The organism is Cupriavidus sp. 96C5-1 (genome assembly GCF_057798855.1).
In genome coordinates this window covers 55,515-165,959 of record NZ_JBYOJU010000003.1, presented here as the reverse complement: position 1 = coordinate 165,959, position 110,445 = coordinate 55,515, and the positions used below count along the sequence as shown (strand labels likewise).

Sequence of the window (110,445 nt, the reverse complement as noted above, 5' to 3'; positions counted from 1 at the left end):
AGCCGATCTCGCGCTGGGCCGCGGGCGGTCCGTCCTTGACGCCTTCCAGCGCCACCCAGCTGCCGCCGGCCACATCGGCGCGCAGCAATCCGTAAAACGGCAACTGGCAATCCTCTTCCACGTCGTCCACCTTGCGCTTGAGCCGCAATGCGGTCTGGGTCTTGTAGTCGAGCACCGCGCGACTGCCGTCGCGCGCGCGGTCGAGCCGGTCGATGCGCCCGTTGACGCGCAGCGGGAGGCCATCGGGCATGGGCAGGTCGACGGCGGCATCGAGCTCGCCGTCGTCCCAGAACCAGCCTTGCGCCTCGCGCTCGGCCTGCCATGCCACATAGGAGGGCAACACTTCGCACCAGCGGCGGTAGTAGCCAATGGCGTTGCCGTCTTCCTTCATCAGCGCGCCGAACTCGTGATCGGAAATTTCGCGCAGCCGGGCCAGGCGCGCATCGGCATGGCGCAAGCCGTCCTGTGCCGCCTCGCGGTGGTAGCGCAGCAGCACGCGATGCAGCAGTTCGCCGATATCGCGCTTTTCCAGGTCGTCGCTGACCACCTCCAGACCCGCCAGCCCGAGCATGCGGCCGGCGAAGAACTGGTAGGGACAGCGCCGCAGCATGTTGTACGCCTGCGCGCTCCAGCGCGCGGGCACCAGCTCCGCGGCCGCCGGCGCGGGCATCCCGCCGACCTCGGCGAAGGTCTCGTGCAGCACCGGCGCGGCGCTCGCTTCGATCGGCGCGCCCGCGCGCGAACACAGCGCGCTGAGCCGCTCGATCCAGCCCGATACGTGCTTGGGCTCGCCGCGCGCGCCCAGGCGCTGCCAGGTCAGCGCCACATCGTCGTTGTTCAGCAGCACCTCGGCGAGGTCGCGTGCCTGCTGGGCGAAACGCACCTCGCGGTCTTCCAGCGCCAGCTCGCGCCGCATCTGGTTGGAAAAGAACATCAGCTCGGCCGCGCTCGAGGGCAGTTGCCCGTCGTCGCAGCCCACCACCACGACACCGTCGAAGCGCCGCATGCGCGCGCCGTTGAGCGGCAGTATGGTGATGCGCGACGCACCGCTGGCCGAGGGCTCCTTGTACGCGACCGATTCCAGCAAGGCCGACAACATGGCGCGGAATTCGCCAAGATCGAGCGTGGCGCCGGCGCCGGTCTCGTCCTGGGGCAGATCGGCGAGGCGCGCCAGCGCGTCGAGCAGTTGAAGGCCGGCATCGTCGGCCGACAACGCTGCGCGCATGCCGAGCACATCGAGCGTGGCGTCGAGCCGTTCGAGCCACGTCGAAACGGGCCGCTGCGCCTGGCCGCGCGGCCAGGCGGCGGCTTCGGCCGCCAGCAGCTGCACCAGTTCGCAGGCAGCCTGCCGCGCGGCGCGGCGGGCCGCCTGTCCGTCTTCGCCGGTGCCGGCTTCATACGCAAGCGCATGCGGTGCGTCGGTCGTATCCGGCGTGAAGCGCTGCTGCAACCGGCGCCAGCCTCCGCTGATGCCGTCGCGGCGGACCTGCCGCTCCAGCGCTGCGATCGCCTCGCCGCGCAACGGAAAATCCGGCAGGCAGAATGGGCTCTTGAGCAGGTCGAGCAGGGCCGCGGTATTGCCGTCCTGGTTCAGCAGGTCGAACCAGCGCATCAGCGCCGCCGCCGCGCGCGTGGTGGAAAGCTTCCAGCCGGTTTCGTCGCGCACCGGCGCACCGGCCCGCGCCAGCAAGGCGCGCGCGCGCCGTGCCACCACCCGGTCGTGGGCGACCAGCGCCACATGGCGCCGGCCTTCGTTGAGCCACTGCACGAGCTGGCCGGCAGCGGCAGCGGCTTCGTCCTCGAAGCGCGCGCTGCCGATCACGCGCACACGCGGGCGCTGGTCGGGCAGGCCGCGCGGCGCGGCGCGGCGCGCGGCAACCGCATCCGCGCCCGGCAGCCGCGCCTCCGGCCACAGGGCCAGCAGGGTCTCGTACCAGTCGTTCTCCCCTGCCCCTGCATCATCGGCGCCGGCTTCGAGCCCGCTGCCTTCGCCTTGCGCCGGCTGCGCCGACCAGTCATAGCCAATGCGGATCACCGGCACGAGTTCGGCGGCCTGTTTCAGGAAGGCGTCCTCGATCGGCGCGGGCGGCGTGGGCCCGAGCCAGATGACCGGGCCGTCCAGGTGCTGCGCCAGCCGGTGCAGGGCGCGGCGGCGCGCCGGCAGCGGATCGTCGGGGCCCGACAGGGCCTGCCAGAAGGCCATCACGATGCGCGCTTCCTCACCGAGAAAACGCGACGACAGATGCGCGTAGGTCCGTTCCAGCGCGCCCTGCAGCAGCGCCGCGCGGTCGTCGCCATCGACGTCTTCGTCGCGAATGGCATCGTCGTCGAGCCAGCGCGCGCTCAGTTCGTCGCTGATGGTCAGCAGCGTCTGCGCCAGCCCCCAGGCCGCGGCTTCGGTCTGCGCGCCGAACGCGCGCCGCAGCCAGTCCTGCGCGCGGATGGCCTGCTGCACCGCCAGCAGACGCGCGGCATGGCTGCGCACCGGCACCGCATCGGGCGGCAGGTCGAGCAGCCAGTGGCCGAGCGTGAGGACGCGCGGCAGCAAGCGCGGCGCGCCGGCCGCGCGCGCGGCGGCATCGAGCGCCTGGCGCACGCCGGGAATCTGCGCCGCGGTGGGCACGACCACGTGCGCGGCGGCTTGCTGGTCCCCGCAACGATCGAGGAAATACCAGGCCGCGGCGGCGGCCTGCGGCAGGAAGTCGGGGCCGGGACGAAAATGCAGCGTGGTCATGAAACGAGAGTGGCGGCCGGATCGGATGTCATGGCACGTGGAGCGCCCCGGCCGGTAGCGCGCGGCGCTGGCCGGCGCCTGGGCGCCGGGTGCCAGGGCACCGGAACGCCTGGCGCCGCGCAGGCAAAACGGAAAAAGCGCGGGAAAACCCGCGGGGTTGCCCTCAGTGGCCGCCGCCCTCGAGGCGGGAGCGAATCTCGCGCGCGGTCTCCAGCAAGCCCTGGTACCCCGAACGGGCATGCTCGGGCAGGTCGGGATCGCCGATCAGCGCGCCCAGCGTTTCGATGATGCTGTAGAGCAGCCCCCGGGCCGCGCCGCCGGCAATGCTGTTCTGCTCGACCGCGCTATTGATGTGGGCCAGCGCGTCGCTCAGGTGCTCCACCTCGGGCGGCTGTTGCGGATCGGGCTTGGAAGGGGTGTCGGACGTCATGGTCGATAGCCTTGTATGTTGCGCGGAAAGGCGCCGGACCGAGGTCTGGCGCAGGCTTCTATTCTACGCGTCCCGGCGCGCGCAGCGACGGCTGCGCCGCACCGGTGCGGCCAGCGGCTTCCGGGCACGCGACCCGCCGCGGCAGGGCTGCGCGCCCCCGCCCAATCCGGACGGCATTGCCGCCAGGGGTGGGCCGCGGGGGAGCGGGATGGCCTGGCCGCCTCCATCCCATAGCGTGGGGCAGCGCCAGGGTGGCGCCCCCCATCGTGGGGGTGACTTTGCGCCGCCAAGTGCGGCGTAAATCATACGCATCGGCCTTGCGGCACTTTTCTCGGGCGCCGGCGATTGAAAAAAGCTCTTGCCCCGATTAATACAATGATTCCACCGGGCCGGTTTTCCCGGGCAAAATGCACCAATGCACAGCGGGCCTGGCTGGATTCCACCAACGCATGCGGCGGACGCAACGTGCGGTTGACGCGCAAGGTATTGAATTCCCGTCAACTGGTAACATATCGGCAGTATCCGCCTTTTGCGGCTGTCCCTTTGCGGGCTCGCCCGCGCCGGGCAGGGCGCCCGCCTACGGGTATGCGCAAACTCGTGTAATGTAGCGGTTCGGCAAATCCCGCCTTCAAATTTAACAGAGCGAAACCAGAGGTTTTCCGCCATGAGTGAACAAATCAAGTATGTGAGCGACGCCTCCTTTGACGCTGACGTGCTCCAATCAGACAAGCCCGTCCTGCTGGACTTCTGGGCCGAATGGTGCGGTCCTTGCAAGATGATCGCCCCGATCCTGGACGAAGTGGCCAAGGACTACGGCGACAAGCTGCAGATCGCCAAGATCAACGTCGACGAGAACCAGCAAGTGCCGGCCAAGTTCGGCATCCGCGGCATCCCCACGCTGATCCTGTTCAAGAACGGCGCGGTTGCGGCGCAAAAAGTCGGTGCGCTGTCCAAGTCGCAACTGACCGCTTTCCTCGACGGCAATCTGTAAGTCGATTGACCGGGGCGCCGCGCCATCAGGCGCCAGCCCCGGTGTAGCCACAATCCGACGTGCGTGCGCCTGCGCTGGCGCACCGGCCGGATTGTGCTAAGATGGCACCAACAACTTCCCCGAGCGTTCGCTCATTTCTTCCCCCTTCCTTTAGGTCCAGCCCGTCCGGGCGCCTCTGTACCCCTCGTCTATGCACCTGACAGAACTCAAATCGCTTCACGTGTCTGCGCTTCTCGAAATGGCCGCGACCCTCGAGATCGACAACGCACAACGGATGCGCAAACAGGAGCTGATGTTTGCGATCCTGAAGAAGCGCGCCAAGCTGGGCGAAACCATCTTTGGAGACGGCACCCTGGAAGTCCTGCCGGACGGCTTCGGCTTCCTGCGTTCGCCGGAAACCTCCTACCTGGCAAGCACGGACGACATCTACATCAGCCCTTCGCAAATCCGCCGCTTCAACCTGCATACCGGCGACACCATCGAAGGCGAGGTACGGACCCCCAAGGACGGCGAGCGTTATTTCGCACTGGTGAAGGTGGACAAGGTCAACGGCCAGGCGCCCGAAGCGGTGAAGAACCGCATCATGTTCGAGAACCTGACGCCGCTGCACCCGAACCGGCCGCTCACGCTCGAACGCGAAATCCGCGCCGAGGAAAACATCACCGGCCGCATCATCGACATGATCGCGCCGATTGGCCGCGGCCAGCGCGCCCTGCTGGTGGCATCGCCCAAGTCCGGCAAGACCGTGATGCTGCAGCATATCGCGCACGCGATTGCCAACAACCATCCGGAAGCCGACCTGTTCGTGCTGCTGATCGACGAGCGCCCGGAAGAAGTGACCGAAATGCTGCGCTCGGTGCGCGGCGAGGTGGTGGCGTCGACCTTCGACGAACCTGCCATCCGCCACGTGCAGGTCGCCGAAATGGTGATCGAAAAGGCCAAGCGCCTGGTCGAACTCAAGCGTGACGTGGTGATCCTGCTGGACTCGATCACCCGCCTGGCACGCGCCTACAACACGGTGGTGCCGGCCTCGGGCAAGGTGCTGACCGGTGGCGTGGACGCCAACGCGCTGCAACGCCCGAAGCGTTTCTTCGGCGCCGCGCGCAACCTGGAAGAAGGCGGCTCGCTGACCATCATCGCCACGGCACTGATCGAAACCGGCAGCCGCATGGACGACGTGATCTACGAAGAGTTCAAGGGCACCGGCAATATGGAAGTGCACCTGGAACGCCGCCTGGCGGAAAAGCGCGTCTATCCGTCGATCAACCTGAACAAGTCCGGCACGCGCCGCGAGGAATTGCTGATCAAGCCGGAAATCCTGCAGAAGGTCTGGGTGCTGCGCAAGTTCATCTCGGACATGGACGAAGTACAGGCCATGGAATTCATTCTCGACAAGATGAAGGCGACCAAGAACAACGCCGAGTTTTTCGATATGATGCGCAGAGGCGGCTGATCCTTCGCGGTACCGCGCGCGGGTTTTGAGCGCGGGTATGGCAAAAGAAGGGCGTGCCTCGGCGCGCCCTTCTTGCTTTGCGCGGCCGGCTTGCCGGTACGCCGCATTCCTGGCCTGGCTGCGGAACCGGCGCGCCACGCGCGCCGTCTCGATGCCATACCTGCAGGAGCCTCATGTTCGGCCGACTGAGCCACTTCCTGCGCGCGCGATCGCGCGTGCGCAAACTCGAGCACTACGCGATTCCCGACGCGCTGTGGGAACACACGATGGCGGCCCTGCCGTTCGTGCAGCGATACAGCCAGGCCGATCTCGCCGCGCTGCGCGAACTCGCCACGCTGTTTATCGCCGAGAAGGAATACTCCACGGCGCACGATCTGCCGCTCACCGACGACATGGTCACCATCGTGGCGGTGCAGGCCTGCGTGCCCATCCTCAAGCTCGGCATCGAGTGGTACCGGGGCTGGCGCGGCATTGTCCTCTATCCCGGTGAATTCGTGATCCGCCGCACGGTCGAGGACGACATCGGACTGGTGCATGGCGTGGTCGAGGAAGCCAGCGGCGAAGCCTGGGAGCATGGCCCGGTCATCCTTTCCTGGCCCGATGCGCAGACCCCGGGCGGCGGACTCAATGCGCGCCACGCCCACCCCGACGACGCCTACAACGTGGTCATCCATGAGTTCGCCCACAAGCTGGACATGCTCGACGGCGAGCCTGATGGCGTACCGCCCTTCTCCCGCGTGCTCCACCCGGGCGTCGACCGCGAACAGTGGGCGGAAACCCTGCTGAGCGAATACGACCGCTTTGCCGAAGCCTGCGATGCGCAATCGGACCATGCCTGGGATCATCCCGAACGGCTGCCGCCGGCGCTGCGGGTGATCGATCCTTACGGCAGCGAGGCCCCGAGCGAATTCTTTGCAGTGGCCTCGGAGACGTTCTTCGTCGAACCGGTGGGCTTGCGCAAATATTGGCCCGTGCTTTATGCCGCCCTGGTCACGTTTTACCGGCAGGATCCCGCGTCGATGTGACCGAAGATCGATATTTCGCCGCGCCGCAGCGTCTCGTGACCGCCACACGCAAATCTTGCCCAGCTTTTTGTTTTTCTGCGATAATCCCGGATTGTCCGTTATCGGCAAGTGGTTCGTTCGCCGCAACACTGCCGGCGCATTCGGCGCAAGCAGCGCATCCCGTTTTTTGCGCTTTCTGTTGCGCTTTGTGCCATCCTGGCAGCGGCAGCGCGGCAAGCAGCGGACTGGCTACCCAACCTGAAAGGAAAGACCATGAAAGAAGGCATTCACCCGAATTATCGCGAAGTCGTGTTCCTCGACGTATCGAACGACTTCAGCTTTGTGACCCGCTCGACCATCCAGACGCGCGACACCATCACCCGCGACGGCAAGGAATATCCCCTGGCCAAGATCGAAGTCTCGTCGGAATCGCACCCGTTCTACACCGGCACCCAGAAGATCATGGACACGGCCGGCCGCGTCGAGAAGTTCCGCCAGAAGTTCGGCAGCAAGCTGGGCAAGGCCGCCGCGAAGTAATTCGCGCCGCGAGCCCGCTCGCTGCACGGCCTCGGACGATGCTCCGACGCCGCGCACCCAAGCAAAGAGGCAGCATCGGCTGCCTCTTTGCTTTTGCAGTCTTCGCGCATGCGATGCCATCGCATGGCACGCGCCAGGCGCACTTTGTCCGACCTCTTCGCGTACCCTGCCCCTATCGCCGGCACGCCGCGCGGGGATGGCGGACGCAGCAGATGCAACGGACGTAGTCAACCGGAGGCGCCCGACCCGGCCGCCCCCCAGCCCACCGATCAATGAGCGCAGCCAAGACCTCCCGAGTTCACCTGACCGCAGCCGCCACCGGCACGCTCCCCCGCGCGCTGCTGCTGGCCATCTGCATCATCTACGGCCTGGCCGGCCTGTTCGGCCGCGATCCGTGGAAGAACGAGGACGCAGCCGGCTTCGGCGTGATGTGGCAACTGGCTACCGGAGGCCCGCAGGACTGGCTGATGCCGAACATCGTGGGCCGTCCCTATGGAGACGACGGCCCGCTGGTGTTCTGGGTGGGCGCCACCATGATCCGCCTGTTCGGCGGCTGGCTCGGCGCGCCGGACGCATCGCGCCTGGCCACCGCCCTTTTCTATTTCGGCACCTGCGCCCTGATCTGGTACGCCACCTATCTGCTGGGCCGGCGCGCCGAGGTACAGCCTTTTGCCTATGTGTTCGGGGGCCAGCCCAATGCCCGCGACTACGGCCGCACGCTTGCTGACGGGGCGCTGCTGATCTTCCTCGCCTGCGTGGGCCTGGCCATGCGCGGCCACGAAACCACGCCGCAGGTCGGCCAGGTTTCCTTCATCGCCATGAGCCTGTATGGCATGGTGCGCAGCCTGGACAAGCCGATTCAGGGCGGTCTCTGGCTCGGCCTCGGGCTGGGCGCGCTGACACTGTCCAGCGGCCCCGTCATACCGCTGGTGCTGCTGGCATCGGTCGTAGTCTGCGGCTTCGCCTGCAAGCCCCTGCCCTTGCCGCGCCTGCTGGTGGTCAGCGTACCGCTGGCGCTCGCACTGGTGGCAGCCTGGATGGCGGCTGCCTATTTCGGCGCGACCGATCCCAACGATGCCGTCACCTTCATCCGCGAATGGTCGCGCTACGACCGCCGTACCTATGGCGCGCCGAATGCCATCGCGCTTAACTTCATCGCGCGCAACCTGCTGCTGTTTACCTGGCCGGTATGGCCGATCGCCTGCTGGGCCTGGCTGAGCTGGTCCGGCATGCGCCGCGCGCCGCATGTGGCGCTGCCGCTGGCGATGCTGATGCCGCCGCTGCTGCTGCTCTTCCTGCTGCGCCAGCCCGGCGACGTGCAGTTCATCCTGCTGCTGCCGCCGATGGCAGTGCTGGCAGCCTTCGGCCTGCCCACGCTCACGCGCGCCGCCATCAATGCGATCGACTGGTTCGCCCTGCTCTTCTTCACCATCTTCGGCGGCTTCGTCTGGTTTATGTGGATCGCCAGGACGACGGGCCAGCCGCCGCGCATCGCTGCCAATATCTATCGCCTGCTGCCGGGCTTCCAGCAGGATTTCACCATCAGCGCGATCGTCTATGCGCTGCTGGTGACGGCGGCCTGGGTGCTGATCGTGCGCTGGCGCCTGTCGCGCGCGCCCAAGCAGATCTGGCGTCCGGTGGTGATCTCGGCGGCGGGCACCACGCTGATGTGGGTGCTGGCGATGACGCTCTGGATGCCATCGATCAACTACGGCAAGACCTATCGCGACGTGGCGCAGGCCGCTTCGATGGCACTGCCGGCCACTTACAACTGCGTGCAGCCGATCCGCATGGGCGATGCACAGCTGGCTTCGTTCGCCTATTTCGGCCATCTCCGCTTCGGCGGCCCGGCGGACGGGTGCGACATCCTGCTGCGCCATGACCCCGTCGACTACGGCGAACCCACCAGCATTTCGCACTTCGAGTGGCGCCTGATCTGGGAAGGCCGCCGCCCCTCGGACCGCGACGAACGCTTCCGCATGTATCGCCTGGTCGATATGTCGCGGGTTGCACCACCCAAGCCCAGCCTGCCCATCCGCCGGCTGCCGCGCCACTGACGGCTCTGCCCGGGCCGGCTGACCGGACCCGCCGCGAGCCACATGCTGGCACGCGCTGCCCGGCCAGTCCGGACCGCTTGCGTCGGCACTTCCGCTCCTTGCATGAACGCGCTACAGGATATCCGCCGCATCGCCACGCTGGCCGCCCCGGTGCTGGTCGGCCAGCTTGCCGTGATCGCCTTCGGGACCATCGACACCATCATGGCGGGGCGCGCCTCCGCCATCGACCTCGCCGCGGTCGGACTGGGCGGCTCGATCTATATCACCGTCTACATCAGCCTGATGGGCGTGCTGCAGGCGCTCGCCCCGATCGCCGGGCAGCTGCATGGCGCCGGCCGTAGCGCCGAGATCGGCGACGAAGTGCGGCAGGCCGCCTGGCTGGGGCTGGCACTGGCCGTGCCCGGCATGCTGTTGCTTGCGTTCCCCGGGCCGCTGCTGGCGTTCGCGCATGCACCGCCCGAACTGGTGGAAAAGGCATCGTACTACCTGCATATCCAGGCCTTCGGCCTGCCTGCGGCGCTGGGCTTCCGCATCTATTCGGCGCTGAACAATGCCCTGTCGCGCCCGGTGATGGTGACCGTGCTGCAACTGGTCGGGCTGGGCGTCAAGATTCCACTCAACGCCTGGTTCATCGGCGGCGGCTTTGGTCTGGCGCCGATGGGCGGTCCGGGCTGCGCGCTGGCCTCGACGCTGATCAGCTGGATCTGGTGCCTCTCGGGCATCCTGATCCTGCGCTACAACGCGGCCTACTATCCCCTACGGATATTCTCCCGCTGGGCCTGGCCGCGGGCACAGCCCATCCGCGCACTGTTGCGCCTTGGCGTGCCAATGGGGCTGACCTACCTGATCGAGATCACCTCGTTCACGCTGATGTCGATTTTCATCACGCGCATGGGCACCGTGGTGCTGGCGGGCCACCAGATCATCGCCAACCTGAGCGCGGTCGCCTATATGCTGCCGCTGTCGCTGGCGATCGCCACCTCGACCCTGGTGGCCCAATCCATCGGCGCGCGCGACCCGGCCGCGGCGCGGCGCATTGCGTGGCGGGGCATCTGCCTGGCGGCAATGCTTGCGGTGCTGGCCGGTGTCCTGCTCTGGTTGCTGCGGGGCCCGCTGCTGCATGCCTATGCCAAAGATCCGGATGTGGTTGCGGCGGCACTGCCCCTGATCGTGTTCATTGCCTTCTACCAGGCCTTCGACGCGGTCCAGGTGATGACGGCCTTTATCTTGCGCGCCTACAAGATCGCCCTGGTGCCGACCTTGATCTACGCGCTGTCGCTGTGGGGCGTGGGGCTGGGAGGCGGCTACGTACTCGGATTCGGCCTGATCGGCTCCCTGCCCGCTTTCACACGGGGCGCCGGCGGCTTCTGGCTGGCCAATAGTGTCAGCCTGGCGCTCGCCGGCTCGCTGCTGGTGCGCTACTTCGTCGGCATCAGCCGCCGCCAGGCGAGCTGATGCGGCGGCGCCATGGCAAGTGGCGCACGAATTATATTGGGCAGGACCGGCGGCATGCCGGGCAGATACGCGGCCGACTCGGGCGGCAGCGATAGTGGCCGCGCCGGACCGAAAACCGGAGTTTGCAAAATGGCCGCATCCTCACCGGTAGTGCTGGCGCGCCGAATGGTGCCGGGATTATCGGGGAGGATCCTGGCGAATGCCGGATCCATAAAAGAAAAACCCGCATGGGATTAACCATGCGGGTTTAGTTTTGGCGGAGTGGACGGGACTCGAACCCGCGACCCCCGGCGTGACAGGCCGGTATTCTAACCAACTGAACTACCACTCCATACTCTTGCTCATCATCACGAACTGACGCTCCCGACGACGAACCGAACGTTTGGTTACGTTCGCTACCTGGCGTCCCCTAGGGGATTCGAACCCCTGTACTCACCGTGAAAGGGTGATGTCCTAGGCCTCTAGACGAAGGGGACAGAAACTTGTCTTTCAACTTGTTCCGTCTTGCGCGATAAAAATCCTAACAACCGGATCTTCACCGCTCTGGAAACTTCGATTTACCACACTCGAAACTTCCGATATCTTGGTGGAGCTAAGCGGGATCGAACCGCTGACCTCTTGCATGCCATGCAAGCGCTCTCCCAGCTGAGCTATAGCCCCAAAGTACTGCATTACTACGCTGGCTTACCACTGTCGTTTTCGCGTTCGTTTCTTCGTTTCAGCGAAGACAGGATTATATAAACAACCTTGCTTTTCGACAACCTTTTTTTGAGGTGGCGGATCGCTTATATCCGTGAGCGCGCATGTCGCTAACGGAACATTGCCGAAATAATGCCCGATTACTCGGAAAACACCACGCCGAATAACTGGAGATTATCGAGGGACTACCAGGATGACCGTTGCTCAATAAAAGAAAAACCCGCATGGAATTAACCATGCGGGCTTAGTTTTGGCGGAGTGGACGGGACTCGAACCCGCGACCCCCGGCGTGACAGGCCGGTATTCTAACCAACTGAACTACCACTCCATACTCTTACTCATCACCACGAGCTGACGCTCCCGACGACAAACCGAACGTTTGGTTACGTTCGCTATCTGGCGTCCCCTAGGGGATTCGAACCCCTGTACTCACCGTGAAAGGGTGATGTCCTAGGCCTCTAGACGAAGGGGACAGAAACTTGTCTTTCAACTTGTTCCGTCTTGCGCGATAAACATCCTAACAACCGGATCTTCACCGCTCTGGAAACTTCGATTTACCACACTCGAAACTTCCGATATTTTGGTGGAGCTAAGCGGGATCGAACCGCTGACCTCTTGCATGCCATGCAAGCGCTCTCCCAGCTGAGCTATAGCCCCAAAGTACACATCACTACGCTGGCTTACCACTGTCGTTTTCGCGTTCGTTTCTTCGTTTCAGCGAAGCCAAGATTATATAAACAACCTTGCTTTTCGACAACCCCTTTTTTAACTTTTTCGCGACCCGCATTTCTACGGAATTACTGCCTGTCGCGACCACCCGTTAAGCCCGCTTGATTTTTGTCTGCGCTGCAGGGAGAACGAGATTATGCTTAATTCCTGGCAGGAGCGCAAGCCCCCGCCAGGAATTTCTTCAAACTTTTTCAGGCAAGCCCGGCCTGGATGCGGCGCAGCACCACCTCGCGCCCGAACAGTTCCAGCACGGCATCGATGCCAGGCGTCTGCAACTGCCCTGCCACCAGCAGGCGCACGGGCATGGCCAGCTTGGGCATCTTCAGGCCGAACTCGGCCAGCACGGCCTTGAAGGCCGCGCCGATTTCCTCGCGCTTCCACTCCGTCAGCGCGGCCAGGCGCGTAGCCAGGGCCTGCAGCGCGGGCTGGATGTCAGCGTTGAGATGCTCGGCCTTGAGCGCGGGATCCGGCTGCGGTTCGCCACGATAGAACAACAGCGCTGCCTGCGCCACGTCCTTCAGTGTGTTCGCGCGGTCCTTCACCAGCCCGATCACGCCTTCCAGGCTTGCACCGCCCTCCACCTTGCCGCCGAGCGCCTCGATGAACGGCAGCGTCAACCCGGCCAGGCGTGCGTTATCGCCAACCTTGATATAGTGATTGTTGAGCCAGGCCAGCTTTTCAGGGTTGTACTGCGCCGGTGACTTGCCCAGGTGCTCCAGGTCGAACCACTCGACGAACTGCTCGCGCGAGAAGATCTCGGCATCGCCATGCGCCCAGCCCAGGCGTGCCAGGTAGTTGAGCACGGCCTCAGGCAGGTAGCCTTCGTCACGGTAACCGGTCACGGCCATGGCGCCATGGCGCTTGCTCATCTTTTCGCCCTGCTCGTTGAGCACGGTCGGCAAATGCGCGTAGACGGGAGGCGTGCCACCCAGCGCACCAATGATGTTGATCTGGCGCGGCGTGTTGTTGACGTGGTCGTCGCCACGAATCACATGCGTGATCTGCATATCCAGATCGTCGATCACCACGCAGAAATTGTAGGTCGGCGTGCCGTCGGGACGGGCGATCACCAGGTCGTCCAGCTCATCGTTGGATATCTCGATGCGGCCCTTGACCGCGTCGTCCCACACCACGCTGCCGCCGATTGGATTCTTGAAGCGGATCACCGGCTGCACGCCAGCCGGGGGCTCGGGCAGGACCTTGCCCGGCTCGGGGCGCCAGAAGCCGTTGTAGCGCGGCTTCTCGCCGCGCTCGCGCTGGGCTTCGCGCAGCGCATCCAGCTCCTCGGTGCTCATATAACACGGATAGGCCAGCTCGCTGCCCAGCATCTGCTTGACCACCTCGCGATAGCGGTCCATACGCTGCATCTGGTAGAAGGGCCCCTCGTCGATATCGAGATCCAGCCAGGCCATGCTCTCCAGAATCACATCCACCGACTCCTGGGACGAACGCTCGACGTCGGTGTCCTCGATGCGCAGGATGAAGTCGCCCTTCATGCGGCGGGCAAAGGCCCAAGGATAGAGCGCTGAGCGAATATTGCCGAGGTGGATGAAGCCGGTCGGGCTCGGCGCGAAGCGGGTGCGGACGCGTTGTGTCATATGGGAATGAAACAAAAAAGCCCGCGCACGAATGCGCGCAGGCCGGGGTGTAGGATCGGCACATTATAGCAAGCAGGGCAAGGCGCCCCACCCCGGTTCTCGACGGCATACCGGGAAGCGAGGAATCATTTATGCTCTGCCCGGTCTGAAATGCTGTCGCGCACGCCGCGCGGCTGGCGCCGGCGGCACATTCGTACCGGCTCCCGCGCCAGTTGTGACGATTGCAACACCCATCCATCCTTCACCTACCCATGCAACGACGCAATTTCCTGGGCGCCGGCGCGGCAGCGCTGCTCGCAGCCTGCAGTTTTGGCCCCAAGCCGGGCACGCTCACCGCACAGCCGGAAGCGCCCGTCGTGCCGCCGCGCCCACTCAAGATCGGCCTGGCCCTGGGCGGCGGTGCCGCGCGCGGCTTCGCCCACATCGGCGTGATCAAGGCGCTCGAGGCCCAGGGCATCCATCCGGACCTGGTCACCGGCACCAGCGCGGGCGCCGTGGTCGCCGCGCTGTATGCCTCCGGCATGAGCGGATTCCAGCTCAACAAGCTGGCGCTGACCATGGACGAAGCCGCCATCGCCGACTGGGCCCTGCCCTTCGGTACCCGCTTCGGCGGCTGGCTCAAGGGCGAGGCACTGCAGAACTACGTGAACCGGCTGATCGCCAATCGCCCAATCGAGTCCATGAAGCTGCCCCTGGGCATCGTCGCCACCGACCTCAAGACGGGCCAGGGCATCCTGTTCCGGCGCGGCAACACCGGCCAGGCCGTGCGCGCGTCGAGCAGCGTGCCGGGCGTGTTCCAGCCGGTCTCGATCCAGGGGCACGACTATGTGGATGGCGGACTGGTCGAGCCGGTGCCGGTGGATTCCGCGCGCACCATGGGCGCGGATTTCGTCATCGCCGTGAACATCTCCGCCGAACCCTCCAGCCAGAAGAATGGCGGCCAGAGCGGCGTCTTGCTGCAAACCACCGCCATCATGGGCCAGTCGATCAACAAGATGGCGCTGGCGCACGCCGACGTGGTGATCCGCCCCGACCTGCCCGACATGGGCGGCAGCGATTTCACCGCGCGCAACCGCGCCATCCTGGCCGGCGAGCAAGCCACCTCGGCGGTCATGGCCAGCCTGCGCGAGAAGCTGGCACAAGCAAGGCTGCGCCCCGCCGGGACCGTGGCCGCGCAGTAAGCGGCATAGCCTCACTGCGTGCGGCCGCCGATCGGCGCGCAATAAAAAAGGACTGCGCGAGGCAGTCCTTTTTTATTGCCCCGAGCGGACAGCACCGGCTGTCCGCCAGGCCGCTCAGCCGCCGTACAGCGAACGGCCGCTGGCGTTGGGATCGAAGCGCTTCAGGGTTTCGACCATATTGCCAAGGTTGTCGGCACCGCCGGCTTCCTGCATGTCGTCGATGCGGCGTGCACCGTTATAGCGCGTCACCCAGTATGAGGCGCGCATATCGTCGACACGGATCTTGCTGCCGGTGGACGGCGCGTGCACGAACTTGTTGTCGCCGATGTAGATGCCCACGTGCGAGAAGGTATGGCGCATGGTGTTGAAGAACACCAGGTCGCCGGGGCGCAGGTCGTTGGCAGCCACCGTGGTGCCGACCTGGCTCATTTCGACCGAGCGGCGCGGCAGCATGAAGCCGAAGGTGTCGTTGAACACATAACGGACAAAGCCGCTGCAATCGAGGCCCGATTCCGGGCTGTTGCCGCCGAAGCGATAACGCACACCGATCAGCCCAAGGGCGTTCATGACGAGATCGCCGGCCTTGCTGGCGACATGGCTGGTGGAGCTCATGACCGAAGACAGCAAGCCGCGCTTGCCTTCCGGATGCGCATCCGCGCTCAGTTCAGTGCGTGCATCGATGCGGGCGTCGGGATCCTTGAACACCGTATCCGCCAGCACTCCATTCGACAGAGTCGCACCGCAGGCTATGGCAATTCCAACGGCGGCGCGCGCCAGGGAATGAAGCACCGTTCGCTGCATTGGTTCTCCTGAAATCGTTCTAGACCAGGCCCGGCTCGACTACGCCAGGCGGGCTTGAAATGGTTGGGGCAGACCGCACGCAAAAAGCAGACCAAGTGGCCTCGACCACCTGCGCGCCGTACAAGCGACGCACGAACCACCCCCGAAAATAGTTCTCGCCGGATGGTATAAGGTTGTCATCGACATGTCAAAGTTCGTTACAAAATTCCAGCAAAATGCTTTGGAATCAAGACCATAGAACGAAAGTCGCAGCTACTTTCTCGCTTTTATTATGTCAGCCATGCGTCAATCGGGTGACACCCTGAAATCGGCTGCACCAACTTGAGGCGGGACCGGATCGCTCGCACCAATTTCGGCCGCGCGCATCAGCTTGCGGGTGTATGCGTGCTGCGGGGCGCCCAGCACAACCTCGGTGTCGCCCGCCTCCACCACCTCGCCGGACTTCATCACGATGACCCGGTGCGCCATGGCGCGGACCACGGCCAGGTCATGGCTGATAAACAGGTAGCTCAGGTTGTACTTGCGCTGCAACTGCGAGAGCAGCGCAAGCACCTGCTGCTGGATGGACACATCAAGCGCGGACGTGGGTTCATCCAGCACCAGCACCTGCGGCTTGAGGATCAGCACGCGCGCGATTGCGATACGCTGGCGCTGTCCGCCGGAGAACTCGTGTGGATACCGCCCCAGCGCGGTGCGGTCCATCCCCACTTCGCGCAGCGCCTCGGTCACGCGCTGGCGCATGGCGTCGCGCGACAGACCTGGCTGGTGCAGCGCCAGGCCCTCCCCCACAATCTGCTCGATGGTCATGCGCGGCGAGAGCGAACCGAAGGGATCCTGGAACACCACCTGCAAGCGCGAGCGCAGCGTGCTGCGCTCGCGCCGCGAGACTTCGTCCAGGCTGCGGCCCAGGAACTGGATATCGCCGGCGCTGCGGCGCTGGAGATTCAGCACGGCATGGGCGAGCGTTGTCTTGCCCGAGCCGGATTCGCCAACGATGCCGATGGTCTCGCCCTCCCGCAGCGTGAAATCCACGCCCTTGACCGCCGCGAACTGGTCGCGGCCAAACCATCCGGCCAGCCCGCGGCGCTTGCGCGCGTAGTTGACGCACAGCCCGCGCGCCTGCAGCAGCACCGGCGCCAGCGGCACCAGCGGAATGACCTCGCGGCGTGGACGGCTGTCGATCAGCTTGCGGGTATAGGGATGCTGGGGTGCGGCGAAGACCGTGGCAGTGTCGCCCACCTCGACCAGCACCCCCTTCTCCATCACCCCTACGCGCTGGGCGAAGGCCCGCACCAGGTTGAGATCGTGCGTGATCAGCATGACGGCCATGCCGAACTCGGCCTGCAGGTCACGCAGCAGTTCGAGGATCTGCACGCGGATGGTGACGTCCAGCGCGGTGGTGGGCTCGTCGGCAAGCAACAGCTTGGGCCGGCAGGCCAGCGCCATGGCGATCATGGCGCGCTGGCGCTGGCCGCCCGAGAGCTGATGCGGGAAGCTGTCGAAACGATGCACCGCGTCGCTGATGCCGGTGCGCTCGAGCAGCGCGATGGCGCGCTCGCGAGCGGCACGCCGGTCCAGGCCCTCATGCAGCGCCAGCGTCTCCACGATCTGGTTGCCGATCGTGTAGAGCGGGTTCAGCGCGGTCATCGGCTCCTGGAAGATCATGGCGATATCGGCGCCGCGAATCCCCCGCATCTCGCGCTCCGACACTTTGAGCAGGTCGCGCCCCTCGAAGCGCACCGCGCCCTGGTAGCGCGCATCCTCGACCAGGCGCAGCATGGCCAGCGCGGTAACGGTCTTGCCCGAGCCGGATTCGCCAACCAGCGCGAAACGCTCGCCGGCGCGCAAGTCGAAGCTGACGTCGCGCACCGCCCGGGTGGCGTCCTCGCCATGGCCGAAGGTGACCGACAAGCGGTCGATGCACATCAGCGGGCTGCCCGCAGCGACCGCGGCATGGACTCCCTGTGCGCGATCTCTTGCGCGGACTTCCGGCAATGCGCTCATGGCGTCACCTCTGCCGCTGGCGAACCTTCGGGCGCCTTGGGCTCGACGCGGCCGCGCAGCGCAGCCAGCCCCAGGCGGGTATCGAAGGCGTCGCGCAGCGCGTCGCCCATGAACGTCAGCAGCAACAGGGTTACCACCAGCACGGCAAAGGTCGACAGCGAAATCCACCAGGCATCGAGATTGGCCTTGCCCTGCGCCAGCAGCTCGCCCAGGCTCGGCGTGGTCGGCGGCACGCCGAGGCCGAGGAAATCGAGACTGGTCAGGGCCAGGATGGCGGCGCTCATGCGGAACGGCAGGAAGGTGATGACCGGGGTCAGGCTGTTGGGCAGGATGTGCCGCCACATGATCTGCACATTGGACAAGCCCAGCGCCCGCGCAGCCTTGACGTAGTCGAGCGAGCGGTTACGGTAGAACTCGGCGCGCACGTAGTCCGACAAACCCATCCAACCGAACAGCGAGAGCAGGATGATCAGCAACGCCAGGCTGGGCGTGAAGATGGAGGCGAAGATGATCAGCAGGTACAACTCGGGCATCGAACTCCAGATCTCGATGGCGCGCTGAGAGACCAGATCGAAGCGCCCACCGAAGAAGCCCATCAATGCACCCGTCAGGGTACCGATCACCACGCCGATCAGGGTCAGCGCCAGGCTGAACAGCACCGATACGCGAAAACCGTAAAGCAGGCGTGCCAGCACGTCCCGTCCGCGATCGTCGGTGCCAAGCCAGTTCTCCGCCGAAGGCGGCGCCGGATTGGGCTCCTTGGAGAAATAGTTGAGCGAGTCGTACGAGTAGCGGTTGGGCGGGAAAATGGCGAAATTACCGTTGCTGGTGATGCGATCGCGGATGAAGGGATCGAGATAGTCCGCCGGCGTGGGGAAGTCCCCGTCGAAAGTACTCTCGGCATAAGTCTTGACGATGGGAAAATACCATTCGCCCTTGAACTTGACCACCAGCGGCCTGTCGCTCGACAGCACCTCGGCGCACAGGCTGAGCACGAAGATGGCGACGAACAGGATCAGGCTCCAGTAGCCCAGGCGATTGCGGCGAAAGCGCTGCCAGGCACGCTGGCGTGGCGAAAGCGAATGCGGCAGGCCGTTGGGCAGCGTGCGCGAGCGGATTTTCATCGGTGCACCGCCTCGAAGTGGATGCGCGGATCGACCATCACGTAGCAGACGTCGGAGATCAGCCGGGTCACCAGGCCGATCAGGGTGAACAGGTAGAGCGTGCCCAGCACGACCGGATAGTCCCGCCGCAGCACCGCCTCGTAGGACAGCAGGCCAAGTCCGTCGAGCGAAAACAGGGTTTCGATCAGCAGGGAGCCGGTGAAGAATGCCCCGATGAAGGCAGCCGGGAAGCCGGTCACAAGTGGAATCAGCGCATTCCGGAAGATGTGCTTCCAAAGTACGCGCCGCTCGGCCAGCCCCTTGGCGCGGGCAGTCAGCACATACTGCTTGCGGATTTCCTCGAGAAAGGCGTTCTTGGTCAGCATGGTGACGACCGCGAAGCTGCCCACCACCGAAGCGGTGATCGGCAGCACCAGGTGCCACAGGTAGTCCATCACCTTGCCCATCAGCGAGAGCTGGTCCCAGTTATCCGACGTGAGGCCACGCAGCGGGAACCACTGCACGAAGGTGCCGCCGCCAAACAGCACCAGCAACAGCACGCCCAGCACGAAACCGGGAATGGCATAGCCCACCAGCACTACCATGCTGGTCACCACGTCGAAGCGGCTGCCCGCCCGGATCGCCTTGGAGATGCCGAGCGGTACCGATATCAGATAGGTCAGGAAAAAGGTCCATAAACCCAGGCTCACCGAGACCGGCAGTTTCGACTTCACCAGTTCCCACACGCTGCGGTGCTGATAGTAGCTGTCCCCCAGGTCGAAACGCGCGAAACGCTTGAGCATCAGGAAATAGCGCTCGGCCGGCGGCTTGTCGAAGCCGTAGAGCGCCTGGATCTCCTTGATCTTGTCCGGATCGATGCCGCGCCGGCCGCGATACTCGGCGCCGCCGCCGCTGGCTTCCCCGCCGCCGCCCCGGCCCTTGAGCTCCATCATCATTTGCTCGACGGGGCCGCCGGGCACGAACTGGATCACCACGAAGGTGAGCGTGACGACGCCGAGCAGGGTCGGGATCATCAGCAACACGCGCTTGAGCAGATAGGCGAACATCCTGTTTCCTTGTCGCGCTTATTGAGCGGCCGGCCTGGTGTCGGCGCGCCACCAGTTGCTCAGGATCCAGCCCTCGGCCGTGTAGTAGTACGGCAGGCGCTGCGGATAAACCAGTTCCTTGCGATACGCGACCCGGTGCGAGGCGCTGAACCAGTTCGGCACAATGTAGTAGCCGTGCATCAGCACGCGGTCCAGTGCGCGTCCGGCGTTGACGAGTTCTTCACGCGTATGGGCGTGCAGGACATTGTCCACCAGATGATCGATCGCCGGCGACTTCAGGCCGAACAGGTTGTCGGACCCGGGCGTATCGGCGGCTTCGCTGTTAAAGCGGTCGCGCAGCTCGTTCCCTGGGCTCTGCGAGTCCGGGAAACGGATCGACACCATATCGAAGTCGAAGTCCTCCAGCCGCTTCTGGTAGAGCGCAAAGTCGGTGGTGCGCTGGTTCACCTCGATACCCAGTTTTTCCAGGTTGCGCACATAGGTGGTGATGACGCGGCTCATGGCGCCGCCGTCGTCCAGGAACTCGAAGACAAAAGGCTCGCCCTTGGCATTGCGCAAGGCGCCGTCCTCATAGGTCCATCCAGCCTGCGCCAGCAGCCTGCGCGCATCGCGCAGATTGTCCCGCAGCGAGCGCGGCGGGTTAGTGGCGGGCTGCGTCACGATGGGCCCGAACACCTCGGGCTGCAGCTGCGCGCGCAAGGGTTCGAGCAAGGCGAGCTCACCCGGGCCGGGCCGCCCGTCGAAGGTCGCGCTGGCCGCCAGTTCGCTATTGGAGAACCAGCTGTCGAGGCGGCGATACGCCCCATAGAACAACTGGCGGTTGAGCCATTCGAAGTCCAGCGCCAGGATCAGGGCTTGCCGCACCCGCACATCCTTGAACATCGGCTTGCGCATATTCATCACGAAGCCCTGCATGCCGGCGCCATTGCGATGCGGGAAATCGGTCTTGAACAGGTCGCCGCTGGTGAAGCGCTTGCCTTCATAGCTCTTGGCCCAGCTCTTGGCCTTGTACTCCACGATGGCGTCGAACTCGCCCGCCTTGAAGGCCTCGAGCTTGGCAGTCTCGTCCTTGTACAGGCGGTAGACCACGTGATCGAAGTTGAAGGTGCCTCGCCGCACCGCCAGGTCGTCGCCCCAATAGGCCGGATTGCGCTTGAAGCTGATGCCGCGCCCGGCATCGTAGCGCTCGATCAGGTAGGGCCCGCTGGCCACGGGCGCCTCGAAGGTCAGCTTCTCGAACGGCACCGTGGCCGTCCACTTCTTCGAAAAGACGGGCAGCGAACCCACGATCAGCGGCAGCTCGATGTTGCGCTGCTTGAAATCGAAGCGCACCGTGAGCGGATCCACCACGGTGACCGCCTTCACGTCGGTGCACATGCTGCGGTAGCCCGGGCTGGAGGCCTTGCTCATCAGCATATCGTACGAATACTTGACGTCGCTGGCCAGCACCGGGTCGCCATTGCTGAAGCGTGCCTTCGGCCGGAGATGGAAGGTGACCGACAATTCGTCCGGCGCCACGGTGACGTCGTCGGCAAGCAAGCCATAGGCGCTGGCGGTCTCGTCGGCGCTCGCGATCAGCAGCGACTCGAACATCAGCGCATTCACGCCCGGGGCGGAGGTACCCTTGAGCGTAAACGGATTGAATTTATCGAAGCTGGTGCGGCGATCGGGATTGGCGAGCGTCAGGGTCCCGCCACGCGGCGCATCCGGGTTGACGTAGTCGAAATGGGTGAAGTCGACGGGGTATTTGAGCCCGCCGTACTGGGCAAAACCGTGGGCCGCGTCGGCCGACAAGGGAAAACCCGCGACACACAGGGCTGCCAGTCCACAGCCCAGCGCCGCAAAGCTGCGGAAGCGCTGCCATGCCGCCTGAAGCGGTCTACGTGCGCGAATATGCATCCGGTTGGGGTCCTCCACCTGAATCGGACAGTCCGCGGCCGTCGGCGGCGCGGTCAAGTTATGAGACAATTTTACATGGGATCGGATGGCATCCAGCCATCCGGACATTCCAGTACGCGGCGCCGCAAATTTGCCGGCCGTCAGCCTGCTGCAAGGCGGCCTCCACGCGGCGCGCGCCGCAACCCGGACGCCTCCGCACAAAACGTGCCCGTCCACCCCGAACATCATTGGAGAACTTATGGGATTTCTGGCAGGTAAGCGGATCCTGATCACCGGCTTGCTGTCCAACCGCTCGATTGCCTATGGCATCGCGTCGGCTTGCAAACGCGAGGGCGCCGAGCTCGCCTTCACCTACGTCGGCGAGCGTTTCAAGGACCGCATCAACGACTTTGCCAAGGAATTCGGCAGCAGCCTGGTATTCGAGTGCGACGTTGGCAACGACGAGCAGATCGCCGCCACCTTCGCCGCGCTGGGCCAGAGCTGGGACAAGCTCGACGGCCTGGTGCACTCCATCGGCTTCGCGCCGCGCGAGGCGATCGCCGGCGACTTCCTGGAAGGCCTCTCGCGTGAAGCCTTCCGCGTGGCGCACGACATTTCCGCCTACAGCTTCCCGGCGCTCGCCAAGGCCGCCCTGCCCCTGCTGTCGGACAAGGCCTCGCTGCTGACGCTGACTTATCTCGGCGCCGAGCGCGTGGTCCCGAACTACAACACCATGGGCCTGGCCAAGGCCTCGCTGGAAGCCAGCGTGCGATACCTGGCAGCCTCGGTGGGCCCGCGCGGCATCCGTGCCAACGGCATCTCGGCGGGCCCGATCAAGACCCTGGCCGCGTCCGGCATCAAGGGCTTTGGCAAGCTGCTGGGCCACATCGAAGAGGCGGCACCGCTGCGCCGCAATGTGACCATCGACGAAGTCGGCAACGTTGCCGCTTTCCTGCTGTCCGACCTGGCCAGCGGCGTGACCGGCGAGATCACCTATGTCGACGCCGGCTTCAATACCGTGGGCGCAAGCCTGCCGTCGGAAGAATAAGCGTCATCGCTGCACCGGCGCTGGCCGCCTGCCCGGGCAGCCAACGCCAAAGAGGGGCGCCCGGCCTTGGCCGGCGCCCCTTTTTTGTGCCCGCGGAATGCCGCCGGTACGGCTTACCTGGCTCCGGGGCCGTCCAGATGGCCGGTGCGCAGATACGCCAGGATCGGCGCCCAGAAAGCGTCCTGCCGCTCCGGCTCGATGGCGGCATCGTGCGGCAGCGCCGCCAGCGCCACCAGCCGCTTCGGCCCGCCTGCGGCGCGCTCCAGCCGCTCGGCATGCGCGAAGGGAATCACCTCGTCCGCGCGGCTGTGCACCAGCAGCAGCGGCAACCGCGATTTGCTCAATTGCGCTTCGTTGTCCCACGGGTCCGGCAGCAGCCGGGCAAGCCACGCCGGCACTCGCCCGGTCACCACCGCCGCCTCGCGTGCCGATGTGAAGCCGGCGGCGATAACCAGGCCGTCCGGCGCCGGACGCAGGGCGGGAAGTACGTCCAGCAACACGCCGGAGCCGAGCGAAAATCCCATCGCATAGCGGCGGGCCGCCCGCGGCGTGGCCAGGAGGAACTGCTGGTAGGCCGCCATCGCGTCTTCACGCAGCCGGCGAACACCGGGCTTGCCATCGCTGGCACCGTATCCGCTGTAGTCGAACACGCAGGAGGCGATCCCGTTGCGGTACAGCAGCGCTTGCGCGCTGGCCCAGTCGGACAGGTTCTCCTCATCGCCGTGATAGATCAGCACGGCAGGCGCGCTGGCCGCCGGCGCCGGGACGCAAGAGGCGCGCAGCATGCGTTTGCCACTGGCGAAGGCGAACTGGCGCGACGGGGCGCCGAGGCGGTCGGGCGTCGCGGCATCCGCCGCTCCGGCCGGCTTGGGCTCGAAGGCATCGCGCTCGACAGCCAGGAACAAGGCATGGCGGGCAGCCGCGGCCAGCAGCAGCAGGCATGCGCCGCCGGCCAGCCAGAACCGCACTTTTCCAGCACCGTCTTTGGGGAGATTCGCCATGGAGAGGGAGCCATGAAATGAATGCCGGGGCCAAGACCGCGGCGCAACCCCGAAATGTTAATCCGGACCGGGGGGCCATGGCTGAACGCTCGCCATTTCCGTGCAGGCGTACGCAGCGAGCTCGCCAGCGACCGCGGCCATGCGCACGCAGCCGGGCAGGGCGGGTGCCGCGAAGGAAGTGGGAGAATACGGGAGAAAAGATGGTCCGCCCTACACGATTCGAACGTGTGACCGCTCGCTTAGAAGGCGAGTGCTCTATCCAACTGAGCTAAGGGCGGATGGAGAAGACTGCCGCAGATCGCTGGCCTGGAGGCCACCGACGCGAAGCGCGACATTCTACCTCAGAGCCGCTGCCCGCTTCCACCTTCTGGCGCGCGGCTTTCGGCGCGAAGCCGTCAGGAAGCCCGCGAAACGTGCATGCGCACCGGTCTCGTCATGTCGGCAAGCCGGTCGACGGGTTGCGTGGAGACGCAGTTGCGCCCCATGTTCTTGGCATCGTAGAGCGCATCGTCCGCACGCCGCATTAGCGCGTCCGCCCCTTCTCCCGGCAGGCGCTCGGCCATGCCGATGCTGACCGTGTACGGAATCGCATCCGGCTCGGACGGGCAGGCCGTGGTGCGCACCAGTGTATTGAGGCGCATGCCGATCGCCCTGCCCTGCTCGAGTGTGGTGTTCGGCATGGCGATGGCAAACTCCTCCCCGCCGATGCGGCCGACAATATCGCCCGCGCGCACCGACTTGCGCAGCAGCCCGCTGAAATGGCGCAACACGCTGTCTCCAGCCAGATGACCATAGAGATCGTTGATCGCCTTGAAGTGATCGAGATCGATGAAGGCCACGGTCAGCAGGCGTTTCTGCCGTTCCGCCTGCTTGCAGGCGGCTTCCAGCGCAACCCAGTATGCGCCGCGCGATAGCACATCGGTGAGGTCGTCATAGCTGGCGCGGTGCTCAAGACGACGGCGCACGCTGTCGTGGGCCATCAGCGCAAAGCTGACTGACAGGCTGACAATACCGAAGGCGTGCAGGATGGTAAAAGCCTCTTGCGGGACCTGCGTGGCCAGGTGGATGGGCGCCACGGTCAGGCCGGCAGCCTGCCAGGCCCCCGTGGCGGCGCAGGCCAGCGCGATCAGCCCGAGCGACAGTGCCGCCAGCCGGCCGATGCCGCGCGTGGCCGGCACTTGCGGCGCAACGATACGCAGCAGGGCAAGCGGCAGGTAGATCCTTGCCAGCGCGAAAACCAGCACCTGGCTCCCCGCCGGCGCTCCCGCCCAGTCCAGGTAAGCCGTACCGCCCAGCACCACCGCGTTCAGCAGGCAGAGCATGCCCGCGCCGCCGCGCCTGCCGAAGAAGCGGCGGGTTCCATACACCATCAGGGACAGGGCCGCCGTCATGAGCAAGCCAGCCAGATTGAGCGAAAGCCCGTCCGGCAGGCTCTCCCGCGCCGCGAGCAAGCCGGCGGCGGCGGCCACCAGCACCTCGCCGGCCGCCCAGGAACGCAAGCCGGCCCGGCCCATGCCCGGCGTGCGCTGCAAGATGGCAAACACCACCGCCATCTGCAGTCCGAAAAGACCTGCGACCAGCACACTAAGCTGCGACTGAAACATGATTTTCCCCGTCCAACCTGGCGGGCAGCGGTCCAGCAAGCCGCCTTGCACCCCGCCTCCGCACGGAACCGGGGTTTCGCCATTTTTTTCTTTTGAACATCCATCCGTCTTCCCGTGCCCGACGGACCAGGGCTGGGCCTCGCAATCGTGGCAAGCGCGCTCTTGTATTCCTGCCTGGCGCCGCAACCCACAGGCCATACGCTTCCCCATCGCGCCTGACCGGGCGCCGGGGGTGGCCATTGAAGATTGCGGATTATGTCAGCGCCCGCAATCAAGTCAAGCGAACCTTGACGATCCGTTTCCCCTCTTTCCCGCATTGCCCGGCGGCCGCCTTGCCGGGTGCCAAAGTAAAATTTGACCCTGGGGCCCCGGCCGGGCTACAATCCGCAGCTTCGGGGCGTAGCGCAGCCTGGTAGCGCATCTGATTTGGGATCAGAGGGTCGCATGTTCGAATCATGTCGCCCCGACCAGTATTAAGCAATGCGATCAAAGGCTTAGACCGTCAGGTCTAAGCCTTTTTTTGTTGCCGGTCGATTTGTTGCCTATCGTTATCCCGCCATCCTGCGGCTCCCCATGGTTTCCGCGCTTTTTGGCAAGTCATCCGCCCCTTCCATCGCGCCGCGGCAACCCCATGCCAATACCCGGGATTACGTCCTGCTGGCAGCACGTCCCGTTGACTCTGCCATGGTATAATCGCGCGTTAGCCCGGGGTGTATGCAGCATGCCCTGTAACCGGGCGCCCTTGCCGAAGCGCCGCGAATAAATCACGTCGCGGCAATATCGGCAAGCCACCGGGAACATCTGCCCGCTCCATTGCCCCGCGCCTATCACGGTAGCACGGCCGCATTAGCTTGGGCCGCAACCGGCAAGGCAATCGGCCGGGCACTGACGCGCCCCCTGGCGATTCCCTAACGTGGACCACTTTGCATGCGCTAATTGCCATGCCGGTCCGGGTCAGCTTGCCTCCCGCAACTCCATGGCGCAACCAAGCAAGCCGGCGCTTGTCACTGCTGGCACCCGGACCTCGCGAGCACGCAGGCAGCATGCCGGTGCCCGCATCACCGGATTCACCTAAATTCATGCAGCCCATGGCTGCCGTAAAGGAAGAAGATTGGCTAAGGAAGAACTGATTGAGTTTGGCGGCGTTGTCTCGGAAGCCCTGCCTGACAACCGTTATCGCGTGACGCTGGAAAACGGCGTGGAAATCTGGGCCTATGCTTCGGGCAAGATGCAGAAGCACCGCATCCGCATTTTGGCCGGCGACCGCGTGACGCTGGAAATGTCGCCCTATGATCTGACCAAGGGCCGCATCAACTTCCGCCACAAAGCCTGATCTTCCTGCACGCTCGCCTTGACCGGCGAGCGTCGCGCCAGCCGCACTCCCAGGGCACCGCATAGCGGCGGTCCAGCCCCTGGAAACATCTTGCCGGCGTTCACCGGAAGCACCGGCGAGAAGGCGCGGGCGGATGTTTCGGCGATGCCACGCCGGAAACCCCGGACGCGCGCTTCATCCAGCGGCCGCACGAGGGCTGCGCGGATTGCCCCCCCGCGCCCGCCGTATTGCCTGCGTACGCCCCTCCCCGTCCACACCGGCAATGGCCCGCACGATTGGCTCGTCACATGCGCGTCATTCAAGCCAGCCATGCTCCCGCACCGTTCGCCGGGTGTTTGCCCTTGTTGCAAGCACACGAGGGCATCGCCATACTCAATCCGTCCCAACCCCTACCGCACCAGCCCCCCCGTAGCCATGAACCTGATACTGTGGCGCCACGCCGAAGCCGAGGAACTGCCCGGCGCCCTCGGCCTCAGCCGCAATGCCGATCTGCAACGCCCGCTGACGAGACGCGGCCACAAGCAGGCAGATGTCTCCGCCGCGTGGTTGCGTGCCCATCTCCCGGCCGGCGCGCGCCTCGTCTGCAGTCCCGCGTTGCGTACGCGCGAAACTGCCGCGGCCTTGCGGGAGAATGCCGAGATATTGCCCGACCTCGCCCCAGGCGCCGACGTCAGCTCGGTGCTTGCCGCCATCGACTGGCCGCAGGGCACGGAGTACACCGTGCTGGTCGGGCATCAGCCGTGGCTTGGGCGCCTTGCCAGCCTGCTGCTGGCAGGCTCGGAAATGAACTGGAGCGTGCGCAAGAGCGGCATCTGGTGGCTCTCGGGGCGTACGCGCGAAAGCGAGTCGCAGGTGGTGCTGCGCGCCGTCATCAACCCCGAATTTCTCTAGTGTTCCGAGCCGGGGTCTGATCCGGCTCGACCGGGCCCCGCACCATCGAATGCGCAGCAAGCGCCACTGGCCGCGCCATGCGGCCCGTGCTTGCTGGCCGCCGTCACCGAACCGTCACGGCGGCTTCACGGCACTGTCACCTGCTCTATCTACATTCGACCGCAACAGTTTCGTCACCGAAAGGACATACTGATGCGAGAGCTACCGACGCCCACCCAGCCATTGTTCGATTCCTTGCCCAATGGCTCCGGCCATTCGGCGCGGAGGCGTCTTCATCGCCAGCCACCTGCACAGGCGCATGCACAAGCGAATGAACAGCCTGCTTTCAGCGTGGCGTGGGCGCGCCACCAGGATGAAATAGTCGAGGCGCAGCGCCTGCGCTACAAGGTCTTTGCCGAAGAAATGGGCGCGCGGCTGAACTCGTCGACGCCCGGACTCGACGTCGACATGTTCGATGCCTATTGCGACCACCTCATCGTGCGCGAGATGGCCACGCTCAAAGTGGTCGGGACCTACCGCGTGATGGCGCCGCACCAGGCCAAGCGTATCGGCTGCCTCTACGCCGAATCGGAATTCGACCTGGTCCGCCTGGCCCACCTCAAACCCAAGATGGTCGAACTGGGCCGCTCCTGCGTGCACCGCGACTACCGCTCGGGCAGCGTGATCATGGCGCTGTGGGGCGGCCTGGGCGAGTACCTGCAGCGCTGGGGCATCGAGTCGATGCTGGGCTGCGCGAGCGTGCCGATGAGCGATGGCGGCCACTACGCGGCCAGCCTTTACCGGGTCTTCGCCGAACGCGCCCTGGCACCGATCGAATACCACGCGTTCCCTCGCCTGGCCTTGCCGATCGACGAACTCAACCAGACGCTGGATGTCGAGCCGCCCGCGCTGATCAAGGGCTACCTGCGGCTGGGCGCTCGCATCTGCGGCATGCCGGCATGGGATCCTGACTTCAATGTGGCGGACTTCCTCACGCTGCTGCGGGTGAACGACATGAACCCTCGCTACGCACGTCACTTCCTGGGCCTGAGCCGCGGCGTCTGAACCAGGTGGCGCTGGCGCGGGCGGCGGTCGCCCGCGCCGGGCGATCGGCCCACGGGTCGAGGCCGCCCTTGCGGGCAGCCTCCGCCCGGCTCAGGCATACACCACCTTGTAGCGCTTGCCGATGCGCTCCCACTCGTCGGCTTCCTGCGCCAGGCTGTATTCGACCAGCGGGTTGGCCTCGATCCAGGCTTTCGGCAGGCGAACCTCGAAGCCCTCGTCCAACGCATCGGAACGCTGGCTCACCGTGATCTCCGGCAGCGGCTCGTCGGCACGGCGGCGGCAGAGCACGAAGGCCAGGCGCAGGCTGAACAGCATGCGCCAGTCGAGGAACTTGCCGCTGCCGGAAAGCTTGCCCAGCTTGCCTGCATGACCCAGCAACAGCGTTGCCAGGCGGGCCTGGTCGGTCCTCGAGAAGCCGGGCATATCAGCGTGCGTGGCGATATAGGCGGAATGCTTATGATAGCCGCTGTGCGAGATGGTCATGCCGATCTCGTGGAGCCCGGCGGCCCAGCCCAGCAACGCGAGATTGTCGTCGCGGCGCTCATTGCGCGGCTCCGGGAATTGCGCCAGCAAGCCCAGCGCGGCACCCCGCACGCGCTGGGCCTGGGCGCGGTCGACGCCATAGCGCCGCATGAACTGGTCGACCGTGATGGTGCGCATATCCTCATGGTGCGTGCGGCCCAGCAGGTCGTAAAGCACGCCGAGGCGCAGCGCGCCGTCGGTGACGTCCATCCGCTCGATGTCCAGTTCGGCGAACACGCCCAGCATGATCGACAGGCCGCCGGGCAGCACCGGTATGCGGTCGGCCTTCAGGCCCACCAGCTTGACCCGGTTGGTGTTTTCCGCCTTGACCAGCGCGCGCTTAAGGCGCTCCAGCCCTTCGCGTGTGATGCCGTGCTCGGCCGGATTGTCGTTCATGCCGTTCAGCTCGATCAGCTCCGCCAGCGCGCGCGCCGTGCCGGACGAGCCCACCGCTTGCTGCCAGCCGGCGGCGCGATACTGGCGCACCAGCACCTGGATCTCCCTGCGCGCCGCCAGTTCGGCCTGCTTCATCGCGTATTCGTCGACGTTGCCGCTGGGGAAGAACTGCCGGCTATGTGACACGCAGCCGATATACAGGCTTTCCATCAGCTTGGACCCATAGCCGCTGCCGATGATGAACTCGGTGGACCCGCCGCCGATATCCACGACCAGCCGGTTGCCCGCGCAGGCCGGGGCGTCGTGCGACGCGCCCAGGTAGATCAGCCGCGCTTCCTCGCGCCCGGCGATCACCTCGATCGGGAATCCCAACGCGCTCTCGGCCTCGATCAGGAATTCCGAGGCATTCTTGGCCACCCGCAAGGTATTGGTGGCCACCGCACGCACATGGTCGGCCGAGAAATCGCGCAGGCGGTCGCCGAAGCGCCGCAAGGCATCGATACCGCGCCGGCGCGCCGGCTGGTCCAGGTACTTGTCCGGCGTCAGGCCCGCGGCCAGCCGCACCGGCTCGCGCAAGGCGTCGACCTGGAATATCTGGCTGGCCGGCCCGGATGCGGTCTGGCTCTCGTCAACCCTGCCGATCATCAAGCGGAAGCTGTTGGAGCCCATGTCGACGGCGGCCAGCAAGCGTGGGGTTTCGTTCATCGCTGTAGGGGAGTGTTGGTGAAGGCCGCAAGCGGCGGCGCAAATAGTTGTGTCAATTGTGTCGGGCGGTGCGCTTGGCCCAGCCGTAGAAAATATGTCTTTATCATGTCCATATCGTGACAAAATCACTTTGTCATCAATTTGACATGATTCTATGAAAAAGTCGCCGCATTAACATATGAAGGTCATGCCAATGTCGACAAGCCCACCCGGCACGCTGCTCAACCGAGAACTGGGCATTCTGGAATTCAATGCGCGCGTGCTGGCACAGGCCGCTGATCCGGCGGTTCCACTGCTGGAACGGTTGAAATTCGTCTGCATCGTTTCAAGTAACCTGGACGAGTTCTTCGAGATCCGCATGGCGGGCTTGAAAGAGCAGATGCGCGACAATCCCGCCGGCATCACGCCCGATGGCCTTTCCTTGCAGCAGGCCTACGAAATTGTCACTGAACGTGTCCAACAGTTTGTGGCACTGCAGTATGACATGCTCCAAAACGTGATTTTCCCCCTGCTGGAAAAAGAAGGGGTGTTCTTTCACCTGGCTTCCACCTGGAACGAAGCCCAGCGCGAATGGGCCCGCGGCTTCTTCCTGCGCGAACTGGGCCCGGTACTGACGCCGATCGCGCTGGACCCGGCCCACCCGTTCCCCCGCGTGCTCAACAAGAGCCTGAATTTCGTCATCGAATTGTCGGGCAAGGACGCCTTTGGCCGCGAGGCTGACCTGGCCATCGTGCAGGCGCCGCGCGCCTTGCCGCGCATGGTCAGGATGCCCGTGGAGCTGTCTGGCTACCCCTACGGCTTTGTACTGCTGTCGTCCTTCATGCAAGGCTTCGTGCACGAGTTGTTCCCCGCCATCAAGGTCAACGGCTGCTACCAGTTCCGCGTCACCCGCAACTCCGACCTCTTCGTCTCCGAGGACGATATCACGGACCTGCGCGAGGCATTGCAGGGCGAACTGCCGACGCGCCATTTCGGCGACACGGTGCGGCTGGAGATCTCGTCCGACACCCCGCCGGCGATAGCGCGGCGGCTGCTGCTGGAATCCGGCCTGGGCGAGCAGGATGTGTACCGCGTGAGCGGTCCCGTCAACCTGGTCCGGCTGATGCAGATCCCGGACCTGATCGACCGCCCCGCCCTCAAGTACCCGCCCCATGTGCCGGCGCCGGTCAAGGCGTTCACCCCGGGCGTGCCGATGTTCGACGCGATCCGCCAGCAGGACGTGCTGCTGCATCACCCCTACGAGAGCTTCAGCTCGGTGCTCGACCTGCTGCAGCAGGCTGCGGTGGATCCCGCCGTGGTGGCGATCAAGCAGACGGTCTATCGCACCGGCAACGAATCGCCGGTGATGGAAGCCCTGATGACCGCGGCCCGCAACGGCAAGGAAGTCACGGTAGTGGTGGAGCTGCTGGCGCGCTTCGATGAGGAAACCAATATCAACTGGGCCGAGCGGCTGGAATCCGCGGGGGCGCACGTGGTCTACGGCGTGGTTGGCCACAAATGCCATGCCAAGATGCTGCTGATGGTACGGCGCGAACCGGAGGGCGCCAAAAGCAAGCAGTTCAAGTTGCGCCGCTATGCGCATCTCGGGACCGGCAACTACCATCCGCGCACGGCGCGGCTGTACACGGACTTCGGCCTGCTCACCGCCAACGAGCAGATCTGCGAGGACGTCCAGCATGTATTCCAGTTGCTCACCGGCACCGCGGGCACGATCCGCCTGAATCACCTGTGGCAGTCGCCGTTCACCATGCAAAGCAAGCTGGTCGAACATATCCGCGCCGAGGCCCGCAACGCCCGCGCCGGCAAGCGCTCGCACGTCATGGCCAAGATGAATGCGCTGCTGGAACCTTCGATCATCGATGAGCTGTACAAGGCTTCGCGCGCCGGCGTGAAGATCGACCTGATCATCCGTGGCGTGTGCGCGCTGCGTCCGGGCGTGCCGGGCCTGTCGGAAAACATCTCGGTGCGCTCCATCGTCGGGCGCTTCCTCGAACATCATCGCGTCTACTACTTCCTGGCCGATGGTGCCGAAGTGGTCTACCTGTCGAGTGCCGACTGGATGGACCGCAACCTGTTCCGCCGCGTCGAGGTGGCGTTCCCGGTACTGGACAAGGCGCTGAAGGCGCGCGTGATCAAGGAGAGCCTGCGGGTTCACCTGCGTGACAATGCGTCGGCGTGGATCATGCAGCCGGACGGCACCTATCTGCGCAAGCACACCAAGTCCCAGCAGCCGCACGTCAGCCAGAACGATCTGCTGGCCATGTTCGCCGGCAACTGAGAAGCGCTCGTGCGGCATGGGCAAGTCCCTGCCGCACAAGTGACTTGAAGGTCCGGAATAGCCGCCCTGGACCGGCGCCGGGAATCCCCCGCCCAACAGCGGTGCCGCAGCTGCGCAAACCGCGCACCGCACCAGGCCCAGGCTCAGGCGGCCTTTTGCGGCGCCTGCCCCGCGCGCGGCAAGGCAACCGGCATATAACCGCTGCGATCGAGTGGGAATACCACGCGGAACACGCTGCCCCGGCCGACCTCGCTACTGATGCGCAGGTCCGCGTGGTGACGCGACAGCACGTGCTTGACGATGGCCAGCCCGAGGCCGGTGCCCCCGGTATCGCGCGAGCGGCTGCGATCGACCCGGTAGAATCGCTCGGTCAGGCGCGGGATATGGTCGGCCGCGATGCCCAGGCCGGTATCGCTGACCGAAAAGATCGCGTGCTCGTTCTCATACGTCAGCGCGATGCCGATGCGCCCGCCATCCGGCGTATAGCGGACCGCGTTGGTCACCAGGTTGCCGAAGGCCGACATCAGCTCGCTCTCGGCACCGCGCACGATCACAGCGGGATCGATCTGCACCGAGACCTGATGATGCCCCTGCGACAGGGCTTCGGCATCGTGCACCAGATGCGCGACCAGCCCGTCCATCTCGATGCGGTCCTGGCTCGGCGGCTGCGCATCGCTCTCCAGCTTGGCCAGCACGAGCAAGTCTTCCACCAGGTGCTGCATGCGCATGGACTGCACCAGCATCATGTCGAGATAGCGGTTGCGATCCTGCTCCGACACCGGCAGGTCGCGCACCGTTTCCAGGAACCCCGTGAGCACGGTCAACGGCGTTTTCAGCTCATGCGAGACGTTGGCGACGAAATCCCGCCGCATGGCCTCCGTGTTCTCCAGCTTGGTGATGTCGTGGGTCAGCACCAGCTTGCGGTTTTCGCCGTAAGGCAATATCTGCACGGCAATCACGCTGCGCTTATGCTCGCCCATGTCGCGCATCAGCAGCGGATCGTCGAAACGCTGCAGCGTCAGGTACTGGACGAATTCGGGGCGCCGGATCAGGTGAGTGATGCGCTGGCGCACGTCGCGCCGCGCGTTGAGGCCAAAGTGCTGCTCGGCCACATCGTTGCACCACTCGATCTGGTCGGCGTCGTCGAGCATCAGTACGCCGTTCGGCGAAGCCTGGATGGCCTGGATGAAGCGGGTATGCTGCTGCTCCACCTGCAGCACCTGGTTGCGCCAGCGCTTGACCAGGCGATGCAGGCGGTAATACACCTCGCCCCACAAGCCGAGCGCGCTGGGAATCTCGCCATAGGTGGGCGCATCCAGCACTTTCCACAGCCGGTTGATCTGGTACAGGTAATAGAGCAGGAGGCCCAGCAGGGCCGCGCACATCGCCGCCAGCGCCGGCACCGCGCCGAGGAAGAAATACAGGCCGGCCGAAGCCATGGCCAGGAAGATCAGGATGGCCGCCGAACGGGCCCAGATGACGTTCATGAAGAGATGAGAAGGTCGGGCAGGCGGCTAGACCGCGTGGAATGCGGTGGAGTGTGCCATGAAACTGGCGACAAGCGGGTGACAAGCGTGCAACTGCCAGGACAACGGGCAAACGCCACGCCTGCCAGGACGTGGCGCACCATGGCATCTCAGTGGCTGGGCCCGCGAGCGAGGCGGTATCCGCTGCCGCGCACCGTTTCGATCATATTGCTGTAGCCGCCGGGAGTCAGCGCGGCGCGCAAGCGCTTGATATGCACGTCGACGGTACGCTCTTCGACAAACACGTGATCGCCCCACACCTGGTCCAGCAGTTGCGAGCGGCTGTGTACGCGCTCCGGGTGCGTCATCAGGAAGTGCAGCAGACGAAACTCGGTGGGCCCGAGATCCAGCTTGAGCATGCCGGACTCGTCGTGGCCCGTGACCCGGTGCGTGGCCGGGTCCAGCCGCAGGCCGTTGATCGCCACCACGTCGTCGGTCAGCTGCGGCGCGCGGCGGCGCAGCACTGCCTTGATGCGGGCCAGCAGTTCCTTGGGCGAGAACGGCTTGGTGACGTAGTCGTCGGCGCCGGCCTCGAGCCCGAGCACCTTGTCCTGCTCCTCGCTGCGAGCGGTCAGCATGATGATCGGAATCTGCTTGGTGCGGTCGTTATTGCGCAGTTCCTTGGCGAAGGTTGCTCCCGACTTGCCCGGGAGCATCCAGTCGAGCAGTACCAGGTCGGGCAGTACGTCGCTCATCAGCGACAGCGCCTGCTCGGCGTTATAGGCCCGGATAGGATAGTGTCCCGCGTGTTGCAGGTTGACCGCGATCAGTTCGGCGATCGCCGGTTCGTCTTCGACAACAAGAATGCTGCTTGGCATGTAATTTTCTCCGCAGTGGCGCCGTTCAACTCAGCGCTTCGCGCTCCATGTCCTCACGCGAGGCGTGGCGGACGTCGGTTCCCTTGACGATGTAGATGATGAATTCAGCGATGTTCTTGGCGTGGTCGCCGATGCGCTCGATCGCCTTGGCGATGAAGAGAAAATCCAGCGCAACCGAGATGGTGCGCGGGTCTTCCATCATATAAGTGATGAGCTTGCGCACAAATGCGCGGAATTCGTCGTCGATGGCCTTGTCATCCTTGACGATCCGGGCCGCGGCAACGGTGTCCAGGCGCGCGAAGGCATCGAGCGCCTGGCGCAGCAGCGCGATGGCCAGATCGCCCGAGAGCTTGACCTCGGAGTAGTTGATCTGGTGGGCGCCGGCGTCTTCCATGATGTGCTTGGTGCGCTTGGCGATCTTTTCCGCCTCGTCGCCGGCGCGCTCAAGGTTGGTGATGGTCTTGGAAATTGCCATCACCAGGCGCAAGTCGCGCGCAGTCGGCTGGCGGCGCGCGATGATATTGCCGCAGTCGGCGTCGATCTCGAGTTCGAGTGCGTTCAGGCGGCTCTCGCGTGCGATCACCTGGTCGGCCAGGCCGGCATCGAATTCCGATAGCGCCCTCATGGCCACTTCGATTTGCGACTCGACCAGCCCGCCCATCTGCAGCAACTTGGTGCTGATGGCGTTCAGGTCGGCGTCGAATTGCGTCGACAGATGCTTGTCAGACATGATGTTTCTCCTGGCCGCTATTCGCTATTTGCTATGCGTATGCTATGCGTTATATGCGCAACGCTCAAATCAGCCGAAACGGCCGGTGATGTAGTCTTCGGTTTCCTTGCGCTGCGGCTTGATGAAGATCTTCTCGGTCTCGCCGAATTCGATCAGCTCACCCAGGTACATGTACGCGGTGAAATCCGAGCAGCGCGCAGCCTGCTGCATATTGTGGGTCACGATCACCACGGTGTAGTCGTCCTTCAGCTCGGCGATCAGCTCTTCGATGCGCCCGGTCGAGATCGGGTCGAGCGCGGAGCAAGGCTCGTCGAGCAGCAGCACTTCGGGACGGATGGCGATGCCGCGGGCAATGCACAGGCGCTGCTGCTGGCCGCCCGACAGGCCGTAGCCCGACTGGTTGAGCTTGTCCTTGACTTCGTTCCACAAGGCCGCCTTGGATAGCGCCCACTCCACGCGGTCGTCCATTTCGGAGCGCGACAGCTTCTCGAACAGGCGCACGCCAAAAGCGATATTGTCGTAGATCGACATCGGGAACGGCGTGGGCTTCTGGAACACCATGCCCACCTTGGCGCGCAGCAGGGCAATGTCCTGCTTGGCGGTCAGCAGGTTGTCGCCATCCATGTTGATCTCGCCCTCGGCGCGCTGCTCGGGATAGAGCGCATACATCTTGTTGAAGGTGCGCAGCAGAGTCGACTTGCCGCAGCCGGACGGACCGATGAAAGCCGTCACTTTGCGCTCGGGAATCGACATGTTGACATTCTTCAGCGCGTGGAACTGGCCGTAGTAGAAGTTCAGGTTGCGCACGTCGATCTTGGCGCGGGTCGTGTCGGGAATGTCGATGACAGTCGAGGTCATGCTCGTCTCTCGCAATGGATTTCGGGAAGGCCGGGTCTGGCTATATGGCTGTATGCGTACTGGCGATATCGCTGCCGGTCACTTCTTGAACAGCATGCGGGCCAGGATATTCAGTGCCAGCACCCCGACGGTAATCAGGAATACGCCTGCCCAGGCCAGCTGCTGCCACTCCACGAACGGGCTCATGGCGAAGCGGAAAATGGTCACCGGCAGGTTCGCCATCGGCTTGTTCAGGTCGCTGCTCCAGAACTGGTTGGACAAGGCCGTGAACAGCAACGGCGCGGTCTCGCCAGCGATACGCGCCACCGCCAGCAGCACGCCTGTGACGATGCCCGCATACGACGACTTCACCGTGATCGACAGCACCATCTTCCACTTGGGCGTGCCCAGGGCGAAGGCGGCCTCGCGCAGGGCGTTCGGCACCAGGTTCAGCATGTTCTCCGTGGTACGCACCACGATCGGCACCTGCAGCAGCGCAAGCGCGCACACCCCGGCCCAGCCGGAGAAATGGCCCATGCGGGTCACCACCAGCGCGTAGACGAACAGGCCGATCACGATCGACGGCGCCGATAGCAGGATGTCGTTGATAAAGCGGATGAAGCTTGCCAGGGCCGACTTCTTGCCGTATTCGGCCAGGTAGATGCCAGCCAGGATGCCCAGCGGCGTGCCGCACAGCGTGGCCAGCCCGACCATCACGAAACTGCCATAGATTGCATTGGCCAGACCGCCGCCGGCGGTATTCGGCGCCGGCGTCATCTGCGTGAACAGGTCCATCGACAGCCCACCCACCCCCAGCGAGATGGTGGTCCACAGGATCCACGCAAGCCAGAACAGCCCGAAGCCCATCGCGCCCAGCGACGCGGCCAGGGCATAGAAATTGGTACGGCGGCGGCGCGCCTGCAGGCGCGTGCGCATGGCGTCCGCATCCGGGCTCACTGCCGGCATCGACGAGGTGGAGGTAGAGGTAGTGGACATCGCGGCTTGACTCATTTTGCACCCTCGCCCTTGGCCAGGCGCAGCAGCAGGACCTTGGACAGTGCCAGGACCACGAACGTGATGAAGAACAGAATCAGGCCAAGCTCCATCAGCGCGGCGGTATGCAGACCTACGCCGGCTTCGGCGAATTCATTGGCCAGCGCCGAGGTGATGCTGTTGCCCGGCGAGAACAGCGAGGCGCTGTCCAGCAGGTTGGTATTGCCGATCACGAAGGTGACAGCCATGGTCTCGCCCAGCGCGCGGCCCAGGCCCAGCATCACGCCGCCAATCACACCAGCGCGGGTGAAGGGCAGCACCACGCGCCACATCACTTCCCACGTGGTGCAGCCGATGCCATAGGCCGACTCCTTGAGCAGTACCGGCGTAACCTCGAACACGTCGCGCATCACCGAGGCGATGTAGGGAATGATCATGATGGCCAGGATCACGCCGGCGCACAGCAGGCCGATGCCCAGCGGCGCGCCCTGGAACAGCTTGCCGATGAGCGGGATCTGGCCAACCGTAGCGCCCAGGGGCTTCTGGAAGTACTCGCCGAAGATGGGCGAGAAGACCAGCAAGCCCCACATGCCGTAGACGATCGAGGGTACCGCCGCCAGCAGTTCGATGGCCGTGCCCAGGGGGCGGCGCAGCCACGCCGGCGACAGCTCGGTCAGGAACAGCGCAATGCCGAAGCTGACGGGCACGGCGATGATGAGGGCGATCAGCGAGGTGACGATGGTGCCGTAGATCGGCACCAGCGCACCGTAGACGTCCGCCGGTGGATCCCACTCGGCGGTCCACAGGAAGCGCAGGCCGAAAGTCTCGATGGAGGGCCATGCGCTGATCGCGAGCGACACGATGATGCCACCCAGCAGCAGCAAGGTCACGATGGCGGCGCCGCGCGTCAGGCCACCAAACAGGATGTCACCGGTACGGCTGGGCGGCCGCACAGCGGATAGATCGGATGTAGTCGCCATGATGTGGTATTGGAGTTCGGTTAGGCGGCAGGCCGCCGGCTGCGTTGCGTCGCAAGTGCCGGGCTGCATTGCCGCGGGTACTTTGTAGCTACTGCCGCAGCGGTCGCGGCTGCTCTGGCCTCATTGGCTTCGGTGCTGCCTTCACTACTGTGTTGCGGCTGCTTTCCCGCCGTACTGCTGTTGCTGCCGGACCGGCGCCTGCGAGGCCCCGATCCGGCTCGGCTGCTGATCCCGCCCGCTGGTGCGGCCGGGATATGGCAGTCAGCCGATCAGTTGTAGAGCGCCTTGCCCGAACCGTCCTTGACCGAAGACTTCCAGGTGGCACGGATCTGGTTCACGACACCTTCCGGCAGCGGCACGTAGTCCAGCTCGCTGGCCAGGTGGGAACCGCTCTTGTAAGCCCAGTCGAAGAACTTCAGCACTTCCGCGCCCTGTGCCGGTTTATCCTGGTTCTTGTGCACCAGGATGAAGGTGGCACCGGCGATCGGCCATGCGCTCTTGCCCGGCTCGTTGGTCAGGATCTGGTAATAGGTCTTGCTCCAGTCGGCGCCGGCAGCGGCGGCCTTGAAGCCTTCGTCGCTAGGCTGCACCACGGCGCCTGCCGCATTCTTCATGCTCAGGTGGGCCATCTTGTTCTGCTTGGCGTAGGCGTATTCGACATAGCCGATCGCGCCGTTCAGGCGCTGCACGAACGCGGCCACGCCTTCGTTACCCTTGCCACCGGTGCCGCCACCCGGCCAGTTGACCGTGGTGCCTTCGCCCACCGAGCTCTTCCACTCCGGGCTGACCTTGGAGAGGTAGTTGGTGAAGATGAAGGTGGTGCCCGAACCGTCGGCACGGCGCACCGGCAGGATGTCCTGGCTCGGCAGCTTGGCGTGCGGGTTCAGCGCCTTGATGGCGGGATCGTCCCACTTCTTGATCTTGCCGAGGTAGATGCTCGCCAGCACTTCGCCGGTGATGGTCAGTTCGCCCGGCTTGATGCCTTGCAGGTTGATCACCGGCACCACGCCGCCGATCACCGTGGGAAACTGCACCAGGCCTTGCTTGGCCAGCTCTTCATCCTTCAGGGGCGCGTCGGATGCGCCGAAATCGACGGTCTTGGCGCCGATCTGCTTGATGCCGCCGGACGAGCCGATGGATTGATAGTTGACCTTGTTGCCCGTTGCCTTTTGGTATGCATCGGCCCATTTGGAATACACGGGCGCCGGGAAGGATGCGCCAGCACCGGTAATTTCCGCCGCGAACGCAGTGCCCGCCACCACCAACGACACGATGCCTGCAACGGCAGTCTTGACCAGCTTCATATGTCCTCCAGAGACATGGTTGGGGAATGACAATTTTTTGACAAGTCGAACTGTATGCTCTGTATGTGACAATTCAATGACATCACGAAATGTTCTTCAAAAGTGACATCGGTCAGCTACGAACGGTCCCTTGACGCACATTTGTTTCACCCCATGCCGCTGCCATGCGGCCCCTGGATCATCTTCAACGTTCGGCGGTTAATTGCTGTTTTTCAGAAAAAAAGCCGGGCAATATGCCCGGCATCATTTTCAGCTACGGCTGCCAGCTCTGCGCCGGCGTTCAGGCCCGCAGGGCGTCCGCGAGCGTCTGTGCCGCGCGCTCGGCGGTCTCGACCTGCTCGGCCTCAACCATCACGCGCACGACAGGCTCGGTCCCTGACGCACGGATCAGCACCCGGCCCTTGCCTTCCAGCTGCGGCTCGATCACGGCCCGCGCGGCGCTCAGGCCCGGGTGCGACTGCCAGTCGAAGCCCTTCTCCACGCGCACATTGATCAGCGTCTGCGGGAACAGCGAGACGCCTTCCAGCAACTGGGCCAGGCTCTTGCCGCTGCGACGCAATGCCGCCAGCACCTGCAGGGCCGACACGATGCCGTCGCCGGTGGAATGCCGGTCCAGGCAAAGCAGATGGCCCGAGCCCTCTCCGCCCAGCATCCATTTCCGCTTGTTCAGTTCCTCCAGCACATAGCGGTCGCCCACCTTGGCCCGCACGAACGCTACGCCCTGCCGCTTCAACGCCAGTTCGACGGCCATATTGGTCATCAGTGTGCCCACGGCGCCTTCTACCTTCTGGCCCGCGCGGAGGCGATCCTGGACGATCAGGTAAAGCAGCTCGTCGCCATTGAACAGGCGGCCATCGCGATCCACCACCTGCAGGCGGTCGGCATCGCCATCGAAGGCCAGGCCCAGGTCAGCGCCATTCGCCTTGACCGCTTCGATCAGCTTCTCGGGCGCGGTAGCGCCATAGCCGGCGTTGATATTGCGCCCATCCGGCTGGTTGCCGATCGAAATCACGTCGGCGCCGAGCTCGTGGAAGACGTGCGGAGCAATGTGATAAGCGGCGCCATGGGCACAGTCCACCACCAGCTTGAGCTTGTGCAGGTCCTGCTCGTAGGGGAAGGTGCTCTTGCAGAACTCGATGTACCGGCCGGCGGCATCTTCGATGCGCCGTGCGCGGCCCAGATCGTCCGAACGCACGCACACCATCGGTTCTTCCAGGGCTTCCTCGATGGCCATCTCCACCGCATCGGGCAGCTTGTCGCCGTCGGCGGAGAAAAACTTGATGCCGTTGTCGTAGTACGGATTGTGGCTGGCGGAGATCACCACACCCGCCGACAGGCGAAGCGCGCGTGTGAGGTAGGCCACGCCGGGCGTCGGCAGTGGTCCGGTCAGCAGCACATTGACGCCGGCCGAGGTGAAGCCGGCCTCCAGCGCAGCTTCCAGCATATAGCCGGAAATGCGCGTGTCCTTGCCGATCAGCACGGTCGGACGGCCCTGTTCCTGCTGCCTGGCGCCATGGGCGAGCACCATGCCCGCAGCATAGCCAAGGCGCATCACGAAATCAGGCGTGATCGGCGCCTCGCCAACCCTGCCGCGCACCCCGTCCGTGCCGAAATACTTGCGTGTCATAAAGTCTTTCTCCCGTTGTTCTGATTGCGAAGGCTAACCGGCAATTGTTTCACGACGGACGGCCCACCAGGTCTTGAGCGCATCCACCGTTTGTTCTACGTCATGTACACGCACGATATACGCCCCCCGCTCCACGGCGCAAACCGCGGCGGCCAGGCTGGCCGCGACGCGTTGCGGCGCCGGCCGGCCACCGAGGATGGCGCCGAGCGTCGACTTGCGCGACAGCCCCACCAGCACCGGCAGCCCATCCACGGCCAGTTGCGGCAACTGGCCCAGCAGGCGCAAATTATGATCCGGCGTCTTGCCAAAGCCAAAACCGGGGTCCAGGGTGATACGGGCGTCGTTCACGCCGGCCGCGCGCAGCACATCTGTCCGCTCGCGCAGGAAATCGGCCACATCGCGCACCACGTCGTCGTACCGGGGCTGCTCCTGCATGGTTTGCGGGTCGCGCTGCATGTGCATCACGCACAGCCCGGCCTGCCCGGCATCCACCCCGCTCACCGCCTCTACCGCACCGGGCATGCGGAAGCCCCAGATGTCGTTGATCAGGTCGGCACCGGCAGCCAGCGCGGCGCGCATGACTTCCGGCTTGTAGGTATCGATCGACAATGGCTTGCCGCAGTCCCGCAGGGCCTCGACCATCGGCAGCACGCGCTCCAGTTCCTGCGCCAGCGGCAACGCCGCCGAGCCGGGCCGGCTGGACTCGCCGCCAATGTCGATGATGTCCACCCCTTCGGCGATCATGCGCTCGGCATGGCGCAGGGCGGCATCTCGGCTGGCATGCTGCCCGCCATCGGAAAAGGAATCGGGCGTGACGTTGAGTATGCCCATTACCAGGGGACGGCGGCTGCGCTCGAAGCGGTAGCGGCCACACTGGAAGTACGAATCAGCGGAGAGCGGCGACAAGATACGAAAACCGAAAGCGATAAAGGTTGGGAGGCCGGGCCATGGCGGGCACGGCGCCGGCCGCAAAGAAAAAGCCGGCGCACAAGGCGCCGGCTTCAGGCTTGTCAAACGGCTGCGGCATCCACGTCAACGGCACTGCCTACTGGCCTGGTGACCGTCGACGCGGTCAGCGCCGCCGCATCGGCCAGGCCGTCAGGCCGTGGCCGGCGCGTTCGAGGGCGTCACCGGCAAGCCGCCCGACGGCGTATTGCCACCGCCGCTGTTCGGGCCGGACACGCCACGCGGCGGCCGCGGAGGCTTGCCTGCCATGATGTCGTTGACCTGATCGGCGTCAATGGTTTCCCACTCCATCAGGGCCGTGGTCATGGCCTCGACCTTGTCGCGGTTTTCCTCGAGCAGGTGCTTGGCCAGCGCATATTGCTCGTCGACGATGCGGCGGATTTCCGCGTCGACCTTTTGCTGGGTGGCTTCGGAGACCGTCTTTGCCGACATCTTGCCGAACATGCCATCCTGCTCGCTGTCCACATACACCATGGTGCCCAGCGTATCGCTCATGCCGAAGCGGGTGACCATGTCGCGGGCCGTCTTGGTGGCGCGCTCGAAGTCGTTGGAAGCACCGGTGCTCATGGCGTTGAGGAAGACCTCTTCCGCCGCGCGGCCGCCAAACAGGATGGCGATCTCGTCGAGCATGTTGTCCTTGTACTTCGAGTACTTGTCATGCTCCGGCAACTGCCAGGTCACGCCCAATGCCCAGCCGCGCGGCATGATGGTGACCTTGTGCACCGGATCCGCCTTGGGCAGCAGCTTTGCCACCACCGCATGGCCGGACTCGTGGTACGCGGTAGCGCGGCGTTCTTCCTCGCGCATGACCGTGGACTTGCGCTCCGGGCCCATGTAGATCTTGTCCTTGGCGTCCTCGAAGTCCTGCATGTCGACCACGCGCTTGCTGCGGCGGGCGGCGAACAGGGCTGCCTCGTTGACCAGGTTGGCCAGGTCGGCGCCGGAGAAGCCGGGCGTACCGCGTGCGATCACCGAGGCGTCCACGTCGTTGCCGATCGGCACCTTGCGCATGTGGACCTTGAGGATCTGCTCGCGGCCGCGGATGTCGGGCAGGCCGACATAGACCTGGCGGTCGAAACGGCCCGGACGCAGCAGCGCCTTGTCGAGTACGTCCGAACGGTTGGTCGCGGCGATCACGATCACACCGGAGTTGGCCTCGAAGCCGTCCATCTCGACCAGCATCTGGTTGAGGGTCTGCTCGCGCTCGTCGTTGCCGCCGCCCATGCCGGCGCCGCGATGACGGCCTACCGCATCGATTTCGTCGATGAAGACGATGCAGGGTGCCTGCTTCTTGGCGTTCTCGAACATGTCGCGCACACGGGCCGCGCCCACGCCGACGAACATTTCAACGAAATCCGAACCGGAGATGCTGAAGAACGGCACCTTGGCTTCGCCGGCGATGGCGCGCGCCAGCAGCGTCTTGCCGGTACCCGGAGGGCCGACCAGCAGCACGCCGCGCGGGATGCGGCCGCCCAGTTTCTGGAATTTCTGGGGATCCTTGAGGAAGTCCACCAGCTCGACCACTTCTTCCTTGGATTCGTCGCAACCGGCAACATCCTGGAAAGTGACGGCATTCTGGTTTTCATCGATCAGGCGCGCACGCGACTTGCCGAAGGAAAAAGCACCGCCCTTCCCGCCGCCTTGCATCTGCCGCATCATGTAGAACCAGAACACGATGATCAGCAGGGTGGGCCCGAGGTAATACAGGGCCTGCACCAGCACATTGGGCTCGTCATCGGCCTTGCCGGTCACCTGAACGCCGTACTTCATCAGGTCGCCGACCATCCAGATATCGCCCGGCGAGATGATGGTGTACTTCTGCCCTTCCTTGGGCGTGACCACCAGATTGCGGCCTTGCACGTCAACCCGGCCCACCTTGCCGGCCTTGGCATCATCCATGAACTGCGAATAGGTGACGCCTTCCTGCGTGCGAGGCTTGTCGAACTGCTTGAAGACGGTAAACAACACCAGCGCGATCACGAGCCAGATTGCCGCCTTTTGAAACAGGTTGTTATTCAAGGCCAAACTCCTTTACGAACGCCTTGCCAACGGGATAGCTGCATTGTAATGCAGCGCCCGGCGTCGGGGGAAAAAGCAGATTGATCGAAGCGATAGGCTCGCTTCACCCCGCCGACTTGAGGTAACGCCCAAGAATGAAGGTCTCGGAAGACTTGTCGCGTGACGCCTTGGGCTTGCGTTTGGCGACCACCTTGAACTGGCGCTTGAACTTCTCCACGATCTGGCTGTAACCACTGCCATGGAAACACTTTACCAGCAATGAGCCCTCCGGCTTCAGATGCGTCTGAGCAAATTCCAGCGCCAGGTCGCATAAGTAGTCGATACGGGCCGCGTCGGCAAAGGCCACACCGGATAAATTGGGGGCCATGTCCGACAAAACAAGATCGATCTTTGCACCGCCGGAGGCCTGCAGCACAATTTCCTCCAGTTGACGGAAAACGTCCTCCTCGCGGAAGTCGCCCTGGATAAATGTGACGTCGGCGACAGGCTCCATGGGCAGCAGGTCGATCGCCACCACCGCGCCGTCGATCCCGCCGTCCTTGGCGCGTGGCGAGGCCGCCAGCTTGTTGCGGGCGTACTGGCTCCAGCTGCCGGGGGCAGCGCCCAGGTCGACGATGACCTGTCCGGGACGGATCAGCTTGTCCTGCTCGTCGATCTCCTTCAGCTTATACGCTGCGCGGGCCCGATAGCCCTCCCGCTGCGCCATTTTGACGTAGGGGTCGTTGATATGGTCGTGCAGCCACGACTGATTGAATTTGTTCTTGGCCATTCCGAAAGACGCCTGATTGGAAAAACACCCGCCGACCCGCGGCCGACCGTGCGTTTTTCACTCGTTTTGCTGATTTTGCAGCCTGACCGTGCCAGTTTGACGGATAATACGCGCCGATTCGCTTTTTCGGCACTTCGGTGCCCTGGTTTGCGCACCACTTGCGCGCCCATTTGCGCCCTCGCCTGCGCTTTACTTATGCCCGCTCTTCAACTCATTCCCGCCCAGCGTTCCGAACTCCGCTCACGTGCTCATGGCCTCAATCCGGTCGTGATGATCGGTGCTGAGGGCCTGACGCGCCCCGTCCTGGCGGAAATCGACCGCAGCCTGGCTGCCCACGACCTGATCAAGATCCGTGTATTCGGCGACGACCGCGAAAGCCGTATCGGCATCTACGAAACCATTTGCGCGGACCTCGACGCCGCCCCGATCCAGCATATCGGCAAGCTGCTGGTGATCTGGCGCCCGGGTCCGGCCACGCTGAAGGAAAACCGCCCCCAGGATCTGGGCCGCCTGGCGCCCCGCAGCGGTGCCGCGCCGCGCACCGTGACCGTCAAGAAGCCCAGCGCGGCGCCTAACCGCCGCCCCACCCGCTCGCGCGTGACGGTGCTGGGCAATGAACGGGTTACCGCTGGCGGCAACGTCAAGCGCGCCCGCGCCCGCCCGACCAGCCAGAAGAAGAAGGCGCTCGACTGAGCGCCGGCCAGCGCGCCAACCCGCGCTGGGGCCGGGCCATGCCCGGCCAAGGCAGGTACTCTCCCGCCAGATCGGGATCGGCGGGCCCGATGCATCTGGGCCCGCCGCACCCCGACTCGTTCCTCACTCCCCAGCCGAACGCGGCGCCGCTGCGCGCCACACCAGGACCAGCGCCAGCAGGCTGTGCGCCAGGTAGAACAGGCTGGACACGCCATGCAGCATGCCGAACTGCCCCTTGTAGGGAGAGTCGGACACGCCCACGCCCAGCGCCGTTGCCTTGTCCCTCAGGTTCTCCATGAAAGGCTGGATGCCGAAATAGCCCACCAGCACGCATAGCAACATGCCCAGCACCAGCCAGCGCAGTCCACGGTAGCGCCTGGCGCCGCGACGGATCATCAGGTTGCACAGCGCGAGCTGCAGCACGCCGACCACTACGCCAAGGATCGCCTCGGTGCGGAACAGTTGTCCGGCGATCAGGCCGGCGGTCTCGCGGCTGGGCAGCACGGAGAACAGCGTCGGGGCCACCATGTAGCCCACCGTCCACAGGCTGCCGGCCCAGACCACGGTCAGCAGCAGGAAGACCCGATGCGGCAGCGGCGGCAGACTCGAATAGGAGGAAGAGAACACGCAGCCTCGTTTGGTTTAGATGTAGCGGACCGTGATGACTTCGTACTCGCGCTCGCCGCCAGGGGCCAGCACGGTCGCCACGTCGCCTTCGAACTTGCCGATCAGCGCGCGCGCGATCGGCGAGCTGACCGAAATCTTGCCGCTGTCGAGGTCCGCCTCGTCGTCGCCGACGATCTGGTAGCTCACCGGCCGGCCCGACTCCAGGTCTTCCAGGTCGACGGTGGCGCCAAACACGATCCGGCCATCGGTATCGAGCTGGGTCGGGTCGATGATCTGCGCGGCGCCCAGCTTGGACTCCACTTCCAGGATGCGGCCTTCGATAAAGGCCTGCTTTTCCTTGGCGGCATCGTACTCGGCGTTCTCGGACAGGTCGCCCTGCGCGCGCGCTTCGGAGATGGCGTTGATCACAGCGGGACGTTCGACGGCCTTCAGGCGCTGCAGTTCCTCTTTCAGCAGCTCAGCGCCGCGCTTGGTAATCGGAATCGTGCTCATGTCTTCGTTCTGCAAAAAAATGAGCCGCAGCGGAGCTGGAACCATGCTCCGGCACACTGCCCGGGGCACTTCCGCTCAACCGCGGCCTTTCAGGTTGTCAGGTTGGATCGACGATCAAATTGACCGTTTAATCGTCGAAATTGCTGTTAGTTTAGGCCAAGTCGGCTGCCCGCAGCAACTGCGGGCAGCCCAGGGTGGCTGTCAGGCCAGCGAGGCGTGCAGGCCTTGCAGGTCGTAGACCTCCAGGCTCTGCATGTGCTTGAGGCCCTCCACCGCGGCGCGCGCGCCGGCGATGGTGGTGTAGTAAGGCACCCGGCTGGCCAGCGCCGAGATACGGATCGAGCGCGAGTCGGCGATGGCGGTGCGGGTTTCGTCCACGGTGGTGAACACCAGCGCCAGTTCGCCGTTCTTGAGCATGTCGACGATATGCGGGCGGCCGTCCTTCACCTTGTTGACCACGCGCACCGGGATGCCGGCGGCTTCGATCGCCGAGGCGGTGCCGCGCGTGGCGACGAGCGGGTAGCCCATGTCATGCAGCATGCGCGCCACGCCCACGGCGTGCGGCTTGTCGCTGTCCTTCACGGTCAGCAGCACGGTGCCCTTCTCCGGCAGGCGCGAGCCCGCGGCCAGCTGGCTCTTGAAGAGCGCTTCGCCGAAGGTCTTGCCCACGCCCATCACCTCGCCGGTGGAGCGCATCTCGGGTCCGAGCACCGGGTCGACGCCGGGGAACTTGTTGAAGGGGAACACCGCTTCCTTGACGCTGAAGTACGGCGGCACCACTTCATCGAACACGCCTTGCGAGTCCAGCGACTGGCCGGCCATGCAGCGCGCCGCGATCTTGGCCAGCGACAGGCCGGTGGCCTTGGACACGTACGGCACGGTACGCGAGGCGCGCGGGTTCACTTCCAGCACGTAGACGATATCCTCGCCACCTACCTGCTGGATGGCGAACTGCACGTTCATCAGGCCGACCACGTTCAAGGCCTTGGCCATGGCGGCGGTCTGGCGCTTGAGTTCATCCACGGTGGCTTGCGCCAGCGAGTACGGCGGCAGCGAGCAGGCGGAGTCTCCCGAGTGCACGCCAGCCTGTTCGATGTGCTCCATCACACCGCCGATAAACACGCGCTGGCCGTCGCACAGGGCGTCGACGTCGCACTCGATGGCGTCGTTCAGGAAGCGGTCCAGCAGCACCGGGGAGTCGTGCGACACCTTGACGGCCTCGCGCATGTAGCGCTCGAGGTCGCGCGGCTCGTGCACGATTTCCATCGCGCGGCCACCCAGCACGTACGACGGACGCACCACCAGCGGGTAGCCGATCTCGGTGGCCAGGCGCAGCGCTTCGTCCTCGGCACGGGCGGTGCGGTTGGGCGGCTGGCGCAGGCCCAGCTCATGCAGCAGCTTCTGGAAACGCTCGCGGTCTTCGGCCGCGTCGATCATGTCAGGGCTGGTGCCGATGATGGGCACGCCGTTGGCTTCCAGGTCCAGCGCCAGCTTCAGCGGGGTCTGGCCGCCGTATTGCACGATCACGCCGACCGGCTTTTCGCGGTCGACGATTTCCAGCACGTCTTCCAGCGTCAGCGGCTCGAAGTAGAGGCGGTCCGAAGTGTCGTAGTCGGTCGATACGGTTTCCGGGTTGCAGTTGACCATGATGGTCTCGTACCCGTCTTCGCGCAGCGCCAGCGCGGCGTGCACGCAGCAGTAATCGAACTCGATGCCCTGGCCGATCCGGTTCGGGCCGCCGCCCAGCACCATGATCTTGCGATTGGTGGTGGGATCGGCTTCGCACTCGCCATGTTCGGCTTCATACGTGCCATACATGTAGGCGGTGTTGGTGGCGAACTCGGCAGCGCAGGTGTCCACGCGCTTGTACACCGGACGCACGCCGGCGGCATGGCGCGCGGCGCGCACGGCCTTGGGCTCGGCACCCATCAGCTTGGCCAGGCGGCGGTCGGAGAAACCCTTCTGCTTCAGGTGGCGCAGCTCGGCGGCCGACAGGCTGTCCAGCTTGCGCGCCTTGACCAGGTTCTCGGTCTTGACGATGTCTTCGATCTGGGCCAGGAACCACGGGTCGATCGCGGTCTCGGCGTGCACTTCTTCCAGCGACATGCCGATACGGAAGGCGTCGCCCACGTACCAGATGCGGTCCGGGCCGGCTTCGCCGATTTCCTCGACGATCTCGTCGCGGTCGGAGGACTTGTCGTCCAGGCCGTCCACGCCGACTTCCAGGCCGCGCAGCGCCTTCTGGAAGGATTCCTGGAAGGTGCGGCCCATGGCCATCACTTCACCCACCGATTTCATCTGGGTGGTCAGGTGGCTGTCGGCCTGCGGGAATTTCTCGAAGGCGAAACGCGGCACCTTGGTCACCACGTAGTCGATCGACGGCTCGAACGAGGCCGGGGTCTGGCCGCCGGTGATCTCGTTCCTCAGTTCATCCAGCGTATAGCCCACCGCCAGCTTGGCGGCGACCTTGGCAATCGGGAAGCCGGTGGCCTTGGAGGCCAGCGCCGACGAACGCGACACGCGCGGGTTCATCTCGATCACGATCATGCGGCCATCGGCCGGATTGATCGAGAACTGCACATTGGAGCCGCCGGTATCGACGCCGATCTCGCGCAGCACCGCCAGCGAGGCGTTGCGCAGGATCTGGTATTCCTTGTCGGTCAGGGTCTGGGCGGGCGCAACCGTGATGGAGTCGCCGGTATGGATGCCCATCGGGTCCAGGTTCTCGATCGAGCAGATGATGATGCAGTTGTCCTTCTTGTCGCGGACCACTTCCATCTCATACTCTTTCCAGCCCAGCAGCGATTCTTCGATCAGCAGCTCGCGGGTCGGCGAGAGATCCAGGCCGCGCTTGCAGATTTCCTCGAATTCTTCGCGGTTGTAGGCAATGCCGCCGCCGGAGCCGCCCAGCGTAAAGGACGGGCGGATCACGATAGGGTAGCCGCCGGTATGGGTTTCCTTGGCGATCTGCGACTGCACGGCCAGCGCTTCTTCCATCGAGTGGGCGATGCCGGACTTGGCCGAGCCCAGGCCGATCCTGGTCATCGCCTCCTTGAACTTCTGGCGGTCCTCGGCCTTGTCGATGGCTTCCGGCGACGCGCCGATCAGCTCGACCTTGTACTTGTCCAGTACGCCATGGCGATGCAGGTCCAGCGCGCAGTTCAGCGCAGTCTGGCCGCCCATGGTCGGCAGGATGGCGTCGGGACGCTCTTTCTCGATGATGCGCTCGACCACTTCCCAGGTAATCGGCTCGATGTAGGTCACATCGGCCGTGTTGGGATCGGTCATGATCGTGGCCGGATTGGAATTGACCAGGATGACCTTGAAGCCTTCCTCGCGCAGGGCCTTGCAGGCCTGGGCGCCGGAATAGTCGAACTCGCACGCCTGCCCGATGATGATGGGGCCGGCGCCGATGATCAGGATGCTCTTTATGTCTGTGCGCTTTGGCATTGCACGCTCTCATTATTGGCCGGCCCGCACACTCGCGCGGGCCGCACCGGATATCAGGATTCGATTCAGTTCAGGGTGGCCGTCGCCAGCTTGGCGCCGAAGCCGATGAACATGGCGCCCACCCCGCTCGCCATGCCCGCCGACAGGCGTCGTCGACGGCGAAACGCCTCGGCCAGCCTTGCGCCCACGAAGATGATCGTGGTCAGGTAGGCGAAGCTGCACAGCTGGCACACCAGCCCCAGCGCGACGAACGACAGCGCAGGATAGCCGAACTGCGGATCGACGAACTGGATGAAGAAGGAGATGAAGAACAGGATGGCCTTGGGGTTGAGCAGGCTCACCACCAGCGCCTTGCGCAACGGGTTGGTGGCGCGATCCACAGGTGCCTCGGCCGGTGCGGCACCTCCCGCCTCGCCGCCGCGGCGGGACCAGCCGCGCACGGCGCCGCGCAGCATCTGGAAGCCGATCCAGCCCAGATAGGCGGCACCGATGTATTTCACCACGTAGAACAAGGCCGGGCTGGCCTTCAGCAGCGAAGCCACCCCCGCCGCCGACAGCACCATCAGGATGGCGTCCCCCAGGAACACCCCGCAGGCGCCCTTGTAGCCCTCGCGCACGCCGCGCTGCGCTGCAACGGACAGCACATACATCGAATTCGGCCCCGGCAGCAGCACGATAAAGATCGTGCCGAGCACAAAGGTCCAGAAATCGGTAATGCCCAGCGCGGTATGCATGAAGGCGTTCATGGGATCGTCCTGCGGTCTGCTGTGTCTACCAAGCTTCTCGTCTCGTCTTCTTCGCTGCCCGCTTACCGGCGTGCGTCCGCCATCATCTTGGTGAAGCGGTCGAACAGGTAAGCCACATCGTTCGGGCCCGGCGAGGCTTCCGGGTGGCCCTGGAAGCAGAAGGCGGGCTTGTCGGTCAGCGCAAAGCCCTGCAGCGAGCCGTCGAACAGCGACACGTGGGTGGTGCGCACGTTGGCAGGCAGGGTGTCGGCGTCCACCGCGAAACCGTGGTTTTGCGAGGTGATCACCACACGGCCGTCGTCGACGTCCTTCACCGGATGGTTCGCGCCATGGTGGCCGAAACTCATCTTCAAGGTCTTGGCACCAACAGCCAGCGCCATGATCTGGTGACCCAGGCAGATGCCGAAGGTGGGGATGCCACGCGCGATGAACTCACGGGTGGCACGGATCGCGTAGTCGCAGGGCTCGGGGTCGCCAGGGCCGTTCGACAGGAAAATACCGTCCGGGTTCAGCGCCAGCGCGTCCTCCGCGCTTGCCTGCGCCGGCAGCACGGTCACCTTGCAGCCGCGTTCGGCCAGCATGCGCAGGATGTTGAACTTGACGCCGTAGTCATAGGCCACCACGTGGAAACGCGGCGATTCCAGCTTGCCATAGCCGCGGCCCAGCGCCCATTCGGTCTGGTTCCATTCGTACGGCTCCTTGACCGACACCACCTTGGCCAGGTCCATGCCGGCCAGGCCGGGGAAGGAGCGCGCCAGGTCGATGGCCTTCTGCACATTGTCCTCGCCAGCCAGGATGCAGCCGTTCTGCGCACCCTTCTCGCGCAGGATACGGGTCAGCTTGCGGGTATCGATGCCGGCGATCGCCACCACCTTTTCCTGCTTGAGGTAATGGCCGAGGGAATGTTCCTTGCGGAAGTTGGAGGCCAGAAGCGGCAGATCCTTGATGATCAGGCCGGCGGCATGGACTTTCGTGGCTTCGACATCCTCAGCATTGACCCCGACATTGCCGATATGCGGATACGTCAGCGTGACGATCTGCCGGGAATAGCTGGGGTCGGTGAGGATTTCCTGGTAACCGGTAAGGGCGGTGTTGAACACCACTTCGCCGATGGTATGGCCGGAAGCGCCAATGGAATAGCCACGAAAGACCGTGCCGTCTGCAAGCGCGAGAATGGCGGACGGAAAAGACGGTAACACGGGTAGGCTCCTGCTGGATTCACCCCGTGACCGACCTGCTCAACGCCTCGTGCCCCGTTGTCCGGCGGGGGCGACAGGCCGCGCGATGGACGCGGCGCTTGTCGCCTGGGCCGTTCACCCGGTGCTCGATACGCCACCTGAAACAAGGCGGCGGAGCAAAGGCGAAATGGGGGCGGCGGAAGGTGGAATTCGGTAGGCGCTAGGGTGAGGGGTTCTGAAAGCGAAACTTTTGGATTATACCTCGCGCCACCCATTTTCTCAAGTTATCAAGGACTTGCGGACGCCGTGCGGCTTGTCGCACACGCCGCGCTCCCGACCGGCGTACCGCCGGCGCCGGCCTGCACGGCTGGCGGCCGACCCAGCGCAAAGGCCGTCCAACCCGCGCCCAAGTCCCGCCAACCCGCACCGGTCCGCGCCGGGCCGGCAATGGCCCGGCGACGGCATGCCGTCCTCACCTGGCAGCGGGCACCACGGCCGTTACCTCGATCTCCACCTTGGCGCGCGCTTCCACCAGGTCGGCGACTTCCACCGCCGTCATGGCCGGAAAATGACGCCCGATGGTTTCACGGTAGTGCTCGCCGATGGCGCGGTAGGCGCCCACGTATTCCGCCTTGTCCTTCACATACCAGGTCATACGCACGATGTGCTCGGGACGCGCATCGCCCGCGGCCAGCACCGCCACCACATTGCGCAGCGCTTGCCCGACCTGCTCGGCCAAGTCGTCGGTTTCGAACTCGCACTGGCCGTTCCAGCCGATCTGGCCGCCGACGAACAGCAGGCGGCTGCCCACCTGCATTTCGGTCATGGTGCCATTGGCGTAGCCGCGGGGCTTGGCCCAGTCAGGTGGTTGCAAAATCTTCATGATCGGTTTTTCCAAGGTAAGTGATTGAAATCGTGTTGGTGGGCTGATGCCGGGCATGCCCTATAAGGCGCTCGCTTGCGTCGCCATGGCCTCCCCCTCGGGCACCAGGAAACGCGCCATGGCCGCGCGGACTTCCGCCGGCAAGGCGCGCGGCATCATGGGCCCGGTATCGACGCACACCAGCCGCTGCGTGATCTCCACGCGGAGATCGGCGGCGGGCCCGACAAAACGCACCTGCAATGCAAAGCTGCTGCGCCCCATCTGCGTCACGCGCAGTTCGCGCGTCAGTGCTTCGCCCAGCCGGCTGGGCGCCACGAAGCGGCACGAGAGCGAAGCGGTGGGCACGCCGGCCTGCCCCGCGCCATGCATATCGGCGAAGGACCACTCCAGCGCCTCGCGGAACCAGTCCTCGACCAGGTCGTTGAGCATCTCGAAGTAGCGCGGGAAGAACACGATGCCGGCGGCGTCGCAGTCCTTGAAGCGCACCAGCACGGTGTTGCCGAAGATCTCGCTCACGGCTGCCTCGCTGCCCCGCCCGCGCCGCCCTGCTCGGCCATCTGCCGCAGGCGGAAGCGCTGCAGCTTGCCGGTCTCGGTGCGCGGCAGGGCGTCGACGAACAGCACGCGGCGCGGATATTTGTAGGGCGCGATCTCGGCTTTCACGAAAGCCTGCAGCGCCGCGCAGGTTTCCTCGCTGGCCGGCACACCCGGGCGCAGCACGACATAGGCAGCGACCACCTGGCCGCGTTCCGGATCGGGCATGCCGACCACGCCGCACTCGGCCACGGCCTCGTGCCGCATCAGCGTGCTCTCCACTTCCGGGCCGGCAATGTTGTAGCCGGCGGAGATGATCATGTCGTCCGAGCGCGCCTGGTAGAAGTAATAGCCATCCGCGTCGGCCATGAAGGTATCGCCCGGCAGGTTCCAGCCGTCCTTCACGTAAGCCGTCTGGCGCGGGTCGTCCAGGTAGCGGCAGCCGGTGGGGCCGCGCACCGCCAGCTTGCCGACTGTGCCATGCGGCAGCGGCCGCATCTGCTCGTCGACGATCTGCGCGATATAGCCGGGCACCACCTTGCCGATCGCCCCCGGGCGCACCTCGCCGCCGGCGCTCGAGATGAAGATATGCATCATCTCGGTGCCGCCGATGCCGTCCGTCATCTCGATGCCGGTGGCCGCCTTCCAGCCCTGCCGCGTGGCGTCCGGCAGCGCCTCGCCGGCCGATACGCTCTTCTTCAGGCTGGAGATATCGTAAGCCGGGGCCAACGCGGCCATCTGCCGGTAGAAGGTCGGCGCGGTGAAGACGATGGTGGCGCGCCAGGACTGGATCAGCGCCAGCAGGCTCTCCGGCGTCAGCCGCTCGGCCAGCACCGTGGAGGCGCCCACCCGCAGCGGGAAACACAGGATGCCGCCCAGCCCGAAGGTGAATGCCAGCGGGGGCGTGCCGCAAAAGATATCGTCGGGACCCGGCCTGAGCACATGGCGGGGAAAAAGATCGCACATGGCGATCACATCGCGGTGGAAATGCACCGTGCCCTTGGGCTGGCCGGTGGTGCCGCTGGTGAAGGCAATCAGGCAGATGTCGTCGGCGGCGGTATCGCACGCGTCGAACACCTCGGGCTTGCCGGCCATGGCGGCCTCCACCGAGTCGGCGCCGGCGCCATTGAAGTAAAGCACTTCCGTCAGGCTCGGGCAGTGGTACCCGCCGCCGGCGTCCAGGTTGGCCTCGAGCTCTTCGCGCAGCCGTTCGTCGCACAGCGCCGCGCTGACCTCCGCGCGATCGATCACCTGCTTGAGTTCCTTGGCGCGCAGCAGCGGCATGGTCGGCACGGCGATCAGCCCCGCCTTGACCACCGCCAGCCAGCAGGCCGCCATCATCAGGTTGTTGGGGCCGCGCAGCAGGACGCGATTGCCCGGCACCAACCGCATGTCGCCGGTCAGCACATGGGCAATGCGGTTGGACAGCGCCGCCAGCGCGGCATAGCTGACGGCGTGCCGCGTGCCGTCATCCTGCTCGTAGCGGATCGCCACGCGGTCGCCGCGTCCCTCGCGCACATGGCGCTCGACCAGCTCCAGCGCGCAATTCATGCGCTCCGGGTATTGCGTGTCCTCGTTGAACAGGAACGCCGGCCATTGCTGCGGGGGCGGCAGGCGGTCGCGTGCAAAGGTATCGATGTGGGCTGTGCTCGCCATGGTTGTCTCCGTTTCCTTCATTCTGTTGATGCTGGCACGGGTGGTCGGGGCTGGCGGGGGGCCGCCGGTCTTGCTAGCCGCGGTGCTGCGCCAGCGTCTCGCGGGCGATGATCAGCTTCTGCACTTCGGTGGCGCCCTCGTAGATGCGCAGCGAACGGATCTCGCGGTACAGGCTTTCCACGCGCGTCCCGACCTTGACGCCGAGGCCGCCGAACATCTGCACGGCGCGGTCGATCACCTGCTGCGCGTTCTCGGTGGCGACCATCTTGGCCATGGCCGCCTCGCGCGTGGTGCGCGCGCCGGCCACATCGCGCAGCCAGGCGGCGCGGTAGGTCAGCAGCGCGGCCGAGTCGATGGCGGTGGCCATGTCGCCGATGGCGGCCTGCGTCAGTTGCAGGTCGGCCAGCACGCCGCCGAACATCGGCCGCGCGGTAGCGCGTGCCAGCGCCTCATCCAGCGCGGCGCGGCCAAACCCCAGCGAGGCGGCGGCCACCGAGGCACGGAAGATATCCAGCGTCATCATGGCCACCTTGAAGCCCTGCCCTGCCTCGCCCAGCCGCGCGGCGGCGGGTACGCGGCAGTTGTCGAAGCGCAGCGTGGCCAGCGGGTGCGGCGCCATCACGTCGATCCGTTCGGCGATGCTCAGGCCCGGCGTATCGGCATCCACCACGAAGGCGGAGATGCCGCGCGCGCCCGGCGCCTCGCCGGTGCGGGCGAACACGCAATAGAAATCGGCGATGCCGCCGTTGGAGATCCAGGTCTTGACGCCGTCCAGCACGTAGTGCTCGCCGTCCGGCACCGCGCGGCACTGCATGGCGGCCACGTCGGAGCCGGCATCGGGCTCGGACAAGGCGAATGCCGCGATGGCCTCGCCGCGCGCCACGCGCGGCAGGTAGCGTTCGCGCATGGCGTCGCTGCCGGCCAGCGTGATGGCGCCGCTGCCCAGGCCCTGCATGGCGAAGGCGAAATCCGCCAGGCCATCGTGGCGGGCCAGCGTCTCGCGCAGCAGGCACAGCGAGCGCGAGTCCAGCGTATCGAGCGCACCGCCGTAGGCCGCGGGCACGCAATAGCGCAGCCATCCCGCCGCGCCCAACTGGCGCACCAGCGCGCGGCAGGCCGCATCGGTATCGCTGTGGTCGACCGCGAGCGAGGCCGTGGCCCAGGCGTCGAGCCGTTGCTCCAGTTCGCGGTGCGCGTCGTCGAAGAACGGCAGGGCGAGATAACTTTTGTCGGACATGGCGTGCGTTTCCTCTGCGTAGATCGTTCAGTCGCCTTCGAACACGGGCCGGGTCTTGGCCACGAATGCCTCGTAGGCGCGGCGGAAGTCCTTGGTCTGCATGCAGATGGCCTGCGCCTCGGCTTCTGCCTCGATGGCTTCGTCCAGGCCCATATTCCATTCCTGATGCAGCAGTTTCTTGGTCACGCCGTGGGCAAAGGTGGGACCGGCGGCGATCTGCGCCGCCAGCGCCTGGGCCTCGGCCAGCAGCGCATCCGGCGCGTGCAGCGCGTTGAAGAAACCCCACTGCATGCCCTCTTGCGCACTCATCGCGCGGCCGGTGTAGAGCAACTCGCTCGCACGGCCCTGCCCGATCACGCGCGGCAACAGCGAGCAGGCGCCCATGTCGGCGCCAGCCAGGCCAACCCGCACGAACAGGAAGGCGGTCTTTGCCTGTGCGGTGCCCAGGCGCATATCGGAGGCCAGCGCCATCATCGCGCCGGCGCCAGCGCAGATGCCGTCGATGGCGCTGATCACCGGCTGCGGGCAGGCCCGCATGGCCTTGATCAGGTCGCCGGTCATGCGCGTGAAGTCAAGCAGCTCCGGCATGGTCATGCGCGTGAGCGGCCCGATGATCTCGTGCACGTCGCCGCCCGAACAGAAGTTGCCGCCGGCGCCGGTGATCACCACCGTCTTGATGTCGGTGGCATAGCACAGGCCGCGGAACAGGTCGCGCAGTTCGGCGTAGGAATCGAAGGTGAGCGGGTTCTTGCGCTCGGGGCGGTTCAGCGTCGCGGTGCCGACCTTGCCGTCGGCCGACACCGACCACAGGAAGTGCTTCGGCTGGTAACCGGCGAAGCTGCGCTTGTGGTGGCGCATGTCCAGTGCTATTTCGCTCATCTCGTTTCTCGCTTGCGTGTTCTGGTTTGCTTGGATTCGCTCGGGATCAACCTGCCATGACCTCGCCGCCGGCCACCGGGATCGACTGCCCGGTAATGGCGCCAGCCGATGGCTGGCACAGCCACGCCACGGCGTCCGCGACTTCGTCGGGCTGCACCAGCCGCCCTTGCGGATTGCCCTTGGCCAGCTCCGCGCGTGCCTGCGCCTCGCTGCGGCCGGTCTTGCGCACGATATTGGCCACGGCGTCGCGCACGATATCGGTCTCCGTATAGCCCGGGCACACCGCGTTGACGGTGACGCCGCTGCTCGCGGTTTCCAGCGCCAGTGCGCGGGTCAGGCCGATCACGCCGTGCTTGGCCGCGCAATAGGCACTGACGTAGCCATAGCCTGCAAGCCCTGCCGTGCTGGCCACATTGACGATACGCCCCCAGCCATTTGCCAGCATGTGAGGCAGGGCCGCTTGCGTGCAGAGGAAAGTGCCGGTCAGGTTGACCTCGAGCATGGCTTGCCACAGCGCGAGATCGGTCTTGGCGAAGGGCGCGCTGCGGGCCTGACCCGCATTGTTGATCAGCATGTCGATGGGGCCGGCCCGGCCGGCGGCCTCGGCAAAAGCTGCCGCCACGCTGCCGGGCTGCGAGATATCCGCGGTGACGGTGCCTAGCACCGCGGGCGCGACCACCGCCTCGGCCAGCGCATCGGCGGTAGCCGCCAGCGTGGCCGCGTCACGCCCCAGCAGGGTGACGCTTGCGCCATCCGCGAGCAGGCGGCGCGCAATGGCGGCGCCGATGCCGCGCCCGCCGCCGGTGACCAGCGCGTGCCGGCCTTGCAGGGAGAGTTGCATGCCCATGCTCAGTGCGCCTCCGCGGCTTGCGCCTGCTGCTGCGCCGCGCGCGCCAGGTTGGTCTCGAGCTGGCGCTTGCCGGCGTGGTATTGCTTGGGCCAGGCCAGGTCGCGATACCCCAGCCGCGCTGCCTCGTGGATGGTCCAGGCCGGATCCGCCAGATGCGGCCTGGCGATCGCGCACAGGTCGGCGCGGCCGGCGGCGATGATGCTGTCGACGTGGTCGGCCTCGAAGATCGCGCCCACGGCGATGGTGGCGATGCCGGCCTCGTTGCGGATGCGGTCGGCGAACGGCGTCTGGTACATGCGCCCGTACACCGGCGCCTGGTCCGGGCTCACCTGCCCGGAAGAGCAGTCGATCATGTCCGCGCCGGCCGCCTTGAAGGCGCGCGCGATCTCGATCGCGTCGTCCGGCGTGATGCCGCCCTCGACCCAGTCGTGTGCCGAAATCCGCACGGACATCGGGCGCTCCGGCGGCCAGGCCGCGCGCACCGCCGCAAAGACTTCGAGCGGGTAGCGCAAACGCGCTGCCAGCGAGCCGCCGTATTCATCGCTGCGCTGGTTGGTCAGCGGCGAGATAAAGCTGGAGAGCAGGTAGCCGTGCGCGCAGTGCAGTTCGAGCCAGTCGAAGCCCGCCTCTGCGGCGCGCCGCGCGGCTGCCACGAAATCGTCGCGCACCGCGTCCATGTCGGCGCGGCCCATTTCGCGCGGCACCTGCGACACGCCTTCCATATAGGGCAGCGGCGAGGCCGACATCACCGGCCAGTTGCCGCTGGCGAGCGGATAGTCCATCTGCTCCCAGCCGAGCTGGGTCGAGCCCTTGCGCCCGGAGTGGCCGATCTGCATGGCGATGCGCGCGTCGCTGTTGGCATGCACGAAGTCCACGATGCGGCGCCAGGCGTCGCGCTGCCCGTCATTCCACAAACCCGGGCAGCCCGGCGTGATGCGCGCATCCGGCGAGGTGCATGTCATCTCCGCCACCACCATGCCGGCGCCGCCGAGCGCGCGCGCGCCAAGGTGGGCCAGGTGGAAGTCGCCCGGCACGCCGTCCTCGCAGGAGTACATGGCCATGGGCGAAACCACCACGCGGTTCTTCAGCGTCACGCCGCGTACGCGGAAGGGCGTGAACATCGGCGGCACCGCCCGTGTCTGCGCCACCTGCCCGGCGCTACCGGCGGACGCCGCGGCCTGCCCTGCCAGCCAGCGTTCGAAGCCCTCGACGTAGCCGGCATCCCGCACCCGCAGGTTCTCGTGCGAGATGCGCTGCGAGCGCGTCAGCAGGGAATAGGCGAACTGCTCCGGCGCCATGCCGGCGTAGCGTTCGACATTCTCGAACCATTCGGTGGAATTGCGCGCGGCGTTCTGGATCTTCAGCACTTCCACGCTGCGGCTGGCCTGGTAGCGCTCCAGCGCCTGGGGCAGCACATCGACGCCGCCGGTGCCGGCGTCGCGGATATTGTTGGCCAGGTCGATCGCGTCTTCCAGCGCCAGCTTGGTGCCGGAGCCGATCGAGAAATGCGCGGTGTGCGCGGCATCGCCCATCAGCACCACTGGCACGCGGCGGCCGTCGGCCAGCGTGTTCCAGCGCACCCAGGTGCCGCAGATCACGCGCGGGAAGCGGATCCAGATAGCGGAGCCGCGCAGGTGGGTGGCGTTGCTGATCAGGCCGTGGCCATCGAGGTAGCGCGCGAACAGGCGCTCGCAGTAGGCCACGCCCTCCTCCTGGCTCATCTGCTCGATGCCGGCAGCCCGCCACACCGCCTCGGGCGCCTCGACAATGAAGGTCGAGGTGTTGTCGTCAAAGCGATAGGCATGCGCCTGGAACCAGCCGTGCTCGGTCTTCTCGAAGGCGAAGGTGAACGCCTCGAACAGCTTGTGCGTGCCGAGCCAGACAAAGCGGCACTGGCGGGTATCGATGTCGGGCTGGAAGGTGTCGGCATAGCGCCCGCGCACGCGGCTGTTGATGCCGTCGGCGGCGATGACGAGATCGGCCCGGTATTGCTGCGCGAGTGCCTGGTCGTCCGTCACGTCGGTCTCGAAGACCAGGTGCACGCCGAGCTCCTCGCAACGCTCCTGCAGGATATTGAGCAGGCGCTTGCGGCCGATGCCGATGAAGCCGTGCCCGCCCGAGCGGATGGTGCGTCCGCCGATATGGATGTCGATGTCATCCCAGTGATTGAACGCCGCGTTAATCCGCTCTGCGCTGACCGGATCGGCCTGTTTGAGATTGTCCATGGTGGCGTCGGAGAACACCACGCCCCAGCCGAAGGTGTCGTAGGGACGGTTGCGTTCCACCACATAGACCTCGTTGGCCGGGTCCTGCAGCTTCATCAGCAAACCGAAATACAGGCCCGAGGGGCCGCCACCGATACACAGCACTCGCATCTTGTCGTCTCCTGCGCGCCGGTCCGGCGCCAATTGCCGTGGGATCCGGCCGGCACATGCGATGCGCGAAAGCGCATCTAGATCATGCTTAAATATTTGATACTTAAAATATTAGTCCGCATCAGGCCGGCTGGCAAGGACAATCTCTGCCGCGGCGCAATGCGCGCCTTCCCCGGCACAAGCGTCTTCGCCGCGCCCGCCGATCGGCGGTGCGGCGGCTAACTGCGGTTCAGGCGGCCGGTATGGACTTCAGCCCTGCATCGCCTCCTGCAGCTGTGCCAGCGCGGTGGGATCCTCGATGGTCGTCAGGTCGCCGGGATCCCGCCCTTCCGCCACCGCCTGCATGGCGCGGCGCAACAACTTGCCGGAGCGGGTCTTGGGCAGCGCATTGACGAAGAACACGCGCGCCGGCCGCGCCACGGCGCCCAGCTGCCGGTCGACGGTCTTCAGCACCTCGCCTTCCAGCGCGATCCGGTCGGCCTGGGTGGCGATGCGGCCGGCGTCGCGCACGATCGCGAATGCCATCGCCACCTGGCCCTTGAGCGCATCGTGCACCCCCACCACCGCCACCTCGGCCACGGCGGCATGCGACGAGATGCTCTCTTCGATCTCGCGCGTGCCGAGCCGGTGGCCCGCCACATTGATCACGTCGTCGGTACGGCCAAGTATAAAGATATATCCATCCTCGTCCTGCACGCCCCAGTCGAAGGTGGAATAGCAGCGGCGACCCGGCACGCCGGTCCAGTAGGTCTTGACGAAGCGATCGTCATCTCCCCACACCGTGCTCATGCAGCCCGGCGGCAACGGCCCGTCGATGGCGACCACGCCCTTCTGCCCCGGCGGGCACTCGGCGCCGGTGGCCTCGTCGACGATCTTCAGGTCGTAGCCATAGACCGGCACGCCCGGCGACCCCAGCTTGGCCGGCAGCGGATCGATGCCGCGCTGGATGGCGATGATCGGCCAGCCCGTTTCGGTCTGCCAGTAGTTGTCCACCACCGGCTTGCCGATGCCCTGCTGGATCCAGTCGGCGGTGGGCTCGTCGAGCGGCTCGCCGGCCAGGAACAGCAGCCGCAGGCTGGAGAGATCGTAGCGCGTCAGCCAGGCCGGGTCCTGCTTCTTCAACACGCGGATGGCGGTAGGCGCGCTGAACATGATGTTCACGCGGTACTGCTCCACCAGTTGCCAGAGGATGCCGCCGTCCGGACGAACCGGCGTGCCTTCGTACATCAGCGTGGCCATGCCGGCCAGCAGCGGCCCGTAGACGATGTAGCTATGCCCCACCACCCAGCCGATATCGGAGCTGGAGAACATGGTGTCGCCAGCCTTGCCGCAAAAGATATAGTCCATGGACGCCGCCAGCGCCACGGCATAGCCGCCGGTGTCGCGCTGCACGCCCTTGGGTTTCCCGGTCGTGCCCGAGGTGTAGAGCACATAGGATGGCTCGCTCGACTCCAGCCATACGCATGGCACACGCGCCGCGCCCACACGCTCGCGCCAGGCCGCGTAGTCTTGGTCGCGCCCCGCCGTCAGCGCCATCGGCGCCAGCTGGCGGTCGACCAGCAGCACGCGCTCGGGCTTGTGCGCGGCGAGGTTCACCGCCTCGTCGAGCAGCGGCTTGTAGGGCACCACCTTGCCGCCCCGCGAGCCGGCGTCGGCGCTGACGATCACGCGCGGCTGCGCGTCGTCGATGCGCGCCGCCAGGCTGACCGAGGCAAAACCGCCGAACACCACCGAGTGAATGGCGCCGATGCGCGCGCAGGCCAGCATGGCGAACGCGGCCTCGGGAATCATCGGCATGTAGATCAGCACGCGGTCGCCCTTGACCACGCCCAGCTGCTGCAGGATCGCCGCCATGCGGTTGACCTCGTCGTGCAGTTCGGCGTAGCTGTAGGTGCGGTGCTGGCCGGTCTCGGTCGACACATAGATCAGCGCCGGCTGATCCGCGCGCGCGGCCAGGTGGCGGTCGACGGCGTTATGGCAGAGATTGGTGCGCCCGCCCACGAACCAGCGGGTGAATGGCGCGCGGCTGTCGTCCAGCACGGTCTCGAACGGGGTCTCCCAATCGATGCGGCGAGCCTGTTCGGCCCAAAAGCCTTCGGGGTCGCTCAGCGAGCGGGCGTGCAGGGCACGGGTGGCCGTCATGGCGTGTCTCCTCCGCTTGGATGCGGCTAGTTTGCGATCTGGTTGTCGGTGATCTGTGTCGTTGCGCCCTATGGCGGCCGTGGTCCGCGGGCGGCTGTCCGCCACCGCAGCGAAATCCCGCGATGGGCATCGGCATCAGTTTGCCACCTCGGCGCGCATGGGCACAGGCAGGCCCGGCACCGGCCGGCTGTTCCCGCAAAGTCTGGGCATGCCGCCTTACGCAAGGCTTACCCGCCGCCCGCGCGCCAGCAAAAAAGGGCGTGCCACGGCACGCCCCTTGATCTGGCTCAACCTGCGCGGAGGATCAGCGCGTATGCGCCTTCTTGCCCGCAGCCTTGGCAGGGCCACCCGACGAACTTCCTGCGGACCTCCCCGCCGGCTTGGCACTGGCCTTGACAACCGGCGCCGCCTTGGCCGTCCCCTTGCCGGCGGCCATCTTGTGCGGCGCGGCCTCCACCGTGACGCGCTGGCGTGCGCCCGCGCGCCCCTTGGCGGATGCCCGCACCACTTCGGGCCGCTCCGCACGGGTCGGGACCAGGGCCGAGGCGGTGGACGGGGCCGGCGGCGCACTGGCCATCCGGGCCGCGGCCGAACCCGCCGGCACCATCAGCACCAGGCTCTGGCCCGCCACCAGCTTGGTCCCGGAGAGCTTGTTCCAGGACTGCACCTGGCCCGGCGAAACGCCGTAGCGATGCGCCACCGAAGCCACCGTATCGCGCCTGCCGGCCCGCACTACCAGGCGGCGCGCATCCGGCACATCGGGCTCCATGGCCAGCGTGGCGCTCTCCGCCAGCGTGGCGCTGATGTCCTGGTTGCGCTCCTCCGAGCGCGGCACCACCACGGTAGAGCCGGCCTTGAGCCGCATGCCCTTGGGAATGCGGTTGATCTCCCGGATGGTGTCGGCGTCGATATTCAGCCGCGCCGCGAGCGCTTCGATGCGCTCGCGGTTATCCACTGTCACCGCGGTCCAGCTCGACAGGCCGCCCCGGTACGTGTTCAGGTTGTACTGGAAGCGCTCGGCGTTGTCGAAGGGCAGCAGGATCTGCGGATTGGCCGCGCCCAGGATCACTGGCCGGTTGAAGGACGGATTGAGCGCCTTGAACTCGTCGAGCGGCAGATTGGCGAGCTTGGCCGCCAGCGACACGTCGATATCGCGGGACGTGGTCACGGTGACGAAGTACGGGTGGTCGGGAATATCCGGCAGCTTCACCCCGTACAGCTGGGGATTGGCAATGATGTTCTTGACCGCCTGCAGCTTGGGCACGTAATAACGTGTCTCGTTAGGCATGTTCAGGCTGGCGTAGTCGGTCGGCAGCCCGCGCGCCTGGTTGCGCGCGATGGCGCGCGAGACCGCGCCTTCGCCCCAGTTGTACGCCGCCAGCGCCAGCTGCCAGTCGCCGAACATGTCGTACAGCCGCTGCAGGTAGTCCAGCGCCGCGTCGGTCGAAGCCAGCACATCGCGCCGCTCGTCGCGGAACATGTTCTGCTTCAGGTTGTACGACTTGCCCGTGCTGGGAATGAACTGCCACATGCCGGCCGCCTTGGCGGTGGATTCCGCCTGCGGATTGAAGGCGCTTTCCACGAACGGCAGCAGCGCCAGCTCGGTGGGCATCTTGCGGCGCTCCAGCTCCTCGACGATGTGATAGAGGTAGCGGCTCGAGCGCCCCACCATCCGTTCCATGTATTCCGGCCGCTGCGCGTACCACTGCGTGCGATCGTCAACCAGCGTGCCTTCCAGGTCCGGCATGGCGAAACCGCGGCGAATGCGGTCCCAGATGTCGCTCGACGGCCCGCGCAGCCAGTCGAGGCTGTCGCGGTCGAGGTTGATGACACCAGCGCTGTTGATCGAATTGAGCGGATCGGGCTTGGAATACGCTGGCTTGGCGGCGGAGGCGGTCGCGGTGACGCCGTCGGTGGCGTCAGGCGGCATTGGCGTGCTGGCACACGCTGCAAGCAGCGCGGCACACGCAACTACCGCCAGTAATCGACCAATTTTCATTAAGTTCTCAAATCGTGACGCTAAAAATTTGCCTGATGCTATGAAAAACCGGCTTTCGCGTCAATGAAATTCTCCCTCCGACGGTGGGGATCCCCGGCCGGCAGGTCAGCATCAGGCACATGAAAATCGCCGCCATCGGCTAGCGGCACCGAGGTTTGCGGGTGCTGCAGCCACAGAGTCGGCGGTGGGAAACTAGCGGAAATTATCTTTCCAGCCACGCAGCGCGCCAAAGGCCGCCGCGTCATTGGCGGCCGGACCGCCTTCGTGGGCGGCCACGGCCTTGCGCACCGCGGGTTCGCGCGAGCGCAGGAAGGGATTGACCTCACGCTCCTGCGCGACCGTGGTTGGCACCGTGGGCGTACCGGCGGCGCGCAAGGCATCCACGCGCGCCTCCCAGGCTGCCAGCGCGGGGTTGTCCGGCTCCACCGCGCGGGCAAAGCGCACATTGCTGCGGGTATATTCGTGCGCGCAATACACCCGGGTGGCGCCGGGCAGCGCGGCCAGCTTGTCCAGCGACGCCAGCATCTGCGCCGGCGAGCCCTCGAACAGGCGGCCGCAACCGCTGGCGAACAGGGTATCGCCACAGAACACGGACGGACCGGCGCCGGCCAGCTCCGCCACATAGGCGACGTGGCCGGCGGTGTGGCCCGGCACGTCGAGCACCTTCAGCCGCAGGGCGGGATGCGCCACGTCCACGGTATCGCCTTCCCGCACCGCCACGGTACGCCCGCCGATGCGTTCGCCCGCCGGGCCGATCACCGGCAATGGCGCGCCATCCGGCGCAGTGGGATGCGCCGCCAGCAGCTCGGCCACCCCGCCCTGGTGATCGCCGTGATGATGGGTGATTACAATAGCGCCCAGGGCCAGCCCCGCGTGCGCCAGGAAGGCTTCGACCGGCGCGGCTTCGCCCGGGTCCACCACCGCGGCACAGTGACCGTCGTGGATAGCCCAGATATAGTTATCCTGGAATGCGGGAATCGGCTCCACCTTCAACATGCGTGCTCCTATGTCCAAGCGTCCGATTATAAATTGGACGGAAGAAATTTTGGATGCCTTATTTTATAAGGCTCTCCGGGTAACTCTGGCTGCGCGGTAGCAAATTTGGTAGCAATCAGATCCCGGCTGCAGCATTCTAATAGTGCTACCGCCACAGGAAATTGCTACTAAAGTCGATAGGCACTGTATATCCATACAGTTCATATGCTACATTCCGCAGCACCCACCAACGCTCGGAGTTGCCACCATGTCCGATACCCGCACCATCAAGTACATCGTCGTGCCCTACCGCCAAGGCACGGGCGACGCGCTCCTGCCCGGTGAGATCCGCCAGGCATCTAGTGAAGTCGGCGCCATCCGCATCGCGAGCGGCATGGCCTCGAGTTTCGTTGGCGTCGCGGCATACGAGGTGCTGGTGGACGAGGAAACCGGCGAGATGAGTTCGCCCCGAATCCTGGCACAGGAAGGGAGCATTCCGGCTCTCGGCGAATAAGGCTCGACCATGACGATCCAAACCTATCGACCAGAGACCATCTTCCTCGAGTCCGAGTTCCCGCTCGGTGACGCAGCCGTGCTGCGCCAAGCGGAATGGGCAGAATTCGATCTCGATGGCGCCATGTGGACAGTGCCGGCGGCGCGCCTACAATCGCACACAGTGGCTCGATCAACGCCGCGACCTCATGCAGCGCTGGGCGGACTATCTAGATAAATTGAGGCAAGCTACGTCACAGATGCCGTAACACCGCGGATACGATTGAATGACTCCACAACCGCGCGGACTGGAATCATTGCTCGCGGGAACAGCAAGCCGTGGCGGATACGGAATCGGCGACGGGCATCGTCTCTCTGCTTTTGCGTCATTGAAGGGGGCTTGGCGCTAGCGGCAGCAGGCACGAAATCGGGCGGAATAGCTACGATGCCATCAAAGAGGGAAGGCTGGACCTTGACCATGATTTCGGCCTTCGCCAACCGGCGGCGCAGCGTACAGGTAGCTATCGCCAGGCGATCGGAGACGGCCTGGCGTGTCTGGCCACTTCGACTGAATATGCGAACGTAAGCTACTGCTTCGGAAAACCGCCCGAGCAAAAAGTCTTCCCGCTCTACCTCATCTTCGCGGTGGGCCAGCGCCACCTCTGGCTCATTCTGTTCGGAGGCTTGGAGTCGCGACAGAACGCCATTCTGAACCAACTCACCATCGTCGCCTTCTCTCTCCGCATCAAGCCGAAAAGCATGGCGCATTTGTTTTTCGGCAAACTTCACAAACCGGTTGTATAGCCGACTCACGACTTCGCGACGAAATAGCTTGCTCATGAGATCCTGCGGCGCCTCCCCCTGTTGATCCAGTTCCACAGCAACGATCCACGCCTCTGCTTGAAGTTCCTCTACTGAGGTTTCCCCCCGGGCGCCAGAGGCGATTCGCTTTAGATCGGAAAGTATCGAGGGAAGGAACTGCGAGAAGAAAGCACCGCCTGAGCTGAACGACATGCTACGACCCTAGGAGGGTGGACACGCCGCACAGTTTATGGCAACTAGAAATTTTAGTGGCTAAAGATACACTTTATAACAGAAACCTTATGGACCATTTCCGGGGACTTGGCCCGCAAGCACGGTGATTACCGACCGACTTACCTACCGGGTTCCGGAGCGGGCGCGCAGCTTTATGCGGCCCCGCCCGCCCGAGCTGGTGGATGCCGAGCCAGCCCCGCGGGCATCACGTACCACGACGGCAAAATAAAACCATAGCCTATATGACGCTCTCGTTCGCGCTACAAATTCTGTCCGCATGCATCGGCATACTTGGATCTATATTTTTCGCCGTTGGCGTTGTCAGGCAGAGCCCAGCCAACATGGCAGAACTATCTGGCACTTACTGGGATTGGAACCCCCACATGACCAAGGCTCTAGCCGCACAAAAGGCAGACTACGTATTTGGGGGCTGCCTAATCGTAATTGCTTTTTCGGTGCAATACACTTCGCTCATTCCATGGACTGCGTCGGTCCCGCTGCCCGTCGCACAATCAACCGGGCTTGGGCTTGCATTTGCCCTAACCGTTGCCGCTTTTTTTGCCCTTCGTTGGTTGAGTGGCCGCCTCGCCGGCAGGTATGAACGGGACATTCATGCCATACTCTCCGCCCGTGAAAAACCAGAGTAGCGCGCGGGCCTGCGATTACGTCACTGACAAGCCGCCACCGCCGTCTCCAACCGGATCTCGTATGCCGCGCGCTGGCCCACCTCCACCAGCGCCGCCCGCCCCTTCGTGAACACGTCCGCCGCCGGATCGACCTGATCCAGCGCCCAGGCTGGCCGAGGCACCGGCTCCACCCTGCACGGCACGGCCACCGGCACCTCCACTGCCCGGGTCTGCGTGATCACCTGGGGCGGACTGGCGCAGCCGGCCACCACCAGGGATACCGCGATGCCTAATTTGCAAGCAAAATTGCCGCAACGCCTTGTAGCGCTTGGGATTGCGGCCCGGGCGGGCGCGGACTCACCTGCACCACCTGCCGTTTTTCGCACAACCTGCACCACCTGCATGCCCTTCATCGCCCTGCCCTCCGGTCCATGATCGCTTCGGTCAGCAGCTCGTCCAGCGAGCCGCACAGGTCGGCCGGCCTGGCCGGTGGCCGGCGCGCCAGGCCGGCAACCTTGCCCTCCGCCGCCGCGACGCGGCTCTCGGCCTGCGCCAGCGCCGCAGCGACCTGGCCCGCGCGCTCGGCCGCTGCCGCCTTCAGCGCCGCGACAGCGCCGTTCGCCTTCTCGACATCGGTGGCGCAACGCTCGTTCGCATCCTGCACGCGGTCGGCGCGCTCGGTGGCCGCCTTCAGCGCCTGGGCGGCGGCGTCCGCGCGCGGAGCAAAGTACAGCAGGTAGGCCAGCACCACCGCGAGCACGCCGCCAAGCAGCGCGGCCACGCCACAGGCGCGCCATGGAATCTTCGGCATTAGCATCCCCATCCCTCCGGAAATTCGACCATTGACACCGTCTGGCCGGCCAGCGCGTGCGTGCAATCGCCCAGGTACTGGATCCGGCCATCGGTCACGAACGTGTGGCAGGCCTTCTTCACGTTCTTCCGCTGGTCGCCGAACTCGCCCGGGTTGCCGCTCGGCTCGCTCCAGGTCACCAGCACGCTGGGCGTGAAGGTCGGCCGCTCGGCGTCGCCGTTCCAGTCCCAGCGCGGGCCCGGCCCATCGCCGTGCTGGATCGTGTGGGGGATGCCGCAGCCTGGGCACCAGAATGACAGGCAGCCGGGCGCAGGCTGATACAGGACTTTCGAGAGCGCGGTCATCATTTCCCAGCCCCCTGGCGTAGCTTGCGCTTCAACCACACCTCGATGTACTGCGAACCCATGATGCCCAGGCCGCTGCCAATGCCATAGAGCGCCAGCGGCGGTAGGTCTGGGAACTGGATCAGGCCCACGCCGGCAATCATCGACGTGGCCGCGCCCAGCAGCGCCCGGCCCATGATCAGCCGGAAGGTCAAAGGGTCATCACTCACGAACAGCTTCCCCAGGGCAATCATCGCGCCCATTGCGACCAGCATTACCAAGCTCTTTTCATGGTCTTGCATGTAACCCTCCCCTATCCCTTGATGAATTGCTTTGCACGATCCCAGCGCTGTTGCCGGTCGGCCAGGCCGTTGATACCGCCGTTGATCCGACGGGTGAGCGTTTCGAAGGCTCCGGCATCCGCCAGCGCATCCAGGTTCTTCACCTTCCAGAACCAGCACGCCGAGCGCGCGGCCAGCGCGTCGCTCTCAAGCAGCGCGGGGTTCGCCTCGACATCGATGCCCAGCGCGGCGGCGCACGCGCGGTAGTTGCCGCGCCCTGTGATCTGGATCAGGCCCCGCCCCATGAACCGCTTACCGTCGCCCGGCTGGCTGTTGCCCAGCTCGTAGGGCTTCTGGTTCCGGTCGGTCTTCCCCGCCGGCGGCCAAGCGGCCGAGAAATCGCGCTCGTAGCGCATCTGCGCCGGGGTCGGCCCCCATAGCTCACGCGTGAGCGAGAAGCCCAGCGATTCGTGGCCGACCTGCGCGATCCATGTGGCCACACGCTGCGACTGCAGGATGCCGAACTCAAACAGCGCCGGCTCGACGTGTGGCCACCAGCGCGCGGCGAGCGCTGGCGACAGGCCAGCCGCGGCCTGGAAGGTTCTTTGGTCCATTTGGGCTCCAGAAAAGGAAAAGCCCGCTCGAGGCGGGCTGCTGTTGATTCGTTGCATTTGTTGACAATACTCACCTGCGTGCGCTGCTACCCTCCATTTCCGCCCTGCCCGATTCGACCCGTCGGGGCGGTTCCCCCCGCCAGGCACGCCCGCGCCTGGCGGTTTTTTCGTGCCCTCACCGTCGCCGGCTTCCGCGCGCCAATCTAGGCCGGCGCATCTGGCATCGGAGCAGTTGTGTTAGCTGCCACATACACGGATCGGCATAGGAAGCCTAGATTGGAAGTACTCGGTGTCTTCCGTCCATCCGCCAGATTTCACCGAGTGCCAGGCCATCTCCCAGGTGCCTGGCTTTCTTCTTTGGTCCCGTGGCAAAAGGGGCGTCAAGCTCTCACCCTTGCTCGGCCGTGAGCAGGCGGTAGGCCTCCTCTTGCGTAATACCCAGGTCGTACTTGCTGGCAAGCGCGGCCGACAGCGGCAGCGCCGCCGGCGGGCCGGCCACCGCGATCTGCGCGCGGTAGGCTTCCAGCTCGAGGCGCAACCGCCAGCGCCGGCTTACCCGGTAGAGCAAGCCATTGAGGCCGAGGCAGCGCCAGAACTGCCGCGCATGGGCCTGCTCATGCGCCACCAGCGCGGCGCTGGTACCGGGGCGCACCAGGACCACCGGCCCCAAGGTGTAGCCGTCGAAGCGGGCCGGGATGAAGCGGCTGGTGGTAACCACAAGGCAGAGGGGGCGGAGGTAGAGTTTCATTCGGCCCACACCCTGTATGGAGTGGCGGGGCCTGGCTCCTCCAGCATGCCGACCAGCGCATCGCGCTCGCCGGCGGATAGCGGACGCTCGAGCCGGAGGTTCACGTGCCAGCCCGGTATCGGCGTCGGCGCGGTGATGACATTACCCTCGGCGTCCCACTCACCGCCCTTGTAGATCGTGCCGATGGTGGAAATATTGACGCCCTCCGCCGGCACGCGCTGCTGCTGGCCGTCCTCGCCAAGGGTCTCGACCGTCAGGCAGGCCGCCAGAAGCGCGGCGCGCGTGGTATCGCGGTCGACGCCGCGCAGGTAGTAGTCGTGAAACATGGTCACCTCACACGGTCAGGGCTTGGAGTTCGGCATTGGAATACCGGCGCGGAATGTAGCGGGCTTTGTTGATCCAGCCATTCAACTTTGAACTGCCAACCTGGCCAAGTCCAAGTTGCGTGACCACAGGCAAGTTGCCGCTTGCCGCCGTCACGACCGCGCTGCCGTTGCACGACAACGCAAAATCGTTCGCCTTGTATGCCAGTGCTACGCGCGTCAGCACATACAGCGCGACACTTGGCCCGCCCAATCCCACCTGCTGAACTCCACCGACGTTCACCGTTGCACGCACTGCGCCAGCGGAAGTCACGTAAAGCAGAATCGAATCGTTTGCCGTCGCCCCCTTAAGTCCGAGGATCCAGTTCGCATCCGGTTTAGCTGCGGGAATTGCAAACTCTGCAAAGAGAGTTCCCTCGTTTGGATTGAACCCGATCTTGCTCAAGTCGGTTATCGGTGCATCGTCAGCGGCGCGAGTGGCTTGGGCCGAGGTGGTCCGAATCGGCGACGATGGATAGAAGGCGTCTGGCTCAACCTGGAAGTGATGGACAATGACCGAGTTCCCAACGGTGGTGCCCGAGCACGGGTACGGGTAGAAACCGTATGTATCGCCAGCAGCCAGCGCGGCAGTCACCCACACCATCCACACAATGCCGCCATTGGGGCCGGAATCAGCCAACTTTACGGCGCCGCGGGATGCCGGGATGATGCTAGTCGCATCCGATACCCCGCCAGTCTCCATATTCAGCCCCACACTAGCCATGGTCGTCGGCGTGCCCGTGGTGCGGTACATGCGCAAGACAACGCTGGCGCCAGCACCAGGGACCTGTTCCACGATGGCCCACATCACGTACTGCTTGCCGGTACCCGCAATGATGACGCCACCAGGGGACATCGGCCCGTCACCAGTTGCGATGCGGGTATATTTCACGGCTAGTGAATCGCCGAAGACGCTTGGCTTTCCCTGCTCAACAGAGTAGGCAACACCCCCCACCTGGCCGAACATGCTAGGCCACACCAAGTTTGTGCTTGCCACTTCCACCAGCATCCCGCGCACCGCCCGCGTGATCGGGTCGTATTCCAGGCTCGGAACGTTGGCCGCATCCTGCACCTGCACCCCGCCACTGCTGTAGCGCCAACGGGCAGATGCTCGCGAGAAGGTGACGAGGTCACCGAAATTTCTGTTTCCCAGCATGTCTATCCCTTTGCTTTGAAGACGCCGATGACACCGTATGGCCACGTTGCGTCATCTGCCCAGGCCCGGTATGTTTGGGTGGAGAAATCGAGATCCATCGTTGGCTCATTGACGGCGCCAAAGTCGAGCAACAGCGTGCCCTGCGACAGATCCTCCGCGTCGTATCGGCCGGCGCGCCGGGCGCCGACCAGCGATAGCCCGAGCCCGAGCCTCATAGACCCGCCAACCCGGAAGCCGTGGTGCCAGTCGCGTTCACGCGCCGAGCCCGGATCGGCAGTGTTTCCCCAGGTTGGCAGTTGTAGAACGGAACGACCACGCCGTCGATTCGCACGGCCATCACATCGCCGGGGAAAGCAACTCGAATGCTGTTGGCCACCTCCGCAAAGTCGTTCGTGTCGCTCGGCGTAATCGAAAAGTAGGCGTCCGAGGGCGCCGTGATGGTCCTCGCCATGTTGGCGAAGCGGTCGGCAGCTGGCATTTCATTCTCCAAAAATAAGAAGACCGCCCGGAGGCGGCCACGTGCACGAGTACGTTGGATCGATCAAGCCGTGATGGCTTGCTGTTCGGGGGCAGAGAGGCGCCGTCGGATATAGCGGACATGGCGGATATGCCCGGCACCACTGCCGCCCATAAATAGCCGATCGACGAGATCGATCGGCGCGTCTGCAGCAGACTCGATAACTGCGCCGCCATTGATGCAAACAGCCACGGTCGACCGGCTCATGGTGATGGCGCACTTGACCACCTGACCGGCAGGCGCGGGGTAGTTGGGAGAGTCCACAATACCGATGCCAGCGCGTCGAACAATGCCGTCATACGTTTGCGCCGTCGGGTCACCCACCGATCTCGAGTAGATGATGTTGTTCGCAGTCCCGTCGTTGAACCCAACCTGATCAAACTCAGCAACTGGCGTGTAGCGCACGGGTTCCGCCTCAACGACAAGCGTTCCCTGGTCTCGGCCAAACCAGTCCCCAAAGATCCGCACCTTCGCGCCGTCGTAAGCGCGGGTAGCTTGTGTTGCGCCTGTTGGGATATAGCTTGTCATGAACGCGCCAGGCTCAACCTGCGGCCCGAATCCCTCCAGGTTTGCCACGCCGGTATCGACAAGGAAATAGGCGCCCAACGGCGTCACGTCGCTTCCCAGGTGTTTCGCTGTGAGCGAATAGCGCCGCCACTTGCCGTCTGCTATCACGTCAGCGTCGCTAAAGAACTTGTATGCGCGCTGTGCGACATTGGCAGCGTCACGATACTCGAGCATGAGGACCTGCCCTAACGACGGCTTGGTGGTTCCGCGCCACCAGACCGACGACGTAACGGGCTGCCCCTGCACTGGCGTGTAGAGCTTCTGCACGTAGGCATAGCCTGTGGCCGTGTTGCGAATAATCGCAGTGGGACCACCATCCGGTGCGCCGCTACCGACAGCAACTGTGGTATTGCCACCAACGTTCCAGCCGCTAGCGGCCTGCCCGAAGTTCACCGAGTTCGTGATCAGATTCGTCCTCGACTCACTCTCGAGCAGGAAACCACGCGGCGCGCGAGTGATTGGGTCGTGGTCAAAGCGCGGCTGGTTTGCCGGCACCTGCACCAGCAAGCCGGCTGCGTTGTAGCACCAGCCCGGCGTGGCCCTGGTGAGGGTGATCAGATCGGCAAAGGGTCGGTTACCCAGCATGCATTACTCCGGCTTCGTGGGCCAGTCGATCACGCGCGGGAAGCCGGCTTGCGTCGGGATCCCGCGCAAGTCCTTGCGGTATTGGCTCAGCGCCTTCAGGCGCAGCGCACTGGCGGCGTCCAGCTCCTCGAGCACGAAACCATCCATCAGCGGTGCGATCAGGCGGTCGGCCTCCGCCAGCAGCGCATCGCGCTGGGCGCGCGCGGCAGCGGCCAGTTGCTCGGCCTCGAGCGCCGCATCCAGGGCCCATTCCTCATTGACCCATTTGTGCGCGGCCGAGGGGCGCGGCTCGTCGGTCAGGAACGCCGGCAGATCGCCCAGGCCGGTGTATTCCTGGCCGAGCACGAATGGCGAGCCATCCGCTGTACGGAAGAGCGGCACCGCACGATAGTCCGGTACCAGCGTCCAATTGCCCTCCTGCCAGTTCTGCGGCGGCCGGCCGGTCGGGTCCAGGTACAGGCGGGCGCGGCGCTCTGCGGCGGCCGGCGGCGCGGTCGGCGTGGCGTAGCCCGGCACGATGGGTTCCTCGGGCAGCAGCGGATTCTCGTCGGCCACGCCGTTGCAGAGAAACTCGCCCGTCAGAGGTTGGTAGTTGTAGATTTCCATGGGATTCCTCAGAACTTGATGATGGCCAGCAAGGAGACGTTGCGAGGGCGAGTTTCTGTCCCCCCCGTGCTGCCGATGGTAGCCGTCAACAGCGTCCCCCAGATCCCGCCGCCTGCGGCCGACAAACCATTGTTGATCCACTGCCCAGAGTTGTAGTTGCTGCCCCAGTCTGTCGAGTATGGGTGCGTGTGACTTCTGAAGGCATCGCCCTGAGCGCTACCGAACACGCGGCTTGCGTCCACCCCGCGACTGTCGTCCCAGCCTCGCAGGAACTCGCCGCGCAGGTCCGGCAGATTGAACGTGGTGGAGCCGTCGCCAGCACCGAAGGTGGTGCCGATCTCATTGAACAGATCCGTGTAGGCCGCACGCGAGACCGCGGCTCCATTGCATTTCAAGTAGCCCGTCGGCGTAGCGCTCTTTGCGTGAAAGACAATGGCACCGGGCAGGATCAGCCCGAAGTTCGTCACACCGATGAAACCAATCTTCACCCAGGCGGTGTTTCCGCCGTTCCGCTGTTTCATGTACCCGGTACCGAAGTCGGCCCAGAACTGATACGGATAACTCGGATTTGGCTCCGCCGACCCGGAGCTATTGCTGGCCAGCGCCTGAAGTGCCGCGTTCAGGTCGGCGCGGAAAGCTGCGCCGGCCTGGTTGGCAATATCCATGTCGTGTTGGGGCATGCGTACCTCTCGAAGTTAATAGCCGTTTGCATACCAGTCGAATCGCCTTGAGACAGGCACGCCCGCGCTGGTAAAGAAATTGACGGTGAAGCCCGCTTCGGACTTCCCGGTGACCGTGAAGTAGTCGCCCTGCGCACCGTTCTGCGCAGTGATGCCAATGGAAGGCACGATCCGGAACGGCTTACTGAACGTGATCGGTTGCGGCCCGGACGCCGAGACGACATCGCGCGCGTAGTCGCGCCGGTCCGGCATGTCGACACCGACAGCCAAGCCGGTAACGACCACGTTGTGGGTCGACGACGCGCTTTCCAGCACAACCTGCCACTGGAACGCACGGGCCTCGTAGTCCCCCATGGAGAACCGCTGCCACGGTGACCAGCTCGGCGCGCCGGCGGGGTCGTCGTTCGTCGTGCGCACGAACAGCGATACCGCCGTGTCGTTGATGCGCCCCCCGTCGATCGATTCCCAGGCGTCGATCTGCTCGTAGCGAAAATCGATCATGTCGCCCGTGTCGAACGACACCGCATCAATCGTCGCAGTGAGGCGCGACTTCTCGACGACACCGAGATCCAACGCCCCGGCAAAGGTGTAGGTGCCGCTGCCGATGATGCCGCCAAGCGAATCGATCAGGCCCCATCCGCCGTTACCCACCACGGCGTCAATCAGCCCCAGCCCATCGACGGCCGGCTGGCCGTCCCACTGCCCGCTCGCGTCGCTCAGGCCTTGGTCGTCGATCAGCGCAGCGCCAATCAGCTTGATGCCATTCATTGCCGGGTCGAGCACGACGCCGTTCTTAGCCCCAGTGAACGCCGGATGCTCGGTGATCGTCGCGACGACGTTCAGATCCTGCAGCGACGGCGCCGTGGTGGTCACCTGGGCCGCCGCCGGCGACTCGTGCCCGGTCGAGTCGACGAACTTCGCCAGGTAGGCGCCCTCAAGCAGCGGCAACTGCGCCGAGTTGGCCGCACCGGCAATGAAGCCGCCGATGTCGATCGCGCTGCTCCAACTCGTCTGCACCAGATCCGTTGTATGCCGGATCCGCACCTGACCGCCGTTGCGCACGTCCAGTTCGGTGGCCACATCCCATGTCAGATTGGCAAGGCCGTTCAGGACGGTCAGCGCCAGCCCCGTCAGATTCCTGGGCGGCGCCAGCTTTCCCGTCACGGTATGAACCAGCGAATAGGTCCAGTCCTTGCTGCGCACGCCGATCGCGGACACCAGGCGCCCGCGCACCTGATAGGGCATGCCGTCCTCCACCGGCGAGATGTGGATGCTGGTGGTGCCGGCCGCCAGCGGCGCCAACAGCGCCCAGTCAGCCTGGTCCGCCCGCTTGTACTGCAGCTCGATGCGGCCAGACTGTGCCAGCGACGCCTCCTGCACGGCCGGCCACGTCACCAAGATGCGCGACGTCACCACCCCGCTCTGGCTGACGATCAGCTGGTCCTCGCCCGAGTCCATGCGGATCTGGCCCAGGCTCTCCACCTGGAACGGGTTCGGCAGGTTGGTATCGGGCGCCGGATCCACCACCGTGGCGTTGCCCATGTTCCAGTCATAGACCGCGGCGGCCTCCTCGTTCAGCACCAGGTCGATGCCGCCGTCGGCGCTCATCTTCCACGACATCACGCGGAAGACCTTGTTGGTCCAGCCGAACTTCGCCAGCGTCAGCTTCACCGTGCTGTAGGCCGTGAGCTGGAACGCCGTCAGCTTGGCCGGGAACTCGACCACAATGCCCTGCCGCGACCGCTCCAGGATGATCTTCGCCAGCCGCTGCGCCGCCACGCTGTCAGTGGTGTACGGCAGTTCAATATCGCGCTCGATCACCTCCCCATCCTGGGCCGCATAGAGCGCGTTCCTGACCGCCGGGAAGTCGCCGGGTTGCCAATACTTGGCCGGATCAACGAACGTCCCCTTGACCACGTTAAACAGGTCCTTGCGGGACATGCGCGGCTGCACCTTGATCGCGCCACGCAGGTCCGATTCCGTCAGCGTCACCGTGGGGATGTCATAGGCCCCAGCGAAGACGCGAAACACGCCGCCCGAGATCACCACCGCGCCGGCGCTGGCGGTCGTCAACTCGGACAGATTGTCCCGGGGCGACTTGTCGGACATCACGATGCCGTTGCAGCGGTAGCGCCGATCACCTTGACCGGACCCCAGCGCCACATACTCGTCGGACACATTGGCCGCCGCGATCACGCTGGCCAAGTCGATGTCGCTATCGCTGCAGCCGAAACCGCTCTCGTTGCGCAGGTAGTCGTAGACACACAGCGCCCAATTGTCCGACCACGCCGTAGTGCCGTTGCGCAGATCGTAGACGCGCCGGCCCTTCACCACCGCCTTGATGTTGGGCAAGCCGTTGGGGAACAGATCGGCGTCAAACTCCAGGCGCACATACAGATAGCAGACGCCGCGCAGGCGATGGTCCCAGGTCCAGCCTGGCACCTCTGCCACCATGTCGCCGTCGGCGCCTTGATCCGGTTGCCCGAGATGCTTCCTCACCTTCACATAGGCTTTGGCGCGCCGCGTCTCGAAGGTCAGCACCAGGACCGTCGCTCCTTCCGGAATGCCGCTGGCCGTAACGTGCGTCGGCCCACCGCCGATCTCCCCGCGGATTGGGACGCTCGTTTCCACCGTCCGACTGTCCTCACCCTCCGATGGTGTCACCGCTACCAGCGAAGTAATGCTGCGGACCTGCTCACCAGTATTGATGACGACCTGAGACGCCCCCGGTGGGATTGGCCAGTTGATCGTCTTCGACTCGCTCCACTCTTTCAGGAACCTCCCGCCGATGGGAAAGCCGTTGCCGTCCAGTACGCCGACCGCGTCATCTCCGAGGTACACCTCCTCGATCGCGTCGCACTCATGGTCGGCCAGCGCGATCACCAGATGCATGAACTGGTTCGCCTTGCCGTTGCCGTCTGTGCTGGCGGCGAAGATCAGCGGGCCCGAAGTCATCGCCCGACCGTAGATCATATTGCGTGGCTGGACGTTGGAGCGCACGATCTGCGTGCGGCCCTGGGCTTCCCCAGCGAACCCGTTTTGCGACCCCCCCGACTTCTTCGAGAGGGTGGCAAACAGAAGCGACGCTGCCAGCGAAACGACGGTCATGACAAGGGTCGACGTGCCAAGCACCGTCCCAGCCGCCAAGACCACCAGCGGAATAACCTGTGGCATGTCTCACCTCACACGTGCCATGCCGCCCTTGCGGACGACATCGGCATGAACGTAACGCCATCCGGCCCTTGAGCGGCCAGCGTTTCCCCAAGGCAGACGCCCAGCGCTGGCCCCTGATCGGTGTCCACCAAGACCACATCACCGCGGCCGGCCAGCGCCGGCGGTACCGGCGCGCCAAGCACCAGGGTGGCGATGCCGGCTACGCCTTCGTTATCGCGCAGCACGCGACGCGCGCCCTTCTCGCTGGCATAGAGGCCGCGCCAGCGCATGCCCGGGTCTGTGCCGGTCATGGCCTCGATCGCATCACAGACGAAGAGGCAGCAGTCACTCTCACCCCAGCAAAAAGCCCGCTCTTGGCGGGCTTCAATGAACTCGGCAAGTCGAGTCGGCCAGTCTTCCAATCTCTGCATCAGCGCCCTCCCCACAAAAGCTGCTTCTCCACCATCTGCGGCACGTACTCAAATCCCCGGTCACCTGGGTATCGGCTCTGCTGGTCCTCGTTGTTGAAGCGGCGTACCTTCGCGCGGCCCCAAGTGACCATCCGGGACTCGGCCGTCACCGTAATCGTGGCTGTATCTCCAACTTCCGTTGGCATGGTGTCCATGCGTCCCGAGAACAGCCGGATGGGCTGGACAGCCAGCTGCAGATCCTCCCGCAGCGGCGCGAACCATACCTGGCAGGGCCGTCCCTGGTACTGCTCGGCCAGCGAGATCGCCACAAACTCGCTGGGAACGCCCGACAGCGTCAAGCGCAGCCCGATTGCCTCAAGGCTCGCCTGCTCCTGAATCGGCTCGATTGCACCGAGCGCGCCGATTCCCGTCCACGTGAAGCCACTCCAGTTGACGTCATAGCCCGCACTGCAGACCCGCAGCGGCTGGGAGAAATCCATCTGTACGAAGAACAGATACGGCACGTGGCTGGCGGTGACCGCGGCGACGGTGCCGCCATCTAGCGTGCGCGTCATTGCCAAGCCTCCACCGCGCTGATCACCACCGACTCGGAAATCCTGCCTGGCGCCACCGAAACAGAGAACTCGTCAGATGTGAGCATCATCAGCGCCTTTGGCTTATCAAGCGCAATAACGGATAGATCTGCCGGCGCCTTTCGAAAGGCGGGTGCGACCGGAATGGACGCCAGTCCTGCCCCATCACTGGTCACATCCGCCGTTACCATCTTCAACTCCGCGCCCACGGATAGAAACTCACCCGCGCGCAGCACCAGTGTGTTGGCCGGCCACCACTTCGTCGGCAATAGCTTGAAGTTGCTAATCGCGCCGTTGACGACAGGCATCCCCTCCACCTGATACGACTGCTTAACGAAGTCGAGCACAAGCGTCGCATCCCCTGGCGTTGACAGTATCGCCGCCGACGGGCGTTGATGCGGCCACAACAGAAAGCGGCCGGCCATGCCACCAAGCGACGCAAGGAACCCCTCCAGCCGCCCTCGCTTGCCCTCATTCATCGGCGGAAACTCCAACGTCACCTTCCAACGCGCTCCGGGCCGCTCAAGTGTCTGAGCTGACCGATTCAAAGGCGACGTGAATGCCTCCGTGTTCGACTGCAAACCCCATGTCGCCTTGGACGGACTCAAACCTACCGGCCAGTCGGGTACTGCCATTGCTATCTCCCCATCAGCCTTTCGATATCACCACCTCGCCACAGGTTGGCCTTCATCTCCGCGATAGCGGCGTCCTTCGCTCGAGCCATCGCCTGGAGGATCGACGCCTGGTCGGACCTACTATCGATATGGATCGTTTGAGGCACGGTCACGGTGATCGATCGCTCACCGGGATTGCTAAGCAACTGATTCGCAACGGCATTATCCGAAGATGTAGGTACGAACAGCGTCGGCGCAGCGTCGCCAACGTAGCCTCCATTGGCGTAGCCGGGCAGCGCCGAAAGCAACTGCTTAACACCCGGGCGCGCCACCGTCCCAGCATCGGTCACCCATTCCCCCCGGTGCACAATGCCGGCCGGCTCGTACTTCCCGCCGTCGCCGGTGTAGCCGCCGAGCGAGTACAGTTGCATGCCGATAGCGTTGATCATGTCAACAGGAGTGCCAGCCCCGTCCATGCTGCCTTGCGCTCCACCGAAGGAAGACAGCATGGATCCGCCGCCGATGGCGCCGCCCAGCGCACTGAGGCCCATCTGGAACAGCCCCGACATTTGCGCACGCACCTGGATGCGGATCAGATCCGCAATAATTGACCTAGCCATATCCCCGAACCGAATCTGGCCTGTCATGGCGAAATTGGTGATCCCATCCTCCATGCTCTTGAACATGCTTGTGAAAGCGCCGCTGGCCTGCGCCATCTTGTTGCGCGACGACTCCACATAGTTGGCCACCGCTTCGGTCGCCCCATTCGACCAATCAGCCTGCTTCGCTTTGATGTCGGTGTAGTAGGCGGCGTAGTCGGCCAGGGACTGCTGCAGACCGGCCCGGATCTTCTCCTGCTCGTCGAGGTATTCCTTGCCGCCGCGCAGATCCTTCGGTGTCGCCTCCTCCATTTTCCACTGGAGTCGCTCGTATTCCTTGTAGATCGACTTGACCGCCTCAGCGTTTTTCTGCGCCTCGGCACCCATGCCAATCGCACCTAGCTGGCGGTCGTATTGCTCCTTCTGGCCCTGCTGGTAATTCGCAATCTGCGCGTTGATCTGCGCGGAGCGCTCATCCAGCTTGACCATCTGCTCTTTCAGCAGTTTCTGCCTTTCGGTCTCCACGTTGGCGGCGAGCTGGGCCTTGATCTCATCCTGGCGAGCTTGAAAGCTTTTCTGATCCGCCGTGAGAATATCCTTGCCCTTCAGGTCGGCCATCTTCTGCAGGAACTCGGCCTGCTGTTTCTCGGCCTGCGCCAGCTTGGTGCTGGAATCGATGGCGGCCTGATCTGCTGCCTGCTGCTCACGTAGCTGCTGCAGAAACCGTGTGGCGGCATCATCCTGATACGCCTTCGGCTTCGCCCCCTTCGGATCCTTATACTTCTCGTTGATGGAAGCCAGTCGGCGCTGATACTCGTCGGCGGCCATGCCCACGGCCTTGGCATCGCGATCCAGCTGCTCGATCTCGTCCTTACGCTGCTCGGCCTTGCTCCGCGTCGCCTTCTTCTGCGCATCCAGGCGGGCCTGCGCGGCAATCATGACGTCCTGCTGGCGCTGCTTCTCGGCGTCCACCTGCTGCTTGGCCGCGGCGTCCTCCAGCGGCTTAGCCTGCGAGCGAAGCGCTGCCAGGTCGTCCTGCAGCGCCTTTAACGCCTTTGCGCGTCCGCGCGCCCCGGCGCCGACCGCCGCCCCACCATCAGTCGATTGGAATCCGCCCGAATCAAACTCGTCGATCTGGCGCATCGTTGCCGCGATTTTCGCCTTGATGTCATCAAGTGTCGCCGCACGGCCGACGCCCAGCATGGCATCCCAAGCACCCTTCGCCGCCCCCGTGATCGCGTTCCAGGCGCGCTCCATGTAGCCGAGGTTCTCGATCACCTTGTCGGCGCGAGACTTCATCGCCTCCGCATAGGTCCGTTGAGCGAGCGCCGCCGCCTCTTCCTTCTTGCCCTGCTCCTCAAGGGCGACGATCTGGTCATAGACCGCCTTTGTCAGGTAGTGGTACTGCTCATTGAGCTTCAGCGAGGCTTTCACCGGCTCGTCTGCGAGCTGCACAAACTGGCTAATGGTCTTGTCGACGGCAGTACCGGTGGCCTTCTCCATGGCCTCGGCTGCCGTACCGAGCGCCAGCATCTGTGCGCCGGCGATCTTGCCCGTCTCGGCCATCTTGGTCAGGGTCTCGGAGGCCTGCGCCTGCGTGCCGATGGATTGACTGATCCGCGCCGCCATGGTGGCCATCTGATCCGCGCTGGTACCGGCATGGTTGCCCGTCATGAGCAGCGCCTGGCCGTAGGCGCGTTGCTCGCCGGCGCCCGTCGACGCAGCGTAGGTCAGCACCGCAAGCGCGGCCGCAGCGACAGTGGCAGGGTTGATCAGCGCAGCGATATACGTCCCCACGGCCTGGAGCGCGGGCCGCACCCCGCCAAACATGTCCTTCAACTGCCCACCCTGCTGCGTCAGGATCAGCAGCGGGCTCTGCCCGCCGGCCAGCTGCGTCACGATGTCAGTCATCTGCGCCGGGATCATGCGCATCGCTGCCGCGGTTTGCCGTGACGAGATGCCGACCTTCCCGAGTTGCTCATCCTGCGCCTTCAACTGAGCAAGCAGGGGGGCGGCCTGGCTGGAAAGACCCATCTCTGCGGCCTTCATCTCCAGGATCTCTGTGGTCGTCTTGCCAAACGTCTTAATACGCTGATCCAGCGAATCTAGAAAAGCACGTCCCGACGCGGCTCGCGCCTCCTCGGCGTTCAGTAGGCGCTGCGCTTCGGCCTGTTGGCGCAGCGCAGCTTCGGCTGCGCGAATCTGAGCAATGTGCGGTGCGGCATCCGATCCAACGCCTCGCTTGCTCGCCTCATGCTCGATGCGATCGATGTCCGACATACCAGCGGTATCGGCGCGGGTCCTGATCGACGCGAGGAAGTTCTGATTGGATTGCGCCTTTGCTTGCTCCGCGTTCCATGCCTTTTGGGATTCAGCAGCATGGCGATTGGCCTCGTCAACTTCATCCATTCGCTGCAGGTACGGAGCGATCGCCGCAGTGATTCCCATCACCGCCGCCTTCTGCTCGAGCGCTTGCCGCTTCGTGACGCCATAAGCATCTGATGCTCGCGCCACCTGATTGACTACCTCGGTAATAGCCCTCGCACTTGCCCGCGAACCATTTTCCGCCGCTTGGGCAATGGCATCCTGAGTCGCCTGCATGCGCCTGGCCAAGGCTTCCTGCCCTGCGATAGCCGCCTCGCCACTGCGGCGCATCCGGTCCATCCCAGCCTCATAGCCAGTCGCGTCCGCCGTTACTCGGACGACGGTCTCATTTGACATTGCTCAACTCCTTCACCTTCGTCTGGATGACGGCGTCGACGGCGTCTGCAATGTCACGCCGCCGGGCATCAAATGCCGGCCGCAGAAATCCTTGAGCCGGCATCTTCGACGTGCCGTGCTCGACGAAGCGGCCATAGAACGCTTCCTTCGACCAAGTCACGATGTAGGTGGCAATCTTCCCGGGCACCGATACCTGCTCGTCATAGGCAATCAGGATGTGGTCACGCAGAAACCCAGGGTAGTGCTTCTTGCCTTTCCGCTCGTAGGTCTTGACGCCCACGGGGGCGCGCAGCTTGGCCTCTTCCAGGACCACGCGCGCACCGGCTACCGCCGCCTGTCGCAACACGGATTCGCTAGCGATGTCATCGAACGCCCGAAGCGCGTCAGTGAGAGCCTGCGGGTTGTCGATCTGGAAGGATTTACGCGCCATCACTCTCTCCGAGGAAACATCATCGAATCGATCAGTTGCGCCTGCTCCTCCGGATCCTCCAGGAGGATGGGCTCTGCCTCGGTTACTTTGCCGTGGTAATCGTTCCAGTACATGAAATCGAGCGGCCCAAATGGCTCTGACCGCTTTTTCGCGTCCCGATTCACGTTACCGATCATCGAGGCGATCGTGCCGGCGCGCAGGTCGTCGTAGTGGCTGCCAAACGGCTCAATTCGCGCGAAGGCCATCCAATAGACGAACTCCGCGCTATCGATTTCAGCCTGGGCCTGTTTTACGGATTTTCCGAGGACGAGGGCGAGCCGGTACCAGAGCCGGAGTTCTGGCCGGCTTCGGAGTTTTTTTCTGCCGCCTCCACCGATGCCGGGCCCAGCGCGTTGATGCGCATGGAGACGTCGAACACGCGGTCCAGCGCCTCCCTGCACTTGCTACGAAGCGCCTCGACGTCTTCCGCTGAGAACAGCAGCTTGCCGTCTGTGTCGACCAAGGTCGAGACGAGCACGCGCGCCTGGAACTCGCTGAATGCCATCTTGGTAGCGCCATTTGCGCCGAGGAACTCATCGCGCGCGCGACCGGACATGACAGCCACGCGTACCGTTCCGCCCCATTCCGGGACGGACACGTCCTCGGTCTTGATGTCGGCCGCGCCGAGGATTGCGTCTTTCGAGAGAATGTTCATAGTTATGCGTCTACCACGTCGCCAGAGATTCGGAGGGTCACGCCGCTCGACTTCACCGCGGCATCCACGGCGCCTTCCAGCGGGCTGTTCTTCACCGAGGCGGTGAAGGTCTTGGTCTTGTTGTTGGGCATCGTGAGCTTGAAGGACTTCTGGGCGGCCGTGCGCTTGGCCGCATCGACCGCGATCTGGCCGGGGTCGGAGAAGTCCTTGTTCACGTCGAACGTGAACGTGCCCCAGTCCTGCAGGCCGGGCATGTTTTCCTTGGCGGTCGAATCGAGGTCGGTGGTGTCGATCTCGCCGGCCTGGCCGTCGAAGCCTTTGAAGCTCAGGAGGTTCTTGATCTTGACCCAGTTCAGCGGCGTGGCGTTACCCGAGGCTGTGATCGCTTTGCCGAGCGTGTTGATGTCGACCGCGAAGGTAGTGGCCGTTACATTTTTGGCCACTACGGTCTGGCCGTTCAGCAGCGCCGCATCGACGCCGGTCAGGCCGGCAAGCGTGACGACATCGCCGTTTGAGATTCCGCTCGCGGTCAAGATGGTCGGGGACCCGAGCGCAATGCCCGTGATAGCTTTGGCTGCGCCAGCCGTGCTGGAGATTTCCAGCTTCGATCCTTGCGCGGAAATTGCGGTACTTGGCATGATTGCTTCTCACAAAAAAATGCCCGCGCAAGGCGGGCGGTGGAAAAAAAGATTGCGGATCGATCACGGGTAGTACCAGATGCTGAAATCCAGCCGCGAGCCGCGCAGCTTGGTATCCGCCTCATAGAGGCTCACCGGACCGCCGATTGGAACGTTTTGTGCCAGGTCTAACGTCCACGTCATGGACTCCGCCGAGAAGGTGGCCGATTGGACCCCCGTCATCGCCCGGATCACGCGCCGCATCAGGTCCGAGCATTCGGCCCGGGTCGCTGCCCAGATGTTGATTTGCACCCTGGCGTTCTGAAGGTCGGCCTGATCGTCGAGCATGTTCATCGGCTGCCCGCCGACCGCCTGGTAGGTGATGTACGGGCGGGTCGCTCCATCCGGCGCGACATCCGGATAGACGCGGTCTGCCACCAGGTGGCGCAGCGCCGCGTAGACGGTCGATTCGGCTGAGTTAGCCATGTGGCGGCACCATTTCGCATGCCAGGTCAACGTACTGGCGGCGTACCTCGTCGGGCATCACCGCCTTGATCTCGTAGGCAGTCGTGCCGTGTAACACGCGCATCGACGCGTCAATGTCGGTCCGGTACCGAATCCGGATGCTCGCACGCACGATCGACGTCGGCGCATCCGCCTTGATCGTCTCCAGGCCGCTCTTGTGCAGGATGCTGGCCCATACCGGCTGCCCCACATCCATCCACGACGGGGCAGGCTGTCCCGTATTGTCCTGCCCCGCGGCGGGGCGCTGGATCGTGACCAATTTATTGAGCGAGCCTGCTCTCAGCATCTTAGATCCCCGGTGTGATGCGATGCGGCCGAAGCAGCTTGACGGCAGTCAGCGGCAACTCAATAGCTGTCAGTCCCACCACGGAATCCTCCCGGTTGCAATAGAGGTCGCCAAGAGTCTTCAGGATGCCTGCCTTGATCGCGGCATTGACCACCATCGGATAGTCGCCTGCAGTGCCTGCCTGCTTTGCGGCCTCTAGTTCCGACTGCGTCGCAAACACCGCTCGATTCAGATAGTCGAGCGCTGCCTGCTGCGCCCCTTCGAGATAGAGCGTGATCAACTCGTCCTCGGCGCCGGCGGCCACTCGCAGGTGCCCCAGCGCGAGCCCTAAAGAGACCAGCGCCATGACCTACTCCTTCGGATTCGCCGGCTTCTTGTCGCCCGACTTGGGAGCATCAATCGCGCCAAGCGCGGCTGCGCCGGCTTCCAGCTCTTCCGGACATTCCTCACCCACCTCGAAATCTTTCGGGTAGATCTCCCCGTCGGGGACGCCCTTGAACGGTTTGGTAAATTTCATTGCGTTCTCCTTGGATTGGGCAGCGGTGGCCACCGGGCCACCGGCCGCCATCGCGTTTAGATCGAGATCTTCAGTGCCTTGAGCACATCCGGGTTCAGCAGACCGCCGCCCACGCGCTTCGTGGTGTAGAAGTTGATGTAGGGCTTGTTCGAGAACGGGTCACGCAGCACGCGCACGCCGACGCGATCCACGATCTGATAGCCACGCTTGAAGTCGCCGAACATCAGCGGCGTCGAGTTAGCTGCCACATCGGGCATGCCCGGCACTTCCGTGATGGGGTACCCCGCAAGCGTTGCCGGCTGCCCGGCCTGATACGAAGGCTGCCACAGGTAGTTGCCCTGTCCATCCTTCAACTTGCGCACCGCGCCCTGGGCATTGCGGCTCATGGTGAAGCGCGCGTCTGCGGTATAGGCGCTCGGCAGCGCGGTGGTGAGATCGATCACGCTGTCCGAAGTGATGGTGGCGGCTGCCCCGCTTTTCACGATCTGGATTGCCCCCCACGGATGGGCCGCCGCATTCGCGCCGCCGGTGATATACGTCAGGATGCCAAATGGCTTATTGGCGCCATCGCCCGACAGAAACGCAATGCCTTCCTGGTAGGCAAACTCGGTCTCCACTTCGCCAGCCAGCCAGGTCTCGAGATTCACCTCGCCGTCGTCCAGCATCGCCTGGGTAGCCGACGGGTTCGCATAGATCTCGCCTGGGGTGTACGTCAGGCTGCCGAACGTCGGCGTGTTCGTCTCCGGGCGCGCCGCCTTCTCGCCTACCCAGCCCGAAGTGGTGCCGCGGTTGTTGAACAGCTTGGTGAAGCCGGCGGTAGAGATCGGTTGGATTGCGCAAATTGCACGCATCGGCGACACAAGCACCAGGCGACTGGTGATCGTGCGATCCCACTCAATCGGGGCCAGATAGCCGCCTTCCGGAGCGGTACCCTTGTTCAGGGAAGCCGACACGTCGCCGCGCTTGAAGTGAGCGCGGAAGGCATCGGTGTATTCCTTATCCTTCAGGGGGACGCCGTTGCCGCCCATTTGGGCGGCGGCAATCTTCACGTTCGCCTCGTCGACAGCGGTCTGCAGCGTGTCGAGGTGAGTGCTGATCTTTTCCACCTTGGCGGTAATGTCCGAGGTCGGGAGGCCGGATTTCACAGCCTCGAGCTGCTTGGTGTGCTCTTCCTTGAAGGCGGCAAATGCCTTGCCCAGGTTATCCACCAGGGCCTTCACTTCGGGCATGGTAACGTCCGCGCGGACCGATTGGATGCCGCGCGGCACACGGTTTTGATGTTGCATGTCAGGTTCCTTGAACAATCGAAATGGTCGCCTGCAGCGAGGCTGCAAGCTCTTGGCCAGCGCGCGGCATGGCGGTTTCGTCGGCAGCGCCAGGCTTGCCGGAGAAAAGGGCTTTGAAGGCGTCGCGGCGCGCGGAGCGGGAATAGCCCGCCTTCGCCATCGATGCCTCAATCAGCGCCATGGCCTTGCGATCGGCCGAGGCGGTGGGGTTCTTGTCGATCTCCGCGCCATCCATCAGACGCGTGGCAAATCCGTCCTGAACCGCGCGCCCGGCGCCGATCCAGGTCTCCTCGTCCATCAACTTGACGATCTTGGACTCGGCGATGCCGGTCCGCTTCGCGTAGACCGACGCCATCGCCGCGTCGAACGGCGCCAGGGTAGCTGCGGCCTTCTCCAGGTCATGCCGATTTCCGATGGCCACCGCCCATGCGTTGTGGACCATAAAAAAGGTGCCGTCCCCCATCTCGATGTCGTCGCCGGCCATCGCGATGACAGAGGCAGCGGACGCGGCCACGCCGAGCACGCGCGTGGTCACCTTGGCCTTGTGCTCGCGCAGCAGGTTGTAGATGGCCACGCCCTCGAAGAAGTCACCGCCCGGCGAGTTGATGTTGACCATGACATCCCGCGCGCCGATGCTGCGCAGCGCGGCGCTGATGCGCTTGGCGGTCACCCCGGTACCGTCCCAGTTCTCGCCGATCGCGTCATAGATTGAGATGGTGGCCTCGTCCTCCTGGGCCGCGCGCACGCTTGGGTCCCAGCGGTCCAGCGCGTCCGGGCGCATGTCGAAGTGCGCCGAGGTCAGCCGGTAGTCGGCTCGGATCTCAGGCAGTTGCAGGAGGCTCATTGGTCTTTCCCTTCTGGGTCATCGGGTTTTTGAGGTCGTTGGCTTGCGGGTCGCTCGACTTGGGCAGATCGGAAACCTCCCGCACCTCGTTCTGTGTCATCCAGGGCTTCTGTCCGCCGGCCCCGAGTGCCTTGGCGAAGAAGTTGGCCTGGTCATTGAGCGTGCCGCGCAACAGCGCGCGCTCGTTGAACTTGAACTGCAGGTCGTCCAGCTCGTGCTCGGCGAGCAGGACGCGGGCCGCTGCCTGCTCCCAGGCGATAAACCAGTGAGCCAGGCCGTACTGGACGAAGAAGATAGCGAGCTGCTCGATCCCGCTGCCCCAGCTCGTGTCATCCATCATGAGCAAGGGCCGCGGTATGCCATAGGCGCGCGCCACCTCCTCGATCTGGTGATTCCGGTTCTCTATTTGCTGCGCATCGGAGGCCGTGTTGGCCCACTTCGCCGCCTTAGCGCCTTCTTCGAGAAGCATGAATTTCCCGGCGTTGTCCGGCCCGGAGTGATTCTCTGCGAGGGACGTCTTCATGCGTACATAGGCAGGCTCAGAGAGCGCATTTGGCACCTCGATCGCCCCGCCGGCCATCACGCCGGTCTTGAACGTGCGAGCAGCCGCCCGCTCGGCGTCCTGCGCCAATCCCAGCACCTCGCGCGCCAGCTTGATGCGCGAAATGCCGTTCACGCCATCCAGGGATAGATCGCGCAGATGGAAGACATCGCGCGCAGTCAATGGCACCACGACACCATCTGGCCGCGTGTAGTCGTAGACCATCTGCCAGTCGTTCGTGAGCTTTGGCTTCACCGAGTCGCGGCGGAATGGAATCATGCGGATAGGCCGATTGCCCGACCAGATCACCCGTGCAAAGCCCTGACCATCCAGCAGCGTATGCAACTGGACCAGGCTCTTAAACTCGTATGGTGTCTGCCAGTCGTTCGGCTTCCGCTTCAGCAGTCGGTGTGCCGGGTGTTGCGCCTCGATCCGCTTCTCGTCCCCACCATTGATGAGATTTACGGGAAGCATGCCGATCGCTTCGGAGATCAGCGTCACGCAGCGCAGCACCGCCATGTTCCGGAGACTCTCGGCCCCTGGCGCACCGCCGTCTGCGGTGCCGCTACGGATGTACGCGAGCAGGGCCGGATCGTTCAACCCGTTGAACGTCAGTCCCCCCGAAGCTTCGGCCCGTGGCGCGCTGGCTTGCTGGTGCAAGTCCCGGAGCGCCGGCTCAACACGTGGGATGTCCACGTACTGGCGAGCGCCGCCGTCCGCTGGCGTCGCGCCGCGGAAAAAATCAAGGATGCCCATCTAGACCTCAAAGAAAACGGATGCCGCGCGACTCGTAGACCGACGGCCCCTTGGCTGCGGGGTTGAGCGTCATCAGCGAAACCGCGTCGAATAGAGCCATCAGCGGGTCGATCTTGGCTTTGCCGGAGGCTTGCTTGGTCACCAGGATGGCGTTTCCCCTGTCCTCGATGCGCGCGTTGCCGACGCACCAGTTCATCAGCGGGCTGCCAGCATGTACCAAGTTCTTGGCGGCCACCTGGCGCTCGCAGGTCTTGATTGCGCCATTGAGCGAGTAGCCCTGTCGGATCGCGACGATCTGATCCATGGTGATGCCCCTTTCCTCGGTCACCAACTCATTCACCAGGTCGCCGATGCCAGCGGCGTCGACACCAACGGCGTGCTTATCAGGCAGGAGCCCGGCATCTCGAATTTGGCAAATTATGTCGGCTACCTGGGCCACGTCTTCGCCTGGCTTCTCCACGATCGTCAAGTCGCCCTGCTTTTGGAAATCAAGCAGCATCGGCGCGATCTCTTTGCGGCGTTCCAGAACGATCTTGTGCGCCCAAGCATGGAACCAGGCGAGCCAGCGCCCCGTGCCCTTCTCCCGGCCGAGCACGCTCAAGCCCAACAGGTCGTCCAAGCCGCCGCCGTCGGTGCCGGTCACCACGACCTCACACCGCTCTAACAACTCCTTCAGATCGAAGACCGGGATGGCCGCAGCCTCCCAGAAGTCCGCGCCGGCCCAGCGATCGGAGCGCAGGTTCAGGCCGATCTCGACGTTGCCGTGCTTTGCCAGGAAGCCGCGAAGCGACGCCTCACCTTCTTCGCTGGCCTTACGGTGCTCACGCTCCAGGAATGCCTGGTCAACGGAATGCCCCAGGTTCGGATTGACCATCCCCAGGTTTTCGACACGCAGGTGCTCCCCAGACTTGACCATCTCCGGCGGATGCTCGTAGATGATCGGTAGAAACTGTGGATCGTGGATCTTTCCGTCGCGAACGTCTCGGGCGTACTGCAGCTTTTCCTTGAACACCCCAGCTGGCGGTTCGTCGCTCTGCGTCGTGATCCAGATCACAAACCCTTCCGTGCGTGACGCCAGGCCGCCCAACGCCTCGCGCAGCATCTCCTTCGCGTTGGCTTGCTTGCCGAACAGCCACAACTCCTCGATCAGCGTTCCGACGCTCTTCTTGCCGGCCGTCGTATTCGGATCCGCTGCGATCACCTTTAGCTTCGCATTCTTCTCGCGATGGGTGAGCGTCTTGACGTGCGTCTGGACTTGAATGAGATCGGCCAGCTGGTCGTCCTCATCAGGCTCCTCGAAGAGCACCATGTCCTGTGCAGGGCCGAAGCTATTGTTTGCGACCTCCAGGGTCGGGGCCAGGATGGTGAACTCGGCGGACTGGCGCCAGTTGCGAATCAGGCACGTCAGCATGATCGACGCGGCGAGCCCCGACTTGAAGTTCTTTTTCGGCAGCATCACGAACCATTCCGTGATGAGCCTCCGACCGTTCTCTGCGTCGTAGGCACCGAACACCGTCGCGGCCAGGTCAAAGATCCACTGGCCCGACGACTCCCCAATGGTGGGACTACCAGGCGCATCGACTATGCGCAGCGAGCGCATGACCTCTAGTCCCTTTTCTGCCTCATCCGGGAAGATCGGTGCCGGAATGATCGATCGCCCGCGGCGCAGCCGGTCTGCCCAATCCGGGCATGCGGTTGTCCAAGTAGGCATCAGACACTCTTTCCGCCGGACGCAACCAGCTTAGGAGGTGCGGCCGACGCGAAGCGACCGCCACCTGCCTTCTTGGCTGCGTCCTTCTGTGCGTCCTTCTTACCGCCGTCGCCCTTCTTCGTATGGGTGTACTGCACCGCTGCAATCGCCGCGCGCACCTGGGTCGTCGTCGCGTCGACCTGCCCGAGTGCAATGGCCTGAAGCAATTCGAGCATGTCCCGATCAGCGATCGGCACCGGCTCAGCTTTGGCCCGCTTCAGCTTGCCGCCGTGCGGCTGTGGCTCCATGGATATCGCCACGCCACCCGTTGGCGGATTTGCTGATTTCTGATCGGCCTTCGGCTTCCGCCCAGCGCCGGGGCGAGCGCCGCCGGCGTTGACGCGCGCGCCTCCGCTGCGACCTTTGACGCCTGCCATTTGCTGAATTCCTTTGAAAAGGGGGAAATTTTCCGCGCGTGGGGGAACGGGTGGTCTAGGCCGGCCGGGCCGGTCAGACTTTCACCCCCCCTCGCCGCTCCCTAACAACGAGCTGGCGCTGGCTATACTGCAACGCGACCACCCGAAACCTTCGATCACTATGCTCAGGACGACCATGACCTTCACGAAGTACGACACCTACGCTGCGCTAACCCGGCTGGGCGCCAAACGTGGCTTCTCAGTCATTCCCGAGTTTCGTATCGCTATCCCAGGCACAGAGAAAACCAAGGTTATTGATTTGGTGTGGGCAATGCGCCAGGGCGTACAACCACGGAAGCACTCCGGTGAACCGCACAACCACGCGGGGTGGGACATCTACACCGCCATCGAGATTGAAGGCAGCAATGTCCCGGAGCAGACGATCGAGGCGCACATCGATCTGAAAAACGGCTACACAAACCTGCGACTTCATATCGCACTCTACACAGCCAGAGGAAACTGGACTACGAACACATCCATCGACAATGCCATCCGTAGGCGCGAGACTTATAGCGAAGAGATTGAGATCCGATGGTTAGTCTCGCCCGACACATGGGTGCGATGAAGGGCAGCAACCCGGCGATTCATCTCTGCTCCTCCCGCTGCTTGTCGCTGCTGTGGTGCGTAGCGCAAAGTGACTGCCAATTGCTGCGGTCCCAGAACAGCGCCTGGTCCCCGCGGTGCGGGGTCCGGTGGTCTACCACAGTCGCATACGGCAGCGGCACCGCCTTGTCTGCGCAGGCCAGGATGACAGCCTCGATGCTGGCGGCTTCGATGCCAGCGGCGCGCAGGCAATACACACAGAACGGATGCTCCTGCAGGTAGGCGGCCCGCTCCTTCTGCCAGCGGTAGCCGTAGCCACGTTGCACCGATGTCTGGCCGCTGGTGCGCCAGGATCCGGGCTGCATCACTTGCAGCCGCTCCGGCACCATGGCAAGCCGGCTGCCCAGCGTCGACAGCTTCTGCTTGTGTTTGCTCATGCCGAGCGAAGCCAGCCGACCAGCCACACCAGCAGCAGCAAAGCCACCGGCCCAAGCACCACCACAGCCGCGGCCAGCAGGTCGTCTTCCGTACCGTGCCGCACCGGTTGCGGCTGGGGAACGAAGGGCTTGTCCCGTGCATCCTGAGCGGTGAGCTCGGCCTCCCCTTCGTCCATCTCAACCAGCTTGTACTTGGACAGAAGCGGCTGAGCATCAAACCCGGCAGCAGTGCTTTCATCCGGGTGGTACTCGCATTTGACCGTTACCACTTCGTTGACGGCACAGCGCAGTTCGAACGACACGGTGCGGGCGGGCAATCCCAGCGCCTTCATTAAGGCAAGCGCGAACGGGCCCGGCGCAGTCATCGCTTTAGCCATGGCTACCCCTGAATAGAAAAAGCCCGCGCATGGCGGGCGAATCGGGCGGGATGCCCGATGAGACAATCTTCATGTAGTTACAAAAACCTTTTGACTTACGTGGTTTCCGTAACTACAATTACTTGCATGGAAATCACTTTCGACCCCAACAAAGACGCCGCCAACATTGCCAAGCATGGCGTGTCCCTGGCCCTCGCTGCTGAGATTGAATGGTCGGAAGTGATGGTTCGCCCCGACACCCGCCACGACTACAGTGAACTGCGCGAGATCGGCTTCGGCCTCATCGGTGACCGCCTGTATTGCGTGGTATTCACGCAGCGGGGCGAAACCCTTCGCATCATCAGCCTGCGCAAGGCAAACAGTAAGGAGATTCGTGATGTTCAAGAATCGTAAGATCGTGATGCCGACCCCTGAAGAGGATGAGGCTATCAATCGCGGCATTGCCGCTGATCCCGATACCTATGAGCTCAGCGCCGACGAAATCAAGGCGATGAAGCCGCTTGGCGAGGTGATCAAAAACCGTGGTGGCCGGCCCAAGCTCGCCAACCCGAAAGAGTCCGTCACGATCCGCTATGACGCGGAGGTGCTGGCTGCCTTCCGGGACAGCGGCGAAGGCTGGCAAACCCGCATGAACGATGCGCTGAAGGACTGGCTGCGCACGCACCGGCCGTGAACGTGAATAGGCTGGGCTTCCACCAGCTCCGCGCCAGGGTTGCAGCCCTGGCGCTCTGCACACATCCGACTACGCCAGGCTAGGCCCGGCGCTGCGTGCTGCGGTTCGCTGATTGCCTCGAAGCGGATCAGCGCCACAAAAGGAGGCGCACCCATTTTTCCGCCTGGGTGCCCCGGGAGGCTCCGGGTTGAGCGGCGGTTCTCTACCCACCGGAAGACGAAGCGCAAATGAAAAGGCCCGCTGGCTTTCACCTAGCGGGCCGGTTCAGAGGGGGCTTCCCCCGACAGCATCGATCCAGCAATTCGATTGCGGCTTCACCTACCTCTTGTAGCCAAAGTAGAACATCGCCCGATCAAGCCCTTCTGCCAATTCCCTCGCGTCGGCCTCGGACAGCTCTACAGCGAACCCCTGCCCTTCGTGCTCTTCGTTAAGACGACCGACGCGGAGGTACATACCATCACCGTGAGTGAAGATCTCAACCTGCCTCGTGCTATCCGGCTCGTCGCGCGATTCAGGATCATGTGCCGGCAGCAGCTTGTCGAAGAAGAAGTTTGCGCCCACGAATGTCTCCCCATTGGATAGAGACTCGATTATGCCGTTGGGTAGTTGTGACGTTGACGTGGTTTACCCGTTCCTCCCTCTTATAGGGGGATCGCACATAAAGGTCCCGCCACTACGATGGAAAGTACCTATTAAACGGGAGGAAAATGGTATGGCAAAGAACGAAAAATCATCTAAAGAACTTTCATCGCTTGCCGGCAAGGTGCTGCAACAGAAGAGTTCCACCCAAGCCGCAAAGAAGCTTGCCGGCTCCGTCCTGACGCAAGCACCGGACAAGCCAAAAACGCCAGCCAAGCGTGGCAAGTAGAAAAAGAGAAAGCCCGCGCGGCTTACACCGGGCGGGCTTTCGTCGGAAGTCGCTTTACGGACTTTCTGACACGTAGCCATACTGCACAAATTTCTTCGCTGTGTCAAACCCGTTGTGCTGACTCTCTCTGCTGGGCCAGCAGCACGCGGTACCGGATCTCCTCCAGGTCCGCCTCGAAGTGCGGGTCCCACGGCTCGCCGGCCGCTCGCTCGTACCAGGCCAGGAACTCCGCGCCACGCACCTGGGCCAGGATTTCCGGGTAGCGCTTCTCGTTGGCCGCCACGCGGTGACGCATGACGTTGCGCGCAGCCTCCTCGGCTTCCTGGCGATCGCGCTCGGCCCGCTTGCTGGCGTACTGCAACACCCGGCGGCGCTTCAGCGGCGCCCGCTTGGCGATGCCCTTCTCCACCATCCGGCTCACCAGGAACGCAGCGTCCGGCTCGTTGGCGGTGTCGGCCGGGCCAGCCTCCTGCCGGGAAGGATCCACGCGCCACAGCAGCCCGCCGGCGGCAATCTTAGGCTTGCGCATCGACCAGGCCCTCCTCGAGGAAGATTGCCTGCATGCGCTGATCGGCGCGCACGGTCAGTTCCTTGATGCGCCGGCGCGCGGTGCGCACATAGGCCGCGGAGGATTTCGGCTTCAGGCCCAGGCGCTCGGCAATGTCGGCGCGCTCCCCTGCCTCCATGTTGCGCGTGGGAAAGCAGCGCAGCACGAAGTAGTCGAACGCCAAGCGCTGGCCACCGTTTGTGCCCGCCGCCGCGGGGAACACGTATTCGCTGAGATAGGTGATGGCCTTGGCCTTCGCCAATGGATTGTGCGTATGCCGGGCGATCAGCACCGCTGCCTCGGCCGGGTGCAGACGGTGCGCGATGCTCGAGCGAATCATCTGGCACTGCCCCCGGATCTCCAGCGGCTGCAGCCCCTTGAAGTTGACCGTACCCGTGCGGCCGATCATCTCCTCCAGGCGCCGGCGCAGGCCCAGCATCTGCAGCACCTTCCGGATCGCCTGCCAGGTCATGCATTCGGGCGAGCTCTCGTACTCTTCCATCAGGAAGGCGAACTGGATGGCCTGGCCGGCATCCATGAACATGGCCGGCTCGTCCTCGATGTGGTGTTCCGTCACTGCGTTTCGCTCCTGAATCACGTTATGCGGCCTCTTCCTGTGGTTCCGCGCTGAATTGCACGTGGCAATGCGGGCGCCGCGCTGGCGTCAGGCTGAACTGCATCGCGGCTCGGTTGTAGTAGAGCCCCAGCTTTTTGTGCTGCACGTCCCCGTTGCGCTGCTTGAACAGCTCCAGGCACGCATCCCATTCGTCGTTCGCCTCTTCGCCGTCCTGCTTCTGAGCGGACCAGACGGAGAAGACGTTCTCTGCCCCATTGGTCAGATTGCCGCTGCCGGCAACGTCCATCTTCCCCGGCGCCCTTTTTTCGTCCTGGCCCTTTCGCGGGTGCGCCACGATGTGCAGATGCGTGCCGGTGCTGCGCACGAACGTGGTCAGCTTGCGCATCGCCTCTTTCTGGGCCGACATGGCGCCGGGACCGTCCTCTGGTACGTCGGTCATCATCAGGCTGTCGATCACGAAATGGCGAATGCCGTAGCGGCGGTAGGCGTAGCCGAAGACCTCGATCAGCCGATCGATTGATGCATTGCCCACCAAGTTGAAGATCCACATCCGCTCGCGCAGCCAGCCGCCCATGAAATCGAGGAACGGCACGGTCGGCCTGTCGACGCCGCCGAGCTGCTTCGCCATACGCTTGCCTTGCTGCTCCGGCCGCATCTCGCCGGAGAACACACAGATCCGCTCGCCGTGCAGCATGACGCCAATCAGAACCTGGTTCAGCAGCAGCGATTTGCCGTGCCCGTTGTAGCCGGTCCAGAGTGTGGTTTCACCCGGGCGGAATTCGAACCAGTACTGATGCTGAGCGCAGAGACTCAGCACCGGGTTCATGATCGCGTCGCGGGCCGGATAGAACAGCGATTTCACGCCTGGCCAAAAATCGGCCATCGAGCGCAGTTCCTCGGGGTCGAAGGGCCGTGCACAGCGAATGCAGTGGTCGAAGTCCTCGCCGCTTGCGCCGGCCTGTAGGTACTCGTTGGCGTCCTTGGCCTGATCGAAATGGACGATCTTGCAGCGCTCGAGGCCCAGGCGATTCGCTACCTCGCGCACACCCTTCTGCCCTGCCTCGTCGTTGTCGTAGCACAGCAGGATCTCGCTGAAGCGCTCCAGGCGCTCCCAGTCCGAATCGATCCACTGGTGATTGCCGGCACCGGCATTGACCGACAGCGCGGCAATGCCGACCTGATGGAGCGTCATGGCGTCGATCTCTCCCTCGCAGATCGCCACGGTGCGCTCCTTCGGGTCGATCAGATGCCAACCGAATAGGCACGGCTCCGCGCCGCCCTCCTGCCGCATGTCCTTTTTGTCAGCGACGTTGCGGTATTTCGCGTTCACGAGTTCGCCGTCGCGCAGGTACGGAAGCACCGCATAGGTCTTGCCGCCGCGCAGTTGCTCGGCGACCTTGAAGGCGGCAATCGTCTCCACCGTCAGGCCTCGGGACACCAGCCACTCGAGCGCGCCCGCCTTTGGTGTCTGGACGGCTGGCCGCTCGGGACGCTTGTACACCGGGCGCGAGGGCCGCTCTGGCATCGTGTCTCGGATGCCCAGGTAGGCCTTCGCCTCGCGCATCGCCTCCGCTGTCGACAACCCGCGGCAGCTCGCCCACAGGTCAAGCAAGTCACCGCCCGCACCGCCGGAAAAGTCCTTCCACACACCGCGCTTTGCGCCAGCTATGCGGACTGAGAGCGATTTTCCGGCCTCGCCGTCCACCGAGCCGACCTTCCATTCCTGGCCGGCGCGCTTGCCGTTCGGCAGCAGGTACGCCGCGATGTCGGCCGCGCGGTCGGCCATCAGCTGGCTGAGTTCGTGGGCGTTCATGCCGGCACCTCACCGTCTGGCCACGGTTCGACCTGCACCCCTTGGATGGCCCGCACCGGTCGACCACCGCGCCACAGGTGCAGATTGCCGGGGGTTACCCCCGCGTATTCGGCTTCCCAGCGCTTCGCGAAGCCCGCGCGCACCCACCAATCGGCGTCGCCACTGGTCCCACCCCCTGAGGGGTCGGTCGGTTGCTCGGCGACGGCCCACGGCTCCGCAAAGTGCCGATCCGGGCCGAAGAACGTCGACGCCTGCTTCACGAACCGGGTGCCCACGTTCCCCTGGGCTAGGCAGAACGCCGCGTACCGTCGGACCCCGGCCAGCATCTCCGCCGGCGAATCCCCTGCCCTCACCCTGGCGTTCCACGCCTTCAGCGCCGAGGCTTTCGGATTGCCACCTTCACGCCGGGGGTATGCCCTCCACGCTTCCTCGAAATCCGGATCGGCATCGATGCCTTCACCCGCTGCGTCACCTTCGCGATCCGGAGGCTCGACTGCGTCCGAAGGCGGGCTCTCGTCGGGCTGGCCCGACAAGTGTTTTTCTTTCTTCTGCTCCTGCTCCTGCTCCTGCTCCTGATTGTCGGAAGAAAAGTGGGATGCCTTCGGGGAAGGCTTCGGGGAAGGCTTCCGGCATGTCTCAACGAAAGCCTTCTCGTAAGCCTCCGAACCCGCGCGCAGCTTGGATTTCAGGGACTCGTAAGCCTCCCTTTTCAGGTCGCATTCGGGGATCAAGTCCCACTCATCGCGCCACGACTTGATGACGTTCGCCGACTCGGGCCGATTGCACTTGATTGCGTTCGGAATCCACACCACTTTTGCTTTCCAGTCGGCTTTCACTAAGCCTAAATGGAAGGCTTCCGCGAAGGCTTCGTCGAAGGCTTCCATTTCCCAGCCGAGTTCATCCGCAAGCACCGCCCGCCCCGCGCGAAACAGGCCAGGGATCGGGCCGGTCTGCGGGCCGGTCAGCAGGAACAGCCACAGGCCTTGCCCGCATGGTGGGATTGGCGACAGTTCGCGGAACTTCTCGTCGCTCCACATGCGCACCTCGATCTTCCGGTAGCGAGCCCGTTTCTCGGGCTTTGGCGCCCTGTCTGTCATCGTTGGCCACCCGGCTCGTCGAAGTAGGTCAGCGGCACCAGGAAGAACGTTGCGCCGTCATACTGATCCCAGCTCCAGCCACGGGCCTCAAGCCAGGCCGCAAAACCCGTGTGAGTCGGCCCGTCGTACTCGGGCTCCCCGTAATGCAAGGTCGAAAAGATGGGCAGGTCGTCGGGCATGAAGACCTGATCTCCGCCGGTCCAGATTCCACCGACGTGAGCCCATTGCGCACCGAACTCGGCAAGGGGTCTGGTAAAGAACTTGGGAAACGTGGCTTTGATATCGGCCATCATCGCGTCAAGGGGAATGGATTGCATTGGCCGTCCTCCATCACTCCACAGGAATAGGAGCACTCGGCAGGGGCAGGTGGAGGAGTCCGCCCTCTTCGGGGATCAGCCTAGCCGTGTGCGGTAACTGGTCAGTACTTGCTCAGGCCAAAGCGCTCGAAGATGCGGGTCGCCCGCGCAAGGCTGATCCAGCCACGGCAGTAGGCCCACAAAACGAGGCGCTTCAAATTAGTCTTCATCTTCACCACCACGCGTCTTTTCTGCCTTGGCAGTTGAACACATCCAGAGCGTATAAATTCTCTAGGAAGAGAAGAATTTGGGCTCATCTAGCCAATCCCGAAGAGCGCTTCCATCCGCGCGATCTGCTCTGGGCTTCGCCTTCCCACCTCGGCAAACATCCGGTCGAAATGCACCCTGGCCTCGGCCACCGACGGCGCCGCCAGCGCGCGCTTGGCGTGCCGCAGGATCCGGCGCTCACGCAATCGGTCAGCCCAGCTCATTCCGCGAAAGAAGACAGTCATCGCTTGCTCCGGAAGATGCGCGGGTCGTAGCGGGGATCGGAGTAGCCCTGCGGCGGCCGGCGGCGCCGAAGCGGCAGGACGTTGTGGCCGCTCGGCCGACGGTGGATCCACAGCAGAATGGCGCCAACCACCAGCAACCAGATGACGAAGCCGGCGATGCAGGCGAGGGCCAGCCAGGTGAGCAACCGAGGGTCAATGGCTAGCGTCATGCCGCGCGCCCCTCGGCGCTGCCGGATACCAACTCCGCCGGCACGCCGCGGAGCAACCCTTCAAAGGTCAAGCGGCTATCGGAGGCAAAGATCAGACGCTCAGCGAGATCAACCGACGGGCGTCGATGACCGTGAGCGATATGCGAAAAGTAGGCATAGTTGGTTCCTGCGGCGCGAGCAACACGCTCCGACTCCGTCCGCCCATACTTGTCGAGAAATTGCTTTGCGTTCATAGCTTTCCACCAGTCATTTGCACAAGAATAGCATATAGCTACTGCTACGCAAATTTTTGGCGACTTCCCACGCAAAGCAATTTGCTATCTAATAGGGGGACACCCCCACCCTTCGGACATCATGGACATCAATCAGATACGGCGAGACAACCTACAAGGCTTGATCCGTCTGCACGGAACCATCCTCGCGCTTTCAAAAAAGACCGGATTGTCTGCGAGCTATCTGAGCCAGATAAACAACGGCACCCGGAACATGGGTTCAATCACTGCGAGGCGCTTGGAAACAATTCTGGATCTGGACGTGGGGGCCCTTGACGGCGCGCAAGCGTGGCCAATGCCGAGAGCGCGGAGGGATCTGCCAATTGATATGCCACCGGAAACTGAAGCGCTCACCTCCGTGACGCCCAGTCAGCGCAGGCCTTCGCTCAGGCCGATGGTGCCAAGGAGCATCGTCGTTCGTGAGTATCTTGCGCCGTACAGTAGCGGGCAGATATGGGATGGCGTTGCCGGGCCAGACGACATTCACGGGCCGTCGATGATCCGCGCCATTGAAATGTCGACTAACTTTCTTCGAAACCTAACGAAACTCCAGGACCCGAGAACACTGAGGCTTGTGGAGGCCAGGGGAGATGCTATGGCACCCACTATCGTCTCCGGCGATCTGCTGCTGCTCGACACAGCCACAAAGCGCGTTGAGTCCGACGGAATCTACCTTTTCAGCATCGATCCCCCCGAAAGCGCAAACTGCCTCATCATGCTTAAGCGGCTGCAGCGGATCGGCCGAGCGATCATGGTTCGTTCAGACAATTCCGCCTACAGCGCATGGGAAGTGCCATCCGATCAGATGGTCTTTGTGTTGGGCAGAGTCAGGGCATCCATCCCGTTTCATCGCGCGACGTCATTTGCATGACACAAGCAAAAAGCCATTGCAAAAATCGCAATTAGCTATTGCAAGAGAAGTAGCAGGGTGCTACTCTGCATCTCAACGTCACTCGTTGAAGCAGCCATGGCACCCGCACAGCAATCGCAGCAGGCAACACCGATGTCGCCGTCGCAAGGCGGTGTCATCACCATGTCCAGCTTGGACTTGGTGGAATACATAAATGCCCATCGCAAGGAGCTGGCGGAGGCCGCCGGCTCAGCTTTCCCATCCAAGGGCCATGCCAAGCTGGAGCATTCCGACTTCCTCACGAAGGTGTTGGTGGTGCTTGGTGCATGTGCCGGGAATTTTTCCGCCACATACCCTGTGCCTGGACCGAACGGCGGAACCCGCGCTGCATCCTGCTACCGGTTCCCCAAGCGCGAAGCCTGCCTGATGGCGATGAGCTATTCCTTCGAGCTGCAGGCCAAGGTGTTTGATCGCATGACGGCCCTCGAGCAGAGGAGCGCCGGTGCGCCCGCCCTTCCCAATTTCGCAAACCCGGCCGAGGCTGCTCGCGCCTGGGCCGATCAGTTCGAACAACGCGCGGTGCTCGAACACAAGGTTGCGCAGGACGCGCCGAAGGTTGCAGCGCACGACCGGATTGCCGCGGCCGGCGGAGACTTGTGCATTCGCGCAGCGGCGAAATGCCTCAAGCTGCCGGAGCGCAAGTTTGCCAACTGGCTAGTTGAGAACGGATGGGCGCACCGGCACGGCGGGGGCAGGCGTTTGACCGGCTATGCAGAGAAGGAAAGGGCCGGCCTGGTCCGCCACCGCGTCAAGACAATCGAGCGCAGCAGCGGTGAGCACGAGGCGGTGTCGCAGTTGCTGTTCACACCTAAGGGCATGATCGCGCTGGCACGCGAAATCATTGAGTCCGAGAGAGCGCGGGAATCAGTGCCCCGCCCCGCTGACCTGTTTTCTGCCGCCTCGGCCGATCGTCCGTAACGGCCAAACCCCGCCGCAATCATAGGATGGCCGCCAGGTGACATGCGTCACCCTGCAGATTCCAACCGTCACCCTATACGATTTGCAACAAGCAAGGAGAGCAGCAATGTGTAAGGCCATCGAGCAGGGCCGCCGCCTCAGCTACGCGCTCGCTAAGCAAGTACCGGACATGGAACGCGGATTCACGATTCAGACGAACTACGGCGATCTGGTGATCGAGGCCGAGGACGCCCGAGCGTTCGCTGACCTGGCCAGGGTGATCCTGGGGGAAAAGCTCGCACGTGCGGAGGCAGATCCTGGCCTTAGCTCGCACGCCAGCAAGCTTTAAACAAGTTTAAAAGCCACCCGACCAACGAGCTTTTAGGATTGCCTCATGAGAACAAATACGACCTCCGCAACACCACTTACCCTAGGACCGCATGAATTGAAGCGGGGTCAGGCAGATAGTTGCCCCTTTTATGGTTTATTGAGATGGCGGAACTTTGGCGTCAGCGCACCGTTTTCGTCGAAAATTCCCGCCTCTTTACCGAGTCGAACGGCCTCTCCTAAGGGGGCAAGAGCGGCAATGAAATTCTCTGCGATGAGTGCATCCGCCGCTTCCTTCAGCAGGGTATTGATGCGCTTACTAAAAGGCGTAGTCCCTTCTGGAAGCACCTGCAGGGTGTTCCGATACATCTTGCTGACAGCAACCAACACGTTGCGATACATCGCAAACAATTGCTCGCTTCGCGCGGACGCTTTCGCCAGCGCATCAAGGGCAGACTGCGCCTCCGATAAGGACTGCTGTTGGGTGAACGAACGGCCTAGTCGCTCCGCAATCTCGGCGCTCAGGCTGCGGCCAGCGGATTCAGCTGCAGCCCGGAGTTGCCCCTCCAATTCCTCGGGAAGCATCAATCTGACGCCCGGACGCACAGGCAAGTTTCGTCGGGGCATTGGCCATGCTAGACCGGATTCGGAAGCCTCGCGCATGCCCTCGGCCGAACCGTAGCCACTTGGGGAAGGCGGCATGTCTCCGAGCCCAGTTTCGAGCCATAGCGGCTCGACGTTGAGGAGCGCAGCGAGTTTATGGACTGTCTCTGGACGGGGCGACGCTTTGCCTCGCTCCCACCGCGCGACTTGCGTGGCGGCAACTCCTGCACGTTCGGCAAGCTCGGCCTGGCTCATGCCTTGGGCTGCTCTCGCACGGATTATGCGCGAACCAATGGATTCAGTTTCGTTCATTTGAGTAAAAAAAAGATTTACAGGTGCAAAGAGAGTTGCTACGATGAACTCCAATGCACATCAATATACTTTTCTTAACGGAGTGTAGCAGATGGCAGACAAGCGGAGCGCAACAGTAGTCGTAAAGGTGCGGCCCGAGGTCCGGGATTGGTTGGCTCAGCAGGCAGCGGATCAGCTACGGACCATTTCCGGGCAGGCTTGCCTCATCCTAGAGGAGGCCTTTCGGCAACATGCGCGCGCCGAGAACAAAGAGGAGAAACAGACACAAATCGAATAGCACAGCCCAAAAACAAAGAGCCGCACCAGTTAGCAGCTGGTGCGGCTCTCCCGGGAAACAACGTTAGCAGCGTCACTTCCCAACTTCAATCTTCAGCATTGGACTCTAACCATGCAAAAAGACACTACCCCGCTGGGGCAGGTGGGAATCCCCACGCCTCGCACTTTAGCAGACACCTGTACTATCCCCAAGAAGTTTGGGGGGGAATCGCTGCCGGTGTTCTTCGACAACAACAGCGAAGACGGCGACGATTTCGGTGATATGGTCCCTAGCGGCCTTCGCCTGACCGCTGCGCGGGACTTCCGAAAGCTCGCGAGCGGCCTCGACGGCATCCGGGCTATCGCCCGCGTCTTGAATGCCTTCGAGACCGAGCAGCGTGGCCTGGCCGATGCAGACCCGGGTCAAGAGCAGTCCTATACGGTGATCTCACCGCGGACTACCGCCGGCCTGCTGGACGCAATCGCGATCCTGGCCGAATCCCTGGGCCGCGACACGTACTCGCTGGCCAGCGACATCACTCGCGACATGGCAAAAGGCGGTGCCCAATGACCGCGCTCATCCTACTCGGCATCAAGATCGGCAACGACGCGGATGGGCGCTACTGCCTGAACGACGTCCATCGTGCGGCGGGGGGCGAGGAGCGCCATAGCCCCAACCGCTGGACACGCACCGACGCATATCAAGCGCTCGAGGCAGAGCTAACGCCAGAAATGGCGCTAGCTCCAGCGGAGTCCATTCGCGGCGGCGCCGCGCCGGGCACCTACGTCTGCAAGGAACTGGTCTATGCCTATGCGATGTGGGTTAGCGCTGCGTTCCACCTGCGCGTCATCCGCGCCTTTGACGAGCTCATTTCTGGCGATGCCGAAGCCGCGGACCGTATCGCTCGCGGCCAGGCTAAGGCAGCGCCCAACAAGATCGTCGGCGAGCTCGCCATCCTTGAATGCTTCACGCGGTTGCTCCGGCCTTCCCCGTCTTCGCAGGTAGCGATGCTGGAGAAGATTGCCGAGCAGAACGGACTGAAGGCTGACTTTCTGCCTGGCTACGTCGTCGACGCCCCGGCCGACGTGGACGGATCTTCGATGCCGACGGCACCGATCACGAAGCTGCTGCAAGAGCATCGCATCGCGACCACCGCCATCGCCTACAACGAGCTGCTGCGCGACGCCGGGATGATCGAGCAGCGGACCCGCAAGAGCACCACCAAGGGCGAGAAGCGATTCTGGTGCGTCACCGAACGCGGCCAGCGCTACGGCAAGAACCTGACGAACCCGTCATCGCCACGGGAAACGCAGCCGCACTGGTATGTAGACCGATTCAGTGAGCTGCATCGGATCGTGTCGGGCCGTCTGCTTGGGAATGGAGGTGCCCAATGACCACCACCGCCAAGCAAGCGCCGCGAGTCGCTGAGGCTGCCAATCGCATCAACACTGTCTCCAACATCCTTGGCGTCCTGCTCTGGGTTGCGGAGAAATGCGAAGACGCACACGACCTCGAACAGTTCCACTCGTTGGCGCTCGAGCTTGCCCCCCGTATGGGCGTAACGCTCGAGCTGGCAGTACAGGACTTGGGAGAGATCCGCACCGGCCGCTTCGAATTGGACGGAGAGCCCCGCCATGGCTGATACCAAGATTGATAAGCCTGCAACCGCAGATGAGGCCCTGCTCTGGCTGTGGAATCGCTCGTGGCAAGGCATGAGCATGGGCGAGCTCGAATGGTTCGGAAAGCTCTCCGACCAGGCTGAGGTCGAGTTGCGCAGCATTGCCGATGTGCTGTCTGACGCTGGCTGCAGGACTGGCCTAACTGGTGCGGGTGGGATCGACGAAGAAGCCCTATCCGGCATTCTGTTCACCGCAGCCAACACTGCGCGCAATGCTGCCGCAATGGTGTTTGTCGCTGGCGAGGCCGAGCACATCCAGAAGAACTTTGACCGCTACAACCCGGAGCGTGGGAGTGCCGCCAAGAAGACCGGAGGCAAGCAATGATCCGCCCGCACATCCGCCGCTGCGGCCTGGGTGGCTACTGCGCCAGCCGCTACTTCAACTCCCGCCGGCGCGCGCTGCGTCGCCTGGCTGCCGCCTTCTGGCGCTTCCTGGGAGCCTGACATCATGAACGGAAATCTGAACCGACTGCCGAAGTATGCAGTGGATCTGCTCATCGCCGCGAAATCAGTAACCACGCCGGCTGTCAACGCGAGCCCAGGCATGCTGGACGATTCGCTGCAGCAACTGGGGGCTGCCATTCACACGTTTGAGGCAGCTATGCCGCTGGTCGACGGTGTAATTCAAGAAGGGGCCAGCCAAACGCAATTCCAGGCCCTCGGCGCGATGCTGGCGGAGTACCGTGCCGGCACCCGTGCCTTTCCCACCTATGCCGAGCTCGCCGCCCTCGTCGGTAACGATCACGACGGCCATGCGGCAATCAATGCCGTGGCGCAACCGACCGACGCACGCGCCCAGGCCTCGTTGGCTGCAGTGCGCTCAGACGTCGCGGGAATGCTGAACAACTCGGACGAGGCAGACCCTCGATACAACGAGGGCTTCAACAACGCAGTCTTGGGGGCTATCGGTTGCATCGAGGCCGCAGCTGCTGCAGCCAAGCCGAGCGTGGACCAGGCCGAGCAGGCCGCCAGGCACCTACTTGAGACGGCAGCGAGTCTGTGCGACCAACAGGCTGCCGAGTGGGATTCTGACGGGGTGGTGAGCAACAAGAACTATGCAGCACACTGCGCGGCGCTGATCCGCGCAATGGGAGGGAGGCAATGAGCACGATCAGCGCGCTGTACCTGCTGGTCGGCAGATTTGGGAACGCCACCCTGCTTGACTTCGATCAGGCCTGCGAGGCCTTGGCGCTCACAAAGAGTTGGGGCTACAAGCTCTCGTCGGCCGGCACATTCCCCGTGCCGTTGCGCAAGGTGGGGAACAAGATGTACGCCGACATTAGGGACATAGCCAGCCATCTGGACAGCGAGCGGGAAAAGGCAGAGGCGGAGTACCAGCGCTCACGTCCCAGCCGCTGATACCTCGCCACCAGCATCTTTAGGCCACAACGCGCAGTTGTGGCCTTTCTCTTTTGTGGACCGCTTCCGGCTTGATGTGCGTATAGCGACGCAGCATTGCCCAGGTCTTGTGCCCCGACATCAGTTGCACCTCGGGGATGGTGAACCCTCGTTCGAAAAGCCGGCTGATGCCGTCATGGCGCAAATCGTGTAAGTGAAGGTCGACGATCTTGAGTTCCTCGACCGCCTTAGCGAAACGTCGAGATACCGTCCCTCGAACATACGGGAAGATAAGTGGTTCGTCCTCAGTGCGCGGCTGCCGCAGGATGATCTCCATCGCCTCCGCGAGCAGTGGCACCTCCTGGTCGTTACCCTTCTTCTCCCGAGGATCCTTTCGGTCACGAATGATGATCGTCCGCGCAGCCTCATTGAAATCCTCCCATCGAATGGAAGTGATCTCACCAGCACGCATCCCCGTAGCAACAGCGAAGTCGACGATGTCCCACATAGGGATCTGCTGCCGCTCACACTCTCGGAAGTAGCCCTTGATCGCCGCGAGTTCCTTCTCAGTGGGCCGCCGACTCCGAGTATTCGAGCTGCCCACCAGGCCGAGAAATTTCAGCGTCTCCCTGGCCGCCGGGACCGGGTTCGCGAATTCCTTCAGCTTGAACAAGCCATGAGCCGCTCGGAAAACCGTGGAGAGGTGGCTGATGTTCCCCGCGATAGTCGACGGCGTGCTCCCGGCGTTACGGCGCTCCAGGGCAAAATTCACGATGGTCTGCTCTTCGATACGCCGGAGTTCTACGTGGCCGATCTCCCGTTTGATCAGGCCGAAGTCCGCCAGTTTGCTGCTGCCGATCGGCTTGATCTTTCCAACCTCTTTGATGTAGCGATCGATCAGATCCGCCAGCGTCATGTATCTGGTTGTCTTGTCTGTCGCGATGATGTTCTTGCCGAGCTTGATGTCCGACTCGATCTGATCGGCCCATCGCTCAGCATCTGCGCGCTTATCGAAAGTGCGATTTATGCGCGGGTGGCCCTTCCGGGTGACCGTCGCGCGAAACTTCCCTCGGTGTTCGATAATCGACGCCATGGAATCACCCGCCCCTACAGGTAGAATTGCGATGAGCAAACCCAGCCACCATCTGCGCCTCGCCAGGACTATCCATCCAAATTTGGCGGCGCCATCTGGTAGCAAATTTGGTAGCAATTCTACCTCAAACGGTGGTATGTAGCAGAAAACAGCGGAAAGAATCCGTCCGAAATTTCAGGCACAAACCGCGAAGACACAAGGCATTCCGGGTGCTACCAAGGGATTCAGGATGAGCAAAGGCGCGATTATAAATTGGGAAGACTGGCTTGCCTCGCCCCCCGGGCAATACATGCTCGAGTGGGAGCAGGGTCAGTACGACCGGACCGTCGTGGACATCTTCGGCTACCACGCCGTGCAGTTCGGCCTGCCCCACATCGACACCCTGCGCGAGAACCGCATGCCGTTCTCGGCGCTGGCGCTCGCCCCCGGCAGCGGCCCTCACGGCCCGCGGGCCGTGGCCGACGCGCGCCAGCTGCTGTGCCGCTTCGACGAACTGCCGTTCGCGACGCAAAGCATCGATCTCATCACCCTGCCGCACATCCTGGAATTCTCCGAGGATCCGCACGAAGTGCTGCGCGAGGTATCGCGCGTGCTGATGCCCGAAGGCCGGGTGGTAGTCACCTGCTTCAACCCCATGAGCCTGTGGGGCGCGCGCCAAGGCCTCAAGCGGCTGGGCGCCGACCCCTTCCTGCCCAACGACAGCCAGTCGATCGGCTTCGTACGCATCAAGGACTGGCTCAAACTGCTGGGCTTCGATATCATCCGCGGCCGCTTCGGCTGCTACTGCCCGCCTTACCGCACCGAGCGCTGGCTGCAGCGCGCCGCCTTCATGGAAAAGGCCGGCGACCGCTGGTGGCCGATCTTCGGTTCAGTCTATATGATCTCGGCAGTCAAGCGCGTGCGCAATATCCGCCTGGTCGGCCCCGCCTGGAAAAACGCCAAGCCCGCGCTGTCGCCAGTCGCCGCGCCGGTTGCCACGCCCACCGGCACGCACGGCAAGGCGCCGGGCGACGAGCATTAAGCGGCACGGCCTCACCCCCATTTACCCTGGGGCCGGCGCCACCCAGGCGCCGGCCCCAGCCTTATCCAGCCCTAATCGAATCCATGCAAGCCAACGAAATCGAAGACGTCATCATCTACTCGGACGGCGCCTGCAAAGGCAATCCCGGCCCAGGCGGCTGGGGCGCCGTGCTGGTCGCCGGCAGCAACGAGAAGGAAATGTTCGGCGGCGAGAACAACACCACCAACAACCGCATGGAAATGACCGCCGTGATCGAAGCGCTGCGCGCGCTCAAGCGGCCCTGCCGGGTCAAGGTCTATACCGACTCCCAGTACGTGCAGAAAGGCATCGGCGAATGGCTGCCCGGCTGGAAGGCGCGCGGCTGGAAGACCGCCGACAAGAAGCCGGTCAAGAACGCCGACCTCTGGCAGGAAATGGACAAGCTGGCCCAGCCGCACGATATCTCCTGGCACTGGGTGCGCGGCCATAACGGCCACCCCGGCAACGAACGCGCCGACGCGCTGGCCAACCGCGGCGTGGCCTCGCTGAAAGGTTGAGAAGCTTAAGAACGGGGATCAGGGCAGCCTTTCGCAGCCCGCTTCCCTCCTCCGGTTAAAATGCCCGCCATGCGACAGATCGTTCTCGACACCGAAACCACCGGCCTTAACGCCGCCAGCGGCGACCGCCTGATTGAAATCGGCTGCGTGGAGATGCTTAACCGCCGCCTCACCGGCCGGCACCTGCACTTCTATGTCCATCCTGAACGCGATATCGATGAAGGCGCGATCGCGGTGCACGGCATCACCCTGGAATTCCTGGCCGACAAACCCAAGTTCGCGGAAGTGGCCGAGGAGATCCGCGAGTTCGTCCAGGATGCCGAGCTGATCATCCACAACGCACCCTTCGACCTTGGCTTCCTCGATATGGAATTCAAGCTGCTCGGCCTGCCGCCCTTCCGCGAGCACGCCGGCAACGTGATCGATACGCTGCGTGAAGCGCGCCAGATGTTCCCCGGCAAGCGCAACTCGCTCGATGCGCTATGCGACCGCCTTGGCGTCAGCAATTCGCACCGTACCCTGCACGGCGCCTTGCTCGATGCCGAATTGCTGGCCGAGGTCTACCTCGCCATGACGCGCGGCCAGAACTCGCTGGTGATCGACATGCTCGACGGCGGCGGCGAAGAGAGCGATGCCGTGGCCGCCACCGACCTCTCGCGCCTGGACCTGCCCGTGCTGATGGCCAGCGAGGAAGAAGCGACGGCTCACCTTGCCGTGCTCAAGCAACTGGAGAAACCCAGCGGCGGGAAAGTCGTGTGGAAGGAAGCGCCAGCGGTGCAGGCTGAGCCCGCCGTTGTGGCCGCCTGAAAGCCGACCAGGCAGCTTTTTACGGAAATTTCCAAAAAGGGCTTTACAAGATACAACGGCACTGACATAATCTTGTTTCTCTGCAGCACGGCAGCAACAACGCAGCAGCAGGGGTGGTTAGCTCAGCGGTAGAGCACTGCCTTCACACGGCAGGGGTCACAGGTTCAATCCCTGTACCACCCACCAGAATACGGTGAAGAGCAAAGGACTTGAGGCGATAGCCCAAGTCCTTTTTTCTTTGGTGCCGCAGGAATCCCTGCCATCGATTCGCAGGCCCTGCCTTGAGCACATCCCAGGCGTGCCGCCGTAGCCGCGACTCAATCCGCCCCCGCTTCCAGGCCGCGCCCAAGCGTCCGTCATGCGGGGCGGAGGGTATGGAGATGATTGCCCACCGCCACCAACCGGCGCCCCCCCTCCTGTAATGAATGCGGCCATGTCTACGGTGTCCTGCCGCCCCAGCCCGC

Annotated in this window: 115 protein-coding genes and 9 tRNA genes (1 of these 124 cut by a window edge); 34 read left to right on the top strand and 90 right to left on the bottom strand. The window is 64.2% G+C overall.

Annotated features, from left to right (window positions below):
- Both AC3FOF_RS05525 and AC3FOF_RS05520 read right to left on the bottom strand, forming a co-directional pair.
- Positions 1-2,734: the 5' portion of a PD-(D/E)XK nuclease family protein gene (locus tag AC3FOF_RS05525; protein WP_488726019.1), read on the bottom strand. 194 nt of this gene lie to the left of the window's left edge; only the first 2,734 of its 2,928 coding nucleotides appear in the window; its start codon is at positions 2,732-2,734; the stop codon falls past the left edge of the window.
- Between the two features lie 163 nt (positions 2,735-2,897).
- Positions 2,898-3,164: a hypothetical protein gene (locus AC3FOF_RS05520; protein ID WP_276264774.1), complete on the bottom strand. Its 267-nt coding sequence runs from the start codon at positions 3,162-3,164 to the stop codon at positions 2,898-2,900.
- Between the two features lie 664 nt (positions 3,165-3,828).
- Here AC3FOF_RS05520 and trxA point away from each other — a divergent pair.
- The 6 genes from trxA (at position 3,829) to AC3FOF_RS05490 (ending at position 10,661) form a co-directional block, all read left to right on the top strand.
- Entirely contained in the window at positions 3,829-4,155 is a 327-nt protein-coding gene (gene trxA, locus AC3FOF_RS05515; RefSeq protein WP_010814265.1) for a thioredoxin TrxA, read from the top strand.
- 190 nt (positions 4,156-4,345) lie between these two features.
- Entirely contained in the window at positions 4,346-5,608 is a 1,263-nt protein-coding gene (rho, locus tag AC3FOF_RS05510; RefSeq protein WP_029043590.1) for a transcription termination factor Rho, read from the top strand.
- A gap of 173 nt (positions 5,609-5,781) precedes the next feature.
- A complete protein-coding gene (locus AC3FOF_RS05505) occupies positions 5,782-6,633 on the top strand; it encodes a M90 family metallopeptidase (RefSeq protein WP_017225512.1) in 852 nt (283 codons plus the stop codon).
- Positions 6,634-6,885: 252 nt separating this feature from the next.
- Positions 6,886-7,149 (top strand): type B 50S ribosomal protein L31, encoded by a 264-nt coding sequence (locus AC3FOF_RS05500; RefSeq protein ID WP_017225511.1) that lies wholly within the window; start codon positions 6,886-6,888, stop codon positions 7,147-7,149.
- A gap of 272 nt (positions 7,150-7,421) precedes the next feature.
- Entirely contained in the window at positions 7,422-9,206 is a 1,785-nt protein-coding gene (locus AC3FOF_RS05495; protein WP_017225510.1) for an ArnT family glycosyltransferase, read from the top strand.
- 102 nt (positions 9,207-9,308) lie between these two features.
- Positions 9,309-10,661: an MATE family efflux transporter gene (locus AC3FOF_RS05490; protein WP_276264773.1), complete on the top strand. Its 1,353-nt coding sequence runs from the start codon at positions 9,309-9,311 to the stop codon at positions 10,659-10,661.
- On the opposite strand, the gene AC3FOF_RS05485 is transcribed toward AC3FOF_RS05490, so the two are convergent.
- The 8 genes from AC3FOF_RS05485 to gltX form a co-directional block, all read right to left on the bottom strand.
- A complete protein-coding gene (locus tag AC3FOF_RS05485; RefSeq protein WP_488726018.1) occupies positions 10,625-10,873 on the bottom strand; it encodes a hypothetical protein in 249 nt (82 codons plus the stop codon). The genes AC3FOF_RS05490 and AC3FOF_RS05485 overlap by 37 nt on opposite strands.
- Before the next feature lie 42 nt (positions 10,874-10,915).
- A tRNA-Asp gene (locus tag AC3FOF_RS05480) sits at positions 10,916-10,992 on the bottom strand.
- 69 nt (positions 10,993-11,061) lie between these two features.
- A tRNA-Glu gene (locus AC3FOF_RS05475) sits at positions 11,062-11,137 on the bottom strand.
- Between the two features lie 108 nt (positions 11,138-11,245).
- Positions 11,246-11,321, bottom strand: a tRNA-Ala gene (locus AC3FOF_RS05470).
- Between the two features lie 290 nt (positions 11,322-11,611).
- Positions 11,612-11,688, bottom strand: a tRNA-Asp gene (locus AC3FOF_RS05465).
- Positions 11,689-11,757: 69 nt separating this feature from the next.
- Positions 11,758-11,833, bottom strand: a tRNA-Glu gene (locus AC3FOF_RS05460).
- 108 nt (positions 11,834-11,941) lie between these two features.
- Positions 11,942-12,017: transfer RNA gene (locus AC3FOF_RS05455), tRNA-Ala, on the bottom strand.
- A gap of 263 nt (positions 12,018-12,280) precedes the next feature.
- Entirely contained in the window at positions 12,281-13,687 is a 1,407-nt protein-coding gene (gene gltX, locus AC3FOF_RS05450) for a glutamate--tRNA ligase (protein WP_488726017.1), read from the bottom strand.
- 251 nt (positions 13,688-13,938) lie between these two features.
- Here gltX and AC3FOF_RS05445 point away from each other — a divergent pair, with 251 nt between their 5' ends.
- Complete coding sequence (locus tag AC3FOF_RS05445) at positions 13,939-14,868, top strand: patatin-like phospholipase family protein (RefSeq protein WP_017230269.1); 930 nt, start codon at positions 13,939-13,941, stop codon at positions 14,866-14,868.
- Positions 14,869-14,982: 114 nt separating this feature from the next.
- Here AC3FOF_RS05445 and AC3FOF_RS05440 read toward each other — a convergent pair whose 3' ends face one another.
- The 5 genes from AC3FOF_RS05440 to AC3FOF_RS05420 all read right to left on the bottom strand — a co-directional run bounded on the left by AC3FOF_RS05440 (position 14,983) and on the right by AC3FOF_RS05420 (position 21,742).
- The gene (locus tag AC3FOF_RS05440; protein WP_017230268.1) at positions 14,983-15,669 is read right to left on the bottom strand and encodes a C40 family peptidase; all 687 of its coding nucleotides are present in this window, start codon (positions 15,667-15,669) and stop codon (positions 14,983-14,985) included.
- 285 nt (positions 15,670-15,954) lie between these two features.
- Positions 15,955-17,595 (bottom strand): dipeptide ABC transporter ATP-binding protein, encoded by a 1,641-nt coding sequence (locus AC3FOF_RS05435; RefSeq protein WP_017230267.1) that lies wholly within the window; start codon positions 17,593-17,595, stop codon positions 15,955-15,957.
- Between the two features lie 74 nt (positions 17,596-17,669).
- The gene (locus AC3FOF_RS05430; RefSeq protein ID WP_017230266.1) at positions 17,670-18,797 is read right to left on the bottom strand and encodes an ABC transporter permease; all 1,128 of its coding nucleotides are present in this window, start codon (positions 18,795-18,797) and stop codon (positions 17,670-17,672) included.
- A complete protein-coding gene (locus AC3FOF_RS05425; RefSeq protein ID WP_017230265.1) occupies positions 18,794-19,843 on the bottom strand; it encodes a microcin C ABC transporter permease YejB in 1,050 nt (349 codons plus the stop codon). The genes AC3FOF_RS05430 and AC3FOF_RS05425 overlap by 4 nt, the downstream gene beginning before the upstream one ends.
- Positions 19,844-19,861: 18 nt before the next feature.
- Complete coding sequence (locus AC3FOF_RS05420; protein ID WP_017230264.1) at positions 19,862-21,742, bottom strand: extracellular solute-binding protein; 1,881 nt, start codon at positions 21,740-21,742, stop codon at positions 19,862-19,864.
- Between the two features lie 238 nt (positions 21,743-21,980).
- On the opposite strand from AC3FOF_RS05420, the gene fabI reads away from it, so the two are divergent.
- Positions 21,981-22,769 (top strand): enoyl-ACP reductase FabI, encoded by a 789-nt coding sequence (gene fabI, locus AC3FOF_RS05415; RefSeq protein ID WP_276264584.1) that lies wholly within the window; start codon positions 21,981-21,983, stop codon positions 22,767-22,769.
- A 113-nt stretch (positions 22,770-22,882) separates the two neighbouring features.
- On the opposite strand, the gene AC3FOF_RS05410 is transcribed toward fabI, so the two are convergent.
- The 3 genes from AC3FOF_RS05410 to AC3FOF_RS05400 all read right to left on the bottom strand — a co-directional run bounded on the left by AC3FOF_RS05410 (position 22,883) and on the right by AC3FOF_RS05400 (position 25,374).
- The gene (locus AC3FOF_RS05410) at positions 22,883-23,770 is read right to left on the bottom strand and encodes an alpha/beta hydrolase (RefSeq protein ID WP_488726016.1); all 888 of its coding nucleotides are present in this window, start codon (positions 23,768-23,770) and stop codon (positions 22,883-22,885) included.
- Positions 23,771-23,971: 201 nt separating this feature from the next.
- Positions 23,972-24,048 (bottom strand) — tRNA-Arg (locus AC3FOF_RS05405).
- A 117-nt stretch (positions 24,049-24,165) separates the two neighbouring features.
- Positions 24,166-25,374 (bottom strand): GGDEF domain-containing protein, encoded by a 1,209-nt coding sequence (locus AC3FOF_RS05400; RefSeq protein ID WP_488726015.1) that lies wholly within the window; start codon positions 25,372-25,374, stop codon positions 24,166-24,168.
- Positions 25,375-25,767: 393 nt separating this feature from the next.
- Here AC3FOF_RS05400 and AC3FOF_RS05395 point away from each other — a divergent pair.
- The 4 genes from AC3FOF_RS05395 (at position 25,768) to AC3FOF_RS05380 (ending at position 28,642) form a co-directional block, all read left to right on the top strand.
- Positions 25,768-25,844: transfer RNA gene (locus AC3FOF_RS05395), tRNA-Pro, on the top strand.
- Positions 25,845-26,485: 641 nt separating this feature from the next.
- Positions 26,486-26,707 (top strand): translation initiation factor IF-1, encoded by a 222-nt coding sequence (gene infA, locus AC3FOF_RS05390; protein WP_017230249.1) that lies wholly within the window; start codon positions 26,486-26,488, stop codon positions 26,705-26,707.
- 414 nt (positions 26,708-27,121) lie between these two features.
- Positions 27,122-27,598, top strand: a complete 477-nt coding sequence (locus AC3FOF_RS05385; protein WP_017230248.1) for a SixA phosphatase family protein — start codon at positions 27,122-27,124, stop codon at positions 27,596-27,598.
- A gap of 192 nt (positions 27,599-27,790) precedes the next feature.
- Complete coding sequence (locus tag AC3FOF_RS05380) at positions 27,791-28,642, top strand: GNAT family N-acetyltransferase (RefSeq protein ID WP_276264580.1); 852 nt, start codon at positions 27,791-27,793, stop codon at positions 28,640-28,642.
- Between the two features lie 90 nt (positions 28,643-28,732).
- Here the strand turns inward: AC3FOF_RS05380 and ppx are convergent, their stop codons facing one another.
- Positions 28,733-30,265 (bottom strand): exopolyphosphatase, encoded by a 1,533-nt coding sequence (gene ppx, locus AC3FOF_RS05375; RefSeq protein ID WP_488726014.1) that lies wholly within the window; start codon positions 30,263-30,265, stop codon positions 28,733-28,735.
- Positions 30,266-30,458: 193 nt separating this feature from the next.
- Between ppx and ppk1 the strand changes: the two genes are divergently transcribed.
- Complete coding sequence (gene ppk1, locus AC3FOF_RS05370; RefSeq protein WP_035816756.1) at positions 30,459-32,543, top strand: polyphosphate kinase 1; 2,085 nt, start codon at positions 30,459-30,461, stop codon at positions 32,541-32,543.
- Between the two features lie 143 nt (positions 32,544-32,686).
- On the opposite strand, the gene phoR is transcribed toward ppk1, so the two are convergent.
- The 11 genes from phoR to AC3FOF_RS05315 form a co-directional block, all read right to left on the bottom strand.
- The gene (gene phoR / locus AC3FOF_RS05365; protein ID WP_017230245.1) at positions 32,687-34,030 is read right to left on the bottom strand and encodes a phosphate regulon sensor histidine kinase PhoR; all 1,344 of its coding nucleotides are present in this window, start codon (positions 34,028-34,030) and stop codon (positions 32,687-32,689) included.
- A 149-nt stretch (positions 34,031-34,179) separates the two neighbouring features.
- Positions 34,180-34,887 (bottom strand): phosphate regulon transcriptional regulator PhoB, encoded by a 708-nt coding sequence (gene phoB, locus AC3FOF_RS05360; protein WP_017230244.1) that lies wholly within the window; start codon positions 34,885-34,887, stop codon positions 34,180-34,182.
- Positions 34,888-34,912: 25 nt separating this feature from the next.
- On the bottom strand, positions 34,913-35,617 hold the full coding sequence (gene phoU / locus AC3FOF_RS05355; RefSeq protein WP_017230243.1) for a phosphate signaling complex protein PhoU: 705 nt from the start codon (positions 35,615-35,617) through the stop codon (positions 34,913-34,915).
- Between the two features lie 69 nt (positions 35,618-35,686).
- Positions 35,687-36,475: a phosphate ABC transporter ATP-binding protein PstB gene (gene pstB, locus AC3FOF_RS05350; protein ID WP_017230242.1), complete on the bottom strand. Its 789-nt coding sequence runs from the start codon at positions 36,473-36,475 to the stop codon at positions 35,687-35,689.
- Between the two features lie 78 nt (positions 36,476-36,553).
- Positions 36,554-37,465 carry a phosphate ABC transporter permease PstA gene (pstA, locus tag AC3FOF_RS05345; protein WP_035816748.1) on the bottom strand — a complete coding sequence of 304 codons (912 nt, stop codon included), beginning with the start codon at positions 37,463-37,465 and terminating at the stop codon, positions 36,554-36,556.
- A complete protein-coding gene (gene pstC, locus AC3FOF_RS05340) occupies positions 37,462-38,427 on the bottom strand; it encodes a phosphate ABC transporter permease PstC (protein WP_035816754.1) in 966 nt (321 codons plus the stop codon). Before pstC ends, pstA begins: the two co-directional genes overlap by 4 nt.
- 269 nt (positions 38,428-38,696) lie before the next feature.
- The gene (pstS, locus tag AC3FOF_RS05335; protein WP_017230239.1) at positions 38,697-39,731 is read right to left on the bottom strand and encodes a phosphate ABC transporter substrate-binding protein PstS; all 1,035 of its coding nucleotides are present in this window, start codon (positions 39,729-39,731) and stop codon (positions 38,697-38,699) included.
- Between the two features lie 280 nt (positions 39,732-40,011).
- A complete protein-coding gene (gene glmM / locus AC3FOF_RS05330; protein WP_488726013.1) occupies positions 40,012-41,358 on the bottom strand; it encodes a phosphoglucosamine mutase in 1,347 nt (448 codons plus the stop codon).
- Between the two features lie 33 nt (positions 41,359-41,391).
- A complete protein-coding gene (gene folP, locus AC3FOF_RS05325) occupies positions 41,392-42,189 on the bottom strand; it encodes a dihydropteroate synthase (RefSeq protein WP_017230237.1) in 798 nt (265 codons plus the stop codon).
- A 267-nt stretch (positions 42,190-42,456) separates the two neighbouring features.
- Positions 42,457-44,343 carry an ATP-dependent zinc metalloprotease FtsH gene (gene ftsH, locus AC3FOF_RS05320; protein WP_017230236.1) on the bottom strand — a complete coding sequence of 629 codons (1,887 nt, stop codon included), beginning with the start codon at positions 44,341-44,343 and terminating at the stop codon, positions 42,457-42,459.
- A gap of 103 nt (positions 44,344-44,446) precedes the next feature.
- A complete protein-coding gene (locus AC3FOF_RS05315; protein WP_017230235.1) occupies positions 44,447-45,112 on the bottom strand; it encodes an RlmE family RNA methyltransferase in 666 nt (221 codons plus the stop codon).
- Positions 45,113-45,307: 195 nt separating this feature from the next.
- On the opposite strand from AC3FOF_RS05315, the gene AC3FOF_RS05310 reads away from it, so the two are divergent.
- Positions 45,308-45,805 carry a YhbY family RNA-binding protein gene (locus AC3FOF_RS05310; RefSeq protein ID WP_035816746.1) on the top strand — a complete coding sequence of 166 codons (498 nt, stop codon included), beginning with the start codon at positions 45,308-45,310 and terminating at the stop codon, positions 45,803-45,805.
- A 123-nt stretch (positions 45,806-45,928) separates the two neighbouring features.
- On the opposite strand, the gene AC3FOF_RS05305 is transcribed toward AC3FOF_RS05310, so the two are convergent.
- The 15 genes from AC3FOF_RS05305 to gloB form a co-directional block, all read right to left on the bottom strand.
- The gene (locus tag AC3FOF_RS05305) at positions 45,929-46,432 is read right to left on the bottom strand and encodes a DUF4149 domain-containing protein (protein ID WP_017230233.1); all 504 of its coding nucleotides are present in this window, start codon (positions 46,430-46,432) and stop codon (positions 45,929-45,931) included.
- Positions 46,433-46,447: 15 nt separating this feature from the next.
- Positions 46,448-46,924: a transcription elongation factor GreA gene (greA, locus tag AC3FOF_RS05300; protein WP_276265882.1), complete on the bottom strand. Its 477-nt coding sequence runs from the start codon at positions 46,922-46,924 to the stop codon at positions 46,448-46,450.
- Positions 46,925-47,125: 201 nt separating this feature from the next.
- Positions 47,126-50,374, bottom strand: a complete 3,249-nt coding sequence (gene carB, locus AC3FOF_RS05295) for a carbamoyl-phosphate synthase large subunit (RefSeq protein WP_488726012.1) — start codon at positions 50,372-50,374, stop codon at positions 47,126-47,128.
- Positions 50,375-50,439: 65 nt separating this feature from the next.
- The gene (gene leuE / locus AC3FOF_RS05290) at positions 50,440-51,120 is read right to left on the bottom strand and encodes a leucine efflux protein LeuE (RefSeq protein WP_017230230.1); all 681 of its coding nucleotides are present in this window, start codon (positions 51,118-51,120) and stop codon (positions 50,440-50,442) included.
- Positions 51,121-51,182: 62 nt separating this feature from the next.
- Complete coding sequence (carA, locus tag AC3FOF_RS05285; protein ID WP_017230229.1) at positions 51,183-52,319, bottom strand: glutamine-hydrolyzing carbamoyl-phosphate synthase small subunit; 1,137 nt, start codon at positions 52,317-52,319, stop codon at positions 51,183-51,185.
- 451 nt (positions 52,320-52,770) lie between these two features.
- Positions 52,771-53,181 (bottom strand): RidA family protein, encoded by a 411-nt coding sequence (locus AC3FOF_RS05280; protein WP_017230228.1) that lies wholly within the window; start codon positions 53,179-53,181, stop codon positions 52,771-52,773.
- Positions 53,182-53,241: 60 nt separating this feature from the next.
- On the bottom strand, positions 53,242-53,697 hold the full coding sequence (locus tag AC3FOF_RS05275) for an acyl-CoA thioesterase (protein ID WP_488726011.1): 456 nt from the start codon (positions 53,695-53,697) through the stop codon (positions 53,242-53,244).
- Positions 53,694-55,370: an AMP-binding protein gene (locus AC3FOF_RS05270; RefSeq protein ID WP_488726010.1), complete on the bottom strand. Its 1,677-nt coding sequence runs from the start codon at positions 55,368-55,370 to the stop codon at positions 53,694-53,696. Before AC3FOF_RS05270 ends, AC3FOF_RS05275 begins: the two co-directional genes overlap by 4 nt.
- 73 nt (positions 55,371-55,443) lie before the next feature.
- A complete protein-coding gene (locus tag AC3FOF_RS05265) occupies positions 55,444-56,607 on the bottom strand; it encodes an acyl-CoA dehydrogenase family protein (RefSeq protein ID WP_276265087.1) in 1,164 nt (387 codons plus the stop codon).
- A gap of 27 nt (positions 56,608-56,634) precedes the next feature.
- The gene (locus AC3FOF_RS05260; protein ID WP_488726009.1) at positions 56,635-57,486 is read right to left on the bottom strand and encodes an enoyl-CoA hydratase family protein; all 852 of its coding nucleotides are present in this window, start codon (positions 57,484-57,486) and stop codon (positions 56,635-56,637) included.
- 46 nt (positions 57,487-57,532) lie between these two features.
- Positions 57,533-58,327 (bottom strand): SDR family NAD(P)-dependent oxidoreductase, encoded by a 795-nt coding sequence (locus AC3FOF_RS05255; RefSeq protein ID WP_488726008.1) that lies wholly within the window; start codon positions 58,325-58,327, stop codon positions 57,533-57,535.
- Positions 58,328-58,335: 8 nt separating this feature from the next.
- Positions 58,336-60,711 carry a bifunctional salicylyl-CoA 5-hydroxylase/oxidoreductase gene (locus tag AC3FOF_RS05250; RefSeq protein ID WP_488726007.1) on the bottom strand — a complete coding sequence of 792 codons (2,376 nt, stop codon included), beginning with the start codon at positions 60,709-60,711 and terminating at the stop codon, positions 58,336-58,338.
- A 249-nt stretch (positions 60,712-60,960) separates the two neighbouring features.
- Positions 60,961-62,958 carry a propionate--CoA ligase gene (locus AC3FOF_RS05245; protein WP_488726006.1) on the bottom strand — a complete coding sequence of 666 codons (1,998 nt, stop codon included), beginning with the start codon at positions 62,956-62,958 and terminating at the stop codon, positions 60,961-60,963.
- A gap of 199 nt (positions 62,959-63,157) precedes the next feature.
- Positions 63,158-64,852: a transglycosylase SLT domain-containing protein gene (locus AC3FOF_RS05240; protein ID WP_488726005.1), complete on the bottom strand. Its 1,695-nt coding sequence runs from the start codon at positions 64,850-64,852 to the stop codon at positions 63,158-63,160.
- Between the two features lie 192 nt (positions 64,853-65,044).
- A complete protein-coding gene (gene gloB / locus AC3FOF_RS05235; RefSeq protein WP_276265092.1) occupies positions 65,045-65,848 on the bottom strand; it encodes a hydroxyacylglutathione hydrolase in 804 nt (267 codons plus the stop codon).
- A gap of 247 nt (positions 65,849-66,095) precedes the next feature.
- On the opposite strand from gloB, the gene AC3FOF_RS05230 reads away from it, so the two are divergent.
- Positions 66,096-66,341, top strand: coding sequence for a hypothetical protein (locus tag AC3FOF_RS05230; RefSeq protein ID WP_488726004.1), 246 nt, complete (start codon positions 66,096-66,098; stop codon positions 66,339-66,341).
- Between the two features lie 227 nt (positions 66,342-66,568).
- On the opposite strand, the gene AC3FOF_RS05225 is transcribed toward AC3FOF_RS05230, so the two are convergent.
- Positions 66,569-67,333: a hypothetical protein gene (locus AC3FOF_RS05225; RefSeq protein ID WP_488726003.1), complete on the bottom strand. Its 765-nt coding sequence runs from the start codon at positions 67,331-67,333 to the stop codon at positions 66,569-66,571.
- Positions 67,334-67,737: 404 nt separating this feature from the next.
- Here AC3FOF_RS05225 and AC3FOF_RS05220 point away from each other — a divergent pair, with 404 nt between their 5' ends.
- A complete protein-coding gene (locus tag AC3FOF_RS05220) occupies positions 67,738-68,001 on the top strand; it encodes a hypothetical protein (RefSeq protein ID WP_488726002.1) in 264 nt (87 codons plus the stop codon).
- Between the two features lie 20 nt (positions 68,002-68,021).
- On the opposite strand, the gene AC3FOF_RS05215 is transcribed toward AC3FOF_RS05220, so the two are convergent.
- The 31 genes from AC3FOF_RS05215 to AC3FOF_RS05065 form a co-directional block, all read right to left on the bottom strand.
- On the bottom strand, positions 68,022-68,393 hold the full coding sequence (locus tag AC3FOF_RS05215) for a hypothetical protein (RefSeq protein ID WP_488726001.1): 372 nt from the start codon (positions 68,391-68,393) through the stop codon (positions 68,022-68,024).
- Positions 68,390-68,791 carry a hypothetical protein gene (locus AC3FOF_RS05210; protein ID WP_488726000.1) on the bottom strand — a complete coding sequence of 134 codons (402 nt, stop codon included), beginning with the start codon at positions 68,789-68,791 and terminating at the stop codon, positions 68,390-68,392. The genes AC3FOF_RS05215 and AC3FOF_RS05210 overlap by 4 nt, the downstream gene beginning before the upstream one ends.
- Positions 68,791-69,138, bottom strand: a complete 348-nt coding sequence (locus AC3FOF_RS05205; protein ID WP_488725999.1) for a ubiquitination-like system serine protease family protein — start codon at positions 69,136-69,138, stop codon at positions 68,791-68,793. The genes AC3FOF_RS05210 and AC3FOF_RS05205 overlap by 1 nt, the downstream gene beginning before the upstream one ends.
- Positions 69,135-69,416, bottom strand: coding sequence for a phage holin family protein (locus tag AC3FOF_RS05200; RefSeq protein WP_488725998.1), 282 nt, complete (start codon positions 69,414-69,416; stop codon positions 69,135-69,137). Before AC3FOF_RS05200 ends, AC3FOF_RS05205 begins: the two co-directional genes overlap by 4 nt.
- An 11-nt stretch (positions 69,417-69,427) precedes the next feature.
- Positions 69,428-70,009, bottom strand: a complete 582-nt coding sequence (locus AC3FOF_RS05195) for a glycoside hydrolase family 19 protein (RefSeq protein ID WP_488725997.1) — start codon at positions 70,007-70,009, stop codon at positions 69,428-69,430.
- A gap of 388 nt (positions 70,010-70,397) precedes the next feature.
- Complete coding sequence (locus tag AC3FOF_RS05190; protein WP_488725996.1) at positions 70,398-70,757, bottom strand: hypothetical protein; 360 nt, start codon at positions 70,755-70,757, stop codon at positions 70,398-70,400.
- Positions 70,754-71,083 (bottom strand): hypothetical protein, encoded by a 330-nt coding sequence (locus AC3FOF_RS05185; protein WP_488725995.1) that lies wholly within the window; start codon positions 71,081-71,083, stop codon positions 70,754-70,756. Before AC3FOF_RS05185 ends, AC3FOF_RS05190 begins: the two co-directional genes overlap by 4 nt.
- 7 nt (positions 71,084-71,090) lie before the next feature.
- Positions 71,091-72,275 (bottom strand): phage head spike fiber domain-containing protein, encoded by a 1,185-nt coding sequence (locus AC3FOF_RS05180; protein WP_488725994.1) that lies wholly within the window; start codon positions 72,273-72,275, stop codon positions 71,091-71,093.
- A gap of 2 nt (positions 72,276-72,277) precedes the next feature.
- Positions 72,278-72,490 carry a hypothetical protein gene (locus AC3FOF_RS05175; RefSeq protein WP_488725993.1) on the bottom strand — a complete coding sequence of 71 codons (213 nt, stop codon included), beginning with the start codon at positions 72,488-72,490 and terminating at the stop codon, positions 72,278-72,280.
- Positions 72,487-72,753, bottom strand: a complete 267-nt coding sequence (locus tag AC3FOF_RS05170; RefSeq protein ID WP_488725992.1) for a spike base protein, RCAP_Rcc01079 family — start codon at positions 72,751-72,753, stop codon at positions 72,487-72,489. Before AC3FOF_RS05170 ends, AC3FOF_RS05175 begins: the two co-directional genes overlap by 4 nt.
- 63 nt (positions 72,754-72,816) lie before the next feature.
- Positions 72,817-73,944, bottom strand: a complete 1,128-nt coding sequence (locus AC3FOF_RS05165; protein ID WP_488725991.1) for a phage head spike fiber domain-containing protein — start codon at positions 73,942-73,944, stop codon at positions 72,817-72,819.
- Between the two features lie 3 nt (positions 73,945-73,947).
- On the bottom strand, positions 73,948-74,550 hold the full coding sequence (locus tag AC3FOF_RS05160) for a phage tail assembly chaperone (RefSeq protein ID WP_488725990.1): 603 nt from the start codon (positions 74,548-74,550) through the stop codon (positions 73,948-73,950).
- 8 nt (positions 74,551-74,558) lie between these two features.
- Positions 74,559-75,230 carry a tail fiber protein gene (locus tag AC3FOF_RS05155; protein ID WP_488725989.1) on the bottom strand — a complete coding sequence of 224 codons (672 nt, stop codon included), beginning with the start codon at positions 75,228-75,230 and terminating at the stop codon, positions 74,559-74,561.
- 15 nt (positions 75,231-75,245) lie between these two features.
- Positions 75,246-78,404, bottom strand: coding sequence for a phage tail protein (locus AC3FOF_RS05150; protein WP_488725988.1), 3,159 nt, complete (start codon positions 78,402-78,404; stop codon positions 75,246-75,248).
- Positions 78,405-78,412: 8 nt separating this feature from the next.
- Positions 78,413-78,814: a DUF6950 family protein gene (locus AC3FOF_RS05145; protein WP_488725987.1), complete on the bottom strand. Its 402-nt coding sequence runs from the start codon at positions 78,812-78,814 to the stop codon at positions 78,413-78,415.
- Positions 78,814-79,368 (bottom strand): hypothetical protein, encoded by a 555-nt coding sequence (locus AC3FOF_RS05140; RefSeq protein WP_488725986.1) that lies wholly within the window; start codon positions 79,366-79,368, stop codon positions 78,814-78,816. The genes AC3FOF_RS05145 and AC3FOF_RS05140 overlap by 1 nt, the downstream gene beginning before the upstream one ends.
- Positions 79,365-80,021 (bottom strand): hypothetical protein, encoded by a 657-nt coding sequence (locus AC3FOF_RS05135; RefSeq protein WP_488725985.1) that lies wholly within the window; start codon positions 80,019-80,021, stop codon positions 79,365-79,367. The genes AC3FOF_RS05140 and AC3FOF_RS05135 overlap by 4 nt, the downstream gene beginning before the upstream one ends.
- Before the next feature lie 2 nt (positions 80,022-80,023).
- Positions 80,024-83,320 (bottom strand): phage tail tape measure protein, encoded by a 3,297-nt coding sequence (locus AC3FOF_RS05130; RefSeq protein WP_488725984.1) that lies wholly within the window; start codon positions 83,318-83,320, stop codon positions 80,024-80,026.
- Entirely contained in the window at positions 83,310-83,750 is a 441-nt protein-coding gene (locus tag AC3FOF_RS05125) for an HK97-gp10 family putative phage morphogenesis protein (RefSeq protein WP_488725983.1), read from the bottom strand. The genes AC3FOF_RS05130 and AC3FOF_RS05125 overlap by 11 nt, the downstream gene beginning before the upstream one ends.
- Positions 83,750-84,022, bottom strand: a complete 273-nt coding sequence (locus AC3FOF_RS05120; protein WP_488726118.1) for a phage tail assembly protein T — start codon at positions 84,020-84,022, stop codon at positions 83,750-83,752. The genes AC3FOF_RS05125 and AC3FOF_RS05120 overlap by 1 nt, the downstream gene beginning before the upstream one ends.
- Before the next feature lie 17 nt (positions 84,023-84,039).
- The gene (locus AC3FOF_RS05115; RefSeq protein ID WP_488725982.1) at positions 84,040-84,444 is read right to left on the bottom strand and encodes a hypothetical protein; all 405 of its coding nucleotides are present in this window, start codon (positions 84,442-84,444) and stop codon (positions 84,040-84,042) included.
- 2 nt (positions 84,445-84,446) lie between these two features.
- Complete coding sequence (locus tag AC3FOF_RS05110; protein ID WP_488725981.1) at positions 84,447-85,082, bottom strand: phage tail tube protein; 636 nt, start codon at positions 85,080-85,082, stop codon at positions 84,447-84,449.
- A gap of 63 nt (positions 85,083-85,145) precedes the next feature.
- Positions 85,146-85,547, bottom strand: coding sequence for a DUF3168 domain-containing protein (locus tag AC3FOF_RS05105; RefSeq protein WP_488725980.1), 402 nt, complete (start codon positions 85,545-85,547; stop codon positions 85,146-85,148).
- Positions 85,540-85,872: a phage head closure protein gene (locus AC3FOF_RS05100; protein WP_488725979.1), complete on the bottom strand. Its 333-nt coding sequence runs from the start codon at positions 85,870-85,872 to the stop codon at positions 85,540-85,542. The genes AC3FOF_RS05105 and AC3FOF_RS05100 overlap by 8 nt, the downstream gene beginning before the upstream one ends.
- 1 nt (position 85,873) lies before the next feature.
- Positions 85,874-86,218, bottom strand: coding sequence for a head-tail connector protein (locus AC3FOF_RS05095; protein ID WP_488725978.1), 345 nt, complete (start codon positions 86,216-86,218; stop codon positions 85,874-85,876).
- Positions 86,219-86,221: 3 nt separating this feature from the next.
- The gene (locus AC3FOF_RS05090) at positions 86,222-86,389 is read right to left on the bottom strand and encodes a hypothetical protein (RefSeq protein ID WP_488725977.1); all 168 of its coding nucleotides are present in this window, start codon (positions 86,387-86,389) and stop codon (positions 86,222-86,224) included.
- Between the two features lie 56 nt (positions 86,390-86,445).
- On the bottom strand, positions 86,446-87,675 hold the full coding sequence (locus AC3FOF_RS05085) for a phage major capsid protein (RefSeq protein WP_488726117.1): 1,230 nt from the start codon (positions 87,673-87,675) through the stop codon (positions 86,446-86,448).
- 1 nt (position 87,676) lies between these two features.
- Positions 87,677-88,519 carry a head maturation protease, ClpP-related gene (locus AC3FOF_RS05080; RefSeq protein ID WP_488725976.1) on the bottom strand — a complete coding sequence of 281 codons (843 nt, stop codon included), beginning with the start codon at positions 88,517-88,519 and terminating at the stop codon, positions 87,677-87,679.
- A complete protein-coding gene (locus AC3FOF_RS05075; RefSeq protein ID WP_488725975.1) occupies positions 88,497-89,816 on the bottom strand; it encodes a phage portal protein in 1,320 nt (439 codons plus the stop codon). Before AC3FOF_RS05075 ends, AC3FOF_RS05080 begins: the two co-directional genes overlap by 23 nt.
- 7 nt (positions 89,817-89,823) lie before the next feature.
- Entirely contained in the window at positions 89,824-91,527 is a 1,704-nt protein-coding gene (locus AC3FOF_RS05070) for a terminase large subunit (protein WP_488725974.1), read from the bottom strand.
- Positions 91,527-91,943, bottom strand: coding sequence for a hypothetical protein (locus AC3FOF_RS05065; protein WP_488725973.1), 417 nt, complete (start codon positions 91,941-91,943; stop codon positions 91,527-91,529). Before AC3FOF_RS05065 ends, AC3FOF_RS05070 begins: the two co-directional genes overlap by 1 nt.
- 175 nt (positions 91,944-92,118) lie before the next feature.
- Between AC3FOF_RS05065 and AC3FOF_RS05060 the strand changes: the two genes are divergently transcribed.
- Positions 92,119-92,547 (top strand): hypothetical protein, encoded by a 429-nt coding sequence (locus AC3FOF_RS05060; protein ID WP_488725972.1) that lies wholly within the window; start codon positions 92,119-92,121, stop codon positions 92,545-92,547.
- Positions 92,548-92,566: 19 nt separating this feature from the next.
- On the opposite strand, the gene AC3FOF_RS05055 is transcribed toward AC3FOF_RS05060, so the two are convergent.
- Together AC3FOF_RS05055 and AC3FOF_RS05050 are read right to left on the bottom strand one after the other, a co-directional pair.
- Positions 92,567-92,962 carry an HNH endonuclease signature motif containing protein gene (locus AC3FOF_RS05055; RefSeq protein WP_488725971.1) on the bottom strand — a complete coding sequence of 132 codons (396 nt, stop codon included), beginning with the start codon at positions 92,960-92,962 and terminating at the stop codon, positions 92,567-92,569.
- Positions 92,959-93,339 (bottom strand): hypothetical protein, encoded by a 381-nt coding sequence (locus AC3FOF_RS05050; RefSeq protein ID WP_488725970.1) that lies wholly within the window; start codon positions 93,337-93,339, stop codon positions 92,959-92,961. The genes AC3FOF_RS05055 and AC3FOF_RS05050 overlap by 4 nt, the downstream gene beginning before the upstream one ends.
- Before the next feature lie 126 nt (positions 93,340-93,465).
- Here AC3FOF_RS05050 and AC3FOF_RS05045 point away from each other — a divergent pair, with 126 nt between their 5' ends.
- On the top strand, positions 93,466-93,732 hold the full coding sequence (locus AC3FOF_RS05045; RefSeq protein ID WP_488725969.1) for a BrnT family toxin: 267 nt from the start codon (positions 93,466-93,468) through the stop codon (positions 93,730-93,732).
- Positions 93,716-94,012 (top strand): BrnA antitoxin family protein, encoded by a 297-nt coding sequence (locus tag AC3FOF_RS05040; protein ID WP_488726116.1) that lies wholly within the window; start codon positions 93,716-93,718, stop codon positions 94,010-94,012. Before AC3FOF_RS05045 ends, AC3FOF_RS05040 begins: the two co-directional genes overlap by 17 nt.
- A 318-nt stretch (positions 94,013-94,330) precedes the next feature.
- Here AC3FOF_RS05040 and AC3FOF_RS05035 read toward each other — a convergent pair whose 3' ends face one another.
- A complete protein-coding gene (locus AC3FOF_RS05035) occupies positions 94,331-94,573 on the bottom strand; it encodes a hypothetical protein (protein WP_488725968.1) in 243 nt (80 codons plus the stop codon).
- A gap of 151 nt (positions 94,574-94,724) precedes the next feature.
- On the opposite strand from AC3FOF_RS05035, the gene AC3FOF_RS05030 reads away from it, so the two are divergent.
- Positions 94,725-94,880 carry a hypothetical protein gene (locus AC3FOF_RS05030; RefSeq protein WP_459573156.1) on the top strand — a complete coding sequence of 52 codons (156 nt, stop codon included), beginning with the start codon at positions 94,725-94,727 and terminating at the stop codon, positions 94,878-94,880.
- Positions 94,881-94,983: 103 nt separating this feature from the next.
- Here AC3FOF_RS05030 and AC3FOF_RS05025 read toward each other — a convergent pair whose 3' ends face one another.
- From AC3FOF_RS05025 to AC3FOF_RS04990, 8 genes are all read right to left on the bottom strand, one after another.
- A complete protein-coding gene (locus tag AC3FOF_RS05025; RefSeq protein ID WP_488725967.1) occupies positions 94,984-95,409 on the bottom strand; it encodes a hypothetical protein in 426 nt (141 codons plus the stop codon).
- Positions 95,396-96,004 (bottom strand): hypothetical protein, encoded by a 609-nt coding sequence (locus tag AC3FOF_RS05020; protein ID WP_488725966.1) that lies wholly within the window; start codon positions 96,002-96,004, stop codon positions 95,396-95,398. The genes AC3FOF_RS05025 and AC3FOF_RS05020 overlap by 14 nt, the downstream gene beginning before the upstream one ends.
- Before the next feature lie 22 nt (positions 96,005-96,026).
- Positions 96,027-97,817 (bottom strand): toprim domain-containing protein, encoded by a 1,791-nt coding sequence (locus AC3FOF_RS05015; protein WP_488725965.1) that lies wholly within the window; start codon positions 97,815-97,817, stop codon positions 96,027-96,029.
- Positions 97,814-98,854: a hypothetical protein gene (locus tag AC3FOF_RS05010; protein ID WP_488725964.1), complete on the bottom strand. Its 1,041-nt coding sequence runs from the start codon at positions 98,852-98,854 to the stop codon at positions 97,814-97,816. The genes AC3FOF_RS05015 and AC3FOF_RS05010 overlap by 4 nt, the downstream gene beginning before the upstream one ends.
- Positions 98,855-98,910: 56 nt before the next feature.
- Complete coding sequence (locus tag AC3FOF_RS05005) at positions 98,911-99,231, bottom strand: hypothetical protein (RefSeq protein ID WP_488725963.1); 321 nt, start codon at positions 99,229-99,231, stop codon at positions 98,911-98,913.
- 296 nt (positions 99,232-99,527) lie between these two features.
- Positions 99,528-99,722 (bottom strand): hypothetical protein, encoded by a 195-nt coding sequence (locus AC3FOF_RS05000; RefSeq protein WP_488725962.1) that lies wholly within the window; start codon positions 99,720-99,722, stop codon positions 99,528-99,530.
- Entirely contained in the window at positions 99,719-99,931 is a 213-nt protein-coding gene (locus tag AC3FOF_RS04995) for a hypothetical protein (protein WP_488725961.1), read from the bottom strand. The genes AC3FOF_RS05000 and AC3FOF_RS04995 overlap by 4 nt, the downstream gene beginning before the upstream one ends.
- Complete coding sequence (locus AC3FOF_RS04990; protein ID WP_488725960.1) at positions 99,928-100,164, bottom strand: transcriptional regulator; 237 nt, start codon at positions 100,162-100,164, stop codon at positions 99,928-99,930. Before AC3FOF_RS04990 ends, AC3FOF_RS04995 begins: the two co-directional genes overlap by 4 nt.
- 121 nt (positions 100,165-100,285) lie before the next feature.
- On the opposite strand from AC3FOF_RS04990, the gene AC3FOF_RS04985 reads away from it, so the two are divergent.
- The 3 genes from AC3FOF_RS04985 to AC3FOF_RS04975 all read left to right on the top strand — a co-directional run bounded on the left by AC3FOF_RS04985 (position 100,286) and on the right by AC3FOF_RS04975 (position 102,359).
- On the top strand, positions 100,286-101,074 hold the full coding sequence (locus tag AC3FOF_RS04985) for a S24 family peptidase (RefSeq protein ID WP_488725959.1): 789 nt from the start codon (positions 100,286-100,288) through the stop codon (positions 101,072-101,074).
- Positions 101,075-101,170: 96 nt separating this feature from the next.
- A complete protein-coding gene (locus AC3FOF_RS04980; RefSeq protein WP_488725958.1) occupies positions 101,171-102,031 on the top strand; it encodes a phage antirepressor KilAC domain-containing protein in 861 nt (286 codons plus the stop codon).
- Between the two features lie 106 nt (positions 102,032-102,137).
- Positions 102,138-102,359, top strand: a complete 222-nt coding sequence (locus AC3FOF_RS04975) for a hypothetical protein (RefSeq protein ID WP_488725957.1) — start codon at positions 102,138-102,140, stop codon at positions 102,357-102,359.
- Positions 102,360-102,487: 128 nt separating this feature from the next.
- Here AC3FOF_RS04975 and AC3FOF_RS04970 read toward each other — a convergent pair whose 3' ends face one another.
- A complete protein-coding gene (locus AC3FOF_RS04970; RefSeq protein ID WP_488725956.1) occupies positions 102,488-103,306 on the bottom strand; it encodes a helix-turn-helix domain-containing protein in 819 nt (272 codons plus the stop codon).
- Positions 103,307-103,640: 334 nt separating this feature from the next.
- On the opposite strand from AC3FOF_RS04970, the gene AC3FOF_RS04965 reads away from it, so the two are divergent.
- Genes AC3FOF_RS04965 through AC3FOF_RS04935 form a run of 7 tightly spaced genes read left to right on the top strand, consistent with a single transcriptional unit; the run spans position 103,641 to position 106,545 of the window.
- Positions 103,641-104,078 carry a hypothetical protein gene (locus tag AC3FOF_RS04965; RefSeq protein WP_488725955.1) on the top strand — a complete coding sequence of 146 codons (438 nt, stop codon included), beginning with the start codon at positions 103,641-103,643 and terminating at the stop codon, positions 104,076-104,078.
- The gene (locus tag AC3FOF_RS04960; protein WP_488725954.1) at positions 104,075-104,902 is read left to right on the top strand and encodes a KilA-N domain-containing protein; all 828 of its coding nucleotides are present in this window, start codon (positions 104,075-104,077) and stop codon (positions 104,900-104,902) included. Before AC3FOF_RS04965 ends, AC3FOF_RS04960 begins: the two co-directional genes overlap by 4 nt.
- Positions 104,899-105,150, top strand: coding sequence for a hypothetical protein (locus tag AC3FOF_RS04955; RefSeq protein ID WP_488725953.1), 252 nt, complete (start codon positions 104,899-104,901; stop codon positions 105,148-105,150). The genes AC3FOF_RS04960 and AC3FOF_RS04955 overlap by 4 nt, the downstream gene beginning before the upstream one ends.
- Positions 105,143-105,511, top strand: a complete 369-nt coding sequence (locus tag AC3FOF_RS04950; protein ID WP_488725952.1) for a hypothetical protein — start codon at positions 105,143-105,145, stop codon at positions 105,509-105,511. Before AC3FOF_RS04955 ends, AC3FOF_RS04950 begins: the two co-directional genes overlap by 8 nt.
- On the top strand, positions 105,508-105,630 hold the full coding sequence (locus tag AC3FOF_RS04945) for a hypothetical protein (RefSeq protein WP_488725951.1): 123 nt from the start codon (positions 105,508-105,510) through the stop codon (positions 105,628-105,630). The genes AC3FOF_RS04950 and AC3FOF_RS04945 overlap by 4 nt, the downstream gene beginning before the upstream one ends.
- A 4-nt stretch (positions 105,631-105,634) precedes the next feature.
- On the top strand, positions 105,635-106,291 hold the full coding sequence (locus tag AC3FOF_RS04940; RefSeq protein ID WP_488725950.1) for a hypothetical protein: 657 nt from the start codon (positions 105,635-105,637) through the stop codon (positions 106,289-106,291).
- Positions 106,288-106,545 carry a helix-turn-helix transcriptional regulator gene (locus tag AC3FOF_RS04935; protein ID WP_488725949.1) on the top strand — a complete coding sequence of 86 codons (258 nt, stop codon included), beginning with the start codon at positions 106,288-106,290 and terminating at the stop codon, positions 106,543-106,545. Before AC3FOF_RS04940 ends, AC3FOF_RS04935 begins: the two co-directional genes overlap by 4 nt.
- Positions 106,546-106,564: 19 nt before the next feature.
- Here AC3FOF_RS04935 and AC3FOF_RS04930 read toward each other — a convergent pair whose 3' ends face one another.
- A complete protein-coding gene (locus AC3FOF_RS04930) occupies positions 106,565-107,617 on the bottom strand; it encodes a site-specific integrase (protein WP_488725948.1) in 1,053 nt (350 codons plus the stop codon).
- 229 nt (positions 107,618-107,846) lie between these two features.
- Between AC3FOF_RS04930 and AC3FOF_RS04925 the strand changes: the two genes are divergently transcribed.
- From AC3FOF_RS04925 to AC3FOF_RS04910, 4 genes are all read left to right on the top strand, one after another.
- Positions 107,847-108,638 carry a class I SAM-dependent methyltransferase gene (locus tag AC3FOF_RS04925; protein ID WP_488725947.1) on the top strand — a complete coding sequence of 264 codons (792 nt, stop codon included), beginning with the start codon at positions 107,847-107,849 and terminating at the stop codon, positions 108,636-108,638.
- Between the two features lie 98 nt (positions 108,639-108,736).
- Positions 108,737-109,174 carry a ribonuclease HI gene (gene rnhA / locus AC3FOF_RS04920; RefSeq protein ID WP_035814918.1) on the top strand — a complete coding sequence of 146 codons (438 nt, stop codon included), beginning with the start codon at positions 108,737-108,739 and terminating at the stop codon, positions 109,172-109,174.
- Between the two features lie 69 nt (positions 109,175-109,243).
- The gene (dnaQ, locus tag AC3FOF_RS04915; protein ID WP_017229242.1) at positions 109,244-109,981 is read left to right on the top strand and encodes a DNA polymerase III subunit epsilon; all 738 of its coding nucleotides are present in this window, start codon (positions 109,244-109,246) and stop codon (positions 109,979-109,981) included.
- 111 nt (positions 109,982-110,092) lie between these two features.
- A tRNA-Val gene (locus tag AC3FOF_RS04910) sits at positions 110,093-110,167 on the top strand.
- Positions 110,168-110,445 lie beyond the last annotated feature (278 nt).

Bases quoted from the DNA above. Each gene is read 5' to 3' on its own strand.
- AC3FOF_RS05500 (WP_017225511.1), top strand. From the start codon at position 6,886: ATGAAAGAAGGCATTCACCCGAATTATCGCGAAGTCGTGTTCCTCGAC.
- greA (WP_276265882.1), bottom strand. From the start codon at position 46,924: ATGAGCACGATTCCGATTACCAAGCGCGGCGCTGAGCTGCTGAAAGAG.
- gltX (WP_488726017.1), bottom strand. From the start codon at position 13,687: ATGACACAACGCGTCCGCACCCGCTTCGCGCCGAGCCCGACCGGCTTC.
- AC3FOF_RS04960 (WP_488725954.1), top strand. From the start codon at position 104,075: ATGACCGCGCTCATCCTACTCGGCATCAAGATCGGCAACGACGCGGAT.
- AC3FOF_RS05520 (WP_276264774.1), bottom strand. From the start codon at position 3,164: ATGACGTCCGACACCCCTTCCAAGCCCGATCCGCAACAGCCGCCCGAG.
- AC3FOF_RS05065 (WP_488725973.1), bottom strand. From the start codon at position 91,943: ATGGCAGGCGTCAAAGGTCGCAGCGGAGGCGCGCGCGTCAACGCCGGC.
- AC3FOF_RS04950 (WP_488725952.1), top strand. From the start codon at position 105,143: ATGGCTGATACCAAGATTGATAAGCCTGCAACCGCAGATGAGGCCCTG.
- AC3FOF_RS05100 (WP_488725979.1), bottom strand. From the start codon at position 85,872: ATGCTGAGAGCAGGCTCGCTCAATAAATTGGTCACGATCCAGCGCCCC.
- AC3FOF_RS05250 (WP_488726007.1), bottom strand. From the start codon at position 60,711: ATGCGAGTGCTGTGTATCGGTGGCGGCCCCTCGGGCCTGTATTTCGGT.
- AC3FOF_RS05260 (WP_488726009.1), bottom strand. From the start codon at position 57,486: ATGAGCGAAATAGCACTGGACATGCGCCACCACAAGCGCAGCTTCGCC.
- AC3FOF_RS04925 (WP_488725947.1), top strand. From the start codon at position 107,847: ATGAGCAAAGGCGCGATTATAAATTGGGAAGACTGGCTTGCCTCGCCC.
- AC3FOF_RS04990 (WP_488725960.1), bottom strand. From the start codon at position 100,164: ATGAACGCAAAGCAATTTCTCGACAAGTATGGGCGGACGGAGTCGGAG.
- gloB (WP_276265092.1), bottom strand. From the start codon at position 65,848: ATGTTGAAGGTGGAGCCGATTCCCGCATTCCAGGATAACTATATCTGG.
- AC3FOF_RS05425 (WP_017230265.1), bottom strand. From the start codon at position 19,843: ATGTTCGCCTATCTGCTCAAGCGCGTGTTGCTGATGATCCCGACCCTG.
- AC3FOF_RS04965 (WP_488725955.1), top strand. From the start codon at position 103,641: ATGCAAAAAGACACTACCCCGCTGGGGCAGGTGGGAATCCCCACGCCT.
- AC3FOF_RS05230 (WP_488726004.1), top strand. From the start codon at position 66,096: ATGTCCGATACCCGCACCATCAAGTACATCGTCGTGCCCTACCGCCAA.
- AC3FOF_RS05145 (WP_488725987.1), bottom strand. From the start codon at position 78,814: ATGCAGAGATTGGAAGACTGGCCGACTCGACTTGCCGAGTTCATTGAA.
- AC3FOF_RS05195 (WP_488725997.1), bottom strand. From the start codon at position 70,009: ATGGACCAAAGAACCTTCCAGGCCGCGGCTGGCCTGTCGCCAGCGCTC.
- AC3FOF_RS05440 (WP_017230268.1), bottom strand. From the start codon at position 15,669: ATGCAGCGAACGGTGCTTCATTCCCTGGCGCGCGCCGCCGTTGGAATT.
- AC3FOF_RS05190 (WP_488725996.1), bottom strand. From the start codon at position 70,757: ATGAAACTCTACCTCCGCCCCCTCTGCCTTGTGGTTACCACCAGCCGC.
- AC3FOF_RS05060 (WP_488725972.1), top strand. From the start codon at position 92,119: ATGACCTTCACGAAGTACGACACCTACGCTGCGCTAACCCGGCTGGGC.
- pstC (WP_035816754.1), bottom strand. From the start codon at position 38,427: ATGGCGACTACATCCGATCTATCCGCTGTGCGGCCGCCCAGCCGTACC.
- AC3FOF_RS05490 (WP_276264773.1), top strand. From the start codon at position 9,309: ATGAACGCGCTACAGGATATCCGCCGCATCGCCACGCTGGCCGCCCCG.
- AC3FOF_RS05200 (WP_488725998.1), bottom strand. From the start codon at position 69,416: ATGCAAGACCATGAAAAGAGCTTGGTAATGCTGGTCGCAATGGGCGCG.
- AC3FOF_RS05185 (WP_488725995.1), bottom strand. From the start codon at position 71,083: ATGTTTCACGACTACTACCTGCGCGGCGTCGACCGCGATACCACGCGC.
- AC3FOF_RS05265 (WP_276265087.1), bottom strand. From the start codon at position 56,607: ATGTCCGACAAAAGTTATCTCGCCCTGCCGTTCTTCGACGACGCGCAC.
- carB (WP_488726012.1), bottom strand. From the start codon at position 50,374: ATGCCAAAGCGCACAGACATAAAGAGCATCCTGATCATCGGCGCCGGC.
- AC3FOF_RS05495 (WP_017225510.1), top strand. From the start codon at position 7,422: ATGAGCGCAGCCAAGACCTCCCGAGTTCACCTGACCGCAGCCGCCACC.
- AC3FOF_RS05125 (WP_488725983.1), bottom strand. From the start codon at position 83,750: ATGGCGCGTAAATCCTTCCAGATCGACAACCCGCAGGCTCTCACTGAC.
- AC3FOF_RS05090 (WP_488725977.1), bottom strand. From the start codon at position 86,389: ATGAAATTTACCAAACCGTTCAAGGGCGTCCCCGACGGGGAGATCTAC.
- AC3FOF_RS05115 (WP_488725982.1), bottom strand. From the start codon at position 84,444: ATGAACATTCTCTCGAAAGACGCAATCCTCGGCGCGGCCGACATCAAG.
- AC3FOF_RS05505 (WP_017225512.1), top strand. From the start codon at position 5,782: ATGTTCGGCCGACTGAGCCACTTCCTGCGCGCGCGATCGCGCGTGCGC.
- AC3FOF_RS05205 (WP_488725999.1), bottom strand. From the start codon at position 69,138: ATGATGACCGCGCTCTCGAAAGTCCTGTATCAGCCTGCGCCCGGCTGC.
- AC3FOF_RS04980 (WP_488725958.1), top strand. From the start codon at position 101,171: ATGGCACCCGCACAGCAATCGCAGCAGGCAACACCGATGTCGCCGTCG.
- pstA (WP_035816748.1), bottom strand. From the start codon at position 37,465: ATGAGTCAAGCCGCGATGTCCACTACCTCTACCTCCACCTCGTCGATG.
- AC3FOF_RS04945 (WP_488725951.1), top strand. From the start codon at position 105,508: ATGATCCGCCCGCACATCCGCCGCTGCGGCCTGGGTGGCTACTGCGCC.
- folP (WP_017230237.1), bottom strand. From the start codon at position 42,189: ATGGGCATACTCAACGTCACGCCCGATTCCTTTTCCGATGGCGGGCAG.
- AC3FOF_RS05225 (WP_488726003.1), bottom strand. From the start codon at position 67,333: ATGTCGTTCAGCTCAGGCGGTGCTTTCTTCTCGCAGTTCCTTCCCTCG.
- AC3FOF_RS05135 (WP_488725985.1), bottom strand. From the start codon at position 80,021: ATGGCAGTACCCGACTGGCCGGTAGGTTTGAGTCCGTCCAAGGCGACA.
- phoB (WP_017230244.1), bottom strand. From the start codon at position 34,887: ATGCCAAGCAGCATTCTTGTTGTCGAAGACGAACCGGCGATCGCCGAA.
- AC3FOF_RS05435 (WP_017230267.1), bottom strand. From the start codon at position 17,595: ATGTGCATCGACCGCTTGTCGGTCACCTTCGGCCATGGCGAGGACGCC.
- AC3FOF_RS05485 (WP_488726018.1), bottom strand. From the start codon at position 10,873: ATGGATCCGGCATTCGCCAGGATCCTCCCCGATAATCCCGGCACCATT.
- AC3FOF_RS04985 (WP_488725959.1), top strand. From the start codon at position 100,286: ATGGACATCAATCAGATACGGCGAGACAACCTACAAGGCTTGATCCGT.
- AC3FOF_RS05385 (WP_017230248.1), top strand. From the start codon at position 27,122: ATGAACCTGATACTGTGGCGCCACGCCGAAGCCGAGGAACTGCCCGGC.
- AC3FOF_RS04930 (WP_488725948.1), bottom strand. From the start codon at position 107,617: ATGGCGTCGATTATCGAACACCGAGGGAAGTTTCGCGCGACGGTCACC.
- AC3FOF_RS05080 (WP_488725976.1), bottom strand. From the start codon at position 88,519: ATGAGCCTCCTGCAACTGCCTGAGATCCGAGCCGACTACCGGCTGACC.
- AC3FOF_RS05210 (WP_488726000.1), bottom strand. From the start codon at position 68,791: ATGCCGAAGATTCCATGGCGCGCCTGTGGCGTGGCCGCGCTGCTTGGC.
- AC3FOF_RS04955 (WP_488725953.1), top strand. From the start codon at position 104,899: ATGACCACCACCGCCAAGCAAGCGCCGCGAGTCGCTGAGGCTGCCAAT.
- ppk1 (WP_035816756.1), top strand. From the start codon at position 30,459: ATGTCGACAAGCCCACCCGGCACGCTGCTCAACCGAGAACTGGGCATT.
- pstB (WP_017230242.1), bottom strand. From the start codon at position 36,475: ATGACCTCGACTGTCATCGACATTCCCGACACGACCCGCGCCAAGATC.
- AC3FOF_RS05410 (WP_488726016.1), bottom strand. From the start codon at position 23,770: ATGGCGAATCTCCCCAAAGACGGTGCTGGAAAAGTGCGGTTCTGGCTG.
- glmM (WP_488726013.1), bottom strand. From the start codon at position 41,358: ATGACACGCAAGTATTTCGGCACGGACGGGGTGCGCGGCAGGGTTGGC.
- AC3FOF_RS05045 (WP_488725969.1), top strand. From the start codon at position 93,466: ATGGAAATCACTTTCGACCCCAACAAAGACGCCGCCAACATTGCCAAG.
- AC3FOF_RS05005 (WP_488725963.1), bottom strand. From the start codon at position 99,231: ATGCAATCCATTCCCCTTGACGCGATGATGGCCGATATCAAAGCCACG.
- phoR (WP_017230245.1), bottom strand. From the start codon at position 34,030: ATGAACGTCATCTGGGCCCGTTCGGCGGCCATCCTGATCTTCCTGGCC.
- AC3FOF_RS05160 (WP_488725990.1), bottom strand. From the start codon at position 74,550: ATGGAAATCTACAACTACCAACCTCTGACGGGCGAGTTTCTCTGCAAC.
- AC3FOF_RS05180 (WP_488725994.1), bottom strand. From the start codon at position 72,275: ATGCTGGGAAACAGAAATTTCGGTGACCTCGTCACCTTCTCGCGAGCA.
- fabI (WP_276264584.1), top strand. From the start codon at position 21,981: ATGGGATTTCTGGCAGGTAAGCGGATCCTGATCACCGGCTTGCTGTCC.
- pstS (WP_017230239.1), bottom strand. From the start codon at position 39,731: ATGAAGCTGGTCAAGACTGCCGTTGCAGGCATCGTGTCGTTGGTGGTG.
- AC3FOF_RS05165 (WP_488725991.1), bottom strand. From the start codon at position 73,944: ATGCTGGGTAACCGACCCTTTGCCGATCTGATCACCCTCACCAGGGCC.
- AC3FOF_RS05310 (WP_035816746.1), top strand. From the start codon at position 45,308: ATGCCCGCTCTTCAACTCATTCCCGCCCAGCGTTCCGAACTCCGCTCA.
- AC3FOF_RS05010 (WP_488725964.1), bottom strand. From the start codon at position 98,854: ATGTGGAGCGACGAGAAGTTCCGCGAACTGTCGCCAATCCCACCATGC.
- AC3FOF_RS05170 (WP_488725992.1), bottom strand. From the start codon at position 72,753: ATGCCAGCTGCCGACCGCTTCGCCAACATGGCGAGGACCATCACGGCG.
- AC3FOF_RS05025 (WP_488725967.1), bottom strand. From the start codon at position 95,409: ATGCGCAAGCCTAAGATTGCCGCCGGCGGGCTGCTGTGGCGCGTGGAT.
- AC3FOF_RS05430 (WP_017230266.1), bottom strand. From the start codon at position 18,797: ATGAAAATCCGCTCGCGCACGCTGCCCAACGGCCTGCCGCATTCGCTT.
- AC3FOF_RS05380 (WP_276264580.1), top strand. From the start codon at position 27,791: ATGCGAGAGCTACCGACGCCCACCCAGCCATTGTTCGATTCCTTGCCC.
- AC3FOF_RS04935 (WP_488725949.1), top strand. From the start codon at position 106,288: ATGAGCACGATCAGCGCGCTGTACCTGCTGGTCGGCAGATTTGGGAAC.
- AC3FOF_RS05400 (WP_488726015.1), bottom strand. From the start codon at position 25,374: ATGTTTCAGTCGCAGCTTAGTGTGCTGGTCGCAGGTCTTTTCGGACTG.
- ppx (WP_488726014.1), bottom strand. From the start codon at position 30,265: ATGAACGAAACCCCACGCTTGCTGGCCGCCGTCGACATGGGCTCCAAC.
- AC3FOF_RS05175 (WP_488725993.1), bottom strand. From the start codon at position 72,490: ATGAGGCTCGGGCTCGGGCTATCGCTGGTCGGCGCCCGGCGCGCCGGC.
- AC3FOF_RS05050 (WP_488725970.1), bottom strand. From the start codon at position 93,339: ATGGCTAAAGCGATGACTGCGCCGGGCCCGTTCGCGCTTGCCTTAATG.
- AC3FOF_RS04975 (WP_488725957.1), top strand. From the start codon at position 102,138: ATGTGTAAGGCCATCGAGCAGGGCCGCCGCCTCAGCTACGCGCTCGCT.
- AC3FOF_RS05240 (WP_488726005.1), bottom strand. From the start codon at position 64,852: ATGAAAATTGGTCGATTACTGGCGGTAGTTGCGTGTGCCGCGCTGCTT.
- AC3FOF_RS05095 (WP_488725978.1), bottom strand. From the start codon at position 86,218: ATGGCGCTGGTCTCTTTAGGGCTCGCGCTGGGGCACCTGCGAGTGGCC.
- AC3FOF_RS05215 (WP_488726001.1), bottom strand. From the start codon at position 68,393: ATGAAGGGCATGCAGGTGGTGCAGGTTGTGCGAAAAACGGCAGGTGGT.
- AC3FOF_RS05105 (WP_488725980.1), bottom strand. From the start codon at position 85,547: ATGGCTAACTCAGCCGAATCGACCGTCTACGCGGCGCTGCGCCACCTG.
- AC3FOF_RS05040 (WP_488726116.1), top strand. From the start codon at position 93,716: ATGTTCAAGAATCGTAAGATCGTGATGCCGACCCCTGAAGAGGATGAG.
- rho (WP_029043590.1), top strand. From the start codon at position 4,346: ATGCACCTGACAGAACTCAAATCGCTTCACGTGTCTGCGCTTCTCGAA.
- AC3FOF_RS04940 (WP_488725950.1), top strand. From the start codon at position 105,635: ATGAACGGAAATCTGAACCGACTGCCGAAGTATGCAGTGGATCTGCTC.
- AC3FOF_RS05015 (WP_488725965.1), bottom strand. From the start codon at position 97,817: ATGAACGCCCACGAACTCAGCCAGCTGATGGCCGACCGCGCGGCCGAC.
- AC3FOF_RS05000 (WP_488725962.1), bottom strand. From the start codon at position 99,722: ATGACTGTCTTCTTTCGCGGAATGAGCTGGGCTGACCGATTGCGTGAG.
- AC3FOF_RS05270 (WP_488726010.1), bottom strand. From the start codon at position 55,370: ATGGCGAGCACAGCCCACATCGATACCTTTGCACGCGACCGCCTGCCG.
- AC3FOF_RS05315 (WP_017230235.1), bottom strand. From the start codon at position 45,112: ATGGCCAAGAACAAATTCAATCAGTCGTGGCTGCACGACCATATCAAC.
- AC3FOF_RS05070 (WP_488725974.1), bottom strand. From the start codon at position 91,527: ATGCCTACTTGGACAACCGCATGCCCGGATTGGGCAGACCGGCTGCGC.
- AC3FOF_RS05420 (WP_017230264.1), bottom strand. From the start codon at position 21,742: ATGCATATTCGCGCACGTAGACCGCTTCAGGCGGCATGGCAGCGCTTC.
- AC3FOF_RS05150 (WP_488725988.1), bottom strand. From the start codon at position 78,404: ATGCCACAGGTTATTCCGCTGGTGGTCTTGGCGGCTGGGACGGTGCTT.
- AC3FOF_RS05280 (WP_017230228.1), bottom strand. From the start codon at position 53,181: ATGAAGATTTTGCAACCACCTGACTGGGCCAAGCCCCGCGGCTACGCC.
- AC3FOF_RS04995 (WP_488725961.1), bottom strand. From the start codon at position 99,931: ATGACGCTAGCCATTGACCCTCGGTTGCTCACCTGGCTGGCCCTCGCC.
- AC3FOF_RS05155 (WP_488725989.1), bottom strand. From the start codon at position 75,230: ATGCCCCAACACGACATGGATATTGCCAACCAGGCCGGCGCAGCTTTC.
- AC3FOF_RS05030 (WP_459573156.1), top strand. From the start codon at position 94,725: ATGGCAAAGAACGAAAAATCATCTAAAGAACTTTCATCGCTTGCCGGC.
- trxA (WP_010814265.1), top strand. From the start codon at position 3,829: ATGAGTGAACAAATCAAGTATGTGAGCGACGCCTCCTTTGACGCTGAC.
- AC3FOF_RS05075 (WP_488725975.1), bottom strand. From the start codon at position 89,816: ATGGGCATCCTTGATTTTTTCCGCGGCGCGACGCCAGCGGACGGCGGC.
- AC3FOF_RS05130 (WP_488725984.1), bottom strand. From the start codon at position 83,320: ATGTCAAATGAGACCGTCGTCCGAGTAACGGCGGACGCGACTGGCTAT.
- AC3FOF_RS05220 (WP_488726002.1), top strand. From the start codon at position 67,738: ATGACCAAGGCTCTAGCCGCACAAAAGGCAGACTACGTATTTGGGGGC.
- phoU (WP_017230243.1), bottom strand. From the start codon at position 35,617: ATGTCTGACAAGCATCTGTCGACGCAATTCGACGCCGACCTGAACGCC.
- AC3FOF_RS05140 (WP_488725986.1), bottom strand. From the start codon at position 79,368: ATGACGCGCACGCTAGATGGCGGCACCGTCGCCGCGGTCACCGCCAGC.
- AC3FOF_RS05110 (WP_488725981.1), bottom strand. From the start codon at position 85,082: ATGCCAAGTACCGCAATTTCCGCGCAAGGATCGAAGCTGGAAATCTCC.
- AC3FOF_RS05055 (WP_488725971.1), bottom strand. From the start codon at position 92,962: ATGAGCAAACACAAGCAGAAGCTGTCGACGCTGGGCAGCCGGCTTGCC.
- AC3FOF_RS05255 (WP_488726008.1), bottom strand. From the start codon at position 58,327: ATGCAACTCTCCCTGCAAGGCCGGCACGCGCTGGTCACCGGCGGCGGG.
- leuE (WP_017230230.1), bottom strand. From the start codon at position 51,120: ATGAACGCCTTCATGCATACCGCGCTGGGCATTACCGATTTCTGGACC.
- dnaQ (WP_017229242.1), top strand. From the start codon at position 109,244: ATGCGACAGATCGTTCTCGACACCGAAACCACCGGCCTTAACGCCGCC.
- AC3FOF_RS05085 (WP_488726117.1), bottom strand. From the start codon at position 87,675: ATGCAACATCAAAACCGTGTGCCGCGCGGCATCCAATCGGTCCGCGCG.
- AC3FOF_RS05445 (WP_017230269.1), top strand. From the start codon at position 13,939: ATGCAACGACGCAATTTCCTGGGCGCCGGCGCGGCAGCGCTGCTCGCA.